Genomic DNA, 115,110 nt, shown 5'->3' on the forward strand with positions numbered 1-115,110 from the left:
TAGCCCTCGCTGAAAACATGCGAGGGAAGGTTGGAACATGGGTCAATTCTCAATGGAAATATCACGCCACGCCGGGTCAGTTCTCAGTGGCAATCAACACCTACTCTTCCTAGTGATGAGAGAACGGACTGTTTAGCGAAACTATCTGGCAAAGTCGCGAACTTGGCGCGGCACTCAGCCACCGCCGCCTTCAGCTGCGCTTCTGCCTCGATTTTCTTTGGTGCATAGTTTTCAGGCAGAAGATCGAACATATTGGCAGCGCCGACTATCCGATTGATACCATAGCTTCCAAAAAAAGCCGTCGCGAAACGATTTCGCGGATCACCCATATTCTCTGCACTATTCATCCAGCCGGCCGCCACCTTTACGAATTCGTCCGGTCGCCAATCGGGGGCTAAGAGGATATCCATTCGCGTTGTCTTCGTATCACCCTCAACGCGCTCGTTGCAAAGGCTCCAAAACAACCTTGCGCTCTGATGGACGTCGTGATCCTTCCGTTGGTGCGTGAGCTCGAGTTCGATCCAATCGTAGCGCTGCCGGCCGCCCAAGCTGAGCTCAAAAAGGCTATGGAGGGTCGTCAACGCTCGAATTGCCATTGTGAGAGTCGTGGGCTCAGCAAACTCGATGTTGGCAGTCACTTGGTTCTGTATCCCAATCCCTTTCGCACTACCCATGGTATGTGAGCTGCGGTTAGTTAGGGAAACCCTCCCGAGTTTCGTCTCGGATGAAACAATTTCCCAAACACCACTAAAATAGAGCAGATGAGGATGATCGCCGATCTCCGGTTCGAACGGTTGGACAGGCCAACCATGTTGCTTACCGATTTCCTCTGACCGCACGAAGTCATTCTTCAGCAGCTGACCAACTTCGTCGCGATCTGGATGAAGGGAATGGAACGTCTTGTGCCCACTAACAAGGCTGGACACGTTTTCGAAATGATACCTAACTGCCCGGATTACTGGTTCGTTGGACCCAATAAATTCGTCACCGACAACAGCATAGTTTGGGAAAAACGTGCTTTCGAATTGCCGGCCATCTTCAAGATGGTGTTCGGTCCGGCCCTGCCACACGCAATCTAGAAGCGAAGCCTTTTTGCCACCCGTCAGTGTGCCGTGAATGTCGAAATATTCGTACTCGGCCGAATTTGGGAAACTCTTTCCGATCAGCTGAAGCGAGCTTTTGGCGCCAGCAATGTCTAGATGCCCGGCTAACTCACCGGTGCGCGGAAGGAAAACCCCGGCGTATCCATCGTCCAAATTCATGTTTGAAGCGTCCGTCCAGAAAGTGGCTATACTGAATTCGATCTTACCCACTGGCGATCGGAATCATGCGCCAACTTGAGTTGCAACGCGATGTCGCCAACAAAAATGAAGGCTAAACTGTTTCGATACCAAGTGCCATATCAATCGCGATCGGAGCCGCATCTGGTATCTCTTCTGGCCTTGTCCATAGCATGGCCTTCGAACTCGGGGCCGAGCTCGAAACGTCAGCTACCGCTCGTGTAAGAGCCTGAACGACAATATCATCGGCTGTTATGTATCCGATGGGCAGAAGGGCCTCGGTAATTCGCTTGAGATGCCGAGACAACGATCAAACAGCGAATTGTGTTTTTCACTTCTTCCGAACGATCGGCGCCACCAATTCGCTTCGAGGCTCACTAGTAGTTTCCAACACGCCCGAGATCTGGGGGCATGGCTGGGACTTGTGCCTCGACGGTTCACGACCGGAGGCAAGGCGCGGCTGCTTGGCATAACAAAGCGTGGCAACACATATCTGCGAATCCTGCTCGTCCACGGTGCCAGAGCAAATCCTGTTCAATCTGGGTCATATCCAGCGGCCTTGAAGTAGTTTGCGCATTCTGGGGCAGTGAAGCGAGGCATCAAGGCGCCGACTGCATCCCATAGAGCATCGATCTTGCGTTCGGCTCGGCCTCGCAGCATTGCTTTCAGCTTCGAAAACGCGTTCTCGATGGGATTGAAGTCCGGACTCTAGGGCGGAAGGAACATGAGTTTGGCGCCGGCATGCGCGATGGCATCGCGGACACCAGCTGTTTTGTGTGCAGGCAGGTTATCCATGATGACCACGTCGCCGATCTCAAGGGTCGGCACCAGCACCTGCTCGACGTAAGCAAGGAAGACGTTGCCGTTCATCGCGCCATCGTAGACGAATGGTGCGGTCATTCCGCTGAGGCGCAATGCACCAGTGAAGGTCGTTGTTTTCCAATGGCCGTGCGGCACCCCAGCGCGACAGCGCTCACCTCGCAACGCTCGCCCGCGCAGGCGTGACATCTTGGTCGAGAGGCCGGTTTCATCGATGAAGATCAGTTTCTCCGGATCGAGATCCAATTGGCCATCGAACCAGGCACGCTGGCGTTTCAACACGTCCGGCCGGTCTTGCTCCAATGCATGTGCGGTCTTTTTTTAAAGGTCCATCCACGGCCTCGCAGCCAGGCGCCAAGTGCGCTGCGGCTGATCTTCACCCGCCGCTCGGCGGACAAACGCTCAACCATCTCATCAAGCGTCACGTCTTTACGATCGTCGATCAATGCGACAACGAATTCCTCGTGTGCATCCACTGCCGATGGTCGTCTCCAGCCTTGTGGTCGTGGAGTTAACTCACCCTCTTTCGCTCTCGCGATCCACCGGATCGCCGTCGAAATTCCAACGCCGAAACGAGCCGCGGCCTGTCGAGCCGACAGGCCCGACGCAGACGCTTTCAAAACCCGTATTCGCAGATCATCGCTCAGGGCCTGTCCCATCATCCACCTCATAGCTGGGGATGTTGAATCAGCTTCGAGCGGCGAAGTCATCTCGCAATCGATTCATCAATCGCAGGACATGCTCTAGAACGGCGATGCACACACTCGGTCAAAGCGATATGCCGATCGGCGAATGGCTCAGGACCATGTTGTCCCAAGGCGTGCAACGCAATGTCGTCATCGTGGCTCTGGCAAACAAGCTGGCGCATATAAACCTGGGCGGCGCTACGGAAAAGGCAACCCTACGAGTGGTCCTATGGCTTTGCGGCAAACTGAGTGATTGGCTGCCAGGTGCGCAGCCTGCGATGTTTGCGAGCGGAATGGAGATGGCCTGACAGTTGATCGGCGTTGAGATAGCCCAGCAGTGGAAATGGTTCTTGGAAACCGAGTCGATTATTGTGGCTCTGAACGTGCGGATATCCATCTTGGCCGCAGCATGACCATGAGACCGAATACGTTGAAGCAGACTGTTCAGGGATCAAAAAACACTTGCAAGCAGGGCGGGGCCATACGTTCCACTTATAGCGCCTTGGCGAAGCGTTCCAGTTTGCCCAGCGTTTGCTGCCCCAGCTCCACGGCGCCGAAACCCTTCGCTTGCTGGAACTCGGCTTCCGTGCTGAACACCATACCCAGCACAACTTTCGTCGCGCCATCCTGATCTTCGAAGGAGGCCCAGGCGTCTGCATGTTTCGGCCCGTTTTCGCCCCACAGCAGCGTATAGGCGAGCCTCTCTTCGGGGCGGACCTCGACATAACGATGATGGTTCGGGAAGACTGTGCCGTCAGGGCCGATCATGTCAAAGACCCATTCACCGCCGGTCCGCAGATCAATCCTCTTCGTGCGGCAGGAAAACCCTTCCGGGCCCCACCATTGCGGCAGCGTCTTTTCGTTCATCCAGGCTTTCCAGACGATGTTTCGCGGCACCTTTATCGTTCGCTCCAGCACCATGGTTCGCCCGGCCACGCTGGCCAGATTGTTGAGACCGGCGCTGAAACCTTGTTGATAGCCATCGCGCATATCCTCGGCCAGCGAGGAAAGCTGCACCGTTACGATCAAACGGCTACGCTCTTCCGCGGCCTGAAAATCGGCAGTTACCAGCGCTGCCGACTGGGTTACGCCGCCGGATGAGACCACCTCGTAATTCACACTGCGGCGGGTTGGCTGCAGCTCCAGCCAGCCGCATTCACAGCGAATATCCGGCTGGCCGGCGACCTTGCAGAGCGACACTTCGCGACCGCCCAGCCTGCTGTCCGCCTCCAGGAACTCCACGGTGACCGAGGGCGAGGGAGAGGCCCACACCGCCCGGGCGGCGGGTGACAGCCAGACCTGCCAGAGAGCCGATAGCGGAACGGCAATTTCCCGTTCGAAGCTGAGCGTTGCAAAACGGTCTTGCGGCTGATGCGGTTCAGCGTGCGCGCTTTCCTGATCCGGTTTCGTTGTCATTCGGATTCCTCCTTCATGGCCTGCATTGCAAATGCCTCCAGCCGGTCAAGCCGGCTTTCCCATACGGCTCGCTGCTCATCGAGCCATGTGCTTACCGGCTCCAGCGCTTCCGGCACGATTGCGCAGGTGCGCACCCGCCCATCCTTGGACGTGACGATCAGCCCTGCCTCCTCCAGCACGGAAAGATGCCGCATGACCGTGGGCAGACGCAGCCCCGTGGGAGCGGACAGTTCCATGACCGGCGCCGGACCGCCGCCGAGGCGCGCCAGAATTGCCCGCCGCGTCGGATCGGCCAGAGCCTGGAAGATCAGTGAAAGGTCCTGATGATGCTTAGTCATATTGCTAACTATCATGTTTCATCGCGATGGGGCAAGCAGAAACTTAGCATGTCGACTAAGTTTTATCAGACGAAGGATACAGGGGAAACAATCCATCAAAAGTTGCAGAAAATGATTGACTCTCGCATCCATGTGAGTGAGCTTCGCCAGGAAAATGACGGGGAACATAACAAATCATCATGTCGCCAGACCGCTTCAATGAATGCCTGCGGGTTATCCGCTGGACGCCAATCAATATTGCCTCTGCCCTGCAATGCGAGCTCTCATGGATAGAAGCGCTGGAAGCCGGCAATGAAGCCGTTCCCGATGGCCTCGCAACATGGCTGGAAACGCTGGCACAAGCCCATGAAGCGCTGCCGCCACCTTCGACCTACCGGGGAAAACGGTCGTCGTTCTGACATGGGCAACAGTTGAAAACCTTCACCAACGATCGGATCATACCAATGAAATCCCTCATCGCAGCCCTTGGCCTCATCGCCGTCTCAAGCCCTGCCTTCGCAGCTTCCTGCGAGAAGAACTTCACCGTTTCGGGCGTTCCGATGGTGACCGCCGTTTCTTACAAATCATGGCAGGAACTGCCGAAGGCCAAGGCGCCCGCGGTGCTTCAAAAGCTTGCACAGGCCGTCGCTGCTGAAGGTTTTTCAGGTATCCAGATCAACAAGGCGCTCTCGTCCATCGATGCCCATCAGGAAACCAGCGGCAGCGGCAGAATTCAGACGCTGCGGGTGGTCGCGCGGCAGAAAGGCAATGCTGTCCGGATCGATGCCGTTTTCAATATTCAGGCAGGACAGATCGCTGACAAGAACGTCATTCGCGAGGGCATCTGCAATATCATAAAGGGCGTGTAAGTCGAACGCGTCTGGGGTATCGGTCTGCGTTACGATCTCGGTGCGCATCATGCTCTTGTGGGGCGCAGCGCGCCGGACTTTGCGATTTTCGTGCGGCCGGATGGGATCGTCGCCTAGGTTGGCGAAGGTGTTTTCGGTGAGGCTGAACTCATCGGCGCAGCCTCATGTTGGCTCGAAGAGCCGTGATGCGGCGGCGACGCCTCCCAGACGGGGTCGCGACGCCATACATCCTTACCCGATCAGCAGCAGGTGAAACCGCCATCGATGGGCAGCGAAACGCCGGTAATCATCGAGGCTGCATCACTGAGCAGGAAGACGATGGGGGCGGCGATTTCCGCTTCGCTGGCCCACCGGCCGAGCGGCATCTGCTTCAGGAATGGCTCGGCCACATGCGGCTGGCTCCAGTGGCCGGACGAGATCGGTGTCATGACGACGGTTGGATTGACGCTGTTGACGCGGATATTGTAGCGGCCGAGCTCCAGCGCCGAGCAGCGCGTGATATTGTCGAGAGCGGCCTTGGAAGAGCCGTAGGAGATATGGCCCGGCAGCGCCACAAGGGCGGCCTGGCTGGACACGTTGACGATGGCGCCGCCCTTGCCGAGCCTCACCATGGACTGGCTGGCATATTTCGTCACCAGTAGCGCCCCGCGCGCATTGATGGTGATGACCTTGTCGAAAATGGCGATATCCGTATCCATCGGCGTGGCGATTTCGCCGCCGAAACCGCCGCAATTGACGACGCCCCACAGATCCAGTCCCTCCAGCGCGGCGCGGATTTCCTCGTCGCGGGCGAGATCGAACGTCAATGTGCGGCAACCGGTTTCCTTCGCGATGGCATTGAGCGCCTCCTGCGAACGCCCTGCCGCGATGACATCGGCATTGGCGCGCACGAGATGGCGAACTGTTTCCCCGCCGATACCGCCGCTGCCGCCCGTCACAAGGATCGTTCTGCCCTGAAAATCCGTCATTTTCCGTCTTCCTCCCTCATGGCGCCGAAGATTCCGCACCCTTCACAACGTTTCAATTGATCCGCCCCGGTTCAGTCTCTCGCGGGGTCTTCATATCCCGCGACACTCTCTGCCCCTTCGCATCGAACAGATGGCAGGCGGCGGCCGGGAACGACACGGCAATCCGGTCGCCCGCCCGCGCCATACGGCCAAGACTGTCTCTTATGGTGATGGTTTCCTCGCCCTCGCGGACATGGATGAAAGTATCGCTGCCGAGCAGTTCGACCATCGTCGCTTTCATCGGATAGGACTGTCCGCCCTGCCCGTCGCCGATTGCAATATGTTCGGGGCGGATGCCGAGGGTCACGGTGTCACCGGGCTCAAGCGGCCTTGAAACCGCAATATCGAGGGAGGGACCGGCGGCGAGAGACACGGTGGCGATGCCTTCTGCGACGGCGACGACGCGCGCTTTCAGAAGGTTCATGGCGGGCGAGCCGATGAAACCCGCGACGAAAAGGTTGGCGGGGCGCTGGTAAAGCGCAAGCGGCGAGCCGATCTGCTCGATGCGGCCGCCATTCATGACGACGATCTTGTCGGCAAGCGTCATCGCTTCCACCTGGTCGTGTGTGACATAGATCATCGTGCAGCCGAGTTCCGCCTTCAGCCGTGCGATTTCCACCCGCATGCCGACGCGCAGGGCCGCATCGAGGTTGGAAAGCGGTTCATCGAGCAGGAAAAGCTTCGGCTTGCGCGTCATCGCCCGACCGATGGCGACACGCTGGCGCTGACCGCCGGACAATTCGCGTGGCTTGCGTTTCAGATAGTTCGAAAGCTTGAGTTTGCCGGCCGCGCGACCCACCCGCTCGCCGATTTCGGTCGTAGGCGTCCGGGCGATTTCCAGCCCGAAGCCGATATTGCGGGCAACATTCATATGCGGATAAAGCGCATAGGACTGGAAGACCATGGCCACGCCGCGTTCGGGCGGCTCGGCATCGCTCATATCCGCGCCATCCACCAGCACGCGGCCCGAGCTGATCGGCTCCAGCCCGGCAATGATGCGCAGCAGCGTGGATTTTCCGCAACCGGAGGGGCCGACCAGCACGCAGAATTCGCCATCCTCTATGGTCAGCGACAATTCGGGAATGACCGTCAGACTGCCGAAGGCTTTTGTGATTTTGTCGATCGAAAGCGTTGCCATGGGTCTAGCCTTTCACCGCACCGGCAGTCAGGCCACGCACGAAGGCGCGCTGCACCAGCACATAAAGAAGAATGAGGGGAAGCGCGATCAGCGTCAGCACCGCAAACAGCGCACCGGGGTTGGCCATATAGAGGCCGGAATATTGCATGGGCACGATGGTGAGCGTCTTCATCTCGCTTTTCGTCAGCACGATCAGCGCCAGGAAAAATTCGTTCCAGGTGACGATGAACTGCCAGATGGTGACGAAAACCAGCGCCGAGCGCACCAGCGGCAGCGCCACATGCCAGTAGGTCTGCCAGGCGTTGCAGCCATCCACCTTGGCCGCCTCAAACAGTTCACGCGGCGCGTCTTCCATGAAGGATTTCAGAATGACCATGGCGAAGGGCACGCCGAGTGCGGCATAGGGCAATATCAGCCCGATATAGGTGTTCACCCAGCCGAAATTCTTCAGGAGAATGGCAAGCGGCAACACCATCGAGGCGAGCGGCACCATCAGCGTGGTCAGAAGCGTGGTGTAGAGAAACAGTGTGCCCTTCAGCCGAAGGATGGCGATGGAGAAGGCAAAAAGCGAGGATACGGCAACCACGATCGCCACCGTCGCGACAGTGACGATCAGGCTATTCAGGAAGATGCCGCCGAGCGGATTGTCGCGGATGACGGTGATGAAATTGTCAAAAGTCACCGGCCATGTGAAGAGCGCCGCGTCGAATGCCTGCGCCGGCGTTCTCAGACCAACGGACAACATGTAGACCTGCGGGACCATCCAGATGCCGAGCACGATGAACAGCACCGCATGAATGAGAAGGCCGCGTGCGCGGTTGCGGGCAAAAGCCGTCATGACCGATCCTTTCCGGCAGGCGTCAGCCGTGCGCCGAGTGCTGCGATCTGCAGCAGCGAGAGGCCAAGCGCCACGACAAGAACGATCACGGAAAGCGCCGCACCGCTGCCGGTATCGCCCAGCACAAAGCTCTGCTTGAAGATGAAGGTGCCGAAAACCTCGCTTGCCCGGTTTGGGCCGCCGCCGGTCATCAGATGCACGATGGGAAAGGTCTGAAGCGTGCCGATGACGCCGAGAAGCAGCAATGATTTCGTGGCGGGCGCCAGCATGGGAACCACGACATGGGCGGCGAGTTTCAAACCCTTCGCGCCATCGATGCGCGCCGCATCCAGCACTTCAGACGGCATGTTGGCGATGCCGGCGATATACATCAGCATGGAAAACCCGGTCCATTGCCAGATGTTGACGACAATGAGGGCATAGATCGCCGTTTTGGGATCGCCGATCGGCGAGGTCGACATGACGATGCCGGCATATTTCAGATATTCCTGCGCGATGCCGTAATAGGGCGCGTAAATCTGCACCCAGACAAGGCTGACCACCGAAACGGAGGTGACGACGGGCAGGAAGAACATGGTGCGGAAGAAACCGCGCAGCCGGTCCGTGTGCCGTTCGATGAACCAGGCAAGCACCCCGCCCACCAGCATCTGGACCGGAATGGTGATGACACCCCAGAGCACCATGTTGCGCACGACGATCCAGAAGGTGGGGTCACCAAGAACCGTGGCGTAGTTCGAAAACCCCGCAAAGCTGCGTGCCTCGCCGGAAGCCGCATAGAAGCTCTGTCCCGTCACCCAGAGGATTGGATAGGCAATGAAAACGACAAACAGCAGAACGGCAGGAAGCGCGAAGACATAGAGCATGGACGTCCTCGAAACTCTGCTGCGTTCAATGATGACAGGCGTAGCGCCGGCCCTTAAAACTTCTGCACGCATGGTTTCTCACCGATTGATAATCACGCCGCCATCAAACGAAACGGCATCGGAAGGTGTTGAAGCGCACCAGGGAGGTCTTGTCGTGGTCGATGCGCTTCAACCCGCCGGGCGCATTTGGCAGCGACCGGCATCTTGAGGCCGCCTGTCACTTTGACGCGAGCGCTTTTTTGGTCGCCTCGTCCACCTTGGCCAGCGCGGCCTCGGCTTCGATGCTGCCGGCGGCTACGCCCGCCAGAGCGTTGTCCAGCGCCTCGGCTACGGCTGGCGAAGAAAAGCGCTGGTTTTCAGCCTTGGGCAGATCTGCCATGAACCGCGCCGACAATTGCTTGACGTGGTCGGTAATATCGCCCTTCGGCGTATGGCCTTCGAAGGCCGGCAGATCGTTCAGGTCGTTCAGCGCCTCCTGCAGACCGACACCGTTGGTCAGCTCGGCAAGAAAGGTCCATGCGGCGTCATTCTTGCCGCCATTCTTCGTCAGGCCATAACCGATGTCGATGCCGCCGACCGGCGGGCTTGCCTTGTTGCCCTCCTTGACGGGCGGCATGTAGAAAAAGTCGAACCCGTCCATGTTCTGCACATATTCGGAGAGCGGCGGTGGGAACTTGCTTTCCTGCATCCACCAGGAGCCAAGCGCCATCATGCCCACCTTGCCCTGTGCGAAGAGCTGCGCGCCGGTCGGATAGGCATGCGCGCCAAGCGCACCCTGCTGGAAGATGCCGTCGTCGAACAGACCCTTCCACGCCTTCATGGCGGCCACCAGCTCGGGCGCGGTCCACGGCGTTTCACCCGCCTGCGCCTTGTCGACGATGCCGGGGGAAAACTGGTTGGCGAGCATCAGGAAGACGTTTTCGTTCTGCCAGCCGTCCGCAGCCCCCTGAAACATCGGGATGAGGCCGTTATCGCTCAGCGTCTTGGCAGCAGCCTTCAGTTCCGCATAGGTCTTCGGCACAGCGATATTGTGTTTTTCGAAGAGCTTGCGGTTATACCAGATGCAGAGAACCTGCGATTCCTGGGGAATGATGTAGAAATTCTTGTCGCCAGCGGGGTTGCCCATCAACATCTGTTTGCGGTTGACGAGGAAAATCTTCTCCTCCCACGTTGCACCCCATTGTTTGGCGGCACGGTCGTTTACGGGCTCCAGATTATCGCGATATTGCTGTGTGAGGGACCCCGGCTGCAGGCCGATGATGTCAGGCAAACTCCCGGATGCCGCCGCCGCCTTCAGCGCCGTGATATATTCCGGCGAATAATTGTAATAGGTGTAGTTCACCTTCACGTCTGGATGGGCCTTCTCGAAGGCCGCAATCGACTTCTTCATGGTGCTTTGCACGAACCATGACCATACGGTCACTTCTTTCTGCGCCGCACTCGCGACAGCAGCGGACAGAACGGCAGTCAGAACTGTCGTTGCAAGAAACAACGTCTTCCTCATCATATTCCTCCCTTTATTGTTTAAAGACGCATTGTTTAAAGATGCCGGCGGACCTGCCGCCCGATTTTATCGCGGCCCTCCCCAGAGCCGCGTTCACTCGAAACCCGGCAGCTATCAGGCCGCCTTGGCCGCCGCCGCTTTCAGCACGTCCTCGGTAATGACGCGGTCGTCCGCGAGCGGGCGTACCGGGGAAAGCCCCAGTGTCTGCAACTCGCCGTGATAGGCGCGAACCGCCTCTTCCGGCTTCAGGGCGCCGTCGGCAACCGCGCGCATCAGCACGATCAGATTGAGCGGAGCTTCAGCCAGATTGATCTTGCGCCCGAACAGCGCGAGCCGCGCGCCGTAACGCTCCGACTGCGCCACCAGCTCGAACGTATCGCGGGTGGTGCCCGCTCCGCCGCCAAGCACGCCGACGATCAGCTCGGAATCGAACGAGGCGAGTTCCTCCAGCGCCTTCGGCCCGTTATAGGGCATCTTGAGAAACAGCGGCCGTTCGGCACGCGGCACGCTCGCCAGTGACTTGATGATGTGGTCGTTGACAAACTCGCCGGTCTGCTCGCGCGTCAGGCCGATATCGACATTCGGATTGAAGACCTCGTAGAAATATTTGAAATTGTGCCTCGACGCTTCGGCGCGGAACTCGGCGAAAGCTTTCAGCGTACATATGTCACGGTCGAGATCGTTGGTGAAACACACCGAATAAAGGCAGAGATCGGTGCCCGAGGTCGGGTAGTTGGCGATGGCGCGGGCAAGACCCGTATCGCGGAACGGCACGGATGGGGACTGTGTATAGGTGCCATGTCGCACGCCACCCCAGCACATGCTTTCGAGATTGCCGCGAATGGCCGGTTTCACCTCGCTGCCGGAAAACGCGCCGCGCTCGTCCAGCAGATCGAGATTGGACTGTGACACCAGCATGATGTCGACCACGTCCTGGTCGATGATCTCCTCGATCTGGGTGATGAATTCCTGCCGGGTGCGACGGCGGGGCGGCTTGACGGAATAGTCGAAACCGGTGGCGGAGACACCCGCGCCGACATCGCTGTCCTTCGCATCGGCAATGATAAAATCAGACGGTTTGTAACGCCCTGCGCGAATATTCGCCAGTTTTCTGTCGAGTCTCGTGACCATCGTAGCCCTCAATGAATGTTGGAGTTCGGCTGCCAGCGCTTCGATTGCGACCGCAGACTTGCATTCATAAACGGCCACTTCTCATAATCTGTCAATAGCTATCTTTTTCTATCTAAAAGAAGACGGCTCACTCCATATTCTTGACCGAAGGATGGGACGAAAAATTCCAAAAGTTCGAGCTTTATAAAAAGAAATCAATATTTTAAATTGCTCATCCAAACGTCTTCCAGCGTCTTTTCATGCCGCATCAACAAAACATCAGCGCTATAATGGGCGTCAGCCCATACGCTTGAAATATCTTTATTTTTGGCAAACCAACGGTCAATACGCCACCAAAGACCTTCGCATGCGCAAAACATGTGCTGCGTCGCTTTAAAAATGCGCTGCATTGCGCAAATTCTGGCAAAATAGCATTTTCAGCGCAAAATCTCGTTGACGATTTGAGAGATAATGGTAGCAATTGACATCATTGCCGCGTGAGGAGGAGATACTCGGCTATGGGTGACGTTTTTACAGGCGACTGGGGGGAGCGTTATGCTGCGCTCGCCGATCCGCGCTCCGGCCCGATTGGAACATCGGCGCTTTCGCGGGCGGGGCTGTTCTTGTGCGGCATGTCCACCTGTGTCGATGCACGGGTCGACATGCACAATATGCAGCCGCTTCTTAATGCTCCAGCCGAAACGCCGGCGGGTCAATTCGCCGCCATGTTGCTGGCACGCGCCGCAAAGGGTATCGGCGGTGAAGTACGCGCCGACTGGGTGGACGGTCCGCAATGGCTGCGCGACCATCTGGATGTTCGCTACGCGCTGGGCGGCACCGGTCCGCAGGCCGCCTGGGTGCTTTCGCGGCTCGGCGTCGCCTCTCTGGTGGCGCTGGAGGATCGCCACGAGCAGCAGCTTCGCCAGATCCCGCCGGGCGTTTTATTGGCCGAGGGCAATGCGCTCAAAACGGCAGCGGAAGTGACGCCGACAGAACGGCATATTCCCGAAATATTCATCTTCGAATTCACCGCGGGCAAACCTATCGGTGCGCTCATACCCAATCGTTCGACACGCATCATCGTGCGTTTTTGCGATCGCGGTATCCAGCATGATGCGGCATTCGAGGCGGTATCACGAAAGCGCGCCTCCACCGCCGCTGCCGGCCTTCTGTCCGGCCTCAACGACGAGGCCGCGGAAAATGTCGCCGCCGCCGCCCGCCATGTCTTTGCGCTTAGCCGCGACTGGATGGATGCGGGCTTGAAGACGGTGCATTTCGAGCTTGCCGGTTATGCTTCGCAGGACGCCGTAAGAGAGTTGCTCGATCAGGCCAGGGGTGCAATCAGTTCACTCGGCATGAGTCATTCGGAACTGCTGGCGATGGATAGCGCCGCCCAGCATCCGATGGAGGCGCTGATCGCTCTCGGAGACCGGCTGGATATAGACCGCGTCTGCGTGCATGCCGACACCTGGGCGGCCGCTGTGACACGCAACGACCCCGATGAGGAGGAACTGGCGCTGATGGCCGGATGCGCCATTGCCAGCGCCCGGGCCGCTAATGGGGAGCCGGCAAACGCGATCCGTACCGATGCGCTGGCGCAGTTTCACGCGTTGCCGTTCTATAATCGCGTGCGGAAAGGCCGCTGGACCTTTGTTGCCTGCGCTTCGCCCTATGTTGAAAAGCCCGCCACCACGCTTGGCCTCGGCGACAGTTTCACGGCCGGGTGCCTTCTCGTTCTCGGCAATCCCGGCGTCGCAACCGTCCCCGCCGCCCTCAAACATGCCTGAAGGAAAACACGATGTTTCTCGAACGATTTCGTCTGGATGGAAAAACCGCCTTCATCACCGGCGGCGGGCGCGGCATCGGCCTTGCGACGGCGCAAGCGCTGGCGGAAGCGGGGGCGCATGTCATCATTTCCGACATGAATGCCGAAGTGCTGGAGGCGGGTCTCTCGGAACTGAAGGCAAAAGGTCATGCGGCGGATGCCGTGCAGCTGGATGTAACGGATGCGAAGGCCGTCGCCGAGGCTGCGCGGGCCGCCAACGACCGCTTCGGCGCCGTCGACATCCTGATCGCCAATGCCGGCATCGCCTGGCCGGACACGCCGGGCGAAGAGATGAGCGACGAGGTTTGGCTGAAGGTGGTGGATGTCGATCTCAACGGCGCTTACTGGTCATGCCGTGAATTTGCCCGGCCGATGCTGGCGCGCGGACGCGGTTCCATCGTTACCCTCGGTTCGATGTCCGGACTGATCTCCAACAAGCCGCAGCGGCAGGTACATTACAACACCGCCAAGGCCGCCGTTCACCACATGACGCGGTGCCTCGCGGGCGAATGGGCTGAGCGCGGCGTTCGGGTCAATTGCGTTGCGCCCACCTATGTCGATACCGTCATGTCGCGCGGCGGCTTTTCAGATGAAACCCTGATGCCGGTCTGGATGGAGATGACGCCGATGAAGCGCGTCGCAAGGCCCGATGAGATCGCCGCGCCCATCCTGTTTCTGGCTTCGGACGCCGCCAGCGCCATGACGGGCACAATCGTTGCGGTGGATTGCGGATACACGATTTGGTAGAGCTTGACGGACATTGGAGAGAATCGGTGCGCTTTTGCGGGCCGAAAACCGGGTGATTGCATGGAGTCTTCGAGCAAGCGTGTTGATATGGTTCCCGCCAAAAGACGGGCGCTCATTCTGGAGCACCTGCGCATCAATGGCGCGGCGGGCATTCAGGAACTCGCGGATACGATAGGCGGATCGCAATCGACCGTGCGGCGCGATCTCGAGCATCTGGTGGAAAAAGGCTATCTCGAGCGCACCCACGGCGGTGCGCATCTGCTGCAGCCGATGCGTGCGACCTTCGAACGGGAGATGACGGTGAATGCCGCGCTTCAGCACGCGGAAAAGGTTGCTATCGGCCGCGAGGCGGCGGAGCGGCTGAGTGCCGGCGACAGCGTCATCTTCGACAGTTCCTCGACGGTGATGGAGGCGGTGCGTGCCGCCGCCGAACGCGACCTTCCCTTGACGGTGGTGACCAACAGCCTACAGATCGCCGATTTCGCCGCCGACATCAAATCCTGGCGCACCATCCTGCCGGGCGGCACCGTGCGGCCGGGGCACCGCCACCTGGCGGGCGAGCCGGGGGAAAGCTTCATCAAAACGCTGCATGCCGATATCTGCATGACGGGGGCTTCAGCCGTTACCGGCACGCTGCTGACGGAAACTTCGCTGGAAGTGGCTTCGCTCAAGCGCGCCATGATCGCCGCGGCCCGCAGGACCGTGCTTCTGGTCGACAGCTCGAAATTCGCAGCGCCCGGTTTCTGCACGCTGTCGGATATTTCAGAGATAGACGAGGTCATCACCGACAACGGCATTTCGCAGGATGCGATGACCTCGCTCAAAGCTACGGAGTGCAAGGTGACGCTGGTTTCGCCTGCGGCCCCTGCGCCGCTTGCCTGAAGAACCGCCGCTTCCATCGCCAAATTCACTGTGCCGCCTCGGCGTTAGGCGACTGCGGTTGCGAATGTGCATTTTGCCGTGCGGCAAACAGATGCAGCGAGCGCATGGCCCGCCGGAGTTCCTCGTCCGCCGCAAGCCGGCGATATTCGGCATAAAGCGTCTCGTATTTTTCGAAATGGTGCAGGTTCGGCACAAATTCGCGAAGGCTGCGCGCACCGAGCCTTTCTGCGCCCTCGGCAAAAGAGCCGACAATTCCGGCCGCCACCGCCGCATGGATTGCCGCGCCGAGCGCCGTCGGGTTCTCCACGTCCGGAACCTCGATCGTCCGTCCGAACACATCCGCCATCGTCTGCACCAGAAACGGGTTGCTGCGGGCCAAACCGCTCGTCATCACGATACGGCTGATCGGCACGCCGCCCGCTATCGCCATGTCCAGAATGGATCGCGTGCCGAAACACAGCGCCTCGATCAGCGCCCGGTAGATTCCGGCCGAGGTCGATTTCAGGCTGAGGCCCACCAGCAATCCCGACAGCATGGAGTCGGCCAGCGGAATGCGGTTTCCCGCAAACCAGTCTAGCGCGAGAACACCGCCCTCGCCCGGACTGACCGCCTGCGCCGCCTCATTATGCAGGGCGAAGTTGCGGGAAAGGTCTTCATCGCGCGGGAAAGTTTTCACATACCAGGCCAGCATATCGCCGAACGCCGCCTGCCCCGCCTCGTAACACCACAAATCCGGCAGGGCAGCACCAAAGGCCGCCCCTTCGAGCCCGGGCGGCAAGCCGCGTCCCTCACCATCTAGAATGAGAAAACCGGCAGAGGTTCCGAGCGCGCCGACAAAAACACCGGGACCAACCGCGCCGACCGCAGGCAGCACGACATGGCTGTCGATAACCGAAACCGCAACGACAGCGTCGCCTGTAATCCTGGTGCGGTGACGCCATTCCGGCGTCAGGGAACCGGCCGGACTACCGACCTGAAGCGGTTTTGAAAGACGGTCCGCAAGCCCCGGCACCACTTCTTCCGGATAGCCAGTTTCCCGTGAGAATTGCGCCTTGTAGGAGGCGAAGTCGAGGCTTCGCGCCTCCTTGCCGGTCAACTGCCAGACCAGCCAGTCTCCCGCCTCGATGAAGCGCCCGGTTTCGGCCCACAAAGCGGGTGCTTCAGCGCGCATTTGCGCCGCCTTGGCAAGCATCCATTCACCAGAGAGCTTTCCGCCGAAATTTCCAAGATAATCACCGCCCAAGACATTGATCGCATCTGCATGAGCCTGCGCCGAATGTTTCCAGAGCTTCACATAGGCATGCGGCTCATCCGGATAAAGCACCGAAAGCGCCGTGCCGTCGGCGCGTGCGGGCATGGGGGAGGACGCGGTGAAATCGATACCTATCCCCGCAACATTGCGACCCTTGCCGAGCGCCGACAGAATGATCTCGGCGGCTTCCGTGTAGTCGTCTGCGACCTGGAGCACGACATTGGCGGGCAGGCTTCGACCGCGCAGCGAATGCGTCAGAATGCCGTTGCGATACGGATGGACATGGTGGCCTTCCTGCGCACCGGTGCGGGCATTGACGAGAATGCCGCGCGCCGATTCCGAGCCGAAATCCATGCCGATCATATAGGTATCGGTCATGCTCTCACGCCCCCTCGCGACTGCTGGCAAATATGGTGTGGGCATCATTAAGGGGCATGGGATCTCGCAATTGGGAGGAAGTGGAACACTGCCATTCTTCACATTGTCGGACTGGCAGCGGCTTGGGCGCGCCGGCCCGGCGGATCGAGATCAGCAGCAGCCATGGCGCCGGTCATGATCGCCACGGCATCCGACATGGTGACGTCTCCCGGACTGACGACAGCCGCCCGCCTGCCGAGCCTGTGGATGTGGATACGGTCGGCGATTTCAAACACATGCGGCATGTTGTGGCTGATAAGCACGATCGACAGGCCCTTGTCGCGAATGCCGAGGATCATGTCGAGAACCTTGCGGGATTCCTTGACCCCGAGAGCTGCGGTCGGCTCGTCGAGAATGACGACGCGCCCACCGAACGCGCAGGCACGCGCGACGGCAATACCCTGCCGCTGCCCGCCGGACAGCGTTTCGACGCTTTGGTGAATGTCCTGCACCGTCATCAGACCGAGGCTCGACAGGTGCCGCCGCGCTTCGGTCGCCATGCGGGGGCGGTCCAGCAGGCGAAAGACCGAACCGCCGATGCCGGACACACGCATTTCACGCCCGAGGAAAAGATTGTCGGCGATGGACAGCGCCGGCGAAAGGGCAAGGTTCTGAAACACCGTTTCGATACCGGCGGAGCGCGCATCCATCGGCGTCCTGAAATTGACGCGCTCGCCTTCCAGCCGGATTTCGCCACTGTCGAGGATCACCGCACCGGCAAGCGCCTTGATGAGCGTGGATTTTCCAGCGCCATTGTCACCGATCACGGCGAGAATTTCGCCGCGGCGCAATTCGAAGTCCGCACCGTTGAGGGCAACGACATTGCCGTATCGTTTGGTCAGGCCGCGACCTTCGAGCGCAAGTTCGCCTGTCATGCCGAAACCCTCCGAAGCCACTGGTCGACGCCGACGGCCGCCACGATCAGAATGCCGACTGCGAATTCCTGCCACAGCGCATCGAGGCCCGCGAGCGCGAGACCGTTTCTAAAGACCCCCACGATCAGCGCGCCGATCAGGGTGCCAATGATGGTGCCGCGCCCGCCGAACAGCGATGTTCCGCCGATCACGGTCGCGGTGATCGAATCCAGATTGGCAGTCGATCCGGAGGTCGGGCTGATTGCGCCGACCCGGCCGATCAACGCCCAGGCGCCGATGGCGGAGATGAGACCCGCACAGGCATAGACCGCCAGCAGCACGCGACGCGTATCGATGCCCGCAAGCGTCGCCGCATCCGGGTCGTCACCTGTCGCATAGACATGGCGGCCGAAGGCGGTGCGGTTGAGCACATACCAGGCAAGAGCTGCGAGAGCGAGCATCAGCACGGTTCCGAGCGTAATGCGCGCGCCACCGAACTGGATTGCAGCCCCCATCCATTGCAGGATCGGTGCGACCTCCGCGACTTCCTGGCTACGGATGGTCTGGCTGCCGGAATACCAGAGGTTCAGCGCCCCGAAGACGCTCCAGCTCCCGAGGGTGACGATGAAAGGCGGAAGACGCATATAGGTTATGAGAAACCCGTTGATGAGGCCGCAACCCAGCCCGCCGCCGAGCCCGATAAGGAAGGCGAGTTCCGGTGGCAACCCGGCTGTAATGGCAAGGCGGCCCATGAGCGTCGAGGTCAATACCATGATGGCGCCGACGGACAGATCGATGCCCGCCGTCAGGATCACCAGCGTCTGGGCGATGCCGATAATGCCGATGATGGTGACCTGCTGAAGGATGAGCGAAAGATTGAAAGGCTGCAAGAACCGTGAGCCGACGATGATGGAAAACACCCCGACGCTGGCTGCAAGAACAATGAACGGCACCACGGTTGGATTGCCGTGCAGGAAACGTTGCAGCCTGCGAAGCGGGCTCGTGTCCTGATCCTCGAACACGGCATGAGATGTTTCTTTTGCTATCGAACCGGCCTCAAAACCTGCCGGACCAGTCGAAGCATGTTTGCTGGGTTCAGTCATCGAGATATACCCTTCGCAGGTCTGCGGCTTCAACCCGGATACAGGATCGGCTGCCGGAAAATGCGATGCACGGATTAAACACGTTTGAGCGCCTTTTCACATCAGCAGGGAAGTGCGGCGTTCTGTTACGGCAGATTTTCAAAAGCGTGGCCAGACGTTTAATCGGAAAAACGAACCTGGCCAGAGTGACACCCGGCACTTAGAGAGGACGGGGCGTCAAAGGCTGCTCAGCCCCAGCAGGCCTTCAGCGCTTCATCGGAAGTGATGGAGTCAACGCCGGCAACCGGCTTGTCGGTGACGAGCGTGACGCCGGTGTTGAAGAACGGCAGGCCGGGGCTGGCCTCGGGCTTCTTGCCGGACTTCACATATTCGACGATTGCCTCGACCCCAAGCGACGCCATCTTGAGCGGATATTGCATCGACGTTGCGCCGATGACGCCCGCTTTCACGTTTTTAACGCCGGGGCAACCGCCATCCACCGAGGTGATTATGACGGATTCCTGCTTGCCGGTCGCCTTCAGCGCTTCATAAGCGCCGGCCGCGGTCGGCTCGTTGATGGTGTAGACCACATTCAGATCGCTGTCTTTCTGGAGAAGCGTTTCCATGCCGGTGCGGCCGCCCTCTTCCGATCCCTGCCCCCACTGGTGGCCCACGATGCGCTTGTCGTCTTCATCCAGATAACGCGTCACGTCCTTGGGATCGATGCCGAACCCTTTCATGAAGCCCTGATCGCGGGCGACATCCACCGTCGGCTGGTTTTCAAGCGCATCGATAAAGGCGACCTTGGCCTTGGAAGCATCGCCGACCGTTTTGGCGGCCCAGGAGCCGATCAGTTCACCCGCCTTGAAATTGTCGGTCGCAAAGGTCGCATCGGCGGCATCGGCAGGTTCCAGCGGCGTATCGAGCGCGATGACGAGGATACCCGCCTTACGGGCCTGCTCCACCACAGGCACCACCGCCTTGGTGTCGCTCGCCACCATCAGAATACCCTTTGCACCGGCGGAGATCAGGTTTTCGACAGCAGCCACCTGGCTTTCATTGTCACCGTCGAACTTGCCGGCAAAACTCTGGATCTTCACGCCACCCAGTTCCTTGGCCTTCAAGGTCGCGCCTTCGCGGATCTTGGCAAAGAACGGATTGGCTTCGGTTTTGGTGATGACGCCGATAAGGATGTCTTCAGCCTGCGCGTTCAAGGGAATGAAGGCAAGGCTTACCCCCAGAGCGAGTGCTGCGGCGCCGAGCCGTCCGGACATGGCAAAACTGCCCGCAGAAGCGGGTTTTTCAAAAAACTTCATTTGAAATCCTCCCAGATTACCAAGCGCTCCCTCCCATCCGGAGGACGTAATCCGTCTTGGCGCGATTATTACTGACCTCAATTATGCATACTGTCAACATTATCTAATTACCATTTTGTATTTTTTTATACATATATCAGGAGCAATATCGGAAATTTCGGATTATAAGGGGATTTTCTACCAAATGTTGGTAAGCAGTCTCGTCAGGCACGCGGCCGCATGCCAGACACTAAAAGACGCTGTGAGGAACGGAAACCGGCAATGGCAAGCACAACCTCCGGACAAGGATCTACCCCTCGCGAGTGGCAGGGCGATCTCAACGCGATCAAGGCAAGCGCCGCGCTCTTGTCGCTCGTCGGATCGGGTCGCGCCCGTTCGCGCAGCGCCCTGACCGAACTTTCCGGTCTCTCGCGGGCGACTGTACACCAGAAACTCGCAGGCCTGATCGATGCGGGGTTGATCCGCGAGACAGAGGAAACGCTTCCGAGCGGCGGACGTCCCACGCGCGCCCTTGATCTCAACCGCGACTTCGCCGTCGTCCTCTCCGCCGATATCGGTGAGCAGCATATCCGCGTCGCCGTCACCGACCTGCAGCCGCGTATCCTGACGGAAATCTCGGAAACATTCGATATTCTGCGCGGCCCCGCTGTGGTTCTCAACTGGATCGAAGAGCAGTTCGAGGCGCTTTTATCGAAGATTGGCAAAACAACAGCCGACGTGCTGGGCATCGGCATTGGCCTGCCTGCCCCTGTCGATTACGCCAACGGCCGGGTCGTCGGTCCTTCCGTGATGGTCGGGTGGGACAATTTCGAAATCAGGCAACACCTTGAAGAAAGATTCGGTGTTCCCGTCTACGCCGAAAACGACGTGAACCTTCTGGCCTTGAGCGACCATCGGCAGCGACGGACGAATGTGAGCGAAATGGTGTTCGTCAAGGTCGGGACGGGCATCGGCAGCGGCATCATTACGGAAGGCCGCCTTTATCGCGGTGCGCAAGGTGCGGCGGGCGATATCGGCCATATCCAGTTCGCGCGTGAACCCGCACCGCTCTGCCGCTGCGGCAAGATCGGCTGCGTCGAAGCGCGCGCCGCCGGCTGGGCAATCGCACGCGAGTTGCGCAAAGAGGGCATCGAGGCGCACACCGCCCGCGACGTGACCCGACTGGTCGAACTTGGCCAGCCGCTTGCCATTCACCTCGTCAGGGAATCCGGCCGCATTCTCGGCGAGGTCATGACAAGCCTCGTCAGCATCCTGAACCCGCAGATGATCGTGATCGGCGGGACACTGGCAATCGCCAACGATCACCTTCTGGCCGGCATACGCGAGCTGGTCTACAAGCGCTCGCTTCCCCTGGCGACGAGGGAGCTGGAACTGGTGATCTCGCCCCCGGACCCGGACGCAGGCATCATGGGCGCCGCCATTCTTGTGGTTGAGGAACAGATGAAGGCACAGAATGTCGAAATGGTGATGTTGCGCCATAGTGCGCAGCCCAGATAGAGGCCAGCCAGCACTTAGGATTACCTGACACCTCCTCTCCGTCAAGATTTCCCACGCGAAGAACCGCCTGGCAATGACCACTTGCTAAGCAACTTTTGCGTGCTTAAAAGGCGGCCAATATCAGTTCGTTAGAGAGGACTCACTTCGTGGAACAGGAAAACATCCAGACCGGCAAGGGTCGGCGCAGGGCGCTTTGGGCGGCAGTTGCGATTATTGCCGTTGCTGCCGCAGGCGTCATCGGCGGCAAGACCTTCTACGAAGCAAAGGTGAAGGAGCTGGTTGCCCGCAGCGGTGCGACGGCCACTTCCATCGAGGTTGATTTTCTCGGTAAAATTCATGTTCGCGATCTGACGCTGCCGCTTGAAGAGGGCAGGAACATCAAGATCGCGGCTATCGACGGACGTCCGAAACTTCCGTTTCTGGACGGCGCGTTGGACATGAATACCATCGACATCGATGTGCCGACTGGAAAGATTTCGATGGCGCAGGCCCGCGTCGAGAATGCCGCATTCCAAAAGCCGGCACAGGCGGAAGGAAACGGCGGCTCCCTGTCCCGGCGCATCGAGCGCTTCGCGGCGACAAGCATCTCCACGCCGGAGGTGACGTTTACCCAGTCCGTCGCGACCACCGAGCAGAAGACCGTTTACAGGAACTTGGCTCTCTCTGAGATCGCCGGCGGCCGCATTGCCCGATACTCTATCGACAATGGCAGCTACGACATCAAGATGCAGCTTCCCGACAGCGAAGGCGCGATGAAAGACAAGCATATGGTCGTGTCGACCGGCGCGATCGCCGGTCAGGACATCGACGTCGCTTATCTCGCCCGGCTCTATACGGAAAAGGCCGGCCCGGACGACAAGGAAGCGAAGCCGCTCTACGGGCCGGTCTCCATCAAGGCAGTTTCCTTCTCTGAAGGAGACGGTCATTTCAGCTACGATGAAATCCGCAGCGATGGCTTTACCGCCCGCATGCCGTCCGAGCCGCTGCTGGAGACCCTGAAAGCGCTGACGGTGACCAAAGATCCCGACCAGCTTCCACCGGAGGAACGCCAGGCGCTTTTCGCAAAGGTCGTGTCCATTCTCGACATGTTCGGCAAGAGCAACATGCAGCTCATCGGCTTCAAGGTCGATGCGCCGGATGAAAAGGAAGGGGCGGCCGGCAAAAGGGTCAAGGCCACCATCGACCGCATCGACATGCAGATGGACAGCCGCAAGCTCGACTTCGGCTTGAATGGCATGTCTATCGGAGACGGCGACGGCAGGATCGAAGTCGCGGAAGCGAGCCTCAAGGGCTTCGACTGGAGTTCGACGATCAAGGGAATCTCCGAGATCATCGCGCTCGACGAGACGCAGATGGAGACCTTCCAGTTCAATCGCCTGATACCGGAACTTGGCCGGGTGCGCCTCGGCGGCATCAACGTCGATATCGCCGCGCCGGAAAAGACGGAGGAGGAGACGGAGGAAGAAACGGCCGGAACGCCGGAACGTATCAAATTCTCGCTCAAGAATTTCGAGATGGGGCTGACCAAGCCCTTCAACGGCATTCCGACCGATATCGAGATCAGGCAGGACGAGCTCACGCTTCCGATCCCGGCGGACTCGACGGAGGAAGTTTTCGTCGAAGCCCGCAAACTGGGTCTCGAAACGCTGGCCTTCTCTTATGGCCTCGCCGCCGGCTGGGACGAACCGAACAGCAATCTGGTGATCCGTGATATTTCGCTTAGCAGCAAGGATTTCGGCAGCGTCAATTTTGCCGGTCTGGTAAGCGGCTTTACGGAAGAGTTCTTCTCTTTTGATGTCAATCGCGCGCAGGCGGCGCTCTTCGGGCTTGCCGGCCGCGAAGTGAAGCTCACGATCAAGGATGAAGGTTTGATGGCCAAGGCGATCAAGCTTTATGCCCTGCAGAACGACATGACGGAAGATCAGGTACGCGCCACTCTGACTCTGGTGGCGAGCATGATGCTGCCGCAGGTGGCGGCTGAACAGCCCAAGCTCCAGAACGCCGTGCAAGCGCTCGTCCAGTTCATCAGCAAACCCGGGACCCTGACGGTAACGGTCAAATCCACCGGCGCAAACGGCCTCGGCATTTTCGATCTGGTTGCCGCCTCCGACAATCCGATGGGGCTTCTGGACAAGGTCGACATTCAGGCGACGGCCGAATAAATCGGGCGATTTCCGCCCCTTCGGTGGCTGCACAAGCCGTAGCTAGTGCAGCCACTCGCAACTATAGGCCAGCACCGGCTCGGCAAAGCCCTTCAGCCTGTAACGATCGCCATGCACGAGGACATCGGCGCCGCCATATTCCTGAAAAGTCTTGTCCGATATCAGGATCTGGTCGCTCTCGGCGGCGGCGCAAAGCCTTGCCGCCAATTGCACGGTCGTGCCGAAGAAATCATTGCTGTCCTCGATAGGCTCCCCGCAATCCAGACCGATACGGATGTGAATGGGCTCGCCCCTGTCGCTGTTGTAACGATGGAACTCGCGCTGGATATCGATGGCGCAATCCACCGCAAATGGCGTGGAGGAGAACACGGCCATTATGCCATCCCCGGTGTGCTTGACCTCCCGCCCCGAGCGCCGCCCCAGACAACCGCGCACGAGGGCATCATGCGCCCGGATGAGTTCCGCCGCCATCCGATCGCCGAGGCGGGCCGTCATTTCGGTTGAACCGACGATGTCCGTGAAAAGGATCGCGCGGTGGCCGGGGTCCATATTTTTCGAGACGGCCCCAGGCGCCACCGGATCCTGTATTCGCCCGAGAAACGCTTCCACCGCCGACAGCGCGACTTCCACCACCTCGCTGGCGACGAACCCGTGCGCTTCGCGATGCACGCACTGCGCGGTTTCTGCGTCCGGAGCGTCCATAAGGCAAAAGGCCGTACCGCGCCTTTCATCGAACCAGTAGGTCAAAAACCTGACACCGTACCGATCCTGGATGTTGAGATCTTTAAGATGTGCCGCGGCGATATCCGCAGCGGAAACGCCGGCAAGCTCGTGCCGGTCCATGAAGATAGGCATTGGTTTCCTCCCAAGAGTATATCGTTGCCTCCTCTGCCAGCCATTTTATGACTTCGCCGAATTGCCGTCTATCGTTCTTACGGGTGACGCCGCACAAGGCGGGAACACCGGAAAGGGCGATATTCGTTCGCGTTAGAATTTCGCAGGCGACATGCCTGCAAGCACTCCCGACAACCGCAGCGACTTACCTGCGTTTGACCATGCGCCGAAGAAGCGAGCGGGAGCGGGCCTTGCGGGGAATGAGGTGGATATCGCTGACCAGCTTTGCGCCGCCATCCCGGCGTTCCAAGGTTATCTTCCGGCTATGGAAGGCCTCCAGTTCGGCACGATGCGCCACGCTGATGATGGTGGCCTCGGGCAATTCATCGATCACCGTCTGCATCATCCTGTCCTGGCTTTTTTCGTCGAGAGCCGCGGTCGCTTCGTCCATGACGATGATATCCGGGTCGTTCAGCAGCAGACGGGCAAAGGTCAGCCGCTGTTTTTCACCGCCCGACAGCGTCTGGTCCCACGGCGCCTCCTCTTCCACCTTGTCTTTGAGATGGCCGAGACCAACCTTGTCGAGAGCTTCTCCTATCTCTTCGAAAGTCCAGCTCTCGGCCGCCTGCGGATAGCAGACCGCCCGGCGAAGGGTGCCGGAGGGCACATATGGCCGCTGCGGCAACATGAAAAGCCGGCTGCCGGCCCGAAAACTGACGCTGCCCCCGCCCCATGGCCAAAGGCCCGCGATTGCCCGCACAAGCGTGCTTTTGCCGGATCCGGACTCGCCTGCGACCAGCACTCTTTCTCCCCGCCCGATCTCGACATCGGTCTCTTTGACGACGGCCGTACCGTCGCCGAGCGACACCGAAACATCCTTGAGGCTAAGCATCGTTTCGCCTTCCGTTTCACCGCGCACGATCCGGCCGAGCTTATCGCTCTGTTCGGCCCGCTCCAGCCCGTCAAGCGACATCATCAGGGAGGCAACGCGGCGTGCGCAGGCATTCCAGTCCGCCAGCCGGGGATAATTGTCGACCAGCCAGCCGAAGGCGGATTGAACGATGGTGAAAGCGGATGCCGCCTGCATGACCTGACCGAGAGACATGCTTCCATCAAGAAATTTGGGCGCGCAGAGAAGAAGCGGAACAACCGGCGCAATCAACATCGATCCATGCGACACAACGGTGGTGCGCATATATTGCTGCGCCATCTGCTTCCATTGCTGCCGGACATTGCGGAACCTCCTGTCGAGGTCGCTCCGCTCTTCCTCTTCGCCGCCAAGCAGGGCGATGCTCTCCCCGTTTTCCCGGACACGGGTGAGCGTGTAACGGAATTCCGCCTCCAGCTGGTTCTTGACCTCGGAGACCCGGACGAAGTTCCGGCCGATCAACGCGATGGAACTCGATGTGATGAACGCATAGATCACCGCCGCAATCACGAGAAAGCCGGGTATCGTGACCGATAAGCCCCCAATCGGCAGCGTCAGCGCGCCGCCAATCGTCCACAGAACGACGATAAAGGTGGACGCCGACACGAAGGCGGCAATGACGCCCGCCACGAAATCCACGGGCGCTTCGGTGGCGATCCGCATATCTTCCGACAGCCTCGCCTCCGGATTCTGATGGTCGCCGTCGATCAGGTTGAGCTGATAGTAGCGGCCATTTGCGATCCATCGTGAGACCAGCACCTTGGTCAGCCACGACCGCCAGCGCCGCTGAATGCGCATTCTGACGTAAACCTGCGAGGTCACGATGAAAACGCTTCCGAGAACCAGCGGCGGGAATATGGAAGCGAGAAAGTAGACCGTCGATGCATCCCGTTTTTCAATCGCATCGAAAATCCCGCGATTCCAGAGGTTGATGCCATACTGGAAACCGACATTGACGCCGATCATCGCCAGAAGCCCGATGGAGAACGGCCAGGCCAGCCCATCCCCACGGCGGCTCCAGAAACCCCGCGCGCTGATCAGGAAGCGCTTCAGAAGATATCGCTTGCGAGCCTCTTCGGCCTGCTGCGGCGTCAAATCCGAAGCGGGCTCTAATTCTTCCGGCGGAAGGGGATCATCGGGTGCGTCGTTGGCATGAACATTCTCTGCACCCTTTTGGCCGGTGCCATCGATCGGGTTCGGTTTTGCGTCAGCATCGGTCATGGATGCATAAACGGATGACGGTTTGAAAAGTTGCCGGCCCGAAACAGTTTCCGGTTGGCGGAACCGGCCAGGTCACTGCAAAGGCATCCTCTTCACGCGAATGGCGCGGCGAACGTTGTGCGATGCACAAATTTCGGAGGAATAGGCATGAAATTCGGATTTTTAGATACATATCATCCGGGAAAAACCGTCTAAAACTCTCTCAACTCAAGGAGAGACGTCATGACGGACACGACATCGCAGTTTGATGGGGTAGCTATCCCCCTGGAGACCACAGAAGAACCCGCATGGACGGCTACGACCTGGTTCGCCGTTCTTTCCATGGCGGCCACCAGCTTCGCGCTGGTATCGGCCGAGTTCCTGCCGGCGGGCCTGTTGACGCCCATGGCGCGCGATCTTGGCATCACCGAAGGCACGGCCGGGCAGGTCGTCACCGCCACCGCCTCCGTAGGCGCTGTGACGGCCCTGTTGAGCAATGTTCTGATCGGCAGACTGAACCGCAAGACCGTGCTTGTCGGTCTTAGCGCGCTGGCTATCGCCTCCAACGTTCTGGCATCGGTTGCCGCCGATTTCTGGCTATTGCTGTTGGGCCGGGCCGGGCTGGGTATTGCGCTCAGCGGTTTCTGGGCGCTGTCGGTTGCCGTTGTGGCGCGGCTTGTCGGCGCAAACTCGACCGGGCGCGGCATGGCTATCGTCACCCTCGGCGTTTCGCTTGCCACCATCGCTGCTCCTTCGATGGGCGCCCTGATCAGCGACTGGCTGGGATGGCGCATCGCCATGTCGATGACGGCGGGACTTGCCATAGTTGCCATGCTGTTGCAGGTACTCAGCCTGCCGTCGCTGCCGGCAAGTACAAGCAACAGTCTTTCCGATGTTCTGCGGCTGACGCGGCGGCGTAGCATTCAACTGGGAATGCTTGCAATCCTGCTGCTCATGACGGGCCATTTCGCCGGCTCGGTCTATGTCCGGCCGTTCCTCGAACAGGTAACGCAGCTTGGGACCAAGCCGATTGCACTCGCCCTGCTCGGGTTTGGCGTCGCCTCCGTGATCGGCAATGTCGCGGGCGGCCGAATGGCCGATACCAGTATCCGCCTCGCACTCGTCGTCACCGCCGCCTTGATGGCATTTGCGACAATCGCCCTCGTTGTCTGGGGCGTTCATACCGGCGCCGCATTTGCTCTCGTCGCCCTTTGGGGCCTTGCCTTCGGCATGGCGCCCGTGGTGTTGCCGACCAATCTTTCCCGCGGCGCTCCCGATGCTCTTGAGGCGGCAGGCAGCCTGATGGTCGTTTCCTTTCAGGTGGCTATCAGCATCGGTGCGGTTTTCGGCGGTTACATCGTCGACTCCTACGGTGCGACCGCTCCGTTGGCCCTGACCGCAATCCTGGCTGCGTCCACGGTCGCTCTCGCCTTGCTGCAGCGTCCTGATTGATCCCTGCCTTTTCCGGGGCCGCAGGCGACGCGATTGCCTGCGGCACTCGGATGCGCGGCGACTTGCCGAAACCGCCAACCGAACACGGGTCAAAAATCAGGGATTGTCCTGCCTTGCGTCACTCCACCTTTGCGCTACGCTTGGGAACAGGGATTTCTCAATGGAGGGACTGAGGCATGTGCAACAACTGCGTGATCGAGAACGTAAAACAGAACATGCTGTCACGACGCCTGCTGTTCAGGGGCGCCGTGGCCGGTTTAACGGCGATGACGGCGGGCAGCCTGGCGGCCCCGGTGCTGGCGCAATCGCCCCGACAGGTCATTGATCTCACCCATACCTATGATTCCACATTTCCCACATTCGATGGCAAACCGGGCATAGAATATGAGTGGGCAGCGGAGATCGCCAAGGACGGTTATCAGCTTCACAAACTCACCATATACGAACATACCGGCACCCATATCGATGCGCCTTTCCACTTCAGCGCGGATGGCGCGAGCGTCGACCAACTGGAGCCGCAGAAACTTGTCGCGCCGCTTGTCATCGTCGATATCACCGACCGCGCCAAAGACGATGCCAATTCCACCATTGAAGCCGAAGACATCGAGCGCTGGATATCTGCGAATGGCGACATCCCGGCAGGTGCAATCGTGGCTCTGCGCTCCGGCTGGGCACCCAAAGTGAAGAGCCCCTCATTCCGCAATGACGACGCTGGAAAATTCGCCTTTCCCGGTTTCGGCAAATCGGCGACCGACCTTCTGCTCAAGCTCGACACCGTCGCCATTGGTGTCGACACGCTTTCGCTGGATCCCGGCAACTCCGCAGATTTCGCGGTTCACAATTCCTGGCTGCCGGCAGGGCGCTACGGCATCGAAGGGCTGAACAACCTCGAGGCTCTGCCGGTCAAGGGAGCGACCATAATCGTCGGCGCGCCGGCACACCGCGGCGGAACGGGCGGCCCAGCCCGTATTCTGGCCCTGGTCTGATACCGGCGCACAGCGCCGCAACGGCAATGCGGCCGAATGAACTACGACTGAATAATCTCTTCAGCTTCCGTTCCAACGGGACCGTCTAAAACAAAGACGTTCAACCGCGGTCCTATCCGCCTGAGGAGACACAATCATGATCCGGAAGTCTTTTATTGCAAGTGCACTCGTTGTTCTCGTTGGCATCGCCGCCACGGCACCCGCCATGGCCAATGATGTGCGCATCGAACAATATGGCTGGTCCAACTCTGCCGGTGGCGCGCAGGAAGGTTATGGCAACCGGATCCGCACCTACCAGAACGGCGGTTACAACCGGATTGTCGGCCATCAGTACGGTCGCCAAAACCTTTCGGCCGTCGGTCAGGAGGGGCATGACAATTACGGCTCCACCTATCAGAACGGCAGCCGCAACGTGGCTGGCATCGGGCAATTCGGCTCCAACCACACCACCATCCTCACCCAGGACGGCAACGGCAACATCGCGGCCGGTGTTCAGGTGGGCCGTGGCTGCAGCGCCAATGTGAGCCAGGGCGGCAACGACAATGTCGCGGCCTTCGTGCAGGCCTGCCCTTAAGCAGCCCGCGATGAGGTGAAACGCGTCGAGATCGAAATATCAGATCGTCAGGGAGACGAGCCATGCCCCATACCCTCAGACATCCGCGCCGTCTGGCGGCGATCCTTGCAATGGCCCTGCTTCCTTTCGGCGCCGTTGCGGCCATATCGACTGCAAAGGAACCGGCCGAAGGACAGCGTTGCGAGATCACGGCAACACCGCAGGCCGGCATGGTAAGGCTGGAGGCCGTCACGAAGGGTGACGCCGGTGGCCGCGGGACCTACTCCTTTCACGTCGAAAAATCGAGCGGCGGCGGGAGTTCCGTCATCAATCAGGGCGGCGACTTCGACGCCGCTGCCGGACGTTCGCAACTGCTGAGTTCTGTGACGCTCGATGCGAAGGGAGCCCGCTACAAGGCCGTGCTCGATCTCGTGATCGATGGCAGGAGCTTCAGTTGCACGAAGCAGATTGGCGGCGATTAGGCTGCCGTCATGTCGTATATTTCACCAGAAAGGGCACCGGTTTCGACGCCCTTTTCTTTTGATCGTGCCGAACCGCTGAACGACATGTGAATGGGCAATTCCGGTCTGGTTCAGTTGCGAAATGCGACGGTGGATCATCGGTAAGAGGCTGACAGATGGAGATAAGAATGACCAGCAACCTATTGAAACTTCTTACCATTACTGCGCTTGTCGGCAGCCTCGCGCCAATCGGGTTTTCCGCACCCGCTCAGGCCGGCGGCCGGATTTCATTCGACCTCGCGCCGGGCAATACAACGGATGGAGATCTTCTTTCCACCGGGCTTCGCGCCTATTCGCTGTACCGTGGCCTGAAGGATGCCGATATCCGGCAGCTCGGCCGTGGCAACGCCGCCGGCATCGCCCAGAACGGCGGCGGCAATCTCGGTTTCATCCGGCAACGGGGCAACGGTCATGCCGCAACATTGCAGCAGAATGGCAACAACAATGCCTATGGCATTTTCCAGTATGGCCGCAACACGGAAACCAATGTGGTGCAGGATGGGGACAATGGCAGCGGCCTGACCTTCAGCTATGGCTGGTGAGGCAATGACCGAATGCCATGCCCACGGCACCTCGCCGCCGCGCGGGATCAATTCTGGAGAACGGACAGAACCTTTCCGTCCCTGCCCTGCGCGATATCATGCGACGGAACCGGTGGAGCATCGGCAGCCAGCAGGGGCGCGATTATCAACCACGCGCCGGAATAGTCGTTGCGAAGATGCCGGGGATTATAACGAATATTGGTTCCGGCGGCATGGTGAAGCGTCCCGAGCGTTGCGTCTTTTGACAGGACACCTCTTTTGATCTCGTGGAGTTTTCGCTCGCCATCAAGGGCAAGCGTTGCCTCGGAAAGATCGAAACTGTCGATGTGAACGGTATGGTCCTGAGCCGTATCGAGAACCCATCGATCGGAATCGACGAAGCCATCGGTATAGACATTGCCGGTGGAGGCGCGCAGGGACGTGCCTTTCGGCAGGGTGATGCCGTCAACAACATTGCCATCGGAAAGAGTGCAGTTGCTGAAAGCGGATATGCCGCCATCGGCCGAAAGATCGAACTCCACCGGTTGTGTCGCGTCGCAGCGCCAGCCGCTCTGGGTGGTCACGCCTTTGCCGGTGATCCGCATGGTCTGCGGGGTAAAGCCCACCGTTTCGTAATTCTCGTTGGTTTTTATCGAGATATAGCGAGTGATCTCGACGGCATCGATATCCGCCACCGGTACGGGATGCGGAAATACGGCCCGTTCGAAGGCTTCCCTGTCGTTGGCAATGGCCAGTTCGAGTCTCGTGCCCTTGGGCATATCGATCTGGCCAAGGCGCGCCGGCTCGAGCAATTCCGGCCGATGGCTTGCCGCCCTCTCTTTGTCATAGGCGCGCATCTGCAGATAAAAATCACCGAACCGAAAGAGGGTAAAAAGCGCGACGGCGGTTACCATCCCATAGGGCAGGATCGTCGGGCGCTTCCAGCGGCCTGCCACATATCGAACGAACAGCGAGAGCGTCCAGACGATCCATATGAGGGTCGTGATGAGCAAGAAAGCAAGGAGAAGCAGCGCTTCGACGGACGGTAGTGCGACAGGGATCATGCAAACCAATGGTCTTGGGCGGATCGTTTTGATCCCGAAGAGACATCAGTGCTTTAGCCCACAAGCGGTTATCTTTTCAACTCGGCGATGGCGGGCAAACATAGCAATGGCTGCCCGGGCGACAGATGGCCACCGCCCGGTCAATGCGCTTATGGGTCATCAGCCGCCAAGGACGAAACGGGAGAATGCCAGGGCATTGCGGGCATCCTCGTCCATTTTCGCAAGGTTGGCGCCGCCACTGAGATCGCGCCACACCTTGATGTCGGAGCCGATCGTGCCGCCGGTCTTGACGAAAGGCTCCATGACGACCGCGCCGGTGTAATTGATATCGCGAAGGGCGAGGCCGATTTCGTGCCAGGGCATCCTGCCCTTGCCCGGTACGCGGCGATTGCTCTCGCCGGTATGGAAATGCCCCAGCAACGGGCCCGCCGTGCGGATGGCCTCGCCAAAGCTGTCTTCTTCGATATTCATGTGGAAGGTATCCAGCATGACTTTCACGTTGTTCTTGCCGACATCCTTCACAAAGGCGACGCCCTCGGCCGCCGTGTTGAGCACGTGATTTTCGAAGCGGTTGAGGACTTCGATGCACAGGTTGATACCGAGATCATTGGCGAAATCGGCAATGCCGTGAATGCCTTCGACGCCGCGCGCATAATCGCCTGCCTTGTCGACCGGCTGCGAATAGTCGATCGGCCAATAGGAATGCAGCGCGCCGCCGATGGTGTGGATGTCTAGCTTGGCGACATTGGACAGGGTACGTTCAAAGAACGCCTTGCCGGCTGCGCGAACCGCAGCATCCTCCGACGACAGGTTCTTCGTTTTCGAAGGGCCGATACCGGCGGTGAGGATGATGCCGTTATCCTTCGCGCTCTGCCTGATGACGGCGAGTTCGGCGTCGCTGTATTCATTGATGTGGTGCGCGGCGACTTCGATGATATCGAAACCGAGCTTGGCGACCTTCTCGATATAGGGGCCGAACTTGGCGCTCCACTCATGTTCCCAGTAGGAGTAATAGATGCCGTGTTTCATGGGGGTCTCTTTCGCTTTTCTGTTTCGCTTGACTTTGGATAGGGAGGCGCAGCCCTTCAGGCAGTTTCAGGACGCGGAACTGCTTCCCGGATTTCCGATGCGAAGATCCGGCTCCGTGCTTGTCGATGTAATGAAGCGGCCATTGGGGAGATCGTTTTCCTCCACCTTCCGGTTGATCTCGCCCTCGCCGAGACCGAAGCTCCGCCAGCGGTCTCGCAGCCGCGCACGCAGATCGTCCTCGTCGACATCAACAAAAATCGTGAGATCGAAGATCGGCTTGAGGCGATCCCATGGCGACTGGCCGGCGAGGAGATAGTTACCCTCGCAGACGATGATATCGACGGATTGCGGGATCAGGCGGCCACCGGCGCGGGCGATCTCGATGGCGCGGTCGAAGACGGGGACGGCAACGACATCGTCCTCATTGGCCTTCAGGCGCTCAAGCATGTGGCGCAGGCCGTGGGCATCGAAAGTATCGATGGCGCCCTTGAAGGGACGGCGTTTCATCTCTTCCAGAACGGCGTCGTCATAATGAAAGCCATCCATCGGGAACAGTGCGGCGGACACGCCTTCGCCTGCGTTCAACGCATCGACCACGCATTCGGCGATGGTTGATTTTCCCGATCCGGGGGCACCGGCAATCGCAATCATCACACGCCGGCCCTTCGACCCTTCCAGTCGCTGGAGGGCAAGGCCCGCAATCTCGCGGGCATTATCGTCAATAGTGTTCAAGGTGCTTGCCCCGATAATGAGTGCTTTCAGAAAATGCGGTACTGGCTTGCCTTGTCACGCAGGAATGACAGTCCCCTGTCGAGAACCTCATCGGCGCTGGGCGCAACCGGCCGCCAGGTCGAAATCGCGCCCGCCATCTCCCTGGGCATCGCAGCGAAGCTTTCGAGCGTCAGCACGCCTTTAAAGCCGATGGCTGCAAGCGCCGAAAACACCTCGTCCCAAGCAACATTGCCACAGCCCGGCGTGCCACGGTCGCTTTCCGACATATGCATGTATTTCAGATGGTTGCGGGCGGCGATGACGCCATTGGCAATGCCCTTTTCCTCCATATTCATGTGGAAGGTATCGAGATGGATAAAGACGTTGTCCGCACCGATCCGCTCCACCAGCGCCACCGCCTGTTCGGCGGAATTGAGCAGATGGTTCTCGTAGCGGTTGACAGTCTCGATGCCGAATTGCAGGCCAAGTGTTTTTGCGTGGCCGGCAGCGCTGGAGAGCGCCCTTGTCAGATTGTCATATTCACCCTGTGTCGGCGGAAATCCGGTTCGCTCATTGGTGCCGCCATAGGTAACACCCGTCAGCGCTTCCGCGCCCATTTCTGCGGCCTTGTCGAGCGCGGCGTTCAGATGGTCGATTGCCGCATCGGGACGTACGGACGCCCAGGCGGGCTCCGGCAGCACCAGCGAGCAGACGGCGCGCAAGCCGTATTTCGCCAGCAGGGCGCGCGTGTGTTTTGCATCGACGGCAGGGATATCGATGAGCGGAATCTCGATGAAATCCTGACCGTAATCCGCAGCAGCGGCGATGGACCGTCTGGCGTTTTCGTGGTCCCATTTGAGAGACCACATCATTGCGTGAACACCGAAGCCTTTCACGTCATACCTTCTTTCTGAGAGATGCGAAGTAGCTTGAAAACAGGCCGCGCGCCGCCATGACGACAATCATCAGCACGCCCCAGAGCGCCGTTGCCAGATGCTGGTTGGCGCCGAGAAGATTGAGGCCGGATGACAGAAGCTGCAGAACGATGAGCGCAACGAAGACGGGCAGGACACGACCGAAACCGCCGAACGGATTGATGCCGCCGAGGAAGGCCGCCAGCACCGTGATCAACAGGTAGGATTCCCCATGGCCGACACGGACGGAGTTGAAACGGGCAAGCATGATGATGCCGGCAACCGCACACATCAGACCCGAGAGTGTGTAGACGAGCACCTGAATCTTGCGCGTATTGAGGCCGGAATAACGCGCGGACTCGATGTTCGAGCCGATCATCAACAGGCCGAAGCCGAGCTTGGTGCGCGTCAGCAGCACATGCCAGAGGCCGACGCAGACGATGAAGATCAGAAGCGGGATCGGCAGACCGAGAAGCGTACCGTGACCGAGCGGCGCCATATAGGCGGGGAAACCGGAAACGTCTCCGCCACGGGTGAGAAACTCGCCGAGGCCGCGCAGGAAGATCATCATCGACAGCGTCACCAGAATGGGGTGCGCGCGGGTGTAGGCGATTGCCGCCCCGGTCATCGCTCCGGCAGCACCGCCGGTGACAAGTGCGGCAAGGCAGGCGAACAGGAATGCGCTCGGCGGCGCATCCACCCCGCCATGGGCCTGCAATACCCAGGCTGCGGCCAAGCCGGAAAGATTGGCGGCGAAGGTGACGGATAGGTTAATGCCACCCGTCAGCAGCGGCAGCAGCATCGCTAACGTCAGCAGGCCGAGTTCCGGCAGCTGGAAGGCGACCGAACCGAATGTCGCGAGCGAGAGAAAGTTATCGGCAAAGGTTCCGAAGATGAGCATGACCGCGATGAAGGCAATCACCGGCCCGGCCATGTCGGCACCGAAAATCGCGTTGAATTTCCGAACGAGACTGTTCATCGCTGTGCGCTCCCCTTCTTTGCGGATGTCCGTAAGGCGCTCGGCAGGAGCTTGTCGAAGCGGGTGGAGGAGAGCGTGATGGCGATGAGGATGATGGCCCCGACGATCATCTTGAAGGCAAAGGGAGAAACGCCCATCAGATTGAGGCCGTTCTGGGTGATGGACACCATCAGCACCCCGAGCACACAGCCGATGACCGACCCCTTGCCGCCGCCAAGCCGTGCACCGCCAAGGACGGTTGCGGCTAGAACATCCAGTTCGCGGCCATAAAGCGCGTTCGGCACCACCTCCTGCGCGTAATGCGCCTGCATGAGCCCGGCGATACCCGCCATCAGGCCGAGCCAGCCGAAGGAAATATAGTGCATGGCGCCGATATTGATGCCGAAGCGGCGTGCGCCTTCCGGATTGTCGCCGAAAGCATAAAGCTTGCGGCCGACGGTGGTGCGCGAGATCATGAACCAGGTGGCAAAGCAGCAGAGGATCATGACCACGACCGGCAGCGTCAGCTCGACCCAGGAGCCATCGGACATCTCACGCTCGTAAAATACCACGCGCGTCGACAGCCATTCCGGCAGGTCGTAGATCGACACGCCCTTGGTGAAGAACATCAACAGCCCGAAGAAGATGTTGAAGGTGGAAATGGTCGCGACGATGGAAATGATGTTGAGCCGCCAGACGAGGAAGGCGTTGACGAAACCGAGACTAAGGCCAACCGCGCCGGCAATGATGAAACCTTCCGCCCAGTTGCCGCCGCCGAGCGCATTGAGCGCCAGCACCGTCACATATTGAACGACGGAGGCGGCGACCGCGAAGGAGATGTCGATACCGCCGGAGATCAGCACCACGAGCAGGCCGACCGCGAAGATGATGTTGACCGCCGAGACATTCAGCACATCGAAGGCGTTGGAGATGGTGAGGAACCGGTCGGTGGCGAAGGACAGCCCCGAGCAGAGCAACACCATGACGACAAGCAGCGTGAATTCGGTCGTATGTCCAAGGATGAGCCTACGCATAGATGGCGGACTCCAGTTCGGTCAGCGAGAGGCGTCGCGGATCATAGGTGGCGTGGAACCGGCCTTCGACCATATGGATGACCCTGTCTGTATTGAAATAAACTTCCGGCGGCTCGTCGGAGATCACGATGATCGAGAGACCTTCTGCGGCGAGCTTGCGGACGATTTCGAAGATGCCGGCGCGGGCGCCGACATCGACCCCCACGGTCGGCGCATCGAGGATGAGGATTTTCGGGCCGATCGCCAGCCACTTGGCAATCGCCACACGCTGCTGATTGCCACCCGAAAGCGTGCGGATCGGATCTTCCGGCAGGCCGATCTTGACGCCAAGCGCCGAAATCCAGCGGGAAACGACATCCGCCTTTTTAGAGGGTGAGATCAGGCCGCCGCTCAACAGCCGGTCGAGCGAGGCCATGACGAGATTGTCGGCAATGGATTGCGGCTGGTTGAGACCAAGCGAAAGCCGGTCCTCGGAAAGATAGGCAACGCCCGCCCGGATCGCATCGCGGTTGGAATGGAAATCCACCTTCTTTCCATCGATGAGGATTTCACCCGATTGCGGCCGATGCATGCCGAACAGCGTCAAAGCCAGTTCCGTGCGGCCGGCTCCGAGCAGGCCGGTAATACCGAGCGTTTCTCCCCGCCGCAGATCGAACGAAACGTCTTCAAATTCGCCGCCGCGGCTCAGCCCGCGCACCGAGAGAACGACGGGCTTGTCATCGTGATCGGCGGCAATGACGGCGCTGTCGAAATTACGGCCGGTCATCAGCTCGGTCACCCGTGACTGGGTCATGCCCTCAACGGGGAAAACGCCGACAAGCGACCCATCCCGCAGCACGGTTATGCGGTCTGAAATCTCAAGCACTTCCGCAAGGCGATGCGAGACGAAGACAACCGCGACACCCGAGGCCGACAGGTTGCGGACGATATCGATCAGGTAATCGGTTTCCGACTGCGTGAGCGACGCGGTCGGCTCATCCATGAAAACCAGCCGCGCTTCCCCGACCAGCGCGCGGGCAATCGCCACGATCTGACGCTGGGCGATGGGCAGTTCCTTGAGCGGCTTATCAAGATCGATCTCGACGCCGAGCCGGGCCAGCGCCTTTTCGGCCGCCTGCTCGATGGCGCGCTTGTCGACCAGCCCGTATTTTCCATTCACCGCGTACTGGAAGCCGATATTCTCAGCCACCGTCATTTCATCGAACAGCGCCAGATCCTGCCAGATCACCTGGATGCCAAGCGATTGCGCAAGCGTCGGGTTCATTGCCGTTATCGGCTTGCCGTCGAAATAAAGTTCGGCATCGCTTTGGGGCGTGTAAACGCCCGTTATGACCTTGATCAGCGTGCTCTTGCCACAGCCGTTTTCGCCGGCAAGGCAATGCACTTCACCCGGATTGACCTCGAAAGAAACACCCTTCAACGCGCGGACGCCGCCGAAGGTGACTTTGACATTTTTAAGGGACAGGAGCGGTTCTGCGCTCATGATAATGTAAATCTCCTTCGCCGCGGCAGCATTGCAGACGTGGCGCTCGGCATGTTTTCCAGATGGGACGTCGCGCGAGTATTAGACCCCCGCGACGCCCTTGGCCTTGGGGAGGATCAGAGGCCCATGGAAACGAGCTTGTCGATGCTTTCCTTGTCGATCTTCAAAAGCTGGTCGACGACGATGGTGTTGCCCTCGGGATTGATGGTGCCGAGACCTTCGATAGTGTCACCGGCCTTGGGTGTCTCACCCTTGGCTATACGGTCGGCGAGCGTGATGAAGACCTCACCAGCCTGCTTCGGGTTCCACATGAATCCACCAGTCAGCGCCCCCGACTTGATCAGCTTGGCGCCCTGCCCCGGCGAAAACGGGCCGATGACGAAGACCTTGCCATCCTTGCGTCGCTCTTCAACGGCACGACCGGCGCCGATCGGTCCCTGCGAACCGAAGGCGAGGAAACCACTCAGGTCGGCATTGGCGGACATCAGGTCAAGCGCCGTCGAACGGCTCTTGTCGAGGTCTTCGGCGACACCGTAGCGATCGCCAACGAGCTTCATGTCCGGATAATTGGCCTTGATGTAAGCGATGGCGGCATCGGCCCAGGCATTATGAAGCGGAACCGTAAGCGAACCGACGAAGACGGCATAAGAACCCTTGCCGCCCATCTTTTCAGCCAGCAGCTTGCCATGCGCCTCGCCGAAGCCCTTGGCGGAAGCCAGTTCGAAATCCCAGTCGGCGCCGAGCTGCTTGGGCGATTCATGGGTGATGACCTTGATACCGGCGGCCTGGGCCTTTTTCAGCACCGGCTCCAGCACCTTTGCATCATTGGGCACGACGCCAATGAAATCGACCTTCTGGGCGATCAGGTCCTCGATGGCGCGGACCTGCAGGGCGGGATCGGCGCTGGTCGGGCCGACCATGAAACCGTCGACGCCGAGCTTCTTGCTCTGCTCCTTGATACCGGCCTCCATGGCGTTGAACCACGGAATGCCGCCGATCTTGACGACGACGCCCACCTTCGGCCCTTCGGCGAAGGCGGCGGACGAGAGCAGCGCGAGCGACAGGCCGACCGCTGCAGCAATAATTTTCTTCATGATGTTCCTCCTCAAAAAACAGGCAAACGAAACCCGCCGCAGCCATTTTTCATCTGGCGCGTTCAAAATTTCTCATCTCGCTTATTCGAGACTCTCCCTTGCCACTCCCACAGCAACCATCTTGCACAATCGATATTGCCAAGTTGCACAATCGATGGTGCAATAACCATATCATGAAGCGCCCTTCCGTCAAGGGGATGTGTGCTCTAATAATTGGAATCAGTTGGGGAGATCACAGTGACGGGCATAACTTCCAAGAAAGCCACCATTTATGACTTGTCGATATTGTCGGGTGCATCAGCCTCGACAGTGAGCGCGGTGTTGAACGGATCGTGGCGCAAACGGCGGATTTCGGAGGAGACTGCCGACAAGATTCTCTCGCTCGCCAAGGCGCATCGCTACACCACCAACCTGCAGGCCCGCGGTTTGAGGAGTTCAAAATCCGGTCTCGTCGGGCTTCTGGTGCCCATTTATGACAACCGGTTCTTTTCATCGATGGCGCAGACATTCGAAGGGCAGGCGCGCAAACGCGGCCTGTCGCCCATGGTGGTCTCCGGGCGGCGCGATCCCGAAGAAGAACGCCGCACCGTGGAGACCCTGATCGCCTATTCCATCGATGCCCTCTTCATTGCGGGCGCGACCGATCCCGACGGCGTGCACCAGGTCTGCGCCCGCGCAGCACTGCCGCATGTCAATATCGACCTTCCCGGCAAATTCGTACCCTCCGTCATTTCCGACAACAGGCACGGTGCAGAAATACTGACATCCGCAATCCTTGCCCATGCGGAAAAAGGCGGACCTCTCGGCCCTGACGACGTCATCCTGTTCGGCGGTCATGACGACCACGCCAGCCGCGAGCGAATCGACGGCTTCCACGCCGCCAAGGCCGCTTATTTCGGGGCGGAAAGCGGAGACGATATCGAGATCACCGGCTATTCACCGCATATGACGGAGCTGGCCTTCGAACGTTTCTTCGAGCGCAGGGGCCGCCTGCCCCGCTGTTTCTTCGTCAATTCATCGATAAATTTCGAAGGCCTGCTGCGTTTCATGGGGCGTCATGATGGCGAGGCCTTCGGCGACATCGTTGTCGGCTGCTTCGACTACGACCCGTTCGCGTCATTCCTTCCCTTCCCGGTCTATATGATCAAACCCGATATCGCGCAGATGCTCGAAAAGGGTTTCGAACTGCTGGAAGAGAACCGGACCGAGCCGGAAGTCACCATCATCGAACCGAAGCTCATCCCCCCGCGAACCGCTCTCGAAGGCCCGCTCGACGACATATGGGACCCGGTTGCATTGCGTCGCATGGCGAAGTGACCGCGCGAAATCCCGCTTGACCTCAACTGCGCTTGAGGTCGTACCGATTGCATGGTGCTTCACCATTGCAACGGGACAACGATGATCGAAAAACTCATGAGGATGCTGGAAGACGGACGGGACAGTCCGCTCCTGCGCTTTTCAATCGCAAAGACGCTCAAGGCGGCTGGGCAGTTCGAAGATGCCGCGCTTCATCTCCAGGCGGCTATCCGGCAGGATCCCGACTATTCGGCGGTCTGGGCCGAACTCGGCGAATGTCGTGCACGGCTGGGAGATGACGACGGCGCCATTGCCGCATGGGTGGAAGGCATCGCGGTGGCCGTCAGGCGTGGCGACATTCAGGCAAAGAGGCAGATGGAGGTCCGGCTGCGACGTTTGCGGTCACGCGCCCTGAAAGGCGTCAGTTGACGAGAGCCTCCACCCATATCGTCAAATCGGATTCCCTATCTGTCCTGACCCGGAGGGAGGTCCGGCCCGCCTCCATGAAACGGGCCGGGCGTTTTTACGGCTGCGGCTTATCGGATAGCCAGAACCGATAAAGCTCGGCGACATTGCCGCTGGTCATGAGCGGCATTGCCGCCTTCAGCCGCGCCGCCGGCCAATCCCACCATTTCATCTCGAGCAGCAGGGCGATGCTGTCGTCATCGAACCGCTTGCGGATCGTTTTCGCGGGATTGCCGCCGACGATGGCATAGGGTTCGACATTCTTCGTCACCAGCGCCCGCGTTCCGATCACGGCGCCATCGCCGACCGTGATGCCGGGCATGATGATCGCTTCCGAGCCTATCCAGACATCGTTGCCGATGACGGTATCGCCCGCCGGCAGATAACCGTTGCCGGCATTCTCGAATTCCGGCACCTCCGGCATGAAGAAGAACGGGAAGGTGCTGATCCACTCGTTGCGATGGCCCTGATTGCCGGCCATGATGAAGGCGGCGCCCGAACCGATCGAGCAGAAGCTTCCGATCACCAGCCTGTCCGCGCCTTCATCCGGTAGCAGATAACGGGCGCAATCCTCAAAACTGTGGCCGTGATAATAGCCGGAATAATAGCTGTATTTCCCGACCACGAGGTTCGGGCTCCTGGCCTGCTTGTCAAGCGTGATGCCCCGGAACGGGCTTTCGAAGTAATTTTCCATTGGAGTAATCTCACTGCATATGTTCGCATTCGCTTGCCTTCAGACAAGCCGACGCCGAGCGCCAAGCCTGTCGGCTTTTCGCTCGATGCTCCTCGCGCTGCGGCGGGAGCTAGATGCAGGTGATACTCGAGGCTTTTATCATTCAGTCTGGTTACCGCAAAAAGGGGCGAAGGCCAAGCCGAGACATGTCGCCAGTCTCCAATGGTCTGGTCGGAGCACCGCCGGCCCATAAAAAACAGCGGGGATGTCTCCCCGCTGTCCGCGTTCATTCGGCATTTTCAGTGCATCGCCAGCGCAGAGCCCGTAGCCCACACACGACGATAATCACGGCCTCAGTAATGGACCGACTGCGAATCGATCGGCGTTACCTTCGGGGGCGCGAACTTCGTCAGGTCGATCCCTTCGACGGCAGAGCGATATTCCTCGATGCTCGGCGTGCGGCCGAGGATCGCCGAGAGCACCACGACCGGGGTGGAGGCCAGAAGCGATTCACCCTTCTTTTCAGCCGTATCTTCCACCACGCGGCCCTGGAACAGGCGGGTGGAGGTTGCAAGAACCGTGTCGCCCTTTTCGGCCTTTTCCTGGTTGCCCATGCACAGGTTGCAGCCCGGACGTTCGAGATAGAGAATGTTCTCGTATTCCGTCCGGTTGGTGGTTTTCGGCTTCAGATCATCGAACTCGAAGCCCGAATATTTCTGCAGGATTTCCCAGTCGCCTTCCGCCTTCAGTTCATCGATGATGTTGTAAGTCGGCGCGGCGACGACGAGCGGCGCCTTGAACTCGACCTTGCCTTCGGACTTTTCGATGTTCTTCAGCATCTGGGCGACGATCTTCATATCGCCCTTGTGCACCATGCACGAACCGACGAAACCGAGATCGACCTTCTTGGTGCCGCCGTAATAGGAGACGGGGCGGATCGTATCGTGGGTGTAGCGTCGGGACACGTCGTTGTTGTTGACGTCAGGGTCGGCGATCATCGGTTCGTCGATCACGTCCAGATCCACCACGACTTCGGCGAAATATTTCGCATTGTCATCGGGCTTCAGCGCCGGCTTTTCGCCCGAGCGGATTTCGGCAATGCGCTGATCCGCCTTGGCAATCAGACCCTTGAGCGTCTGGGCGGGGTTATCCATGCCCTTGTCGATCATGATCTGGATGCGCGACTTGGCGATTTCCAGCGACTCGATCAGCGTTTCGTCCTGCGAGATGCAGATCGACGCCTTGGCCTTCATTTCGGCCGTCCAGTCGGTGAAGGTGAAGGCCTGATCGGCGAGCAGCGTGCCGATATGCACTTCGATGATGCGGCCCTGGAAGACGTTGTCGCCGTGCTGCTTCAGCATCTGCGCCTGCGTGGCGTGCACCACGTCGCGGAAGTCCATATAGGGCTGCATCGTGCCCTTGAAGGTGACCTTGACCGACTGCGGGATCGGCATGGTCGCCTCGCCCGTTGCCAACGCCAGTGCGACGGTGCCCGAGTCAGCGCCGAAGGCAACGCCCTTGGACATGCGGGTGTGGCTGTCGCCGCCGATGATGATCGCCCAGTCATCCACGGTGATGTCGTTCAGCACCTTGTGGATCACGTCCGTCATGGAGTGATAGGCGCCCTTCGGATCGCGCGCGGTGATGACGCCGAAATTGTTCATGAAGGACATGAGCTTCGGAATATTCGCCTGTGCCTTCTTGTCCCAGACGGAGGCCGTGTGGCAGCCCGACTGGTAGGCGCCATCCACCAGCGGCGAAATGACCGTGGCCGCCATCGCTTCCAGTTCCTGCGCGGTCATCAGGCCGGTCGTATCCTGCGAGCCGACGATGTTGACCTTGACGCGAACGTCCGAGCCGGCATGCAGCACCTTGCCGGGTGTGACGCCGACGGCGTTGCGGTTGAAAATCTTCTCGACGGCGGTGAGACCCTGGCCTTCGATGGAAATTTCCTTGTTGGGCGCGAAGACCGGAGTGGTCTCGACACCGAGCGTTTCAGCCGCAAATGTCTGGAGCTTCTTGCCGAAGACGATAGCGTAAGAGCTGCCGGCCTTCATGAATTCCATCTTCTGGGGCGTGAAGGAAGAGGCGATATCCACCAGTTCCGTGCCGGCCTCGTCGCGAAGCTTGCGGTTCCTGGCGTCAATCTTGAGGACCGTGCCGGTCTCGACCGAATATTTCTGCTCGAGGATCGGGTTACCATCGTTGTTGAGGATCGGCTTGCCGTCTTCGCCGAGCTTCTTCACCCAGTTTTTCAGGTTGATGCCGATGCCGCCCGTCACATCGACGGTGGTGGCGAAAATCGGCGAGATGCCGTTGGTGCCGGCGACGATGGGAGCGTAATTGACGAAGGGCACATAGGGGCTGGCCTGCTTGCCGGTCCACAGCGCCACGTTGTTGACGCCCGACATGCGCGACGAGCCGACGCCCATCGTGCCCTTTTCGGCGATCATCATCACCCGCTTGTCCGGATGCTGCTTCTGCAGCGCGACGATTTCCGCCTGCGCTTCCGGCGAGATCATACACTGGCCGTGCAGCTGGCGGTCCGAGCGCGAATGCGCCTGATTGCCGGGAGACAGGAGGTCGGTGGAAATATCGCCTTCGGCGGCGATGAAGGTGACGATCTTGATCTCGTCTTCGACATCCGGAAGCTTGGTGAAGAATTCGGCCTTGGCGTAGCTTTCCAGCACGGACTTGGCGATGGCGTTGCCGGCCTTGTAGGCGTCGCGCAGGCGGAACATGTCGGCATCGTAAAGGAACACCTGCGTCTTCAGCACTTCGCCGGCCTCAGCGGCAATCGCGGCATCGTTACCGAGCGCGATATCGAGCAGCACCTTGATCGACGGGCCGCCCTTCATGTGCGACAGCAGCTCCAGCGCGAAGGAAGGCGCGATCTCCGGCACGACGACTTCGCCGAGGATGATCTGCTTCAGGAAGGCCGCCTTGACGCCGGCGGCGCTCGTGGTGCCCGGCAGGGTGTTGTAGATGAAGAATTTCAGGGCATCAGCGCGGTGCTCGCTGCCCGCATCCTTGATGAGTTCGATAATCTCGGCCGTCAGTGCACCGTCATCGATCGGCTTGGGCGCCAGACCCTGTGGTTCTCTGCTTTTGATTTCAGCCAGGTAATCCAAGTAAAGGTTCATCGCAATCCCAACGTCATGATGTCTATGGGGCCGAACACAGCGTCACCGAACGGTACTGTTGATCGGCCCGGGTTTCTATCGATTTCGAGTACGCCAACCGGGGCCGGCTGACAAGATGTCGCATTTCAGTAAAAAACTCGTAGACGGGATTTAGCGTCGATCCTGTGCTTTGCAACCACGTCGCGACACTTTTGATTGTGGCGCCCGCCGCATTTCAGCCAGTGGTTTTTCAAGCATTCCCCATTAAGGATTTATTAACCAAATCGGTACGAGTATTAGATTATTCTAATTACCCGTTATTGGCGTAATTCCATGTTGCGCATCGAAAAAACAGCAGCGCAGCAGCTTGGGGAGGCAGCATGAAGTTTGCAGCATCAGGCTATTTATTATCATTTGCGGCGCTGGTCCTTACACCGGCATCGGGCGTCGCGCAGGTCGCCACGACGAATTTCAACGTCCAGATCACCATTCAGGCGGCGTGCCAGATCAATTCCGCGGGTAACCTCAATTTCGGCACCAATGGTGTGATCGGCAGCAATATCGATGCGACCAGCGATATTGTCGTGCAGTGCACGGCCAGCACTCCCTTCAGCCTGGGTCTCAGCGCCGGCGCCGGCTCTGGAGCGACGGTCGCCAACCGTCTGATGACATCGCCTGCGGGCGCGACCATTTCCTACTCGCTTTATACGACTGCGGCACATAGCACGGTGTGGGGGAACACCGTGGGAACGGATCGGCAAACGGGAACCGGAACCGGCGCGCCGCAAACATTCACTGTCTATGGGCGCGTACCTGCCCAGACGACACCCGCGGTCGGCGTCTATACCGATACGGTGACGGCCACGCTCAACTACTGATCGCCACAGGGAGGATCGCGCATGCGTGTTTTTACCTTAGCGGCTGCGTTTTTTGCCGGTTTGAGTGTTTCACCTTCACAGTCTGCATCGCTACGGGTCGCACCCGTGCTTCTGGATCTTAAAGCGCCCACCGCGGCCTCCAGCCTCCGCATCTGGAACGATGCGAAAACCCCGATCAACGTTCAGGTCAGGATATTCCGCTGGACCCAGCAAAATGGGCAGGACGTCTATACGGCGGCGCAGGACGTCGTCGCCAGCCCTCCGATGACGCAACTGAAGGGAGGCGCGGAAAACCTCATCCGCATCGTCCGGCTTTCCAAGGCGCCGCTTCGGGCCGAAGAGAGTTACCGCGTCATTGTCGACGAATTGCCGCCGGCGGGAAGACCGCAATCCGGCACGGTCAATCTGGTGGTGCGCCACTCCATACCCGTTTTCTTCTCACCCGCCTCCACGAGCGACGCGGAACCGGCCTGGAAGATAACGCCGCAGGGCAATGGCTACCGGGTCTCGGTGTCCAACACGGGCGCAAAACGGATAAGGATCGCCAACCTGATGCTTTCCGGTAGCAACGGACAGGCGCTTGCCCGGCAGCAGGGCCTGGTGGGATATGTGCTTGGCGGATCCGCCGCAAGCTTTGTGGTTCCGGCAACGGGCGGCAAAAAAGGCGGCGGCACGCTGAAGATTTCGGCAGACAGCGAAGGCGGCCCCGTCAATGCGACGGCGCGCGTCTCGGGCGGCTGATCTCGCCGTTTTGACGATTGCCGCTCTGACGGTCATTTCATCGGGCAATTTCTCCGTGGCGCAGGATATACCCCCTGCGGCGCAACCGGCCTCTTTTGCCGCAAAAGAAGCGGGACAGTTGCAGCTCGAAGTCTACATCAACGATGTTTCGACAGAACTGATCGCCACATTTCGTCAAAACGACGCCGGATCGTTTCTCATCGAGCCGGAACAGCTCACCAATATCGGGATTTCCCCGGTTGAAAGCGCTGCCGGCGATGATGGCTGGATCGATATTTCCCGGCTGCCGGATGTGGTGGCGCGTTACGATGAAGGCACCCAGTCCATGCATTTCACCCTGCCGATGGCGGCGCGGGCAAACAGGGTCATCGACGCCTCCGGCAAGATTGCGCAGAAGCAAGACGAAGAGACCCGGGAAAAGGCCACGAGCGATTTTGGAGGTCTGGTGAATTACACGATCTACGGTTCTTCCGGCGGCAACAAATGGTCGGATATCGCCGATTTCAACGGTGTTTCGGCCCTTTTGGAAAGCAGGGCCTTCGGTCCGCTCGGCGTGCTGTCCTCATCGCAGGTTCTGAGCACATCGCGCCTGTCGGAGTTCGATACCCAGCGCCTCGATACCACCTGGAGCTATTCGGACGAGGACACACTGACGAGCTATCGGGCCGGCGATCTCATCACCGGCGGGCTGAGCTGGACACGCCCAACGCGGCTGGGCGGCCTGCAGATCCGCCGCAATTTCGACCTGCGGCCAGATATCGTCACCATGCCGATGCCGGAATTTGCCGGCTCCGCTGCCGTGCCCTCCACCGTCGACGTCTATGTCAACAATGTCCGCCGCCTGTCGCAGGATGTTCCCGAAGGGCCCTTCTCGATCACCAATCTCCCTGTCATCAGCGGCGCGGGCAATGCACGGCTGGTGGTGCGGGATGCGCTGGGGCGCGAAACCGTGTCCGAAACGCCCTTTTATGCTTCACCGGATCTGCTGGCGCAGGGCCTCATCGATTTTTCGGCCGAGCTTGGCTTTGCCCGGCGCAATTACGGAACCTCGTCTTTCGATTACGATGACAAACCGCTGGGCTCGGCGACGCTGCGTTATGGCGTGTCGGACAGCCTGACGCTGGAAGGCCATGCGGAAGGCGGCGAGAATTTCTACAATATCGGCTTTGGCGGCGTCTTCACCCTTGGAGCGCAGGGACTGGCGGCGGTTTCGGGCGCATCGAGCCGCTTTGGCGCGGAAAGCGGTTATCAGCTTTCCGCAAGCGTCGAAGCGGAATTGCTGGGGGTAAAATTTCACGCACGGTCGCAAAGGACATTCGGCGATTATCACGATATGGCCTCCGTCTCCGCCGACCTGTCCGATATCCGCACGGTATCCGGGCTGCTGAGCGCGCGGCCGCCGCGTGCCCTCGACCAGATTTCCGTTTCCACCCAGCTCGGTTTCGATGAGACCAGCCTCAATTTCTCCTATACGGAACTCGAAACCTTCGATGAAAGACGATCCCGGCTGCTCGGCCTTTCCGCCACGCGACCGTTCGGCGAGAATGGCAATATCTTCATCACCGCCTATAAAGATCTCGAGGACAATAAATCCTACGGCATCTTCGCGGGCCTCTCCTGGTCGTTCGGCGGCGGCGTCTCCGGCTCGGCCGGCATGTCGTCGGATGCGGATGGATATTCGCTGACGGCCGAGGTCGGAAAATCCGAAGAGCAGGCCGAGGGAAGTTATGGCTGGCGCCTGCGCGGCTCGACCGGCGGCAACGATATCGCCTCCGTTTCCGGCAGTTACCGCGGCAGCGCCGCGCGCGTTTCGGCCGGCGTCGATCAATTCAACCGCACGACACAGGCCTATGCGCAGATCGAAGGATCGATAGCGCTCGCCGGCGGCGATGTCTTTGTCGGCAACCGGATCGATGACGCTTTCGCCGTGGTGGATGCGGGCGCGCCCGGCGTCGATATCCTTCTGGAAAACCGCCCCATCGGCCAGACCAACCGCCGCGGCAAGATATTGCTTCCGAACCTGCGTTCCTATGACGTCAACAACATCACGCTCGACCCGAGCAATCTCCCGGTCGACGCCCGCATCGACCGGACGAAACAGACCGTCAGGCCGACGCAGCAGGCCGGCGCGGTGGTCAATTTCAAGGTGGAAACCGAGGGTCAGGTGGCGCTGGTGACGCTGAAAGACGAGAGCGGCGAATTCATCGAAACCGGATCGACCGGCAAAATCGACGGCAAGCGCGATTTCATCGTCGGTTATGACGGACAGGCCTATCTCGACAATATCAGCGAAACGCATCGCCTCCGCATCATGCAGCCGACGAAGGGCGAATGCGAAGCGCAGATCACCCTCCCCTCTGCCGGCACGACGCGCGCAACTTTCGAAACCCTATGCAGGAGCATCCAATGAAGGTCCTGACCCGTACCGCCCTTGCCATTGCCGCTTTCCTCTCGGCTTCACCGGCACTGGCGCAAAGCTGCACCTTCAGCATGTCGGACATGAATTTCGGCTTCGTCAATCTTGCAAGCGGCAGCGCCGTGGACACGACGGCGACATTGTCAGTCACCTGCTCCAACCCCTTGTCGCTGGCGCTTTCCATCCGCATCTGCCCCAATATCAATGCCGGAAGCGGCGGACAGTCGGGCGGCATACGTCGCATGCTTCAGGGCAGCAACATCCTCAATTACCAGCTCTACCAGAACTCGGCGCGGACAACCTCATGGGGATCGGTCACGCAGCCCGCACTCGGCTCGCCTCCGCCAATCGACATGGCGCTGCCGCTCCTGATCAACACCACGAGCCGCACGGTCTATGGCCGGATCAACGCCGGTCAGGCCTCGGCAGCGCGCGGCCTTTACCTCTCCAGCTTCGCCGGCGCGGAAACGAGCTTCACCTATACGAGCTTTACCCTGCTCGCACCGAGCTGCTCTTCCGTGACCCAGAACCCCACGCAGGTGCCGTTCAACGTGTCGGCCGCAGTGGCGCCCACATGCATCATCTCGGCCCAGAACATCGATTTCGGCAGTCACGGCGTGCTGAACACGGCAGTCAATGCGACCGGAGCGATCAATCTGACCTGCACCACAAATCTGAACTACAGTGTGGCGCTCAATGGCGGACTGAGCAACAGCCCGCCAGCCGCGCGCCAGATGGTGCAGGCGGGCGCATCGATAACCTATGGTCTCTACCGCGACGTGAACCGCACGAATGTATGGGGAAGTGCGGCGGGCGAGATAGCCACCGGCACCGGAACGGGCGGCCTGCAGACATTGACTGTCTATGGCCGCGTCCCGGCGCAGAACACACCGGCGCCGGGAAACTACTCCGATACGGTCGTCGTGACGGTGAACTACTGAGCGCCCGAACGCATCTCCGACTTCCCAAGTTCCAGCCGCCTTTCGATGCCAATGGCGGCGAGGAACGCCTCATCGTGGCTAACGACCAGCAAGGCGCCGTCATAGGCCTGAAGGCCAGCCTCCACGGCCGCAATGGAATCGATATCCAGATGGTTGGTCGGCTCGTCGAGGATCAGCAACTGCGGAGGCTGCGGGCCTCCCAGGACACAGGCGAGACCGGCCCTGAGCATCTGCCCGCCCGAGAGCGTTGCAACGATCTGCAAGGCGGCATCGGCACGAAACATGAAGCGCGCAAGCGCGGAGCGGCAGGCATTCTCCCCGGCCTTAGGGTTAAGCCGAAGGAAGTTGTCGCGGATGGACAGGTTCGCGTTGAGCAGGCTGACCTGCTGGTCGAGAAACACGGACTTCACCCCAACATGCACCGCCCCTTCGAATGGCGGCAATTCCCCGGTGACCACCGAAAGCAGCGTCGTTTTTCCAGACCCGTTCGGACCGGTGACGGCGACGCGTTGCGGCCCGGTGATCTCGAAGGACAGATCGCGAAGCACGGGGTGTTCGGCCTGATACCCCGCGGTCAGATTTTGCAGGCTGAGAACGGTCTTTGTCGCGTGCAGCCCGCTGGGCGGCAATGTGACAGTGACGCCCTGCAGGATTTCGATCCGCTCACGCGCCGTCTTCAGGTCTTCCGTCGCCTCGGCCGTCAGGCGGCTGGCCAGATTGGCATTGTCGCCGCTCGTCTTTTCGGCACGCCTTTTCATCGCACCGACAAGGATACGCGGCATGTCGCCCCTCGCCGCTTTTGCAGCACCCCTGCTATCGCGGCGGGCCTTGCGCTCCAGCGCCTCCTGCGACCGGCGCTTGACATCCGACAGACGTTTTTCCGCATCCGCGAAGTCCTGTTCGGCGGCGGCCAGTTCCAGCGCTTTTTGTGCGCGGTAGTGGCTCCAGTTGCCGCCGTAACGGGTGGCACCGAGCGTGGTCATTTCCACAATCGCATCGAGGGTTTCGAGAAGCTCCCGATCATGGCTGACGACGATCGCTCCGCCGCGCCAGCCCGCCAGAAAATCGGCTACGAAAATGCGTCCGTCCCGGTCGAGATTGTTGGTCGGTTCGTCGAGGATCAGGAAATCCGGCGCGGCATGGATTTGAGCCGCAAGTGCGGCCCGCGTGCGCTGTCCGCCGGACAGCGCCGAAAGCGGCGTGGAGGGCAAGGCATCCAGCCCGACCTGCGCGAGCGTCCCGGCAATTCTCTCCTCCAGCATCCAGTCGATGTCTTCAAGCTCTTCCAGAGTGGCCGTTCCCGCCTGCGCACGGGCAAGCACCTCCAGCGCACCGCGCACTTCGAACAGGTCGGCGACGGTCTCGTCCGACACGACCTGCACGCTCTGGCGCAGGAGATTGACGCTGCCCGAGACGGAAACCGTGCCCGCGGACGGCGACAACTCGCCGGCGATCAGTTTCAGAAGCGTCGTCTTGCCGACGCCGTTGCGCCCGACGAGGCCGGTGCGTTCGGATCCGAAGCGAAGATTGATGTTAGAAAAGAGCGGATGACCGTCAGGTGTCGACCACGAGAGGTCCGAGAGAGTGATGGAATGCGGCATGGATATGGGTTCCCCTGATGACAAGGCGTTGCGGCTTTGTGATCGGGTGGAAATCCATGGTTCACCGTCCTGTTGGTGTTGCGCAGAACACCCCCTTACGCGAAAAAAGCGGCGTGTTCGTGGCGCGGGGTCAATGTTCGGGAAGGGAACGCCGGGAGGATACCCCCGGCGTTTCGTTTTTTCAGGCCACCAGACCCTTGGTCAGCTCCAGCGCCTGCCGTTCGAACAGCCGGCGGTAGATGCCGTCATTGAGGCGGATCAGCGCCTGATGGTCACCCTCTTCGACAATCCTGCCCTTGTCGAAGACCAGCAGCCGGTCCAGCGCCCTGACCGTGGAGAGCCTATGGGCGATGACGAGTGTGGTGCGGCCGACCATCAGCCGCTCCATCGCCTGCTGGATCTGCACTTCGCTTTCGCTGTCGAGGCTGGAAGTGGCCTCGTCCAGTATCAGCACCGGCGCATCCGCAAGGAAAGCACGGGCGATGGCGACACGCTGACGCTCACCGCCGGACAGCTTGACACCGCGTTCACCCACCATCGTCTCATAACCTTTCGGAAGGGACATGATGAAATCGTGGGCGCTGGCCTGTTTCGCCGCCTGCTCGATCTGACGCCGCGTGGCATCCGGCCGGCCGTAAGCGATGTTTTCCGCCAGCGTGCGGTGGAACAGGATGGGCTCCTGCTGCACGATGGCGATCTGGCCGCGCAGGCTCGATTGCGTCACCCCGGCGATATTCTGGCCGTCGATGCGGATCGCACCCGACTTGATGTCGTAAAGCCGCTGGATGAGCTTGACGAAGGTTGTCTTGCCCGAACCGGAATGGCCGACCAGACCCACCCGTTCACCCGCCTTGATGGTGACCGAAAAGTCATCGTAAAGCGGCGTGGGATGCGCGCCATACTGGAAGGTAACGTGATCGAAGACGATCTCGCCCTTTCCAATTCTGATCGGCCCTGCATCCGGCCTGTCCTCGATGCCGAGCGGCATCTTGTCCAGCAGCACCAGCTCTTCCATGTCGTTGACGGCGCGTTGCAGGTTGCGGATATCCTGCCCCACATCGCGCAGATAACCCTGCAACACGAAGAACATCGCCAGCACGAAGGTAATGTCGCCAGGCGTCGCCAGCCCCTGCCGCCACATGATGAGGCCCGTGCCCAGAATGCCGGCCTGCATGGAGACCATCATGAAGCTCTGGATCGTGCCGTTCAGCGTGCCACGCTTCCATGTCCTGCGCGTGCGGTTATCCCACTTCACCAGCACATGGCCCAGCCGCGTTTCTTCGCGGGTCTCGGCACCGAAGGCCTTGACCACCGAATTGCAGCTGATGGCATCCGCCAGCGCGCCGCCAAGTCTGGTATCCCAGGCATTGGCGAGCCTTGCCGCCGGCGACACATACCCCATGGAAAGGCCGACGGTGACGCCGATATAGATCAGCGATCCGAGACCGACGATCAGGCCCATGACCGGCCAGTAGCTGCCGAGCACGATGGTCGCGCCCACCAGCATGACGATGGACGGCAAAAGCGCGACGAGCAGCAGGTCATTGAGCGAATCCAGCGCCCACATGCCGCGCGTGATCTTGCGGACCGTGGAGCCGGCGAAGCTGTTGGCATGCCAGTCGGTGGAGAAGCGCTGCACCTTGTGGAAGCCGTTATTGGCGACATCCGCCATGATTTTCAGTGTCAGCCGGATGATGCCGTTGAAGATGAACCAGCGCAACACCACGCTCACCAGCCCCAGCGCCACCACGATGACGAAGGCGCGCAGCGCCTTATCCGCCCCGTTGCCAACCCCGGCGCCACCGGCAATGGCATCGACGATCTGGCCGGAGAAGACCGGCACCATCACTTCGGCCAGCGTGCTGGCGATCACCAGAACGATGATGAAACCCACCAGCGCCGGCCGATGACGCCAATGGTTGAAAACAAAGCCGAGCACATGTCGATAGGCATCGGCGCGGAAATCGAGCTTCTTGCGAGTCATTTTTACCAGCCCAGCGCCCTATAATCGGCGACCGGTCCTCAAAACGGAAGTTGGATGGCACAGCCCGGGCGGGAGACGAAGTGATCCCGTCAGATCAATCGGGCTATGGGGGAAGTAAAACCGCATGTCGGGCGCGCTCAGGGCGGGCCGCGAATGGATATGACCTAGTGTCGGGTCATTCCCTGCGGGAGGGTTTCGAAGAATGCTGGTGTCATGCAACGCCTCCCTTTGTTCGATCTGACGCGGTAAAGAGATTTGTAACTCAGCGGTTAGAGCTTGCCAAGCGGGTTTTTGCAACCGTCTGGTGAGTGATGCGGAAAGGCCACACCGGCTGGGTGCGACACTATAAATCGTGGCCGATGCGACAACGGCATCGGCCACGATTTCGTCAGGTCGTTATTTCCGTCCGCAACCGGCAGGATGTGCGGCGGAAAATCGGGATGGTATCTGCCGTTACCGGTCAGTCCATCTGCACATTCGCGTCCTTGACCACCGGTCCCCACTTGGCGATTTCCGCCGCAACGTGGGTTTTCAGCTCATCCGGCGAAGAGGCGACGATCTTGGCGCTGAATTCCGCCATGCGTGCGGCAACCCCCGGATCGGCAAGCGCCTTCTTGGCCGCGGCATTCAGCTTGTCGACCACCTCAGCCGGCGTGCCGGCCGGGGCGAAGAGCGCATTCCAGGTATAGGTCTCATAACCCGGCACCGTCTCGGCGATTGTCGGCAGATCCGGGAAGGACGAGGCGCGCTCCTTGGTCGTGACGCCGAGCGCCCGCAACGTGCCGGATTTGATATGTCCGGACGAAGACGGCAGATTGTCGAACATGATGGAAATCTGATTGCCGAGCAGATCGTTGAGCGCCGGACCTGCGCCCTTGTAGGGAACATGCTGCATGCTGACGCCGGCCATGCTCTTGAACAGCTCGCCGGAAAGATGCAGCGGGGTGCCATTGCCGGAAGAGGCATAGGCATGTTTGTCCGGCTCGGCCTTCAAGAGAGCGATCAGTTCCGCCACGCTGTTGACGTTGAGCTTCGGATTGACGACCAGCACATTCGGCACCACCACGAGCAGCGAAACCGGCGTGAAATCCTTTTCCGGATCGTATGGCTTGGTCTTGAGAATGAGCGGGTTGAGGGCGTGGGTGGCAACCGTGCCCATCAGGATCGTATAGCCGTCGGGATCGGCGCGGGCCACGCGGTCGGCACCGAGATTGCCGCCGGCCCCGGCGACATTTTCAACGACGATCTGCTGGCCGAGCTCATCACCCATCTTCTGTGCGATAACACGCGCGACCACATCTGTGGAGCCGCCCGCCGCGAAAGGAACGACCAGAGTAATCGTTCGATCGGGGAAGCCCTGCGCGACCGCAGCCGTTCCCAGCATGCCGAAAGAAACCGCCGCAGCGGCAAGTTTCAGCACCATGCGCCGTTTTGAAGACCGGTAAATCATGAACCCTCCTGTAACATGGCCTCCTCGCCATGGGCGCATAGTAGCTAAAATGCACCTCAGGGCAACCCGCAGGCGGCCGGCCGCTCCCGGCAGGCTTCGGGAGAAAGAGGATCGTTATGATTTCAGACGTTCTTCAACGACCCGCCAGTTGACCAGCCTGTCGAGCACGGCGCGAATATGTTCGGCCTTGCGATTTTCATAATCGACGTAATAGGCATGCTCCCATATGTCGATGCCGAGATAGGCCGGGCGACCGACAGCGACGGGATTTTTGCCGTCCTCATATCCGATCAGCGCGAGCCGGTCGTCGTCGCCGCGCGTCAGCCAGACCCAGCCGGTGCCGAAGACCGTATCGGAGACATCGACCGCGCGTTTGATGAAACCATCATAGCCACCGAAGGTCTCGTCTACCGAAGCGGCGAGATCGCCCGTCGGCCGGTTCGGCCCGCCCGGTACGAACTGATCCCAATAGGCGACATGGTTCCAAGCCTGTGCGGCATTGTTGAAAATCTTGACGTCCGCTGCCTCTTTCGACCTGGCGGATTGCGTCACGATCTCCGCCAGCTCCATGTCGGCATAGGGCGTGCCGGCGGCAAGCGCATTCAGCTTGTCGTAATAGGCCTTGTGGTGTTTTCCGTAATGAAGACCCACCGTTTTCGCCGAAATCACCGGCGCGAGATCGGCCTCGGCGAAAGGAAGTTTGGGCTGCATCAAGGGCAGTGCGGCACGTGCGACGTGCGGGCGGGGAAAGATTGCAGCGGCGGCGGTGGCCGCGCCGGCGGTGAGAATCGTGCGTCTGGCGATGTCCATCGTATCCTCCTTATGAACGGTGATACGGGACTAACCCCGAACTGCCGTCCGGGTTTCCTCACATTGAAGGCAATTCTGTCGCAGCCCATGCTGATTTGCAGCAGGAACGCTGTATTCACACCCTCCCCGAGGGCGGGCACCTCACCGGCCCATATGAGAAAGGCCCTCCCGACGCGGAGAGGGCCTTGCCCGATCAGTATCGATAATAATCGCGACGGTCGCGATAGTCGCGATAATCTCTGCGGTCGCGCCACTCACGCCATTCCCGTCTGGCCTGACGCTCGCGCCATTCACGGCGAGCTTCCCAGCGGTCGCGCCGGTCCCAGCCGCGCTCATAACGCGGTCCGTTCGGACGGCAATAGCCGCGCGGGGTCAAATGGAAGCCGCGTCCGCAGGCATAATCCACCTTTTGAATGTGGGATGCCGACGGTGCAGACGGTTGACCGACAGGCATGGCGTTGGCACCGGTGCCGAACAGGGCGCCGAGAATTAGTCCGGCGGTTAGAATCATCTTGCGCATCTTATCTCCCTCCTTGTGGGATGAGGGGATTTAGCGCCCCGCCGGGTGAACTGCGGCTGAATGAATCGTGATCTTTTCGTGGCACGGACGCCCGCGCCCGATCACCGGCCGGCTCTTTCTTTACCGAAGTTTTGCGGAGGATTTTCCCGTCAACTGGCCAGGGCCAGAACAAACGCGATGACGATCAGCAAAGGCCCCATCCACCTGAAGTGACGAACAACCGGCGGCTGATTGACCGTATTTTTTGACAGCGGCAGATAACCGAAGCCGACACATGTCATCCACAGGCCGGCACAAAACATGATGAATTCGTCGATATAGGCTGCGATCATCGCTCCCCTCCCTCCAATGCTATCGCGATCACTCTACCTGCCCGGCAACGCCTTTAGTAGGGCCAGCTTTCGAACGGCCACCCGGACAGGGCGTGCCGGCGATGCCTGTCGGCAGCAACCGTCACGAAAGCGTTATGGAAAGACATTAGAACCGCCGCCGGCCCGTTCAAAAAATGCACGGCTGTGCAACGACCGGCCAGAGCCTTCCCCATCTTTCCGGGGGCAGCGCTCAGCAGTTCCACTCGCGCCGAAAACATCGGAGACATAGATGAAACGCCGCACCTTTATGATGTCCGCCGCAGGCGCCGCCGCCGGTCTCGCCCTTGCACCGCGCATGAGCTTCGCCGCTCCGGGCACGATCGACTGGTACACCAGTTCGGATACGAATATCCTCGATTTCTGGTCCAATACGATCAAGCCCGCCTTCGAAGCCGCCAATCCCGGCCTGAAGCTCAACCTCGTCGATGCTGGCGACAGCGCCGGCATCACCGCCATCGGCGAACGCGCCATCGCCGCAAAGCAGACGGGCACCGATCCGCAGGCCGATTATTTCGAAACGGCCGATCCGCTGCTGCCCACCGGCGGCATCGATGCCGGCATCTATGTAAACATGGCGAAAGCCGGCCTCTCCAACTATTCGCGCATCAATCCGCTCGCCATCCGCAGCGAATACAGCCTGCCCTATCGCGGCAGCCAGGTTCTGCTCGCCTATGACACCAGCAAGCTCAAGCCGGCGGATGCACCGAAGACCTGGGATGAGCTCGTCAAATGGATCAAGGCAAATCCTGGCCAGTTCGTCTATAACCGTCCCGACAAGGGCGGCTCCGGCGGTAACTTCGTCCGCCGCGCCATCCATCAGGCCAACGGCCTCGACCCCAAGGCCTTCACTGTCGACAATTACACCCAGGAAGCCGGCGACAAGGCTCTCGGCAAGGCATGGGCGCTGCTCAAGGACATCGCACCGTCGCTCTATGACAAGGGCGCATATTCCTCCGGCAACACGCAGTCGCTGCAACTGCTTTCGCAGGGCGTCGTCACCATGACCCCTGTCTGGTCCGATCAGGTGCTGAAGGCCATCGATCAGGGCGTTCTGCCGCAAGAAACCGGCCTCGTCCAGCTTCAGGATCTGGCGCTTTGCGGTGATTTCTCGCGCGCCGTGGTGCTTGACAACGGCGTCAATCGCGATGCTGCCCTGAAGCTCGCCAATTTCGTGCTGTCGGAAGAAATTCAGGGCGCGATCCTCACCGAACTCGGCGGTTTCCCCGGCGTTTCCTGGGACTATGTGCCGGCCGAACTGCGCAAGCGTTTTGCCGACATCATCCCGCAGACCATTCCGACCTTCCCGGCCGGCAAATGGGAAACCGCCATCAATGATGGCTGGTATCGCAACGTCGCTCCCAACGTCGACCGCAAGTCGTGACCGAGGTTGCGGAAGGAGCGGTTCGCCCGCTCATCGACAATACGGCAGGCAGGAGGCCAATCGGCCTCCTGCTCGTCGCCATCCCCGTGTTCCTGATGATCTGGCTCGTCATCTGGCCTGCCATCAACGCCATCGGCCGCACCGTCTGGCGCACCGGAGCGAACGGTGAAACGGGTTTCGATCTTTCGAGCTACGGCTTCTTCTTTTCGGACCGCTACAGCCTCGACAATCTTGCCGTGACGTTGTGGACAACAATGGTCTGCGCGATCCTTCTGCTGGCGATCTGCCTGCCGATCGCGCTCTACCTGCGCTTTTCGCAAGGCCGTCTTTCGGCTTATGTGCAGGCGCTTGCCATCTTCCCGATGTTCGTGCCCTCCATCATCCTCGCCTTCGCCTTCATCCGCGTTCTCGGGCCCAACGGTATGGTGGACATATTGCTCAACGCGGTCGACCTGCCGAAAATCCGCACGCCCTATCTCACCCCGTGGGGACCGGTCATCGGTCTTGTCTGGGACAATATTCCGCTGACCGTTCTCATCCTGCTCGCGGGCCTCGGCAGCGTCGCCAACCAGTCGGTGGAGGCGGCGCGGGATGTCGGCGCAAACGCGCTTCAGGTCTTCTGGCACATCATCCTGCCGCGCATTTCCAATTCCATCCTCGTGGCGCTTTCCTTTTCGGTGCTCGGCATTTTTTCCTCCTTCACCCTGCCCTATCTTCTCGGACCGGCCTCTCCCGAAATGCTCGGCCCCTTCATGCAGCGCACGCTGCGCGAAGTGCAGGATCCCATCGGCGCCATGACCCAGGCCGTCATCGCTTTCGGTTTCTGCATCGCATTCGGCCTGTTCTACGTGCGTTCGGTCGCACGCAACCAGGGGAAATGACATGACGACCCTCACGCCGGCGCGAACGCGCATGGACTGGCCCGGCATATTTTTCGCCACCCTTCTCACCGTCGCCATCGTCGGGCCGCTGCTTGTGGTGGGCACCTGGGCATTCACCGAGGTCTGGCGTTTTCCCAACGTCATTCCCCAGCAGTTCGGTTTCCGCTTCTGGGGCCAGACGCTCGGCCGCGCCGATGTGTGGAACGCGCTGATGCTGAGCCTGCGGCTGACAACGGTGGTAACGCTGCTTTCAGCGGTGATCTGCCTTCCCGCCGCCTATGCCTTTGCACGCATGAGCTTTCCCGGCCGCAACCTGCTGTTCTTCTCCTTCCTTGCTGGCCACGCCTTCCCGAAATTCGGGCTTCTGGTGGCGATTGCCGCCATTTTCCTGCAGCTCAACCTCATCGGCACCTTCTGGGGCGTCGTTCTCATCCAGCTCGTCGGCACGCTGATGTTCATGATCTGGATTCCCGTGGCGGCATTTCAGGCCGTCGACCGGCGCATGGAAGAGGCGGCCCGCGATGTCGGCGCGAGTCCCCTCAGGGTCTTCTGGTCGATTACCCTGCCGCAGGCGGGACCGACCATTGCCGCCGCCGTGCTGCTGAGCTTCGTCGGCACTTTTTACGAGACGGAAGGCGCATGGCTGATCGGTGCGCCCGGCATTCGAACGATGCCGGTGCTGATGATCAGCTACATCAACAACCAGATGGTCATCCAGTATGGCGCGGTTCTGTCCGTCCTGCTCTGGGTGCCGTCCTTCATTGCCCTCATGTTCGCCCGCCGCGTCATCGGTGGCGGCGCATTCGCCCGCGGTTTCGGCGGTTAGGAAATCATCATGTCCGTACTTCACATCCGCCAGGTCACGAAAACCTATTCCGGCGGGACCAAGGCAGTCGACAGCTTCTCGCTCGATGTCGCCGATGGCGAACTCGTCTGCCTTCTCGGCCCCTCCGGTTCGGGCAAGTCGACACTGCTGCGCATGGTCGGCGGCTTCGAGCAGCCGACGGGCGGGCAGATCACCATCGATGGCGAAGACGTCACCCACCTGCCGCCGGAACGACGGCCGACCGGCATGGTCTTTCAGAGCCACGCGCTCTGGAGCCATATGAACGTCTTCAAAAACCTCGCTTTCGGCCTCAAGCTGCGCCGCATGCCGGCTGCCGTGATCAGAGAAAAAGTGGAGGCCGTGCTCGAGCTCGTCGGGCTTTCCGGTTATGGCGAGCGCGCCACCAGCCAGCTTTCCGGCGGCCAGCAGCAGCGTGTGGCGCTCGCCCGCTCGCTGGTTCTCGAACCGAAAATCCTGCTTCTCGACGAACCCTTCGCCAGCCTCGACCAGCATCTGCGCGAGCGGCTGCGGGAAGAGGTGCGCGATATTCAGCAGCGTCTCGGCATCACCACACTGTTCGTCACCCACGGTCAGGATGAGGCCCTTTCCATGGCCGACCGCATCGTCGTGATGGCGAACGGCAAGACCGAACAGATCGACCGGCCGAATGTGATTTATCGCGAGCCGCAGACCCCGTTCGTCGCCGGCTTCATCGGCACCATGAACATGATAGAGGGCGCAGTTTCAGACGGAAACTTCATGCGCGCCGGTTTCAGCTTGCCGCTTGCCGTCTCCGACGGACCGGCCATTCTCGCCGTTCGCCCGGAAGCCATCGATCTGACGATTTCCGAAACGCCGGAAGCAAGTGTGCACCGGGTGACGGATTATGGCACCCATGGCCTTGTCGACCTTGATCTTGCCGATGGTACAAGGATCAAATCCATGGTCGCCCACCCGGATATGTTCCAGACGGGACAGGGCGTACAGATTTCGCCCCGTGCCGTCACGGCCTATCGCGACAACCGCCCAATCTACCGGAGCTGACATGAACCAGCCGATCCTTATCGACCGCGACGGCCACAGAACATGGCTCAAATGGCATCGCGCCCGCCGCCGCGCTGGCGATCCGGTCTTTACCGGCGAGCGTATCATCGAGGCGATGCGGCTCGGTGCAAGCATCGAGGTCGATCTCGTCATTCACGCGGATCACGGCTGCGCCGTCTTGCATGACCGGACGCTGGAACGGGAGACCACCGGCACCGGCCGGGTACGCGATACATCCGCCGCCACCCTGCGCCAGCTTCATTTGCGCGACAATGATGGCCAGCCCATCGATGCGAAGGTAATGCTGCTCGAAGACCTTTGCGCCCTGCTTGCCGAGGACACCGTTCATCCCGACGCCCTGCTCCAGCTCGATTTCAAGGAAGACCGGCAGGCGCTTACTCCGCAGGTGGTCGCAGGTTTCAGCGACAGCATCGCACCGCTGGTGGGCGCAATGATCCTGTCCGGCGGCGATTTCGACGCCATCGCGACGCTTGCGACATCGGTTCCTGATCTCAAGACCGGATATGACCCTTGTGAAGACGATACACTCGCCCAGTTGCAGAAGGACGGAAACTTTTCAGGCTTCATCGAACAGGCCCTGGCTACGGCACCCGCCGCCGGAATGATCTATGTCGATTACCAGATCATTCTTGCCGCCGAGGATGCGGGTGTCGATATCATCGCCCCCATCCATGCCGCCGGCCGCCGGGTCGATGCTTGGACGATCAACAGCGTCACGCCGCAATCCATAGAACAGGTGGAACGCCTCCTGCGGCTTAAGGTGGACCAGATCACCACCGATGATCCGGAAGGGCTCGCCGAGGTTTTCAGCCGATGACTGTCAATTACAGCACCATCCTCGACCACATGGTCGCCACCGCCCGCGAAGCCGGCGCATTGACGCTCGACCATTTCAGGCGCTTCCGCGAGATCGAGATCGGCGTCAAGGGACCGGGGGACTTCGTTTCCGATGCGGACAGGGACTCCGAAACGCTGATCCGCGACCGTCTGCTCGGGCAATATCCCTGGGGCCTGACCGGCGAGGAATTCGCACCCGTCGAAGGGACGGATCGGGATCACCGCTGGCTGGTCGACCCCATCGACGGCACCACCAATTTCCTCTTCGGCCAGCACTATACCATCACCATCGCGCTTCGCCGCGGCAATGAAACGATCTGCGGGCTGGTCTACAATCCCGTTTCCGACGAGATGTTCACCGCGATCAAGGGAGACGGCGCCTATCTCAACGGCGAGCGCCTGCGGGTCAATGCCAGCACCGATGTCGCCCTGATGTGCGTCGGCACAGGCCTGCCCACGCCCAATCTCCAGCTTTATCCCGGCGCCTATCAGCGCCTCGACGCCATTCGTGCGCCCATCGGCGCGGTCCGCGTGGTCGGCAGCGCCGCCAATTCCTGCGCTTACGTCGCCTGCGGCCGGCTGACCGGCTATTACGAGGAAACGGGATTTGTCGACACGGCAGCCGGCATTCTGCTGGTGCAGGAGGCCGGCGGCATCGTGACCGACTGGTGGGGCCGCGGACCGGAATTCTATGAGAAGACCGGTACGTTGATCGTCGCCAATGCCACGACCCATGCCTATCTCATGGAGCACCTGCGCGGCGTTCCGCCCAAGAACCCTACATAACGCCTTCCTCTTCGGAGCATCCATGCCGCAGCAATCGTCTCAGGCCACCTGCACCAGGTGGCCGGGCGACACCGTCCTGTAGTTTCGCACCGGCGTTTCATATCCCATGGCCCGTATCGGGCTTTTCAGCTCGTCATTGGATATGCCGCGCCTTATCCCGCGCCTTGCCGGGTCTGGCACCGGCACGGCGGCCATCAGCTTTTTCGTATAGGGATGTTGCGGATTGTCGAAAACCGCCGCACGCGGCCCGATTTCCACGATCTCGCCGAGATACATTACCGCCACACGATGGCTGACGCGCTCCACCACCGCCATGTCATGGCTGATGAACAGGAAAGCGAGGTTGAGGCTCTGTTGCAGGTCGAGAAGCAGGTTGCAGACCTGCGCCTTGATGGAAACATCGAGCGCCGAGACGCTTTCATCGGCGACGATGACCTTCGGATCGAGCGCAAGCGCACGGGCAATGGCGATACGCTGGCGCTGGCCGCCCGAAAATTCATGGGGGTAGCGGCTGGCCATATCGGCGGACAGGCCCACCTTTTCGAGAAGATCGGCAGTCTTTTCCTTCGCCTGTCTGGTGTTGCCCAGTTTGTGCTTGATGAAGGGCTCGGAAATCGCCGTGCCAACCGTCATGCGCGGATTGAGCGACGAGAACGGGTCCTGAAAGATCATCTGCACGGATTTGCGCATATTGCGAAGGCCGACCGTATCGAGCCGCATCACGTCGTAACCGTCGAGCGACACGTCGCCGGCCGTCGGCTCCACAAGCCGCATGATCGAGCGGCCGGTGGTGGATTTTCCGCAGCCGGATTCACCCACCAGCGACAGCGTTTCCCCCTGAAACAGATCGAAGGAGACGTTTTCCACCGCATGGACTGCGCCCGTCTGGCGTGCCAGCAGGCCGGAGCGGATGGCAAAACGCGTCACAAGGTTTCGGACCGACAGGACCGGCGTCTGCCCGCTCGCAACGGTCCCCGCCACCTCCTGCGGCTCGCTCGAAAGGCCGGTTTTCATGTCGAGCACCGGAAACCGTGTCGGCCATTGCCGGTCGCGCATCGAGCCGAGCTTCGGCACCGCCGAAAGCAGCGCCCGCGTATAGGGATGCTTGCCGCGCCGGAAGATGTCCTCGGTCGGTCCGGTCTCAACCTCATCGCCGCGATACATCACGATCGTCCGGTCGGCGATTTCGGCCACGACGCCCATGTCATGGGTGATGAAGAGAACGGACATGCCCTCCTCTTCCTGCAGCAGCTTGATCAGATCGAGTATCTGGCCCTGAATGGTGACGTCGAGCGCCGTCGTCGGCTCGTCGGCAATCAGCAGTTTCGGCCGTGAGGCGAGCGCCATGGCGATCATCACCCGCTGGCGCATGCCGCCGGAAAACTGGTGCGGATATTCGTCGAAACGACCGGAGGCGTTCGGAATGCGAACCTTTTCCAGCAGCCGCACCGTCTCCGCCCGCGCCTCCTGCTTCGAAAGCCCCTTGTGCCGGATGAGCACTTCGGAAATCTGGCGGCCAATGGTGAAGATCGGATTGAGCGAGGTCATCGGCTCCTGAAAGATCATCGAGATATCGTTGCCGCGCACGCCGCGCATTTCTCTTTCGGAAAGCGCAAGAAGATCGCGCCCGTTGAGCAGCACTTCACCCTCGATCCGGCTGGAGGCCGGGGCAAGCAGGCGCATGAGAGACAGCGACGTCACCGATTTACCGGAGCCGGATTCACCGACAATCGCGACGGTTTCGCCGGGCGCGACATCGAAGGACACGTTGCGCACGACGCTCTTCCATGCGCCATCAACGAGGAAGGAGGTGGTGAGGTTACGGACGGAAAGGACGGGTTTTGTCTCCATGGTGTCACCGCCCTACCGCATAGGCCTGCATCAGCCGCGGTGTTGCGGCGGCGCGCAGCAGGCCATCCGCATCGCGACGCGCGGCGGTGAGCCGCCCGACCGACCATGCATCGGCAACCGTGACGCGGTGCCCGCGGCGGCGAAGCTCCTGCAAGGTCGCTTCGCCCACGGTGCTCTCCACGGTGATTTCACCCGGCGAACTGGTGCGCGGATAAAACGAACCCGGAAAATGCGCGGTGTGGAACAGCGGCATGTCGATGGCGGCCTGCAGGTTCTTGCCGTGATGGGCATAACGCAGGAAGAAGGGCAGTTGCCACTGGTCCTGCTGATCGCCACCAGGCGTGCCGAACACCATGGACGGACGCCCCTGATGAAGCGCAAGCGAAGGCGTCAGCGTGGTGCGCGGGCGTTTGCCCGGTGCAAGCGAGGTCGGCAGGCCTTCCTTCAGCCAGAACATCTGGGCGCGGGAATTGAGCGCAAAACCGAGGCCGGGCACGATGGGCGAGGATTGCAGCCAGCCGCCCGAAGGCGTGGTGGAGACCATGTTGCCCCAGCGGTCGATGACATCGATATGCACCGTATCGCCGCGCTTCTCCGTCAGATGCGACATGGTCGGCTCGTAGACCGTGCCGGTGCCGCTCATCTCGGCCAGCATGGCCATGGTGGCGTCCACCTGCTTTTCGTAACCCGGCACGGTGCCGGGGCGCAGCTCCAGCGAGGCCTCGCCGCTTATCAGCGCGCGGCGTCCGGCATTGTAACCTTCCGACAGGAGATATTCCGTCGGGATCTGGCCGAATTCCGGATCGCCGTAATAGACCTCGCGGTCGGCATAAGCGAGCTTCATGGCTTCGACGATGGTGTGGATGAAATCGGGACCGGAGGGGTCCATGGCCGCAATGTCGAAGCCTTTCAGAAGCGCAAGCGATTGCAGCAGAACCGGACCCTGCCCCCAGGCGGGCGTCTTGGCAATCGTCCAGTCGTGATAGTCGAGCGTCTGCGGCGCTTCGACGGTCGCGCTCCAGTCCGCCATATCCTGCGCCGTCAACACGCCCTTGTGCCGTGCGCCGCTGGCATCCATGACTTCCGCAGTCCTCACGTAACTGTCGATAGCTTCCGCTACGAAACCCCGATAAAAGGCATCGCGTGCCGCCTCGATCTGGTTTTCGCGGCCGGAGCGCGCTTCGGCTTCGGTGACGATCCGCTGATAGGTCGCGGCCAGAACCGGATTGCGGAAATTGGCGTGAGGCTCGGGTGCCGCGCCACCCGGCAGCCACGTCTCATGGGATGTCGGCCATTCCTTCTCGAAGAAATCGGCCAGACCCTTGATGGTGGCGGAGACGCGCGGCAATGTCGGATGCCCGTGCTCGGCATAATAGATGGCGGGTTCCAGCACTTCGCGCACGCTCATGGTGCCATAGTCGCGCAGCATCAGCATCCAGCCGTCGAAAGCGCCGGGAATGACGGTGGCGAGCAGCCCGTCGCCGGGGATCAGCTTCAGCCCTTCCGACGTGTAATGTTCAATCGTCGCACCGCTCGGGGCCGGACCCTGTGCGCAGATGACTTCCACCTTGTCCTTCTGCTTCGAATAAAACACGGCGGGCATATCGCCGCCCGGACCGCACAGATGCGGCTCGACAATCTGGAGGACGAAACCGGTGGCGACGGCGGCGTCGAAAGCATTGCCGCCTTTTTCGAGGATCGCCATGCCAACGGCCGATGCGATCCAGTGCGTTGAGGTGACGACGCCGAAGGTGCCAAGGATTTCAGGGCGTGTGGTGAATTCATTCATTCCGATATTCCTTGTAAAAAATCATGCTTCGCGCGGATCGAGCGCGTCGCGCAGGCCGTCGCCCAGAAGATTGAAGCCGATGACGACGAGGAAGATGGCGATGCCGGGCCACATCGTCATCCACGGCGCCTGGCTGAGGAAATTCTTCGCGGTATTCAGCATCGAACCCCAGGAGGGCGCAGGCGCCTGCTGGCCGAGGCCGAGGAAAGAAAGGCTCGCCTCCGCGATGATGGCGGTCGCCACCGTCAGGGTCGCCTGCACGATGATGGGGGCGAAGACATTCGGCAGGATGTAACGCGTCATGATGTCGATGTGGTTGAGGCCGATGGACCTTGCGCCTTCGACATAATCTTCGGTCTTGACCGCCAGCACCTGCCCACGCGTCAGCCGCACGAAAATCGGCATGGCGGAAAGGCCGATGGCGATCATCGCATTGGTGAGGCTCGGGCCGAGGAAGGCGGCAAGCGCAATCGCCATGATGAGAAACGGCATGGCCAGCAACGCTTCTGTGATGCGGGATATGACCATATCCACCCAGCCGCCGAAATAACCTGAAATCAGGCCAAAGGGCACGCCGATGACCACGGCGATCATCACCGAGACGACGCCCGCCATCAGCGAGGCGCGCGCGCCATAGATCATGCGGGAGAGGATGTCTCGGCCGAGATCGTCGGTGCCGAGCCAATGGGCGGCCGAGGGCGCCTTGCGGATGGCCGACCAGCTGGTCGCCACCGGATCGGCAATCGGCAGGATCGGCGCGGCGATGGCAAGGACGGCGAAAAACAGCACGATAACCATGCCGACAAGCGCGGATTTGTTGCGCTTCATCTTCTTCCAGGCGCGGCTTTCCTGCCGCGTTACCGCTACGGAGAGGTTTTGATCGAGAACGGTCATGATATCGGGGCCTCAGATCGTCGCCCTGAGGCGGGGGTTGAGCAGGACATAGGCAATGTCGGCCAGAAGGTTCATGAGGATGAAACCGACGGCGGTGCAAAGAACGATGCCCTGCACGACGGCGTAATCGCGGGTGAACACCGCATCGACCGTCATCTTGCCGAAGCCGGGAATGGTGAATATCTGCTCCGTCAGCACCGCGCCGGCCAGTAACTCTCCGAAAAGCAGCGCCAGCAATGTGATGACGGGCAGAAGCGCATTGCGGAAACTATGCGACAGGATGATCTCGCGCGGCGAAAGCCCCTTGGCGCGGGCGGTGCGGATATAATCGGAACTGAGCACCGCCACCATCGCCGAACGTGTATGGCGCATCAGCGTCGCCGCAAGCGCGTTGCCCAACACGAAGGCCGGCATGATCATGGTTTCGATGGAGCGGACGGGATCGACAAATATCGATTCATAGCCGGATGCCGGCAACCAGCCGAGTTTGACCGACACCAGCAGGATCAGCATGATGCCGAGCCAGAAGTTCGGGATGGAGAGGCCGGAAAGCGCCACGATATTGGCCGTGTAGTCGATCCACGTATTCTTCTTGACGGCGGCCAGAATGCCGATGGGAATGCCGATGACCATGGCAAAGAACATCGCCATCACCGCAAGCTGAATGGTGACCGGCAGCTTCTGGCCGATAAGCTCCAGCACCGGCTGGTTGGTGCGCAGCGAAATGCCGAAATCGCCCGTCACGACGCCGCCCAGCCAGTTGAGATATTGCAGTGGAACGGGGTCGTTCAGGCGATATTTCTCCCGCAGGAATTCAATCGTCGCCGGATCGCGCTCCTCGCCAGCCATGGCAAGCACCGGATCGCCCGGCAGCAGTTTCTGCAGCGAGAAGACGAAGATGGAGATGATCAGAAGCGTCGGGATCGCGACCAGCAGTCGCTTGCCGATATAAACAGGCATGGCATGGCCCTCGTTCGTGCCAATTCGTGAGGGCCGCACGGCAAGGCCGTGCGGCGCATGCGAAGCGTTCAGTCCTTGGAAACGCCGAGAAGGCGGATCATGCCATCCGGCGACGGCGCCCAGCCCGTAACCTTGTTGGAAATGGCATAGGCATAGGGCTGGTGGCCGAGATAGATGATCGGCATGTCATCGTTGAGGATGACGCTCGCGGCATCGTATTTTTCCTTGCGCACCGCATCCTCGGTCGAGGCGCGGGCCTCGTTCAGCAGCTTGTCGACCTCGGGATTGCAATATTTCACATCGTTGATGCCGCCCTTGCAGGTGACGAACTGATGCAGATTGCCATCCGGATCGATACGTCCCGACCAGTCGGAACGGCTGAGCTGGTAGTTACCGGCGGTCTGCTCGGACAGAAGCGTCGCAAATTCCGTGGCCTTCAGGGTGACGTTGAAGCCCGCTTCCGCGACCATCGATTGGATGACCTGCATCATCTGCGTCTGCGTCGTGTTGTTGGCGTGCTGAAGCTCGATGTCGAGCTTTTCGTAACCCGCCTCCTTCATCAGCGCTTTGGCCTTGTCGATATCTCGCGCCGGCACCGGCAGGTTCTGGTTGAACCACGGGCTTGTGGGCGGGAAGGCCTGATTGCCGGCCTTGGACGTGCCCTCGAAAACGATCTGGCCGATGGCTTCCCGGTCTATCGCATAGGAAAAGGCCTGACGCAGGCGCTTGTCCTTGCCGAGCGGATTATCCGCACGCGAACCATTGTTGATATTGACATACATGGCCATGTAGCCCGGTCCGATGACATCCGCATAGGTCAGATTGGCGTCGTTCTTGACGGACTCGGCATCGGAGGCCGAGATGCGCTCGGCGATATCGAGGTCTCCCGAGCGAAGATTGGCAAGCTTCACGGTCGTATCGGGGATCGGCAGATAAACGACCCTGTCGACCAGAATTTTGTCCTTGTCCCAATAATCGGCGAATTTCTCGAGCACGATACGGTCCTGCTGGATGCGCTCGACGAATTTGAACGGTCCCGCGCAGACCGGCTTCGAACCGAAATTCGCGCCCAGTTCCTTGGCCGCCTTCGGCGCGACGATCATGCCGGCGCGGTCGGAAAGCTGCGCCAGCAGCGTGACGTCAGGCGTCTTCAGGGTGAATTTGACGTCCAGAGGCCCGGTGGCTTCGACCTTTTCGACCGAGGAAAGCTCGCTCTTGCGGCGGGATTCCGGCAGGGTCATGTTGCGCTCGATGGTGGCGACCACAGCCGCCGCATCCAGTGTCTCGCCGTCGTGGAATTTCACTCCGTCGCGGATCTTCATCGTCAGCACCTTGCCGCCCTCGGACCAGGCCCATTCGGTGGCAAGCTGGGGAACGATCTTCATGTCCTGCGAAATGTCGACGAGCTTGTCGCACATGGCGGTGTAAACGATACGGCCGACGAAGGTGCGCGATTGCGCAGGGTCGAGAACGTCTGCGTCATCGTTAAGGCCGATGCGCAATTCGGACGAAATGGCCGGCGTGGACAGGAATACGCCGGCCAATAAGGCCGCAGTCAATGTCTTGATTTTCTTCATGTTCTATCCTCTGGTCTGGTTATCTTTGTTTTCATTGGCCGGCCCTGAAAGGCCGGCAGGTCTGCCCTGCTGCCTATGAGGCCGGCGTGAGCGGATTATCGGCATCGCCCGTGCCGCGGGCGGCAATGTCTTCTCCGGTTTTCTCCTCCAGAAAGCCGAGCGAGGTGGCGCGGATCAGCCTTTCCTGATGCATGAGAAGGTGCTGACGCATCGCTTCGCCGGCTCTTGCGGGGTCGCGGTCGGCGATGGCATCGACGATCGCTATGTGCTGCTCGAAGGAAGCCTTGCCGTTCGTGCCGCTGCGGCGCGCCAGTTCCCGTATCGACTGCCATGCATCGTCCTGGCGAATGCGGTTGACGACATCGAAGATGGACAGGAACAATTTGTTGCCGGCGCTCTGGGCGATCTGGCGGTGAAGTGAACCATCCCACAACTCCTTGGCGTCGGCATCCGTGCTCTGGCCGGTCTTCTGGACGAGGGCGCGCATGCGTTCCACCTCGGCAGGCTTGGCGCGCATGGCCGCAAGCTGCGCCAGCTGCGGTTCGATGCGCAGGCGCACTTCCATGATTTCCATGATATCCGTGCCGGCGACGAGTTCTGTGACCTGAGCGGACCAATCGTCCGGCTTTTCACCCACAAAGGTTCCCGCCCCCTGCCGCCGCCAGATCAGACCTTCGGCTTCCAGAACTTCAAGAGCGCGACGGACCGCACGCCGGCCGACATTGAAGGTTTCCGCGAAGGCCCGCTCCGTCGGCAGGCGACGATCTTTCGCAAGATCCTGCGTCTGAATGTACTCCCGCAACTTCGCCAGAGCGTAGTTGGAGTTGTCGTTAGGGTTCACCGTCAAGTCGCACCATTTATTGAACCAATCCTATATTGGTTCATTTGGTGAGAAATTTTTGCCGCCGTCAAGCTTATTTTTGAGCGACAATAACTGGCGCTCAAAATATGGGCATGTGGCGTTTTTTGAAGGTGAACGGTGGGCGGTTAGGCGTCATGGACGCACCCGCCCCTCCTAAAGATTAATGGAGAGCCTGATGCGCCCCGACACGCGCTCGCCGGGAGCAACCGTCCCGAGACCCTGCCCTTCCCGCTGCGCCTGCGGCAAACCAAGCGCTCCGGCGGCCATGGAAACGGGCTCAAGACAGAGATAGCGCTCCATGCGGTGCACAGCCAGATGGCCGAAAACGGGATCGGCTTCGAGCTGTAGTGAAAACCTGTCGAAGTCGACCCGCGCGCTTGACCAATCGGTGAAATGCAATGTGTATCCCGTTGCGGCGGGAATGGCGGGGTTCGGGCGAGGTATTGCCGGCTGGCCGGTTGGCACGTTCTGCGCGTCCAGAGGATATTGCAGTTTGGCGTCCGTCCGCGCGTCGCAACCGAGCCCGGCGGCAAAATAGGGATGCCAGCCCAGCGACATCGGCGCTGGCCCATTCGCGAAATTGGTTATCGACAGCCCCACGGTAAGGCTGTCGTCCTCCAGCAGAAAAGACTGCTCGGCGCGGAAGGAAAAAGGCCACTCTCCGTCAGCCTCGTAGTCCAAGACCAGTGAGACCCGATCCGGAGACAGATCTGAAATCGCCCACGGCCGGCGGTGAGCCGGGCCATGCATGGCGTCAGGCGCAAGCGCCGGATGCGGCAGCAGGTCATGGCGGATACCCGCATGGACGAAGGACCCGTCATAGAGGCGGTTGTGATAGGGAAACAGCGGATATGCGCCGGCCCTCGGCCAGTTGAACGGCTCGAACTCCTGCTCCGTTGTCGGCACCAGAATATCGCCGTAGTCCTTGTGCCGCAGATGGGTCATTCTCCCACCCCAGGCGGGGCGCAGGCGGGCGGAGAGCCGCCCGCAGGCAATCGCAACCGTTTCAGGCGAAGGCATAGGAGCCGTCAGGCCGTTTCGGCACCCGTCTTTGCCAGTGAACATAGCCATCTTCCTGCATGGCTTTTTCATCCATCTCCACGCCCCAGCCGGGGCGGTCCGGCCTCAGTTCCAGATACCCGTCCTTCGGCAGGTAGGGGTCGACGACATAGCGGGTTTCATCCTCGCGTTTTTCGAGATCGGTGCCGCCATAAACGTAGCATTGCCCTTTCGGCAGCCGGTATTCGAGAATGCGGAAATTCTGCTGGGCGGCGGAGAAGTGCACATTGACGGCGGTGGCGAGCGGTCCCATCGGGTTATGCGGAGCGATGCTGACGAAATGGGATTCCGCAAGCGTGGCAATGCGGCGCATCTCCGAAATGCCGCCGACGACGCAGATGTCGGGCTGAATGATATCCGCACCCTTCACTTGAAGAAGACGCAGGAATTCATTGCGATTATAAAGGCTTTCACCCGTTGCCAGCGTGCAGTTCAGCCCCTGTTTTAAGTCTCCCCACATTTCGATGTTTTCGGGACGCAAAGGCTCTTCGAAGAACAGCGGATCGTAAGGGGCAAGCGCATTGCCAAGCTGGCGGGCGGCCGCTGGCTCGAAAATCTTGGCATGGGCGTCGAAGGCGATGTCGTAGTCGGGCCGCACGGTTTCGCGAAGCGAGCGGAAATATTCGGCGGAACTGCGCACCACCTCCCCCCAGCGATGGGCGTGAATATCGACGCGCCATGGGCTGAGCTTGAAGGCTGTGAAGCCCCAGTCCTCGTTCAGACGGTCGAATTCCTCCTTCGCCGCCGGCGCATCCGGAGCGGTGTAGACACCGGCATAGACCTTGATACGGTCGCGCACTTCGCCGCCCAGCAGCTTGTAGACCGGCACGCCCGCCGCCTTGGCTGCGAGGTCCCAGAGGCAATGATCGAGCGCCGAGATGGCGGACAGACCGAGCGCGCCGGGCGGAAAGCGGTTCTGCTGGAGCAGGAGGTTGTAGAGATATTCCACCCGTGTCGGGTCCTGCCCGGCAAGGAAGCTGTAGAGGTAGTCCAGCACCGGCGGCAGGGCGAGATCGGGGCCGTGATTGTAACATTCACCCCAGCCGGTCAAACCGTCATCGGTATCGAGAGCGACGATGACACGGGGGCGGTCCTTGTCGCGGGTGACGAATACCCGCATACGATCGATTTTCATGCTTCAGTCTTCCTCATGAATTGCAGCGTGCAACAGGCCCGGCACTATCGCGCGACGGCCCCGTTCTTGACTTCGGATGGTTCGACGTAGCGGAATCTGCGGGTGCAATCCCGGTCGCGCGGGTCCGGGCGCGGAATGGCGGAAAGAAGCGCCTGCGTGTAGGGATGATCCGGCGCATTGCAGACCTTTTCGGCGTCTCCCACTTCCACCAGCTTGCCGCGATACATCACCCCGACGCGGTCGCACATATAGCGGATGACGCCGATGTCGTGGCTGATGAAGATATAGGCGAGCCCCAGCTCATCCTGCAGCCGCATCAGAAGATCCAGCACCTGGAACCGCACCGAAACATCGAGCGCCGACGTCGCCTCATCCGCCACGATGATGCGCGGCTTCAGGGTTATGGCGCGGGCGATGCCGATACGCTGGCGCTGGCCGCCGGAAAAGGCGTGCGGATAGCGCTCGCGCCCGCTTGGGTCCAGTCCCACCTGCTCCATCAGCGCACAGACGCGTTCATCCAGCTCCCTCCCCTTGGCAATGCCGTTGACCAGCAACGGCTCGCCGATGACCTGCGCCACCGTCATGCGCGGATTGAGCGAGCCGAAAGGGTCCTGGAAGACCATGCGTAATTCACGCCGTGCGGCTTTCAGCTCGGCGCCCTCGATCCTGGCCAGATCGACCACACTGCCATCCGCCCGGCGATAGAGCATCGCGCCACCGGTCGGATCGTAAAGACGCATGATGGAACGGCCCATCGTGGTCTTGCCAGAACCGCTTTCGCCGACGATGCCGAGTGTTTCGCCCGGCAATAGCTTGATCGACACGCCATCCAGCGCCTTCATCTCGCCGAAATGCATGGAAAGGTCATTCACTTCGAGCACCGGCGCAGCCGTTAAATCGAGCGGAGGCCGCGCAAGCCGGATTTCCGCCTTCTGCTCCAGTTTCAGCACGGAGCCGATCAACATGCGGGTATAGGCGTCCTGCGGGCTGTGGAATATCTCATCGACGGTGCCATATTCCTTGGCGACGCCGTGATGCATGACCAGCACGTCATCGGCAATCTGCGCCACCACGCCCATGTCATGGGTGATGAACAGCACCGCCATGCCATGCGCCTTTTGCAGCCGCGATATCAGGTCGAGGATTTCGGCCTGCGTCGTCACATCGAGCGCCGTCGTCGGTTCGTCGGCAATCAGGAGTTGCGGTTTGCAGGCCAGCGCCATGGCGATCATCGCACGCTGGCGCATGCCGCCGGAATATTGGAAGGCGTAACGATCCAGCGCCTTTTCGGGATTGGGGATTTCCACCTGCCGCAACAGTTCGATGGCCTCGGCCCGCGCCTGCGCCTTGCTCATCTTCAGATGCAGACGCAGGACTTCGGTGATCTGGTCACCCACGGTATGCACGGGTGAAAGCGACGACATCGGCTCCTGAAAGATCATCGCGATGTCAGCGCCGCGCACCGAGCGGATGGCCCGGCTGCGCGGATCGAGCTTTGCCAGATCCAGAGAGGTGCCGTCGGCGCGGTTGAGGATGATCGACCCGGACGCAATGCGGCCGGGGCTGTCGATGATCTGCAGGATCGAGCGGGCGGTGACGGATTTGCCGGAGCCGCTTTCGCCGACAACGCAGAGCGTCTTGCCGGGATCGATGGAAAAAGACAGGTCGTTGACGGCCCGGAAAACGCCGTTTCTGACCGGAAATTCGGTCACGAGATTACGGACTTCAAGCAGCGGCTTGGCTGGCTTCATGGAGAGAATGTCGCTCATCCGGGGCCTCACTTATTATAGGGGTCGGCTGCATCGCGCAGACCGTCGCCGAGCAGATTGAGCGCCATGACGGCAATGACGACCGCCACACCGGGCAGGAACAGCCAGGGTGCAGTCGCAATCGAGCGGATATTCTGCGCCTCGCGAAGCAGCACGCCCCAGGAAATGGTCGGCGGCTGGAGACCGAGGCCCAGGAAGGACAGCGAGGTTTCCGCAAGGATCATCGCCGGAACCGCAAGCGTGACAGAAGCGATGATGTGGCTCGAAAAGCTCGGCAGCATATGGCGGAAGATGATGCGCCCTTCCGGCACGCCATCCAGCCGCGCCGCAGCCACGAATTCTTCGGTTCTGAGCGACAGGAACCGGCCGCGCACGACGCGGGCAAGCTGCGCCCAGCCGGTCAGGGACAGGATGATGGTGATCATCATATATTGCAGCGTGGCAGGCCAACCCTGCGGCAGGGCGGCGGCCAGCGCCAGCCAGATGGGAATGGTGGGCAGCGATAGCACGAAGTCGATCACACGCTGCATGACGAAATCGATGCGGCCGCCGTAATATCCTGAAATGCCTCCCAGAACGACGCCGAGCAGCAACGAGAAGAAAACGCCGACAAGACCGATGGACAAAGAAACCTGGGCACCCTGCACTACGCGGCTGAAGACATCTCGGCCGAGACGATCCGCACCGAAGAGGAAGAGCGGGCGCGTTTTATCGGTGGAGGCCAACAGATGGATATCCGTGGTGAACAGGCCGAAGACGGAATATTCGTAACCGCGACCGAAAAGCTGGACCGGGATTTTCTTCGCCGTATCTTCGACGAAGACGGCCGCCAGCGTTTCAGGATTGCGGGTCAGCTTCAGCGGATAATAATGCAGCCCGAGCGAGAAACCCTCGGTCGTGTCGATGAAATGGACGCGCTGCGGCGGATGGAAGGTGGCGCGGGCATTCTGCAGCACCGGATCGTTGATGGCGAAGAAGCCGGGCACCAGCGCGACGATATACATGGCGATGGTGATGAACAGGGCGGCCATGGCCAGCTTGTGGCGCTTGAAGGCCCACCAGATGAGCTGCCACTGCGAGGCGACGGCGGCGCGGTCCTGCCGGGCATTGGTGGTCATGGTGATATCGCTCATGGCGCCCTCCTATTCGAGACGGATGCGCGGATCGACCAGCGCAAGCAGGATGTCGCTGATCAGCGATCCGATCAGCGTCAGCGCGCAGATCAGCAGCACGAAAGCGCCGGCGAGATACATGTCCTGCGCCATCAGCGACTGCAGGAGCAGAGGCGCGGCCGTCGGCAGATTGAGCACGATGGCGACGACCACGGAGCCCGAAATGAGATTGGGCAACAGCCATGCAATGGTGGAGATGAACGGATTGAGCGCAATTCTGAGCGGATATTTCGTCAGCAGCTTGAACTCCGACAGTCCCTTCGCCCGCGCGGTGGTGACATAGGGCTTGGGCAACTCGTCCAGCATATTGGCGCGCATGACACGGATGAGGCTTGCGGTGGAGGACACAGCGAGGATGGCAACAGGCAGCCAGATATGGGCCATCAGGTCCATCATCTTGGCGATGCTCCACGAGGCGGTCTCATATTCCGCGGAAAACAGCCCGCCGACATCGGCCCCGAACTCCACCGCCGCGACATACATCAGCACCAGCGCCAGCAGGAACGAGGGTATGGAAAGGCCGAAGAAAGAAAAGGCGGTGAAGAGATAATCGCCGATCGAATATTTGCGCACGGCGGAGAAGACGCCGATGGGAAGCGCGATGGCCCAGGTTGCGAGAAGGCTTGCGATGGCCAGAACCAGCGTCAGCGCCATGCGCTCCCAGATGAGGCCTGAAACCGGCTGCTGCCATTCGAACGAAATGCCGAAATCGCCGCGGCTGACGATGCCCCATATCCATTTCAGATATTGCACGATCATCGGGTCATCGAGGCCGAAACGTTCGCGCAGCTGCGCCGCCGTATTGTGGTCGATGACCTCGTTGGAAGCGGCCAATGTGGCGATATAGGTCGTCACATAGTCGCCGGGCGGCAGCTGGATCAGGACAAAGGCAAGGAAACTGACGGCAAACAGGGACGGTATCATCCACAGCAGGCGTTTTACGATGAAAAGCAACATGTCGTTCTCGCAATCACATTGTGCCGCACGCGCCGCCCTCCACCAAGGAGACGGCTGTGGGTGGTCGAAGCAACCTGAGAGGCGTCGCCGCGTGACGGCAGCGACGCCCATGTGACGATGTCAGCTTGTGAAGGTGAACTGTTGCGGCAGCGCCGGGCCGGGATTGGGCCAGGTCCAGCTGTCGGGTTCCGTTTCCGGCACATTGCGCAGATTGTTGCGGATGATGCCGAAACCGCCCACCGCAAGGCAGAGGCCGATTGTCTCGAACTCTTCCGCCGCAATGTCGAAAATCTGCTTCATCTTCTCGCCACGCTTGGCAAGGTCGGCCGTCGAGCGCGCCTCATCGAACAGCTTGAAGCGCTGCTTCTGGCTTTCCGGCGGCTCTTCGCCCTTCTGGCCATTCGAGGTGTACCAGAGCGCCCACGGAATGGCGTAACGCGAACCCTGCGGATGGAAGGCGAAGAAATCGCGCGGATCGAGCATCGGATCGAGACCGCCGGGACCGGGCCAGACGGCGGCATCATGGGCGTTGTCATCGCCGCGTGTGTAATAGAGCGCGCGTTCGATGGTGTTGACCTTGATGTCGACGCCGATCTGCGCCCATTGTGCCTTCACCAGTTCCAGCGCATCGACCAGATCGGGATAGAGCGTCGGGATGACGTCAATCGAGAAGAAGACAGGCTGGCCGTCAGGCCGCAACCGCATGCCGTTGCCGTTCTTCTTGTCGTAACCGGCCTTGTCCAGAAGCTCGTTCGCTTTGTCCGCATCGTATTCGGTGAATTGCCGCGCCAGCTTTTCATTGTACCAGGGATGTGTCGGGCGCGGCCCGGCCTGATAGCCCTCGCTCTGGCCGAAATAGACGATGTCGATAATTTCCTGCCGGTTGAGCGCGATGGACAACGCCTGACGGAAAGACTTGTCGGCGAACATCTTGCGCATCGCCGGGTCTTTGTGGGTGATGTTCAGGTAGATCTGGCACTGCTGCGCGGCAGACGGCACCAAAGTCAGCAGGCGGTAGTCACCCTTTTTCATGTTCTGAGACAGGGTCGGCTTGTTGGCGAGAACGCTGATATGGCGCTCCTGAATATCGATCTTGCCGGAAATGACGTTCAGCATCAGCGATTCGACATCCTGCGAAATGCCGAAATTGATTTCATCGATATAAGGCAACTGGTTGCCTTCGGTATCGACCTGCCAGAAGTAAGGATTGCGGGTCATGACCACGCGTGTCGCACCGCCGGAATAGGGTTCTTTCACCACCCACGGGTCCAGCGTCGGCTTGTCGACATTCGACCAGCGGGACGGAATTTCGATATCGCCGCATTTGGCGCGGAACAGCTCGGTCCAGCTGGAGACACCCGCCGCCTTCACATCGGCATCGAGCGCCGTGTTGTATTTCGGCAGGAACTTGCTGCAATAGTGCTTGGGAAACAGCGTCGGATGCTGGCCGAGCGGCGTGGCGAGGTTTTCGAGATAAAGCGCATTCGGCGCTGCGAATTTGAACTTTACCGTGAAATCGTCGACTTTTTCGACATCGACCGCCTTGCCGGCCACGGAAAGCTGCGCCGGGGTGGCGCTGTAAAGCTCCTTGTTCTTGATGCAGTCCTCGATGGCGAACACCACGTCATCGGCTGTGAAGGGGTGGCCGTCCGACCATTTTGCGCCCTCCAGCAAATGGAAGGTGAATTGCGAGGCATCGTCGTTGACTTCCCATTTCACCGCAAGGTTCGGCAGAACCTCGGTGAAATCCATGTTCCAGCGGACAAGACCCTGATTGCCGACCATGCGCAGGATGCCGTTATGGTCCGACGAACCGCGCAGGCCACGGCGCAATGTGCCGCCATAGGTGCCGATTTTCTCGTGCGGCGTCACCACCATCGGATTTTTCGGCAGACGTTCGGCCAAAGGCGGCAATTTGCCGTCCTTTACCAGCGCCTCCAGTTCCGGCGCCTGTTTGCCGGCAGCAGCCCGCGCCGAGGTCCCGATGACGGAAAGGGCGGCCACGCCGCCAACACCCGCCATAAAGGTTCGGCGCGTTACGCCCAGTGAAAATGCTTCGCCATCGCGCATCGACAATCCTCCCAAAAAATCACCGGCAGCGAGACGGCTTTCACCGAACCGCAACGGCCCTCCCGGCCAGCCAGCACGCCGATCCTCCATCGGCAGGGGCAGACCATATGGGCGTTTTCAGATGATTACAAGTATTGACAGATTTTTACATCTTTTTTATTTGTAGGCCGGTTTTCAGGATCAGGCTTGAAGAAAAAATCGGTAGGACAGCCCCCTCGCGCACAAAAACCCCGGTATTTCTGTTGCGATTGAAATGCAGGAAACCCATTAACTTCAGCGATTTGCAACGGAAGGGCTGCTGATGGACAATCACACTGCATCTGCCGCCGCTCGAGGCGAAACTCGGCTGAGCGACATCATCTACGAAAAAATCGTCGGCATGATTTCGGACGGGCGGTTTCCCGTGAACGAGCGGCTGCCATCGGAACAGAATCTGGCGTCGCTGTTCGGCGCGTCGCGGCCGGTTGTGCGGGAAGCGCTGGAGCGGCTTCGGAACGACGAGCTTATCGTTTCGCAAAAGGGATCCGGCTCCTATGTGCGCCAGCAGCCGGATTCTTCCGTGTTGCAACAGGTGCCGGTCGGCTCGCTGGCCGACGTGCAGCGTTTTTTTGAGTTCAGGGCCGGATTGGAGGCTTCCGCGGCTGAGCTTGCGGCGCGCAACTGGCAGGCCGCGGACAGGGTGCGTATCGAGCAGGCGATTGCCGCGCTGGAACAGTGTCTCGAGCGCAACGATCTCGGTGCTGAGGAAGACTTTGCCCTGCACGAAGCCATCGCGAAGGCGAGCCATAACCAGTTCCACATCACGGTGCGGATCTGGTTCAAGCCCCATTTCGCCATCGGCCAGTCAGTGACACGCAGCCTCAGCCTCAAGCGGACGCCGCAGCATGTGCGTGAGGTGCAGAACGAGCACACGGCCATCGTGGAAGCGATTTTTGCGCGGCGCGAGCAGGCCGCGCATGACGCGATGAAAGACCACATATTGAAGGCGCGCGCCCGCATGTTTCAGGGCGTCGGCAGTTAGGCCGCACCCTGCAATGTCGAAAACAGAATCATAAAGGGCGGATGAGGGAGAGGAACCAGTGAGCCAGCCGCACATCATAGAACCGAAGCTCCGTTCCCTGATCGATATCCCGCTGAAGGTCGGCGAATCGCCTGCCTGGGACGAGCGAACCGGCGATCTGTGGTTCGTCGATATTCTCGCGCCCGCCATTTTCCGCCTGCATCCCGGCGGAAAACTCGACAGATACGACATGCCCGCCCAGGTGGGCTGTCTCGGGCTTTGCGACAATGGCTTGATCGTGGCCGGCCTCAAGACCGGCGTGCATCTTCTCGATCCCGCGAGCGGCAAGCTCGATCTTCTCTGCGACCCGGACGACGGGCGGCCCAACAGCCGCCTCAACGATGGAAAGGTTGGTCCGGACGGCCATTTCTGGGTGGGGACCCGCGACGAGGCCGCGATACAGACAGGCAATGCACGCCTCTATCGCGTTGCTCCGGATGGCGGCATCGAATGCATCATCGATGGCGACATGTTCACATCGAACGGGCTTGCCTGGAGTCCGGACGGCAGGCGCATGTACCATTCCGACAGCAGCGGGCTGATGTATCAGGTATTCGATTTTGACCCCGCGACCGGCAGAATCGGCCCGGCCGAACGCCTGCACGATTTCGCGCCCGATGAAGGCAGGCCGGACGGTGCGGCGACCGATTGCGAGGGCTGTTACTGGAGCGCCGGCGTTCAGGCGGGACGTCTCAACCGCTTTTCACCGGACGGCAAATTGTTCGAGGTCTACAGGCTGCCGTTCAAGGGGCCGACCATGCCGTGTTTCGGCGGTCCCGACCTCAAGACGATCTACCTCACAAGTCTCGTCACCGAGACAGACGGAATAACCACCGCAGGCACGGTTGTCGCATTCGATGCCCCGGTCGCCGGCACGCCCGTTCACAAATTCTCCATCTGAAGATGACTTTTGATCCTAAGGAACCCAGTTGATGACGACATTCGATTTTCGCCAGGCCCTGCAGGGCATCTCCGGCGTTCCGGTAACGGCTTACGATGCAAGCGGCGAAGTGGAGACCGGTGTTACCGCCGAGGTTTACACCCGCGTCGCAAAAGCAGGCATCCACAATATCGTCGCGGCGGGCAATACCGGCGAATTCTACGCCTTGACGCCCGCGGAAATTCTGAAGGTTTATGAGGCTGCGATAAAAGGCGTCAGCGGCAAAGCCCCGGTTACGGCGGCGATTGGACGCTCGCAGCGTGAAGCGCTCTCCATGGCGCGTCAGGCAAAAGAAATGGGCGCATCCGCCGTCATGTCGCATCAGCCGGTCGACCCTTTTGCAGCCCCGCAATCGCAGATCGACTATTTTATCGGTCTTGCGGAGGGCAGCGAATTGCCGCTGGTCGCCTATGTCCGCGCGGACGGCTTTTCGGTCGATGACATGGTACGGCTTGCCAGCCACCCGAATGTCGCCGGCATCAAGTTCGCGACGACCGACATTATGCTTCTGTCGCGCGCGATTGCCGCTTCCGATCCAAACGGCGCTCTATATGTCTGTGGGCTGGCTGAAAGCTGGGCGCCTGCCTTCGCGGCGGTCGGTGCGCGCGGCTTCACATCCGGTCTCGTCAATGTCGCGCCGCAATTTTCCCTGCAGGTTCATGACGCCCTGACGGCCGGCGATTTCCCGGCCGCACGGAAGATTATCGAAAAGATCGAATTGTTCGAACGGCTGCGGACACGATATCGCAACGGCGCAAATGTGACCGTGGTGAAGGAAGCCATGGAAATTCTGGGGATGACGGTTGGCCCCGTGCGTGCGCCGGGACTTGCCCGTCTGGACAAAGAAGATCGCGCAACACTCGAAGGACTGCTTGCCAGCTGGCGCTGATGGACGCCGTACCGGCAAGCTGCACGTTTTCGCTTTGATCAGATCATATGCCGGCCATGAGCCGGCATATGCTTTCCGGGCCGATGGATGCTCAGCCGAACAGCGCAAGGCTGCTTTTCACGGTAACCCACACGCCCCACAGAAGCGGAATACCGACAGCAACCCAGGCAAGTGCCGCCTTGGTGTCGAGCCCGCCACGTCCGATGCCGAAGGAGCCTGTCGGACCGGCATTGGCGGCCGCCGTCTTTGCCTGCAGCGTCGCGACCTCCGCATCCGACATGAACCACCTGTCCGAAAGCGGCCGCACGAAGGCATTGGCCACGAGGCCGATCGCCAGCATGCCCGCCAGAATATACATGGTGCTGGTGTAGAGCGCGGGTCCTGGCGCCACGCCCGCCGCGATCTGCGCTTCGCGGATGTAGTTGACGACGACCGGGCCGGCGATGCCCGCAGTCGCCCACGCCGTCAGCAGGCGGCCGTGGATTGCGCCGACGAACTGCGTGCCGAAAATATCGGCGAGATAAGCGGGAATGGTCGCAAAACCACCGCCATACATCGACAGGATGATACCGAAGGCCAGAACGAAGAGCGCCTTGTTGCCCATCGTCGCAAGCGTCGGCGCCAGCGCATAAAGAATGATGCCGAGAATGAAGAAGCAGAAATAAGTGTTCTTGCGGCCGATCTTGTCGGACATCGACGCCCAGAAGAAGCGGCCGCCGATATTGAACAGGGAAAGCAGCCCGGTGAAACCGGCAGCGATCGCCGCGATCTGCGCCTTCTGCCCGGCATCGAGATCCGCAAAACCCACGCCCGGCAGGCCGATCAGCGATCCTGCGAAGATTTCCTGCAGCATGGGCGAGGCCATGCCGATGACGCCGATACCTGCCGAAACGTTGAGGCACAACACCGCCCAGATGAGCCAGAACTGCGGCGTCTTGTGCGCATCGCGCAGATGCACATGGCGATGGGTTATCATGGCGCTTTTGGCGGAAGGCGCGGTCCAGCCTTCCGGCCGCCAGCCCGATGGCGGAATGCGGTAACCGAAAGCGCCCGCCATCATGAAGACGAAATAGATCAGGGCCATGACGACGAAAGTCTGCCAGACGCCGACCGAAACATCCGTCTTGAAGTTGTTCATCAGCAGATTGGCAAGCGGCGCGCCGATCATCGCACCACCGCCAAATCCCATGATCGCCATGCCCGTCGCCATGCCGCGACGGTCCGGGAACCATTTGATCAGGGTCGATACGGGCGAAATATAGCCAAGGCCGAGACCGATACCACCGATGACACCGGCGCCCAGCCACATCAGCCACAGCTGATGCGTGATGACCCCGATTGCCGCCACCAGAATACCGCCGCACCAGCAGCAGGCGGAAACGAAGCCGGCCTTGCGCGGCCCCACTCTTTCCAGCCAGCCGCCCCAAATGGCCGCCGAGCAGCCGAGAAGAACGAAGAAAAGCGTATAGATCCAGCCGAGATCGGCCACGCGCCAGTTGCACTCAGTGGTGAACAGCGCACCCAGAAGGGTAAGGCTGGAGCAACTGGGGTCCGTGGCCGGCAGCGCCTTCGACAGCGGCAGCCAGAACACGCTGAAGCCATAGGCCATGCCGATGCATAGATGAATGGCAAGGGCTGCCGGCGGCACCAGCCAGCGATTGAAACCCGGTCTTGCGATTATTCGTTCGCGGTCCAAGAACCCGGCTTGCGCCGCCTCTCCCGCTGTCGCACCTGCTACTGCCATTGACATTACCTCCCTCGTGGATGTCTGGACATGTCATGTTCACCCCGCCGGGCGAACACCGATATCGCCGAACGTCCCCCGTCCGGCCGAAAATGTGATTTTGCGGTCGCGCCGCTCAAGCCTCTGTGCTTTCCGGGACGCTCGGTTCCGAAAGGGACTCGCCCGCAATTGGTCCTTTGCCGCCCGGCGCGCCCTTGGCATCGTCGCCGAGCCCCACGGCATCGGCCGCCGGATCGTCGGGCCGCTTGATCTTCTTCGACGCGGCAAGCACAAGCGGCAGAAAATCACCGGCCCCGGCATCCACCATCTCGAAGAACCGGCGTCGCATGCGCGGTTCCCAGAACTTGTTGATGTGGGTGGCGACACCTTCGATGCGAATATCTTCCGGCTGCGACAGAAAGAATGTCGCGATCTGGTTCGCCATTCTCACCAGCTTTTCATCGGTGTGGTTGAGCAACATGACCTCTTCCCCCGCGCCGGCTGCCGCCCGACGCCTCTGTGTGTGACAGGGCCGGGCGCACCCGGCCCTCCTTATTCCGCCGCTTCGAGCTTGCCGCTGATCCGCCGCGAACGGCGGCCAAGCGCATCATATTCCTCCTGCCATTCCGTCGGCCCGTTGGAAGGCGATACCTGCACGGCGGTCACCTTATATTCGGGACAGTTGGTCGCCCAGTCGGAGAAGTCGGTAGTGATGACATTCGCCTGCGTGCCGGGATGATGGAAGGTGGTATAGACCACGCCCGGCGCCACACGGTCGGTAATCAGCGCCCGCAGCGTCGTATCGCCCGACCGGCTGGCGAGCTTGATCCAGTCGCCATCCTTCACGCCGCGCTGTTCGGCATCGTGCGGATGGATTTCGAGACGATCCTCCTCATGCCAGACGACGTTTTCCGTGCGCCGTGTCTGCGCGCCGACATTGTATTGCGACAGGATGCGGCCGGTGGTGAGCAGCAGCGGGAACCGCGGCCCCGTGCGTTCGTCCGTCGCCACATATTCGGTGCGGATGAACTTGCCCTTGCCGCGCACGAAACCGTCCACATGCATGATCGGCGAACCATCCGGGAATTTCTCGTTGCAGGGCCACTGCACCGAGCCCTTTTCTTCCAAATAGTCGTAGGAAACGCCGGCAAAGCTCGGTGTCGTCGCGGCGATCTCGTCCATGATCTCGGACGGATGCGCGTAATTCCACGCAAGACCCATCGCCTGCGCCAGCTTCTGCGTCACTTCCCAGTCGGCATAACCGTTCTTCGGGGACATGACCTTGCGCACGCGGTTGATGCGGCGCTCGGCATTGGTGAAGGTGCCGTCCTTTTCGAGGAAGGTGGAGCCCGGCAGGAAGACATGGGCGTAATTCGCCGTCTCGTTCAGGAACAGATCGTGCACCACGACACATTCCATCGCGGCGAGACCGGCCGAAACGTGCTTCGTATCCGGATCGGACTGGAGAATATCCTCGCCCTGAATATAGATACCCTTGAAGCTGCCATCCACGGCCGCATCGAGCATGTTGGGAATACGCAGCCCCGGCTCGTTGTTGAGCTTCACACCCCAGAGTTTCTCGAAGATGTCGCGCGTGGCATCGTCGGAAATATGCCGATAGCCCGGAAGCTCGTGCGGGAAAGACCCCATGTCGCAGGAACCCTGAACATTGTTCTGACCGCGCAGCGGATTAACGCCTACACCGGGGCGGCCGATATTGCCGGTCGCCATGGCCAGATTGGCGATTGCCATCACCGTGGTAGACCCCTGGCTGTGTTCTGTGACACCGAGCCCGTAATAGATGGCGCCATTGCCACCCCTGGCATAAAGACGTGCGGCACCGCGCACCTCTTCCGCCGGCACACCGGTAAAGCTTTCGGTTTCTTCCGGGCTATGCTGGGGTTCGGCAACGAAAGCGGCCCAATCCTCGAATTCCGACCAGTCGCAGCGCTCGCGAATGAAGGCTTCGTTGAACAGGCCTTCCGTGACGATGACATGCGCAAGCGCCGTCAGCACCGCGACATTCGTTCCGGGCTTCAGCGGCAGGTGGAAGGACGCCTCCACATGCGGCGTGCGGACGAGATCGATACGGCGCGGATCGATGACGATGAGCTTCGCGCCCTGTCGTAGCCGCTTTTTCAGCCGCGAGCCGAAAACAGGATGCCCATCGGTCGGATTGGCGCCGATGACAAGCACCACATCGGACTGCTCGACGCTATCGAAATTCTGCGTGCCGGCGGAGGTGCCGAACGCCTGGCCGAGACCGTAGCCGGTCGGCGAATGGCAGACGCGCGCGCAGGTATCGACGTTGTTATTGCCGAAGCCGGCGCGGATGAGTTTCTGGACGAGGAAGGTTTCTTCGTTCGTGCAGCGGGACGAGGTAATGCCGCCGATGGATTCCCGGCCATATTGACCCTGGATACGCCGGAACTCCGAGGCAACGTGAGAGAAGGCCTCCTCCCATGTGACTTCCCGCCATGGATCGCTGATCTTTTCGCGGATCATCGGGTTGAGAATGCGGTCCCTGTGGGTGGCATAACCATAAGCGAAGCGGCCCTTGACGCAGGAATGGCCGCGATTGGCCTGCCCGTCCTTCCACGGCACCATGCGCACCAGCTCTTCACCGCGCATTTCCGCCTTGAAGGAGCAGCCGACACCGCAATAGGCGCAGGTCGTGACCAGCGAATGTTCCGGCTGGCCGATCTCGATCACCGATTTTTCGGTGAGTGTCGCCGTCGGACAGGCCTGCACGCAGGCGCCGCAGGAAACGCAGTCGGAATCGAGGAACGCCTCATGTGCACCGGGCGATACTCGGCTTTCGAAACCGCGCCCTTCGATCGTCAGCGCGAAGGTGCCCTGCACTTCCTCGCAGGCGCGCACGCAACGGGAGCAGACGATGCATTTGGAAGGATCGTAGGTGAAATAGGGATTGCTTTCATCCTTCGGCATCCAGCGGGCATTGAGATCGCCATCGCCGGTGCGGGCTTTGACGTGGTTGTCGCCTTCGTAACCGTAACGCACATCGCGCAGGCCAACGGCACCCGCCATATCCTGCAGCTCGCAATCGCCATTGGCGGCGCAGGTCAGACAGTCGAGCGGGTGATCGGAGATATAAAGCTCCATCACGCCCTTGCGGATCTGCTTCAGCCGTTCCGTCTGCGTGTGCACGACGAGGCCGGGGGCGACGGGCGTGGTGCAGGAGGCAGGGGTGCCATTGCGGCCCTCCACCTCGATCAGACAGAGGCGGCAGGAACCGAAGGCATCCACCATGTCGGTGGCGCAGAGTTTTGGAACATCGATACCCGCTTCGCGCGAGGCGCGCATGATCGAGGTTCCCGCAGGCACAGTCACCTGCCTGCCGTCGATGGTGAGCGTCACCATGTCCGTTGCGTGGGATTTGGGGGTTCCATAGTCGAATTCTGTCACAAGGGCCATGGTCTTACTCCGCCGCTTCAACACGTGGGGTGGGGGCAAAATCATCAGGGAAATGCCGGAGCGCGCTCATGACGGGATAGGGCGTGAAGCCGCCGAGCGCACAGAGCGAACCGAATTTCATGGTTTCGCAGAGGTCTGCGAGGAGCGCCGTATTTTTCTCCCGCTCGATACCGAGCGCAATCCTGTCCACCGTCTCGACACCGCGCGTGGAGCCGATGCGACAGGGCGTGCACTTGCCGCAGCTTTCGACGGCGCAGAATTCCAGCGCGAACCGCGCCTGATGGAGCATATCGGCGGTATCGTCGAAAACCACGATACCCGCATGGCCGATCAGGCCACCGGCGGCGGTAAAGGCTTCATAGTCGAAGATCGTGTCGAACAGCGAAACCGGGAAATAGGCCCCGAGCGGACCGCCCACCTGCACCGCCTTGACCGGGCGGCCGGTGATCGTGCCGCCACCGATATCATTGACCAGCTGCCCGAGCGGCAGGCCGAAGGCGGTCTCATAAAGCCCGCCATGCCTGATGTTTCCGGCAAGCTGGATGGGGATGGTGCCATGCGAGCGGCCGACGCCGAAATCGCGATAAAACGCCGCGCCGCGATCCATGATGACCGGAATGGAGGCGAGCGAAATCACATTGTTGACGACGGTGGGCCTGCCGAACAGGCCCTGCAAAGCAGGAAGCGGCGGCTTGGCGCGCACGGTTCCGCGCTTGCCTTCCAGACTGTTCAGAAGCGAGGTTTCCTCGCCGCAGACATAGGCGCCGGCACCCATGCGCACTTCGAGATCGAAGGCCCGCCCGGAACCAAGCACGGATGGGCCGATGATACCTTCGCGGCGGGCAATCTCGATCGCCTGCTCCATGACCTTGATGGCGTAAGGATATTCCGAACGCGTATAGATGAAACCTTTCGTCGCGCCGACGGCGAGACCGGCAATCGCCATGCCTTCGATCAGCACGAAGGGATCGCCTTCCATGATCATGCGGTCGGCGAAGGTGCCGCTGTCACCCTCATCGGCATTGCAGACGATGTATTTCTGGTCGGCCACCGCATCGGCGACGGTCTTCCATTTGATACCGGTCGGGAAACCCGCGCCCCCGCGTCCGCGCAGTCCGCTTTCGGTTACTTGCGCAACGATATCGAGCGGCGCCATGGCGACGGCTTTTTCGAGGCCTTTCAAGCCCTGATAGGCGCGGTAATCCGCAAGCGACAATGGATCGGTAACGCCGCAGCGGGCAAATGTAAGACGCGTCTGGCTTTTCAGGAACGGAATGTCCTTCGTCGGCCCGAGACAGAGACGATGCTCGCCGCCGGCGAGAAAACCCGCGTCGAAAAGCGAAGCAACGTCGCTGGCCTTGACCGGCCCGTAAGCGATGCGGCCATGTTCGGTGCGCACTTCCACCAGCACTTCAAGCCAGAGCATGCCGCGCGAGCCATTACGTACAATATGCACATCGAGGTTACGGCTGGCTGCCTCGCGGCCGATCGCTTCGGCGACACGGTCTGCGCCAACGGCAAGCGCGGCGGAATCGCCCGGTACAAAAACTGTGACACTCATCGGCGCGCCTCCGCCAGAATGTCGCCAAGACAGTCCTCATCCAGTCTTGCATGAAGTTCGCCATCCAGCATCAGCGCGGGCGCCTGTGCGCAAAGCCCGAGACAGAAGACCGGCTCCAGCGTGACGGAACCGTCGGCTGCCGTTTCGTGCCAGTCGAGGCCGAGCCGGTTCTTGATGGTTTCCGCAAGAGGCTCGCCACCCATCGACTGGCAAGCTTCGGCGCGACAGAGCTTCAGCACATGCCGGCCGGACGGATGATCGCGAAAATCAGGATAGAAGGTCACGACGCCATGAACCTCGGCGCGCGATATATTCAGCGCGGATGCAACGATCTGCTTGGCGCTTTCCGGTATGTAGCCGAATTCTTCCTGCACCGCGTGTAGAATGGGCAGCAATGGCCCCTCCAGGTGGAGAAGTTCGTCAATGATAGCGGAAACACGGGCCGCCTCATCTGCGGCAACCGCACGGATATTCATAAGCCAGTCCTCCCAAACCGACAGGGACAGGTATGGCGAGCGGCACATGTTTCAGTGTCAGCGCAGCCCCTGCATGGTTCGGGAGAATGGCGAGGTCGGCCGGATCAGGTCAATAATGTGTTTTCGTCAACCGATAGGAAATTCCTATCAAAAGCCATCGCCGCTGCACGCTGGCGCGCCTCATGAAGAAGCGCGGAAACGAGCGGTGTGTGTGGTTCGCGATAGGTTGCGATCAGCCCCACCAGATGTTCCGCATCCGGCTCGGTAATCGGTATCATTCTGATCTGCTTTGGAAAACCGAATGATTCCGCTATGTTACGCGGCATTATTGAAGCCCATTGTCCGGTTCGGATATGCGAAAACAGCACAATCATGGAGTTAGACTCCAATGTCGGCTTCACCTCTACGCCCGCTTCAGCCATATGCTTGTTGATGATGCGGCGGTTCTGCATATCCGAAGTCAATAGGCATAACCTAAGACCTGAAACCTGCTTCCAGGTAACGCTTTCCTGATCGGCGAGCGGCGTTCCGGCTGCTGCAATCAGGTGATATCGCTCCGAATAAAGCGGCACCGTGGTCACTCGACCAAGAGGTTCATTGTCGAGATAGCTGATTCCCGCATCGATCTCGAGGTTTTCGATCTGGCTCAGGACCTGAAGCGAGGTGCGTGACGTCACGGAAAAGGTCACGTCGGGATGCCGCGCCTGAAAGGATTCCGTCAATCGCGGCACCATCGCAAGCGCCGTCGGAATGACCGCAAGGCGGATGTGGCCCGCCAGACCCTTGCGCGCCGCCCGCATTTCCTCACGCATGGTGCGCGTATCGGCGACGATGCGACGCGCCCATTCGAGAACACGCTGGCCCTCCGGTGTCAGCCCCTGATAACGCGCCGCACGCACCACAAGAACGACACCAAGCTGGTCCTCCAGCTGCCGGATCGCGGCCGAGAGACTGGGTTGGGAAACGCCGCACTCCTCCGCCGCGCGGCCAAAATGCCCTGCGCGCGCCAATGCGATGAAAAATTCCAGCTTGTCGATCATGCGTCCTCCCGCGTCGCTCGCGACCCTGCGGATGGTGCGAGCGGAATAACACTAGAACGAGGCGGGGAAGCCCGCAAATGGATGCCGTTGTTTTCCTGAAACCGCGCGGGGTGGCAGGACTGGATTCCGTCAGGCACGGGCAGTCATGGGCGTCGACGTTCAGTCAACCACTCCAACCGCACTGGACTCAGCTTTATCGCGGCATTGACCCATCCGTCGTTTCGCCTGACCTGCCGCATAGCGCCGGGAAACGAAACCAATCGTCATCGCCGCCCCGATGCCCTGCCCTCTCATTTTCTCGAGTTTGCGGTGGCAGGCAAAAGGTATTCGGCGCTTCAGCCGCGAGAACCTTCACTCGCCATCCGGCTTGATGAAGTCGGTCATCGCGGGCGCCTTGAGGACGAATTGGCGATCCGAGGTGATGTAATTATCGGCATGCAGGCGCGCGATCGGCTGATATCGGTCCGGATCGACATAACGCCCCTCCGCATCGAGGCAATCCTTGTGGACATGCATGTGCACGACTTCGCCCAATACCAGGGTACGGCGCGGATAATCGATCAGGCGCTCCACACGGCATTCGAAGGCGCAGGGCGATTCCGCCGCAAAGCTCGCATCGATCTTGCTGCAGGGCGTGGCCGTCAATCCGGCAATCGAAAGTTCATCCACCTCGCTGTCGAAACCGAGGCCGCAGACAAGCATTTGTTCGGACAGAGCCATATCGACCATGTTGATGACGAATTCGCCGGTGCGACGAATATTGGCCATCGTGTCCTTCTCCTCGCCCGTCACACGCGGCTGGATGCCGAGAACAACGATTGGCGGATCATGGGAGAAAACGTTGAAAAAGCTCATCGGCGCGGCATTATTGTGGCCAGCGGCCGAGCGCGTCGTGACAAGCGCTATCGGCCGTGGACCGATAAAATTGGTCAGCAAACGATAACGGCTCTGCGGCTCAAGCGCGGTAAAATCGAATTCCATGGGAGCACCTGATTTATTGTATACAATAATATTTCATATTGCAGACAATTACTCAATCGCCCTCATCACGGGATAGCCGATTTTGCTGCAACACATTTGGGGGAGCAAAGGAGAAGTAGCAAGCCCGCACGCATTCTCCAACCAAATGGACGGAGCCGCCATCCATGCATCGACTATAAGCGCAAAAACTCCCCGGCCTGGAGGGGTCCGGGGAGTAAACCTGACATCATGTCAGAAACTTTGACTGGAGCTAGTTACTCACCCGTTCGGAAACGGGGTGGATCTGAGTTGTCTAACCCTACTATGCTTTTTGTAGACTATTAGAACGCGCGCTGCAGGCGAACGAAGCCGGTCCACTTGTCGCCGCCACCGTTTACGCCTTCACGACCGTCTACGTCCTGATAGGTAACCGAAGCGAGCGTGGAGAAGCCCGAGGTGATCTTGTAGCCAACAGCTACGCCAGCGCGCCATGCGTCGCGGTCGCCAACGAAATCGTTGTTAGCACCGATATCGATCGTGCCGAAGTACTGGAAACCGGGGGTGATGGTGAGCTTATCAGTTGCCTTGATGGCGTACTCAGCAGCAACCGTCCACTCGGACTCTTCGTAATAGTAGTTGGCGCCGGAAGCCCATGCACCGGAGATACCGAGCGTGCCCGGGCCGATGTCAGCCGTGACGATTGCACGGATTGCACCGTTTTCCTGGTTGGTGTCGTAACCGCCGAGCAGGTTGGCCTTAACGCCGCCGAACTTGGCGCCGATGATAGCGCTGATGCCGACATCGTTCGTCCCGGCTTTGTTCGTCCCGGTTTTGAACGCACCGCCCTTCGTGACGCCGAGTTCCGAAACGCCCTTACGCGAGCCTTCCAGTTCCTCAACAGCAGCGCCGACATAGAAGGAACCAGCGTCGTAGGTGTAACGGATGGCGTTCAGACGGGTGCGGTTGGAGCTGAGCTGGTCATACTCACCGGAGAGACCGTCATCCCACCAGTTGTAGTAAAAACCGACCTTCAGGCCGCTGAGTTCGATGAAAGCCTGGTCGAGAACGACGTTACGATCAGTGTCGTTATCAGCCTGGCCACGGAAACCGAAGTAGCCGCGCAGAGCGCCGAGCTCGGTGTCCGAACGCGTGTCGACGTTGAACTGGGCGCGGGTGAAGGAATCCCAGTCGGACGTGCCGGACTGGTCACGACCGAAGTCGGTCTGGAAACGAACGTAACCGTCGAACTTCAGGCAGGTTTCAGTGCCGGGGATGTAGAAGAAGCCGGTGCCGAAAGCGTCGCAGACGCGAACATATTCCATGGGCTCGGGCTCGGCAGCGACGATGGCGTCAGCGGCCTGTGCGCCGGATACTGCTGCGAGAGCCGCAGCGGAGCCGATGAGAAGGCTCTTGATGTTCATTTGTAATCTCCAGTCAAAAATTTTTCAACGAATGCGCAAATTTGAGGGCTGGTCTTTTCCCTGCCGCCCGCTTCCCTGCGCTGATTCAGCAAATGACAGAAGTTGCCGCAGACTCGCAATTTAAATCGACGGAATACAAATACAGATAAAGTAAGCATTTTAATTTCGTAGTAAAATTACAACAAGTTAATAGTTTAAAATATAATATTTTGAATTCTTATTTCGAAATAATATAATTTATTACTTATATAAATATTCATAGAATAATAAATTGTAAATCGATAGAATGAAACATCTCCCGTTCCGCACGGGATCGGGAGACATCTTACAGGCTAGGGGAAACGAAGTGGTTTCGTTACAGAACCGCACAGGGCAAAGGCGGCAAAGCCACCCGGCCTCTCCCGGAAAGCCATATCTGGCCGATCTGAAACAACCGGCCGCCCGAGCGGCCTATAGGCGGCCTTCGGGTAAACCAGTCGCGAATATCGTCGTCTTCGCCAGCATGTCTTCGATCGCCTCTGCCGGCACCGGGCGGCTGAAGTAATAACCCTGACCGTAGGGGCAGCCGGCATCACGCAGAAATGTCGCCTGCTCGCCGGCTTCCACGCCTTCGGCAATAACATCGATGCCGAGAGATCCGGCAAGCTGGATCATGATCGAGACGATGGCGCTGTCCTTGGTCTTTTCCGGCAGATGGGTGAGGAACGAGCGGTCTATCTTCATGCATGACAGCGGGAATGTCTTGAGCATGCCGAGGCAGGAATAACCGATACCGAAATCATCCAGCGCCAGGCTGACACCCATCTGTTTGATGGCCCGCATGATCCGCACCGATGTTTCGACATCCTGAATGATGAGCGTCTCGGTGATTTCGATTTCCAGCAGGCATGGCGCAAGCCCGGTTTCCTTCAGCACCGACCTGATCTGCTGCACCAGCCCGCCCTGAAACTGCCGCGGAGAGATATTGACCGCCATTTTGACGGGCGACAGGCCGGCGGCGGCCCATGCCTGCGCCTGACGACAGGCCTTTTCGAGAATGCTTTCTCCGAGCTCGACGATCAGACCGGTTTCTTCCGCAAGCCCGATGAATTCCGCAGGACCGAGCAAACCTTCCGTGGGATGCTGCCAGCGCACCAGCGCCTCCACGCCGCTGATCCGGCTGCTGAAAAGATCGACCTGCGGCTGGAAGTGCAGCACAAACTCGTCCCTCTTTACGGCTTTGCGCAGTTCCTCGATGCGGGTGAACTTCTTTCTCAGATCATCCGCCATATTCGGGGTGAAGGTGGCAATGCTGTCGCGCCCGGTATGTTTGGCTTCATACATGGCGAGATCGGCCGCCGCAACGATTTCCGCCGTGGTTTCCCCATGTTCCGGGAAAAAGGCCATGCCGATGCTGCATGTGACCTTGATATCGTAATTGCCGATACGCAATGGCTGCGAGACAGCGGCGCGGATGCGCTGCAGGCGGTTTTCGACATCGTCCCTGCGCTCTTCGAGAATGATGACGAACTCGTCGCCGCCCACCCTGAGAACCAGATCGTTCTTCCGGAGGCTTTTCGCAATGCGCTCGGCGGTTTTCGACAGCAACGCGTCGCCGATGCTGTGGCCGAGCGTATCGTTGATCTGCTTGAAATTGTCGAGATCGAGAAAACCGATACCGACCCTTCGGTTCGCCTTTGCCGCCGCCGCCAGTATTTCCGGCAGTCTCGTATCGAGGAAACGGCGGTTCGGCAGCCGGGTCAGCATATCGTGATCCGCCAGGAAGGCGATATGTTCCGCCGCCCTTTTGCGGTCGATCGCCAGCCCCGCCATGCGCGCCGCAGCGCCGATAAACTCCACCAGCGCCGCATCCGGCTGGCGGCCGGCCAGCATGCACCAGACGAAACCATGCGCCTTGCCTTCGCTGGCGGGAATATCGAAACTGAAGGCCATGTGTTCTGCCGGATGGACAAGGCTCTCAGGATCGCTGACGCTGGAAACAAGCGCGGCCAGCCCCTCCTGCTGCGCCAGTGCCGGCGAGGCATAAACGGAAGGTTCCCCTTCCGCCGCATCGAACACCCGCACCGCGCAGGCCAGTCCGGTCGCGAGATTTTCGATGGCCTTGACGAACTCCTCGAGAAAATCCTCGATACGCGCCGCCGCGACGATCATTTCCAGAATATGCGCCTGCGCCTGAAGCAGTCTTTCCGAGGCCTTTTTCTGGGTTATATCCCGCGAGGCGCCGACCACGCCGATGATGTTGCCGGCCTTGTCCTTCAGCGGCACGCGCGACATCATGAGCCAGCGGTCGATATCGCCGCGCATGGCGCGTTCCTCGTAACCGAGATCCGGTTCGCCGGTGCGCATCACCCGCGCCTCGGTATCGGGAATGCCGGCGCGCTGCGCCGCTTCACCATTGATATCGTAGTCGGTGAGCCCGATCAGTTGCTCGACGGTGTCAAAGCCGTTTTCGGTGACGATGGCGCGATTGGCGAAAAGAAAGCGCCCTTCCAGATCCTTCGCATAGATAAAATCCGGCACGTGGTCGATCATCGCTTCCAGAAGCGCGTGCCGGTCGGAAGGATTGCTGTTTTCGCTCATGTCAGGAGTGGCGGATGGCGTGACATCGCGCTTTTTTCGCGACATCCGGTTCTCTTCGGGTGTCTTCGGGCCTTTGGAACGCACCTCTCCGCCTCATCATTTTATAAGGAAGCAGAATAGTAGGATTATACGTCTTATATAAATATGAACAACGACAGTAGATTGCCGGGAAACCAGCCTTTTGCAGCAACCTCCCTGAATCAAAACGGCGCAACAGAAGCTGCGCCGTCAAAACCACAGGCGGCAATTCGTTGACCGTCAAACCACCGGCGTCGGCAGTTCTTTGCCGGCAAAATGGGCATCGAGATTGGCGAGAACGAGATCAGCCATGGCGCGGCGCGTCTGGTGCGTGCCGCTGCCGACATGCGGAGCGAGCGTGACGTTGTCGAAAGCGAAAAGCGCTTCCGGCACACGCGGCTCATCCTCGAAGACATCCAGCGCCGCGCCACCGATCGTGCCGCTGGCAAGAGCTTCGACAAGCGCCTTCTCATCCACCAGCGAACCACGCGCCACATTGACGAGCACACCCTGGGGGCCGAGGGCCTTCAGCACATCCGCATTGACGATATGGCGCGTTTCGGCCGTAGCGGCGGCGGCGATGATCAGTACATCACAATTGGCGGCAAGCGCCTCGATGCTGTCATAATAATCATAGGCGACATCGCGGCGGTTTCTGGCGGTGTAGGAAATGCGCGCATCGAAACCTTCAAGCCGCTTTGCGATTGCCTGACCGATGCGGCCGAGGCCGAAAATGCCGTAACGGCGACCGGCCACGCGGGTGGAAAGCCCCATATCGCCCTTCAGCCATTGGCCGGTGCGCACATGCTGGTCCGCCTGCGGCAGCTTGCGCGCCTGCGCCAGAACGAGGCCAAGCGCGAGGTCGGCGACATCAGCGGTCAGCACGTCAGGCGTATTGGAGACGCGAAAACCGCGCCGCTTGGCTTCAGCCAGATCGACCTTGTCGAAACCGACACCGTTGATGGCGACAATTTCAAGATTGGGAAGTGCAGCGCCAATATCCGCCGGCAGGCCGATATGGCCGCCGGTGACGACGCCTCGGATCGCCGCACCCTTTTCAGCGAGCAACGCCGCCTTGTCAGCAGCCTCGAACAGGCGATGCACGGTGAAGCGCTGCGCGAGTTCTTCTTCCAGTGCCGGGATGAGCGGGCACAATTGCACGATTTCAGTGGTCATGAAGTTTCCTTTGCGCCGGTGAACTACTTCACATCGGCCTTGACGAATTGCCGGAGTTCCGGCGTTTGCGGATTGGCGAAGAGTTCCGAAGAACGGCCCTGCTCCCAGATCTTGCCCTTGTGCATGAAGATGGTTTCGGTCGCCACGCGGCGTGCAAAGGCCATTTCATGGGTGACGAGAATCATGGTCATGCCGTCTTTGGCGAGATTTTCCATGACGGTCAGCACTTCCTCGGTCAATTCAGGGTCGAGCGCCGAGGTCACCTCGTCGAACAGCATCACCTTCGGCCGCATGGCGAGCGAGCGGGCAATCGCCACACGTTGCTGCTGGCCGCCGGAAAGCTGATCCGGATAGGAATCGAATTTCTCCGAAAGGCCGACGAGTTGCAGAACTTCGCGGGCAATATCCTTGGTTTCCGATTTCGCCACATCCTTGACGATACGCGGCGCGAGCATGATGTTTTCGCCGACCGTCAGATGCGGGAAGAGATTGTAGCTCTGGAACACGATGCCGACATCGGTGCGCAGCTTGCGCAGCGCCTTGGCATCTTCCCCGATCGCATGACCTGCAATTTCGATACGGCCGGAATTGATCTTCTCCAGCCCGTTCATGCAGCGCAGCAGCGTGCTCTTGCCCGAACCCGAGCGGCCGATGAGGGCGAAGACTTCACCGCGGCCGACCGTCAGCGACACGCCTTTGAGGACTTCCAGAGCGCCAAAGCTCTTGTGAACGTTTTCAACGATTACTTCCGGCATGAAGCCTCCTTTCCAGCCAACGCGAGAGCTGGGACAACGGGTAGCAGACGATGAAATAAAGCACGGCCACGGCGACGAAGACGCGGAACGGCTGGAACGTGGCATTGTTGATGAGCTGCCCCGCTCTCGCCAGTTCGACGAAACCGATGATCGATGCGATGGACGTATTCTTGACGACCTGAACGGCGAAACCGACGGTCGGCGGTAGCGAAATGCGGATCGCCTGCGGCAGGATGACGTAGCGATATTGCTGGGCGCGGGTCAGCGCCAGCGATTCCGACGCTTCCCATTGCTGCTTCGGCACCGCCTGGATGCAGCCGCGCCAGATTTCCGCGAGATAACCCGATGTGTAAATCGTCATCGAGGCGCCGGCGGCAAAGAGCGGTGGCAGTTCCAGCCCGGCAAGGCTGAGGCCGTAATAAGACAGGAACAGGATCATCAGCACCGGAATGCCCTGGATCACCTGGATATAGGTGCCGGCGGCAATGCGCAGCGCCTTGAAGTTCGAGGTGCGGGCGAGCGCCACGAAGAAGCCGACGATGCCGCCGCCGATAAGCGCAATGATCGTCAGAAGCACGGTCCATTGCAGCGCGGTCAGCAGGAAGCCGAATTCGTTCCAGCCGAAAGTTCGAAGAGTCATGACTGCACCTCCGGCATGGCGGTCATCGTCTTGCGGGCAACGCGGCGGCCGAACAGCCACATGCCGACAAGGGCAAGGATGAGCCGCAGGCTGAGCGCCAGCGCAAGATAGATGAGCGTGACGACGATATAGACCTCGAAGGAGCGATAGGTCTGCGATTCCACGAAGGCTGCGGCGGCCGCAAGCTCATGGGTGGAAATGGCCGAACATATGCTCGATGCCAGCATCATCAGCACGAACTGGCTGCACAGCGAGGGATAGACCTTGGCGATGGCCGGCACGATGATGACGTGGCGATAGATCTGATACTTGGTAAAGCCGAGCGCCTCGCCCGCCTCGATCTGCGACTTGTGCACCGCCTCGATGCCGGCGCGGATGATCTCCGTCGAATAGGCCGCGAGGTTGATCGTCATACCGATCAGCGCCGCCGTATCCGCCCCTACCCTGAAGCCGAGGCCCGGCAGGCCGAAATAGACGATGAAAAGCTGCACGAGAAACGGCGTATTGCGGATGACTTCCACATAACCGTCCACGATGATGCGGACGATGCCGCCATTGATGGACCGCAGCGAGGCCAAAAGAATGCCGAAAGCGCAGCCGAGCACGATGGACAGGACCGACAGCTTGATCGTCAGCCATATGCCGTTCAGAATCTCGTTCTGATACTGGGCGAGCGCGCCGAATTGGAATGTATAGGACATGCGTCACTCCGTTGACATTTCCCGGGCCCGCCGAAAATCTTCCCGGCGGGCGCGTTGAAAGGCTCAATCAGAAGCTTGGCAATTGCGGCAGCGGACGGCCGGTCCACTTGACCGAGATGCGGTCGAGATCGCCGGACATCTTCATGAGGTAGATGGAAGTGTTGAGCCATTGGCGCAGCTCGAAATCCTCAAGCTTGGTCGCCATGGAATTGCCCTGCTGGAAGAAGGTGAAACCGACCTGCAGACCGGCTTCCGGACGCTGCTTGATGATCGCTTCGCCAACCGTGGACGGCAATGCCACGGCATCCACCTGACCGGCGAGCAGTGCCTGGGCGCTGGTGGAATCGTCTTCGTAAACGACGATTTCGAGACCTTCGACATTGGCCTTGCGCAGCGCGGTTTCCTGCGAGGAACCGCGATTGACCGAAACGCGCTTGCCCTTGAGGCTGTCGAGATTTTCGAACTTCTGGTCCTTGCCGGAAATGATGTCCATGTTGAAGGCGCTGTAGGGCTGCGTGAACATCACGGTCTTGGCGCGTTCACCGGTCGGCGCGAGCGTCGCAACAAGGAAATCGACCTTGCCGGTCTGAAGTGCGGGAATACGCGCAGGCGGTGTCAGCGGCACCAGTTCCACCGGCAGCGACAGGTAAGAACCAATGAGATTGGCGACATCCACGTCGTAACCGGAAGGATTGCCCTTCTCATCCACCATGCCCATCGGCGGCGCACCGGTCAGAACACCGATCTTGACCTTGCCGCGTGCCGTGATCTCGCTGATCGAGACGGCATGGGCGGACGTGGTTGCGGCAAGCGTTGCTGCTGCAACACCGACGGCAACGGTCATGTTCTTCAGAAATCTGGATATGCTCATGGTTTCTCCTCCAACCTTATAGTGGCTGCCCAAAATGGAACAGCGGCCTTGCGCAAACCGAAAAATGTTCTCGATAACATTTTAACGCGATTGACTAAAAACTCCTCCCAAGAAACCGCGAAAGCACAAAACCAGATGAATATCCTATGAAATTCAATGTTTTCGGCTGGTTATCGATTTTCCTCTGTTCGACACCGTTTCACGTTCTTGGCAGGATCAATAATGCATGTTATCGGTATCATTGCAAGTCCGATCTACAGAACTGTTTCGGTCGGCAATCATTCGGGAGGAAACATGTACACACGCTCGGCAATTTTCGAAGGCAGGATTCACCCCGGCCGGGAGGAGGAGTTTTTCCGTATCGTCGAGGAGAAATTGCTGCCGGTCTGGAAACGCATGCCGAATGCGCAGGCCGTTCGGGTGATGCGCACCGAGCGCACCGATCCGGACGCGGCCTCGATCATCATGGTGCAGGAAATCGACTATCCGTCGATGGAAGCAGTGGAGGAAGCGCTGGTTTCCCCCGTCCGGCTGGAAGGTCGGGTGCTGACGGATGAGATGATGAGCATGTGCGACGGACGTTTTTACCATCTGGTCTATAGCCGCGTCGCATAAATCCGGTGCACGCCGCATCGATCTGCAATCATACGGCGTGCTTTCCCTTATTGTCTTCGTGTATGTCTTGTCCTGAACCGGTTCGAATTTAGGGAGACATGCTTTGGTGGAGCGCACGCCCTTGGCCGCAGCGTTAGTCACGTCAAAAAAAGCAACCATGAGCGATGTCTCGAAACTCGCGGGCGTCTCCAAGATGACCGTTTCGCGGGTGCTGGCCGATCCCGCCCTGGTGTCCGAAGAGACCCGCCAGAAGGTGATGAAAGCCATCGAGAAGCTGGGCTATGTGCCTGACCGGATCGCCGGTTCGCTGTCCTCCCGCCGCACCAATTTCATCACCGCCATCCTGCCGACGCTCACCAACTCCAACTTCGCCGATAGTGCACAGGGGCTTGCCAATGCGCTGCGCGCCGCCGACTACCAGTTGCTGATCGGCTATACGATGTACGATCTGCAGGAGGAGGAACGCGTCATCCGCACCATGATGGAGCGCCGCCCCGATGCCATCGTCGTCGCCGGCACGGTGCATACCAAGATGGCGAGCGAAGTTTTGATGCGCGCCGGTATCCCGATCGTGGAAATCTGGGATGTTCCCGAACACCCGATCGACCATGCGGTCGGTTTTTCCAATTACCAAGTGGGAAGAACTGCCGCCAAACATCTGATATCGCTTGGCTTCAAGCGAATCGGCGCGCTCGGCTCAAGGGCCGATGGCGATGTGAAGGACTGGCGCGGCGAAAGCCGCCTGCTCGGTTTCGGCGCGGCCCTGCGGGAAGCCGGTATTGCCGATGACCTCATCATCCGCGAAGGCAGCGCCCCGGTCTCCTATGACCACGGGGCAAAGACCCTCGGCTCGCTGCTGGCCAAGGCGCCAGATGTCGAGGCCATCTTCGCCGTATCGGATATTTCCGCCGTCGGCGCGCTGATGGAATGTCATCGAAGGGGAATCAGTGTCCCTGACCGCATTTCCATCCTCGGCTTCGGCGACTTCGATATTGGCCGGCAATGTTACCCGGCGATTTCAACGATCCGCGTCGATGCCCAGATGATCGGCCGCAAAGCGGGCGAGTTGCTGCTTTCGATACTGGAGGCGGAAAAGGATGCCATTGTTCCCGAAGGCGCAAGGGTGGATGTCGGGTTCGAGCTGATCGTGCGGGAAACGACGAAGCGGCTGGGTGGGTGAGACTCTAGCTAGAGCGGGCGCCACTTGTTTCTTCTCCCCAAGGGGGAGAAGTCCGCGGCAGCGGGATGAGGGGGCAGGCTCTCCGAAATCCGGCAACGTTGCCCCCTCATCTGACCCTTCGGGCCATCTTCTCCCCGGCGGGGAGAAGAAAGACGCCGAACCAATGCAGCCCGATCTGGGCTATAGACCTTTAAAGGCCCAACTTACCGCGCACCCCACGTATCCGTCAGACGATACCCTTCCGGCCACGGATCGGACGGATCGAGCATGTGCTGGTGAATACCGGTGATCCAGCCGCGGCCGGAAATTTCGGGCAGGATGGCCGGACGATCACCGACCTTGGTGGTTCCGAGAATACGGCCGGTAAAGGTAGAGCCGATCAGCGACACCGCCGTCAGGGTTTCGCCCTCCTTCATCTCGCCGCGCGCATGTAGCACCGCCATGCGGGCTGAAAGTGCCGTGCCGGTCGGCGAACGGTCCACCTTGCCCGGCTGGATGGCGACGGCCGCCCCTGCCCGCAGGCCTTCAGCCGTGCGCTCCACCTTGCCAGCGAACAGGCAGAAGGAAAAATGTTTCCAGTCCGGGTTTTCCGGATGGTCGAAGCCCAAAGCCTTGTTGGCGGCATTGGTGATGCGCACGCCGAGGCGGGCAATCTCATGCGCCTCTTCCGGCTTCAGGCTGAACCCCATCGCTTCGGCGTCGACGATAACGAAGCTGTCGCCGCCATAGGCCGTGTCCACCTTCAGCGTGCCGAGGCCTTCAACCTCGAGTTCGACATCGAGTTTTGCGGCAAAGCTCGGCAGGTTCTGCACGAAAATGCGCTCGGCCTTGCCGTTGCGGCATTCGGCACGCACCTTCACCAGCCCGCCCGGCGCTTCCAGCAGCATATGGGTTTCCGGCTCCTGCATCGGCACGATGCCGCCATCCAGAAGCACGGTGGAAACGCAGATGGAGTTGGAACCGGACATGGGCGGCGTGTCTTCCGGCTCCATGATGATGAAGGCGGCATCCGCGTCGGGATGTTTCGGCGGCACCAGCAGGTTGACGTGCCGGAACACGCCGCCGCGCGGCTCGTTGAGCACGAAATTGCGCAGGGTCTCATCGCGGGCAATGAAGCGGCTCTGCTCCCAGATCGTTTCGCCCGGCGGCGGCCTGACACCGCCGACGATCACATCCCCCACCTCGCCTTCCGCATGGGCGGAAATGACATGAACGGTCTTGATACTGCGCATTCAAAACTCCTTAGGAAAGCCATGAAGGAAGAAGGGATGGGGCACGGCCGGTCAGCGCGCTTTCAACGCAATCGGCAAGGCTGCCGAAGCGCACTGCGCGGCCGCTGAGGCCGGGTCCGTAATGGGCGTATTTGCCGGAATTGGTCATCAGGGCACGGGTCTTCGTCGGGAAAACCGGCTCGGAAATGGAGCACCAGCAAAGATCAGGCAGCACCTGCACGCCACTGTCGCGCAGGCTTTGCAAAGTGCCGTCCTGCCCGGCCGCATCAATGACCTGCTGGCCGGCCGTGACGATGACGGCGACATCCGCGTGACGCCGGCGGCCGGCAAATTCAGCCGCAAGCGCGTGGCACTCCTCCAGCGAGGCATGCGGGCTACCGATGGCAACGAGCTGCACGTCCTCCGGCCCCTCATTCAGCAGCGACCAGCCGGCGGCCATATCTGCGAGCGAAATGGTGACGGTCTCGGCTGTTTCCAAAGGCGCAAGCCCGGCTTCCGGGGTCACATCCTCAATATGCAACATGGGCGCGGCGGAGGTGGTGCCGAAGGCGGCGCAAAGCGCCTTGAGATCATCCCGCGACGGTTTCGCAGGGCCAAGGCCGCGCAGCAGCGGAATGCAATCCGGCGCGGCCTTGCCCGCCAGATAACCGATGAGTGGCCAGAAGGCATCATCCACCCCCTGCGGCAACGCCACATTGACGATGCGCTGAGGACGGCGATTTTCCTCCAGATAGACGCCGGCAAGCGGCGCCCTGCCCGTCAGCGCGATGCAGAGATCGAGAAAATCCGGATGTTTCGCCGTGCGCGCGCCAAGCACCGTATTGGCGAAGATCACCGCGTTCGATTCGGCCCAGGCGATCATGTCGCCCGCCTGCGGCGCACTGTCGAGCAGGTAAGGCGAACAGGTGAAAGTCGGGCGACAGCCCATGCGCACATAGGCATCCGCCAGCCTTGCGGCCGGGTCGCCGAAATCCTCCGGCATGCCCTGCGAACGCCAATGCGCCTTGTCCACCGAAATGGCGTTCATGGTCGTCGGCACCCGTACCTTCGCGCCCATCTCCGCCATTTTTTCCGCGAAGGTGAGATTGGCGGGGCTGGCATAGATGCAACCGTCAATATGGCCCTGAGTGACATCGACAAGCGCCGATGCCCCCTGCTGGGCGGCCATGGCGACGGTGATGCGCATGGCCTGCTGCACGGCGACGCCATCGCGTCCTTCGAGCATGGCCCGGTCGTCATCCCTGAGATCGAGATGCGCCGTCGCCGGCGGCGTGATAGCAAGGGAAACGCCATCGGCTTCGATGGCCGTCTCATCGATACGGACATGAACGGCTTTAGAGAACCGGGCGAAATTTTCCGCGTCGAGGCGCAGCACCGGCAAAGGCTTGCCGAACATTTCGGCGGCGATCAGCGCGCCCAGCGTCAGCACGTCCTCGGCCTCGCCGAAGACCAGCGCCGAGGGCGCACGGCCCGTCAGGATAAGATCGAGCAGCACACCCGAACCGGTGCACGAACCGCGGCTGGTGGGCATGAACAGCACGCCGCCGGTGAGACAGGTGCCATGCAGCGGGTGGTGCACGTCTATCACCCGGCCGGTGGCGGGATCGACCCCGCCCCAGAAACTCAGCGCTTCGGTCGTCGCAATCACGGGACCTTCGGCCGAACCGGCCAAAATGCTGCGGGCTTCAGGAACGGCTGTTGTCGAGAGGGAAGAAGACATCGGAAATCCCCGTCAGAAACGTTGCGGCGAAAATGCCCTTGTATCGATGGCGGGTTTTTGCCCCGTCAGAAGATCGGCGACGATGCGGGCCGTGCCCGCCGATTGCGTCAGCCCCAGATGCCCGTGGCCGAAAGCATAGACCACCCGCGCCGTGTGCCGTGCTTCGCCGATGGCCGGCAGGCTGTCCGGCAGCGACGGGCGAAAGCCCATCCACTGCTTGCCGCCTTCGGTTTTCAGGCCCGGCAGGAAGGCTTTCGCCTTGGTCAGCAACGCTTCGGAACGGGCGAAATTGGCCGGAAGCTCCAGCCCGCCCAGTTCCACCGCGCCACCGACGCGGATGCCCGAGGAAAGCCGCGTGACGACGAAACCATGGCCGCCGAAAGTCACCTGCGTGCGCAGATCGAAGGCGCAAGACGGCAGGGTTGTATTATACCCCCGTTCGGTTTCCAGCGGAATTTTTTCCCCGAGCGAACGGGCGATGCGATGCGAAAAGGCGCCGGCCGCCAGCACCACCCTGGCGGCCTTGCGGGTGCGTCCGTCATGGCTCACCACCTCGACACCGTCTTCCAGCGGCCTGAGCGAAGCGATATCGAGGCATTCGATACGGCCGCCAATGGTGCGGAAATGCTCGGCCAGCGCCAGCGTATAAAGCTTGGGATCGGCGATGGAATACCAGCCGGGCGTAAAGGTTCCGCAGGTGAAACGCGGCGCGATGCCGGGCTGTATCTCAGCCATCTGTTCGGCATTGAGATGCCGGAACTCGATGCCGTGCCGCTCGCGCGCCTTCCAGCCGGGAAGCGAGGCTTCGAATTCCGCCTCGCTTTCATAGACCTGGAGGTTGCCCTCCTTGCGCAGCATGGCGATGGTGTCGGTCTTTTTCAGGAACGGCTCCAGCTCGGCCTTGGCGAGATCCATCAGCGCCGTCTGGGCGGCGGTGGAATGCTCCACCTTCGAAGCCGCACAGGCTCGCCAGAACCGGAACATCCACGGCGCAATTTTCAACGCATAGGCCGGCGGCACGCTGAGCGGACCGAGCGGATCGAGAAGCCACTTCGGCGCTTTCCAGAGAATGCCGGGCGATGCCAGCGGCAGGATATCCGTGAAGGCGAAGGCGCCGGCATTGCCGGCGGACGCGCCCGCCGCCGGTCCCTCGCGGTCGATGACCGTGACCGAGAGGCCACGGCCCTGCGCCGCGATTGCCGCCGAGAGGCCGACGACGCCGGCCCCGATGACGATGACATCATTGGCTGGCATTACCGCACGCTCGCCAGGAATTTCTGGGTTTCAGCGTGCTGCGGCGCGCCGAACAGCTGATCCGGCGTGCCGATTTCCGCCATCACACCCTGATGGAAGAAGGCGACGCGGTTCGAGACATCGCGGGCGAAGGCCATTTCATGGGTGACGCAGATCATCGTCATGCCCTCATCCGCCAGCATCTTCAGCGTATCGAGCACTTCGCCAACCAGCATCGGGTCGAGCGCAGACGTGACTTCGTCGAACAGCATATATTCCGGCGACATGGCAAGCGCGCGGGCAATCGCCATACGCTGCTGCTGACCACCCGACATGCGGTTCGGATAGACCTTCAGCTTTTCGGCAAGACCCACATGGGTCAGTTGCTTCACCGCGATTTCCTCGGCCTGCTCCTTCGAGATGCCGAGCACCTTGCGCGGCGCGAGCATGACGTTTTCGAGCACCGTCAGATGCGGGAAAGCGTTCCATTGCTGGAAGACGATGCCGACCTTGCGGCGCAGCTTGTTGAGGTCGGTGGACTTCGCATGCACTTCCGTGCCGTCGATAACGATCTTGCCACTGTCGATCGGCTCGAGGCCGTTGATGCAGGTCAGCAGGGTCGACTTGCCGGAACCGGAGCCGCCGATGATGGTGACGACCTCGCCCTTGTTGACGGTGAGGTTGATCCCTTTCAGAACCTCCAGCGGGCCGAAGGATTTGCGGACGTTTTCGATCTCAATCATTGGGGGACCACCGTCTTTCGAGATACCCGCCGAAACGGGCGATGGGGAAGCTGATAAGGAAATAGATGGCGCCGCAGATCATCAGGATGGTCAGCGGTTCCTGCAGGCGGGTGACGAGGATCTGCGAGGCGCGCAGAAGCTCGATAAGGCCGAGCCACAGCACCAGCGCCGAATCCTTCATGACGCCGAGCGTGAGCCCGATCCACGAGGGCAGCGACACGCGGGTAGCAAGCGGCAGCACGATGTAGCGCATGTCCTGGGACCAGGTCATGCCCAGCGACCGGCAGGCGCGGCGCGTATTGGACGGCACCGCATCGATGCCGCCGCGCACGATTTCCGTGCAATAGGCTGCCGTATAGAGCGACAGCACCACGCAGGAAGTGGTGAAGGGCGGCCAGCCGAGCTTGGCGATCGACTGGAAGGCGTTGCCGAGCACGAGCTGGATGAGCAGCGGCACGGAACGGAAAATATCCAGCACGAAGGTCAGCGGCAGCGACCAATAGGGGCCGAACTGGAAACGGATGATACCGAAGATGATCCCCATGACGGTGCCCGCCGTGACGGCGACGGCGGTGACGGCGAGCGTCATGCCGGCACCCTTGGCGAGGAAGGCGAGATCACTCCAGGTGAGAGCGGTTTCAAACATGGCTCACCTCTCTCAATAACGGAACAGACGCGCGGCCAGCAATCTGGCGGCGAGCGTGACGATCTTGGCGATCACGTAATAGATGACCGCGGCGAGCGCGAAGAATTCGAAGGTGCGGAACGAGCGCGCATTGAGCGCCTGGGTCACACCGGCGAGATCCGTATTCATGCCGACCGTGACACCGAGCGAGGTCATGAGGATTGCCCAGACCATCTGGTTGGTGGCGGGCAGAAAGGCGACGCGCAGCATCTGCGGCAGGATGATGAGCCGGAAGGTCTGCATCGAGGTCATGCCGAGCGAACGGCCGGAGCGCGTCTGCGTATCGGGAATGGCCTTTAGCGCGCCGCGGAAATTCTCCGCGAGATAACCGGCATTGTTGAAGGCGATACCGACCAGAAGCGCGGTATAGGGGCTGAGATGAATGCCGAAATTGCCAAGGCCGAAATGGGCCATGTAAATCTGGAACAGCGCCGGCGTGTTGCGGGCGATTTCCACCCAGACGGCGGCGAAAGCGCCGAGAATGCGGTTGCCGGAGAGCCGGAACAGCGTCAGCACGATGGCGCAGGAAAGACCGATCACCATCGACAGAATGGCGATCTGCAGCGTCACCACCGCACCGTCCAGAAGCTGCGGCAAAGCCTTCAGCGCCTGATTCCAGTGAAATGTATAATTGAACATGGGCGTCCCGCCTCTTCAGAAACGATCAACGGCGCGATCATCTTGACCGCGCCGTTTACGAAAAGTCCTGATCAGCGATAAACGCCGTTGACGGTGAGCGAGGGAACTTCGCCGCCAACCCATTTTTCATAGAGTTCGGCGTAACGGCCGGTGCGAACCTGCTGGTTGATGAAGAGGTTCAGGTAGTTGATGAAGCCGTATTCGTCACGGTTAGTGAAGAGCGCGACATAATCGATGTCATAGGGCGCCTTGCCGACCACGGAGATGCTCGCGAACTTGCCGCCCTTGACGTTGGACTGCGCAACCGTCGAAGTGGACACGGTGGCGTCGATCTGGCCCTGGCTGAGCGCGAGGAACACATCGGCCTGCGTCTGGTACGGACGGAATTCGCCGACGCCCCATTCCTTGACCGTCTTTTCGAGCGCGATGGCTTCGAACGTGCCGGCGGTTGCACCGACGGTCTTGCCCTTCATGTCCTCGAAGGACTTGATGCCGGACTTGTCGTTGGCCGTAACGGCCATTTCGAAAGCGAAGTAAGGCACGGTCATGCCGACCGTCTTGGCGCGCTCCAGCGTATCGGAGGTCGAGGCAACACCGACATCGACGCGGCCGGACATCAGTGCCGGAATACGCTCGGGGAACGGCGTTTCGACGATTTCAGCCGTGACGCCGAGCGCCTTGGCGAGATCGTTGCAATAATCGACATCGAAGCCGATCGGGTTGTTGGCGTCATCACGCGCGCCCATGGGCGGGAAATCGAGCACGACGGCGCAACGCAGCGTGCCGGACGAAATGATGTCGTCAAGTTTGTCGGCCTTGGCCGGAGTAATAGCGAAAGTGGCGGCCAAGAGGCCAGCGACGATGACCGATTTTTTCATTCTTTATTTGCTCCCACAATTGGTCTGCCTTTGAAGGCGCGGTCACTATTTCCCCATGGCGGCGATAAATCAACATAAAAATACAACGAGTATACAAAAAGAATTTTTGCATGTGCGAACTGATGAGGTGTCGCGGATGATTACGCAAGCCGGCGCGGGGGCAGCGGACAAGGTGGGCGAAACATCCAGCATCCCTCATTCCTGTGCTTGTCACAGGAATCTAGCCAGCCCAAGTCTTTGGGTTGAAAGAGGCTTTCCGACGCGCAGACGCGCGCCGACTGGATTCCTGTGACAAGCACAGGAATGGGGGCTTAAGGTATCTTCGTGTTTGACAGGGTGGCCTTCTGCTCTGACTGAGCTTCATCGAAAAGACACGTTGCAATACTCACGTCTTTGTATACTTTATGTATTCAAAATGTGCGAGCCCTATCGGAGGACTATGATGAGCGACACGACCACCTTGACCATTGAGGCACTTTTCCAGCGGGTCGAGTCGATTTTTTTGAGGGCCGGGCTGAATGCCGTACAGTCGGGAGCGCTGGCGCGCGTCATTACTGCCGGTGAGCGGGACGCCTGCAAGTCCCACGGCATCTACCGTATCGAAGGCGCGCTCCGCACCGTCAAAGCCGGCAAGGTGAAGCCCGATGCGATACCTGAAGTGGCAGAAAACGACGGCACGGCCATCGTGAAGGTCAATGCCAAAGGCGGCTTCGCCAACCCCGCCTTCGAACTTGGTCTGCCGGTTCTGGTGGAGCGGGCGAAACGCGCGGGCATCGCAGCGCTCGTCATCAATGACTGCACACATTTCTCGGCGCTCTGGCCGGAAGTCGAAGGGCTGACCGAAAACGGTCTTGCCGGGCTGGTCATGTGCCCGAGCTATTCCACCGTCGCGCCCACTGGCGGCAGCAAGCCGCTGCTCGGCACCAACCCCTTCGCTTTCGGCTGGCCACGCAAGGACACCTCCCCTTATGTCTTCGATTTCGCCACATCGGTTGCGGCACGCGGTGAAATAGAACTGCATCGGCGGGCCGGAAAGCCCCTGCCGGAAGGCTGGGCTCTGGATGCCGACGGCAAGCCGACGACCGACCCGGAAGCGGCCCTTGCCGGCTCCATGCTGCCCTTTGGCGGCCACAAGGGATCGGCCATCGGCACCATGATCGAGCTTCTCGCCGGCATCATGATCGGCGATCTCACCAGCCCCGAAGCGCTCGAATTTCTCGGCACCACCACGCTTGCCCCCACCCATGGCGAGTTGATCGTCGCCTTTTCTCCGGAAGCCTTTGCCAAGGGCCGCCCCGGCGATCCCTTCCAGCGCGCGGAAGTGCTGTTCGACGCCATCATCGGCCAGGGCGCCCGCCTGCCCTCGGGCCGCCGCTTCACTGCCCGCACCAAATCCGAAAGCGAAGGCATCACGCTTACCGCCGCCGAAATGGCCGGACTCGACCGGCTGCTTGATAAGGGGCTGGATGCGGTTTCCTGACCGCGTTTGGATGTGGAAATAAAAAAAGGCCCGCGATTGCGGGCCTTCTCATAGCGACAGCGTCACTCAGCGTTTTTTTTTGCGACTGCATAGCATCCCCGCTCCGTCACCCCGGACTAGATCCGGGGTCCAGCGCGATCAAGTCCTTGATCGCGGAAGACTCTTTCACGGCGCAGACACGCCGTGGCTGGATGCCGGATCAAGTCCGGCATGACGGAGGAGAGACATCAAACCTCATAACATGCAAAAAGGCCCGCAGTTGCGGGCCTTTGTTTTCACGGCAGCGATATCTCAGGCCGCCTTGCAGGCCTGCACGGCGCCCGGAAGCTTGCTCCAGTCGGCGTACCAGCTGTTGAACAGCTTGAACTGCGCCTCGACATAACCGCGCTGGCTGTCGGTCAGGGCGTCGGTTTCGTTGAAGTGCAGCGTGTATTCCTTGTCGCCCTTCAGCACCATCATGTGCTTGAAATAGAGAACCAGATCCGGGCCTTCATCGAAGGAAGAGAGGACGGCGAGCGCCTGTTCCAGCTCCAGCGCGCGGGCGCGGGCGTCCGCATCACCCTTTGCGGCGGCCTGCGACAGCTTGCAGAGGTGAATGACTTCCTTCGGCAGAACATTGCCGATTCCAGTGATGGCGCCGGTGGCGCCGCAATTGACGAAGCCGTGGAAAACGGCCGTATCGACGCCGATCATCAGGGTGACTTCATCATCGCGGCTGGTGATGTTTTCGGCCGCATAACGCATATCGGCCGGGCCGCCGAATTCCTTGAAACCGACGAGGTTCTTGTGCTCGGCGCGCAGCGCGAAGAAGAGATCGGCGCGAGTGGCGAAGCCGTAATACGGGCTGTTGTAGATGACGGCCGGGATTTCCGGAGCAGCCGAGAGGATGGCCTTGAAGTGGGCCTTCTGGGCGGCGATGACCGAACCGCGCGACAGGACGCGCGGAATGACCATCAGGCCCTTGGCGCCAACCTTCTGGGCGTGGGCGGCATGGGCAACGGCAGATGCCGTGTTGACCGCGCCGGTGCCGACGATGACCGGAATGCCGGCTTTCACCAGGCGTTCCACGCCTTCCATGCGCTGCTCGTCCGTCAGGAGCGGCCAGTCGCCCATGGAACCGCAATAAACCACGGCCGACATGCCATCGGCGATCAGTTCCTTGCCCTTGCGAACAAGCGCATCGAAATCAGGGGTGCGATCATCCTTGCAGGGGGTCATCAAGGCGGGAATCACGCCGGAAAAAATGCTGGCCGTCATTTCAAGCTCCTAAGGGACATGTTTTTCGGGAATGGACGCACCTCCGCGCCACCCTTTCGACAAGGACATTACAATCTTGTATTTTATTTGTCGACAAGAAATCGACAAGCTACAGATTTATTTCCAGCCGTTCGTTTCGCACCAGCAGTTTCTGCACCTGCCGCACGATCTGTTCGGCATGCTCGCGGGCCAGTCTTTCGGAAAGAGCGATATCGCGCGCGGCAATCGCCGCGATGATCTCATCATGATCGTCGACGAAGCGCTTCGGCAGACGATCGTCATAGGACTGGTAATAAAGCCTGAGAATGCGTCGTCCCTCATCCAGCAGGCGCTTGAACAGGCTGGTGAAATAGGGGTTACGCCCGGCTTCGGCGATGGAAAGGTGAAGGGCGGCATTGGTGGAGATCATCGCCAGCGCATCCTGCTCCTCCACCGCAATGGCGAATTCCGCATTGTGGGCGCGGATTCCGGCCAGATCCTCCGGACGGTGATATTGCGCGGCAAGCTGCGTCGTTACCCGATACATCAACACCAGCGCATCGAAATAGGTGTGCATGTTGAGGAAATCGATATTCGACACCATGGTCGAACGGTTCGGCAGCGTATCGATCAGCCCCTCGCCCGAAAGCCGCACCAGCGCCTCGCGGATCGGCGTGCGCGACATCTTGAACCTTTCGGCAAGCTGCACCTCGTCGATGGGGCTGCCCGGCGGCAGAACCAGATCGAGAATCTCGTCGCGCAGCAGATCATAGACCATCTTCACGCCGGAGCCGCGCTTGCGCTCGGCAGAAGCAATTATATCCGTCATCATCAAATCCCTCTTGTCGACATAAAGAGTACTATTATATTTTTTCCCGATCAACGCCGCGCAGCGCCGCAGCCTCTTCGAATGGCGGAATAATTGTTCAAAAACAACAAAAAGCCGTCGCGAAAATTGCCCGCGACGGCTTTTGATCGTTCAGTTTGTGGCGTGGACGCTGTTTATAGGGCATCGCCGACTAAAGAAGGACGACTTCCCCAGGAAGCGAAGAGTAAGCCGTTCGTCTCTTCTCCCCGAGGGGGAGAAGTCCGCGGCAGCGGGATGAGGGGGCAAGGGTAGAGATATTCCGAGAGCTTGCCCCCTCATCCGACCCTTCGGGCCACCTTCTCCCCGCCGGGGAGAAGAAACGCCCAGCAATGTCTCGCCTCAAGCCAGCATCAATTGCGCAGGCCGGTGGCCACGACGGAAATCTTGAAAGCGCCGTCCAGCGTCGGATCGAAGGAAGCGCCCATCACCACATCGGTTTCCTCACTGACCGCCTCGCGCACCAGCGTCATTGCCTCGTCGATCTCGTAAAGCGTCAGATCGTTGCCGCCGGAAATGGAAACCAGCGCGCCCCGCGCTTCCTTCAGCGACGGTTCGCCGAGCAGCGGGTTGGCGATGGCTGCGGCCGCCGCTTCCGAGGCGCGCTTTTCACCCTTGGCCTGCGCCGTGCCCATCAGCGCCCGGCCGCCATTCTTCATGACATAGCGCACATCGGCAAAATCGAGATTGACCAGGCCTTCGCGCAGGATGAGATCGGTGATGCAGCGCACGCCAAGCGACAAAACCTTGTCGGCCGTCTTCAGCGCATTTTCGAAGGTCGTGCCGGCATCGGCAATGCGCAGCAGGTTCTGGTTGGGAATGACGATGACGGTATCTGCCGTGTTGAGCAGGTTGGCGAAGCCATATTCGGCAGCCCGCATGCGGCGCGCGCCCTCGAAGCTGAAGGGGAGCGTGACGACACCGACGGTAAGGATGTTCTTCGCCCGGCAGGCTTCAGCGATGACGGGAGCAGCGCCCGTGCCGGTGCCGCCGCCCATGCCGGCGGTGATGAAACACATGTCATAACCGCTCAGGTGATCCATGATCTCGTCGAGGGAATCGATCGCCGCCTGCCGGCCCACCTCGGGATCGGCGCCCGCACCAAGCCCGCCGGTCAGTTCGGAGCTGAGCTGCACGAGCCGCGGCGCGTTGGTCTTCTTCAGCGCCTGCGCATCCGTATTGGCGGCAATGAAATCGACGCCGCCGATGCCCTCGGCAATCATGTTGTTGATCGCGTTGCCGCCACCGCCACCGACGCCGACGACGGCGATATTGGGCGTGTTGCGGGCAATGGTGGCGCGCGGAGACTGGGTCATCGTCTTATTCTCTTTCTAAACTCATAGGGTCCCGCGCCGTTTTTTGACCGCGGCACGCGAATGATCGGCAAGGTTCCAGCGCTTCCTCCCCGATGGGGGAAAGAGGCTGTAACGCTTTGAATTTTCATGCCGGCCTTTCACCCCATAATGGCGAAAGAACGGTGTTCCAGGGGGCGAAAGATGCTCCACGGCGACGTTCTCCGACCCCTTCCCCGGATGAAAACCGAACCGAATCAACTGCTTCGCTCTTGAAAGGTGATAGCCGAAAAGGCACGCCGTTTACACTCCATTCACTATGTTTATCTCACTTTGGAACGAGTTGCGCCGAGAAGTGTTTGCATGCCGACCGCGCTGGAGCGGCGGGAAATAAAACGGAACCGGTCCCGCCGCTGCGGGTTTAGTTGAAGCCTCGGATGATCCGCAACCGCGCTACAGTTTTCAATCCGATGCTCTGAAACACAGAATGGAGGCAGGCATATGTTGGCAGACGTCTTGCAAAACGAACCGGGTTTCCGCACGGAACAGCCGCGTGTGCTGATCGTGGAAGACGAATTCCTCATCGCCATGGATATAGAGGATTCCATTTTGCAGGCGGAAGAAGAGGCGGATGTCATCGGCATCGCCAACCGGCTGGAAGACGCCGTGACGCTTGGCAGCCGTGCCGATATCGCCTTTGTCGACGTCAACCTTGCCGATGGACAGACCGGCCCGGAGATCGGTCGGCGGCTTTCCGAAGATCATGGCGTGGTGGTGATCTTCATGACGGCAAACCCCGAAGTCGTCGTCAATCTCGGCATCGGCGCCGGCGTGATCGCCAAGCCCGTGCCGCAGGATGCCGTGGAGCAGTGCCTCGCCTATGCCCTTGCCAAACGTGCAGGCACCCATGCCGTGACGCCCATCGGCATGATGGCTTTCGACTGAGATATTCCCTGAAAACAAAGGCAAGACGCTGAAAACAAAAAAGCCTGCCGCGGGAGGAGGTGCGGCAGGCTTTTTGAAAAGATGAACAGCGATATGGGAGGAGGAAAACCGCTGTCCCCGGGGCAATCCTTTGGGAGGAGGAGTAGGATCACCCGCTTTACCAAAAGGATGTGGGAGGAGGTACATCCCTTTCGATGATTGGAAGATAGCATTTTTCTGCGCATTTGACAGGCATAAGCTTGCAGCACAGATATGCATTCAATGCATGGCGATATTTATCGCCTGACGCCGAGAAAACCCCACCCTTCGGCTCGGACTTCCACATCGCCGGATTATCTGGCGGATATTCGCGGTAGAAGCGTCCCATATCCCCCAAAACAAAAACGCCCGCTGAGCGGGCGTTTGGGCATTCAAAAGAGGCGATATCGCCTTGATTACCTGCCAACGGCGGCGCGGGCGACGCTAGTGATCTGGCTACGATCGATACCGAGATCGTGCAGTTCACGGGTGCTCATACGGCCGAGTTCGTTGATGGTCTGACGATATTTGCGCCAGTTATTGAAGCTGCGTGCTACGTTCATGACATTACCCTTTCTGAGGTTTAGGTGACGTCAGTAACGTTTTCGTTCCGGCGTCCTTTGATGCCCCCTATATGCGCTTTTCGATGACGAATTAACAGGCAGAATAAGGCAATCCACCCATGCGCTGCGTGCACGGGTTCCAATCTGCGGCGTGCGAAAATGGGAAAGGCGGTTGAATTTTTGGCAGTCTGCGGAACCAGACCCTGTCCAGCCGCCTAGAATTTGTAGCGGACGCCGAAGACGTTGGCGTTTGTCGCGCCCTTCATGTTGCCGAGCGTCTTGCCGCCGCCGGAGCGGTGGTGAAGCCGCCAGAAGAATTCCGTCGAGGAATCCTCACTGAAGGACACGTTGATCTCAGGCCCGAGATAAAACAGGACATTCGCGTTACCGTTGTCCTTGATTTCCTGTTCCCGCTCGCGGCCGGGCTGCGCATCCGTCACGAGGCTCAGGCCTGCCGTGAAGCTCGGCGTGATGAACAACCGCTCTCCGAGCCTGATCTGCTCGTAACGTGCAACCGGACCCGCCCATACTTCACCCGTAAAGCCCTTGCCGAACCTGCCGGCGACGCCGATTTCGCCACCGAGTTTCAGATTGCCGATATGGTAGGGATAGAACTGATAGCCACCGCCCAGAATGGCATTGCGCTCATATTCCACCGGAAAGAGGGCAGCACTTTTCAGCATGTCCTCTTTCGTCAGGGCGCCGCCGAAACCGAATATCGCTTCGCTCGTCTCCGATGTCATATCTTCTGACGCGAGAGATGGCGTTGCCGCCAGTGCGATCATGGCCGCCAGTGACAGACGTGCTGCAATATTCATTTTGCTACTCCTGAACAAAGCCCGCTTACCCAGCCGTCCTCATAGGCATATTCACGGAAGGCGAACATACCGTTACCGAACACAATTAATTCAACTTGCGCGGAAACAGGAGAAATAAGCGCACGATCCCGCTGCCGTCAGCGCAGGAACCGCCTGAAACGGCGAAGCGCGAAAACGAAAAGCGCGGAGCCGATGGCCAGCAGCGCCAGCAATTGCGGCCAGACCACATCCAGCCCCGCCCCCCTGAAAAGCACCGATTGCGCCAGTATGACGAAATGGGTGTTGGGTGCGAGAAGCATGATGTACTGGATGATATCAGGCATGCTTTCACGCGGCGTCATGGCGCCGGAGAGCACCTGCAACGGCAGCAGGAACAGGATCAGCAGCATGCCGAATTGCGGCATGGAACCGGCCACCGTC

General features: G+C 60.2%; 103 protein-coding genes and 2 pseudogenes (1 of these 105 only partly in view). 33 read left to right on the top strand and 72 right to left on the bottom strand.

Translation table 11 applies throughout. The features are described 5' to 3' along the window. Positions 1–83: 83 nt before the first annotated feature. Complete coding sequence (locus ACQZ5N_RS10835; RefSeq protein ID WP_448732874.1) at positions 84–1,262, bottom strand: ApeA N-terminal domain 1-containing protein; 1,179 nt, start codon at positions 1,260–1,262, stop codon at positions 84–86. 403 nt (positions 1,263–1,665) lie between these two features. Between ACQZ5N_RS10835 and ACQZ5N_RS10840 the strand changes: the two are divergent. Then, positions 1,666–1,806: pseudogene (locus ACQZ5N_RS10840) on the top strand (transposase); the annotation flags it as partial. Positions 1,807–1,814: 8 nt separating this feature from the next. On the opposite strand, the pseudogene ACQZ5N_RS10845 reads toward ACQZ5N_RS10840, so the two are convergent. Beyond that, positions 1,815–2,758 (bottom strand): annotated as a pseudogene (locus ACQZ5N_RS10845) (IS630 family transposase). 95 nt (positions 2,759–2,853) lie between these two features. Here ACQZ5N_RS10845 and ACQZ5N_RS10850 point away from each other — a divergent pair. Next, positions 2,854–3,093 (top strand): hypothetical protein, encoded by a 240-nt coding sequence (locus ACQZ5N_RS10850; protein ID WP_448732875.1) that lies wholly within the window; start codon positions 2,854–2,856, stop codon positions 3,091–3,093. Between the two features lie 184 nt (positions 3,094–3,277). Here ACQZ5N_RS10850 and ACQZ5N_RS10855 read toward each other — a convergent pair whose 3' ends face one another. Together ACQZ5N_RS10855 and ACQZ5N_RS10860 are read right to left on the bottom strand one after the other, a co-directional pair. Further along, entirely contained in the window at positions 3,278–4,201 is a 924-nt protein-coding gene (locus ACQZ5N_RS10855) for an SRPBCC family protein (RefSeq protein ID WP_448732876.1), read from the bottom strand. Continuing rightward, a complete protein-coding gene (locus tag ACQZ5N_RS10860; RefSeq protein ID WP_035261430.1) occupies positions 4,198–4,539 on the bottom strand; it encodes an ArsR/SmtB family transcription factor in 342 nt (113 codons plus the stop codon). Before ACQZ5N_RS10860 ends, ACQZ5N_RS10855 begins: the two co-directional genes overlap by 4 nt. 179 nt (positions 4,540–4,718) lie before the next feature. On the opposite strand from ACQZ5N_RS10860, the gene ACQZ5N_RS10865 reads away from it, so the two are divergent. After that, a complete protein-coding gene (locus tag ACQZ5N_RS10865) occupies positions 4,719–4,937 on the top strand; it encodes a hypothetical protein (RefSeq protein WP_003521599.1) in 219 nt (72 codons plus the stop codon). A 45-nt stretch (positions 4,938–4,982) separates the two neighbouring features. Then, complete coding sequence (locus tag ACQZ5N_RS10870) at positions 4,983–5,387, top strand: hypothetical protein (RefSeq protein ID WP_174013269.1); 405 nt, start codon at positions 4,983–4,985, stop codon at positions 5,385–5,387. A gap of 239 nt (positions 5,388–5,626) precedes the next feature. Here the strand turns inward: ACQZ5N_RS10870 and ACQZ5N_RS10875 are convergent, their stop codons facing one another. The 7 genes from ACQZ5N_RS10875 to ACQZ5N_RS10905 all read right to left on the bottom strand — a co-directional run bounded on the left by ACQZ5N_RS10875 (position 5,627) and on the right by ACQZ5N_RS10905 (position 12,257). Further along, the gene (locus tag ACQZ5N_RS10875; protein ID WP_448732877.1) at positions 5,627–6,355 is read right to left on the bottom strand and encodes an SDR family oxidoreductase; all 729 of its coding nucleotides are present in this window, start codon (positions 6,353–6,355) and stop codon (positions 5,627–5,629) included. A gap of 52 nt (positions 6,356–6,407) precedes the next feature. Further along, positions 6,408–7,532 (bottom strand): ABC transporter ATP-binding protein, encoded by a 1,125-nt coding sequence (locus ACQZ5N_RS10880; RefSeq protein WP_425644571.1) that lies wholly within the window; start codon positions 7,530–7,532, stop codon positions 6,408–6,410. Between the two features lie 4 nt (positions 7,533–7,536). Beyond that, positions 7,537–8,370, bottom strand: coding sequence for a carbohydrate ABC transporter permease (locus tag ACQZ5N_RS10885; RefSeq protein WP_425644570.1), 834 nt, complete (start codon positions 8,368–8,370; stop codon positions 7,537–7,539). Then, entirely contained in the window at positions 8,367–9,233 is an 867-nt protein-coding gene (locus tag ACQZ5N_RS10890; RefSeq protein WP_080839283.1) for a carbohydrate ABC transporter permease, read from the bottom strand. Before ACQZ5N_RS10890 ends, ACQZ5N_RS10885 begins: the two co-directional genes overlap by 4 nt. A gap of 217 nt (positions 9,234–9,450) precedes the next feature. Further along, entirely contained in the window at positions 9,451–10,737 is a 1,287-nt protein-coding gene (locus ACQZ5N_RS10895) for an ABC transporter substrate-binding protein (RefSeq protein ID WP_448732878.1), read from the bottom strand. Between the two features lie 114 nt (positions 10,738–10,851). Next, positions 10,852–11,868 carry a hypothetical protein gene (locus ACQZ5N_RS10900; RefSeq protein ID WP_080854777.1) on the bottom strand — a complete coding sequence of 339 codons (1,017 nt, stop codon included), beginning with the start codon at positions 11,866–11,868 and terminating at the stop codon, positions 10,852–10,854. Between the two features lie 194 nt (positions 11,869–12,062). Next, a complete protein-coding gene (locus ACQZ5N_RS10905; protein WP_080853359.1) occupies positions 12,063–12,257 on the bottom strand; it encodes a hypothetical protein in 195 nt (64 codons plus the stop codon). A 108-nt stretch (positions 12,258–12,365) separates the two neighbouring features. On the opposite strand from ACQZ5N_RS10905, the gene ACQZ5N_RS10910 reads away from it, so the two are divergent. The 3 genes from ACQZ5N_RS10910 to ACQZ5N_RS10920 are packed head-to-tail and all read left to right on the top strand — an operon-like array spanning position 12,366 to position 15,301. Then, positions 12,366–13,634 carry an ADP-dependent glucokinase/phosphofructokinase gene (locus ACQZ5N_RS10910; protein ID WP_425644567.1) on the top strand — a complete coding sequence of 423 codons (1,269 nt, stop codon included), beginning with the start codon at positions 12,366–12,368 and terminating at the stop codon, positions 13,632–13,634. Between the two features lie 11 nt (positions 13,635–13,645). Further along, positions 13,646–14,419, top strand: coding sequence for an SDR family NAD(P)-dependent oxidoreductase (locus ACQZ5N_RS10915; protein WP_448732879.1), 774 nt, complete (start codon positions 13,646–13,648; stop codon positions 14,417–14,419). 60 nt (positions 14,420–14,479) lie between these two features. Beyond that, positions 14,480–15,301, top strand: a complete 822-nt coding sequence (locus tag ACQZ5N_RS10920; protein WP_080853362.1) for a DeoR/GlpR family DNA-binding transcription regulator — start codon at positions 14,480–14,482, stop codon at positions 15,299–15,301. A gap of 25 nt (positions 15,302–15,326) precedes the next feature. On the opposite strand, the gene ACQZ5N_RS10925 is transcribed toward ACQZ5N_RS10920, so the two are convergent. The 4 genes from ACQZ5N_RS10925 to ACQZ5N_RS10940 all read right to left on the bottom strand — a co-directional run bounded on the left by ACQZ5N_RS10925 (position 15,327) and on the right by ACQZ5N_RS10940 (position 20,180). Continuing rightward, the gene (locus tag ACQZ5N_RS10925; protein WP_448732880.1) at positions 15,327–16,931 is read right to left on the bottom strand and encodes an FGGY-family carbohydrate kinase; all 1,605 of its coding nucleotides are present in this window, start codon (positions 16,929–16,931) and stop codon (positions 15,327–15,329) included. 98 nt (positions 16,932–17,029) lie between these two features. Then, positions 17,030–17,845, bottom strand: coding sequence for an ATP-binding cassette domain-containing protein (locus ACQZ5N_RS10930; protein ID WP_448732881.1), 816 nt, complete (start codon positions 17,843–17,845; stop codon positions 17,030–17,032). Continuing rightward, entirely contained in the window at positions 17,842–18,927 is a 1,086-nt protein-coding gene (locus tag ACQZ5N_RS10935; RefSeq protein WP_448732882.1) for an ABC transporter permease, read from the bottom strand. Before ACQZ5N_RS10935 ends, ACQZ5N_RS10930 begins: the two co-directional genes overlap by 4 nt. A gap of 227 nt (positions 18,928–19,154) precedes the next feature. Further along, entirely contained in the window at positions 19,155–20,180 is a 1,026-nt protein-coding gene (locus ACQZ5N_RS10940) for a substrate-binding domain-containing protein (protein WP_448733035.1), read from the bottom strand. A 303-nt stretch (positions 20,181–20,483) separates the two neighbouring features. Here ACQZ5N_RS10940 and ACQZ5N_RS10945 point away from each other — a divergent pair, with 303 nt between their 5' ends. After that, positions 20,484–21,719, top strand: a complete 1,236-nt coding sequence (locus ACQZ5N_RS10945) for an ROK family transcriptional regulator (protein WP_059756472.1) — start codon at positions 20,484–20,486, stop codon at positions 21,717–21,719. 146 nt (positions 21,720–21,865) lie between these two features. Then, positions 21,866–23,881, top strand: a complete 2,016-nt coding sequence (locus ACQZ5N_RS10950; protein WP_448732883.1) for a hypothetical protein — start codon at positions 21,866–21,868, stop codon at positions 23,879–23,881. Positions 23,882–23,923: 42 nt separating this feature from the next. Here the strand turns inward: ACQZ5N_RS10950 and ACQZ5N_RS10955 are convergent, their stop codons facing one another. Together ACQZ5N_RS10955 and ACQZ5N_RS10960 are read right to left on the bottom strand one after the other, a co-directional pair. Continuing rightward, positions 23,924–24,736: a nickel-binding protein gene (locus ACQZ5N_RS10955; protein WP_448732884.1), complete on the bottom strand. Its 813-nt coding sequence runs from the start codon at positions 24,734–24,736 to the stop codon at positions 23,924–23,926. A 184-nt stretch (positions 24,737–24,920) separates the two neighbouring features. Beyond that, on the bottom strand, positions 24,921–26,864 hold the full coding sequence (locus ACQZ5N_RS10960; protein ID WP_448732885.1) for an ABC transporter ATP-binding protein/permease: 1,944 nt from the start codon (positions 26,862–26,864) through the stop codon (positions 24,921–24,923). A gap of 222 nt (positions 26,865–27,086) precedes the next feature. On the opposite strand from ACQZ5N_RS10960, the gene ACQZ5N_RS10965 reads away from it, so the two are divergent. The 5 genes from ACQZ5N_RS10965 to ACQZ5N_RS10985 all read left to right on the top strand — a co-directional run bounded on the left by ACQZ5N_RS10965 (position 27,087) and on the right by ACQZ5N_RS10985 (position 30,897). Next, positions 27,087–28,295 (top strand): MFS transporter, encoded by a 1,209-nt coding sequence (locus tag ACQZ5N_RS10965; protein WP_448732886.1) that lies wholly within the window; start codon positions 27,087–27,089, stop codon positions 28,293–28,295. A 176-nt stretch (positions 28,296–28,471) separates the two neighbouring features. Beyond that, positions 28,472–29,281, top strand: coding sequence for a cyclase family protein (locus ACQZ5N_RS10970; RefSeq protein WP_448732887.1), 810 nt, complete (start codon positions 28,472–28,474; stop codon positions 29,279–29,281). A gap of 136 nt (positions 29,282–29,417) precedes the next feature. Further along, on the top strand, positions 29,418–29,855 hold the full coding sequence (locus ACQZ5N_RS10975; protein ID WP_035261441.1) for a curlin: 438 nt from the start codon (positions 29,418–29,420) through the stop codon (positions 29,853–29,855). A gap of 62 nt (positions 29,856–29,917) precedes the next feature. Next, positions 29,918–30,316, top strand: coding sequence for a curli-like amyloid fiber formation chaperone CsgH (gene csgH, locus ACQZ5N_RS10980; RefSeq protein ID WP_448732888.1), 399 nt, complete (start codon positions 29,918–29,920; stop codon positions 30,314–30,316). 167 nt (positions 30,317–30,483) lie between these two features. Further along, complete coding sequence (locus ACQZ5N_RS10985; protein ID WP_059756451.1) at positions 30,484–30,897, top strand: curlin; 414 nt, start codon at positions 30,484–30,486, stop codon at positions 30,895–30,897. A gap of 47 nt (positions 30,898–30,944) precedes the next feature. Here the strand turns inward: ACQZ5N_RS10985 and ACQZ5N_RS10990 are convergent, their stop codons facing one another. From ACQZ5N_RS10990 to ACQZ5N_RS11025, 8 genes are all read right to left on the bottom strand, one after another. Then, the gene (locus tag ACQZ5N_RS10990; RefSeq protein ID WP_448732889.1) at positions 30,945–31,940 is read right to left on the bottom strand and encodes a hypothetical protein; all 996 of its coding nucleotides are present in this window, start codon (positions 31,938–31,940) and stop codon (positions 30,945–30,947) included. A gap of 159 nt (positions 31,941–32,099) precedes the next feature. Beyond that, positions 32,100–32,969: a D-psicose 3-epimerase gene (locus ACQZ5N_RS10995; RefSeq protein ID WP_448732890.1), complete on the bottom strand. Its 870-nt coding sequence runs from the start codon at positions 32,967–32,969 to the stop codon at positions 32,100–32,102. 66 nt (positions 32,970–33,035) lie between these two features. Continuing rightward, a complete protein-coding gene (locus tag ACQZ5N_RS11000) occupies positions 33,036–33,701 on the bottom strand; it encodes a nucleoside triphosphate hydrolase (protein WP_448732891.1) in 666 nt (221 codons plus the stop codon). A 26-nt stretch (positions 33,702–33,727) separates the two neighbouring features. Further along, positions 33,728–34,576, bottom strand: a complete 849-nt coding sequence (locus tag ACQZ5N_RS11005) for a sugar phosphate isomerase/epimerase family protein (RefSeq protein ID WP_448732892.1) — start codon at positions 34,574–34,576, stop codon at positions 33,728–33,730. A 1-nt stretch (position 34,577) separates the two neighbouring features. Continuing rightward, positions 34,578–35,573 carry an ABC transporter permease gene (locus ACQZ5N_RS11010; protein ID WP_196380456.1) on the bottom strand — a complete coding sequence of 332 codons (996 nt, stop codon included), beginning with the start codon at positions 35,571–35,573 and terminating at the stop codon, positions 34,578–34,580. Beyond that, entirely contained in the window at positions 35,570–36,586 is a 1,017-nt protein-coding gene (locus ACQZ5N_RS11015) for an ABC transporter permease (protein ID WP_448732893.1), read from the bottom strand. The genes ACQZ5N_RS11010 and ACQZ5N_RS11015 overlap by 4 nt, the downstream gene beginning before the upstream one ends. After that, positions 36,579–38,069: a sugar ABC transporter ATP-binding protein gene (locus ACQZ5N_RS11020; RefSeq protein ID WP_448732894.1), complete on the bottom strand. Its 1,491-nt coding sequence runs from the start codon at positions 38,067–38,069 to the stop codon at positions 36,579–36,581. The genes ACQZ5N_RS11015 and ACQZ5N_RS11020 overlap by 8 nt, the downstream gene beginning before the upstream one ends. Before the next feature lie 116 nt (positions 38,070–38,185). Continuing rightward, positions 38,186–39,163 (bottom strand): substrate-binding domain-containing protein, encoded by a 978-nt coding sequence (locus ACQZ5N_RS11025; RefSeq protein ID WP_125146247.1) that lies wholly within the window; start codon positions 39,161–39,163, stop codon positions 38,186–38,188. Positions 39,164–39,400: 237 nt separating this feature from the next. On the opposite strand from ACQZ5N_RS11025, the gene ACQZ5N_RS11030 reads away from it, so the two are divergent. Both ACQZ5N_RS11030 and ACQZ5N_RS11035 read left to right on the top strand, forming a co-directional pair. Next, the gene (locus ACQZ5N_RS11030; protein WP_448732895.1) at positions 39,401–40,480 is read left to right on the top strand and encodes a LacI family DNA-binding transcriptional regulator; all 1,080 of its coding nucleotides are present in this window, start codon (positions 39,401–39,403) and stop codon (positions 40,478–40,480) included. Positions 40,481–40,561: 81 nt separating this feature from the next. Beyond that, positions 40,562–40,888: a tetratricopeptide repeat protein gene (locus ACQZ5N_RS11035; RefSeq protein WP_080853390.1), complete on the top strand. Its 327-nt coding sequence runs from the start codon at positions 40,562–40,564 to the stop codon at positions 40,886–40,888. A 94-nt stretch (positions 40,889–40,982) separates the two neighbouring features. Here the strand turns inward: ACQZ5N_RS11035 and catB are convergent, their stop codons facing one another. After that, positions 40,983–41,618 carry a type B chloramphenicol O-acetyltransferase gene (gene catB / locus ACQZ5N_RS11040; protein WP_448732896.1) on the bottom strand — a complete coding sequence of 212 codons (636 nt, stop codon included), beginning with the start codon at positions 41,616–41,618 and terminating at the stop codon, positions 40,983–40,985. A gap of 332 nt (positions 41,619–41,950) precedes the next feature. Beyond that, a complete protein-coding gene (locus tag ACQZ5N_RS11045) occupies positions 41,951–44,740 on the bottom strand; it encodes a bifunctional aconitate hydratase 2/2-methylisocitrate dehydratase (RefSeq protein ID WP_448732897.1) in 2,790 nt (929 codons plus the stop codon). Positions 44,741–45,099: 359 nt separating this feature from the next. Between ACQZ5N_RS11045 and ACQZ5N_RS11050 the strand changes: the two genes are divergently transcribed. The 4 genes from ACQZ5N_RS11050 to ACQZ5N_RS11065 are packed head-to-tail and all read left to right on the top strand — an operon-like array spanning position 45,100 to position 49,695. Beyond that, positions 45,100–45,597 carry a Csu type fimbrial protein gene (locus ACQZ5N_RS11050; protein WP_003521650.1) on the top strand — a complete coding sequence of 166 codons (498 nt, stop codon included), beginning with the start codon at positions 45,100–45,102 and terminating at the stop codon, positions 45,595–45,597. Between the two features lie 21 nt (positions 45,598–45,618). Further along, positions 45,619–46,338, top strand: coding sequence for a fimbrial biogenesis chaperone (locus ACQZ5N_RS11055; RefSeq protein ID WP_448732898.1), 720 nt, complete (start codon positions 45,619–45,621; stop codon positions 46,336–46,338). Continuing rightward, positions 46,310–48,748, top strand: coding sequence for a fimbria/pilus outer membrane usher protein (locus tag ACQZ5N_RS11060; RefSeq protein ID WP_448732899.1), 2,439 nt, complete (start codon positions 46,310–46,312; stop codon positions 48,746–48,748). The genes ACQZ5N_RS11055 and ACQZ5N_RS11060 overlap by 29 nt, the downstream gene beginning before the upstream one ends. Beyond that, on the top strand, positions 48,745–49,695 hold the full coding sequence (locus tag ACQZ5N_RS11065) for a Csu type fimbrial protein (protein WP_448732900.1): 951 nt from the start codon (positions 48,745–48,747) through the stop codon (positions 49,693–49,695). Before ACQZ5N_RS11060 ends, ACQZ5N_RS11065 begins: the two co-directional genes overlap by 4 nt. On the opposite strand, the gene ACQZ5N_RS11070 is transcribed toward ACQZ5N_RS11065, so the two are convergent. The 6 genes from ACQZ5N_RS11070 to ACQZ5N_RS11095 all read right to left on the bottom strand — a co-directional run bounded on the left by ACQZ5N_RS11070 (position 49,689) and on the right by ACQZ5N_RS11095 (position 56,392). Continuing rightward, positions 49,689–51,296: an ABC-F family ATP-binding cassette domain-containing protein gene (locus ACQZ5N_RS11070; RefSeq protein WP_448732901.1), complete on the bottom strand. Its 1,608-nt coding sequence runs from the start codon at positions 51,294–51,296 to the stop codon at positions 49,689–49,691. The two genes, ACQZ5N_RS11065 and ACQZ5N_RS11070, sit on opposite strands and share 7 nt — an antisense overlap. 181 nt (positions 51,297–51,477) lie before the next feature. Further along, positions 51,478–53,280: an ABC transporter ATP-binding protein gene (locus tag ACQZ5N_RS11075; protein WP_448732902.1), complete on the bottom strand. Its 1,803-nt coding sequence runs from the start codon at positions 53,278–53,280 to the stop codon at positions 51,478–51,480. A 460-nt stretch (positions 53,281–53,740) separates the two neighbouring features. Next, a complete protein-coding gene (locus tag ACQZ5N_RS11080; RefSeq protein ID WP_059756400.1) occupies positions 53,741–54,730 on the bottom strand; it encodes a Bug family tripartite tricarboxylate transporter substrate binding protein in 990 nt (329 codons plus the stop codon). A gap of 114 nt (positions 54,731–54,844) precedes the next feature. Next, positions 54,845–55,540 carry a superoxide dismutase gene (locus tag ACQZ5N_RS11085; RefSeq protein ID WP_448732903.1) on the bottom strand — a complete coding sequence of 232 codons (696 nt, stop codon included), beginning with the start codon at positions 55,538–55,540 and terminating at the stop codon, positions 54,845–54,847. A 193-nt stretch (positions 55,541–55,733) separates the two neighbouring features. Further along, a complete protein-coding gene (locus ACQZ5N_RS11090; protein ID WP_020810616.1) occupies positions 55,734–56,060 on the bottom strand; it encodes a GCG_CRPN prefix-to-repeats domain-containing protein in 327 nt (108 codons plus the stop codon). Between the two features lie 149 nt (positions 56,061–56,209). After that, a complete protein-coding gene (locus ACQZ5N_RS11095) occupies positions 56,210–56,392 on the bottom strand; it encodes a hypothetical protein (protein WP_020810615.1) in 183 nt (60 codons plus the stop codon). 268 nt (positions 56,393–56,660) lie between these two features. Here ACQZ5N_RS11095 and ACQZ5N_RS11100 point away from each other — a divergent pair, with 268 nt between their 5' ends. Genes ACQZ5N_RS11100 through ACQZ5N_RS11125 form a run of 6 tightly spaced genes read left to right on the top strand, consistent with a single transcriptional unit; the run spans position 56,661 to position 62,207 of the window. Then, positions 56,661–57,812: an extracellular solute-binding protein gene (locus tag ACQZ5N_RS11100; RefSeq protein ID WP_425644609.1), complete on the top strand. Its 1,152-nt coding sequence runs from the start codon at positions 56,661–56,663 to the stop codon at positions 57,810–57,812. Further along, entirely contained in the window at positions 57,809–58,693 is an 885-nt protein-coding gene (locus ACQZ5N_RS11105; RefSeq protein ID WP_269832454.1) for an ABC transporter permease, read from the top strand. Before ACQZ5N_RS11100 ends, ACQZ5N_RS11105 begins: the two co-directional genes overlap by 4 nt. Position 58,694: 1 nt before the next feature. Further along, on the top strand, positions 58,695–59,519 hold the full coding sequence (locus ACQZ5N_RS11110; protein WP_003521664.1) for an ABC transporter permease: 825 nt from the start codon (positions 58,695–58,697) through the stop codon (positions 59,517–59,519). Positions 59,520–59,528: 9 nt separating this feature from the next. Beyond that, a complete protein-coding gene (locus ACQZ5N_RS11115) occupies positions 59,529–60,563 on the top strand; it encodes an ABC transporter ATP-binding protein (protein ID WP_425644610.1) in 1,035 nt (344 codons plus the stop codon). Position 60,564: 1 nt separating this feature from the next. Next, positions 60,565–61,401, top strand: a complete 837-nt coding sequence (locus ACQZ5N_RS11120) for a glycerophosphodiester phosphodiesterase (RefSeq protein ID WP_425644611.1) — start codon at positions 60,565–60,567, stop codon at positions 61,399–61,401. Beyond that, positions 61,398–62,207, top strand: coding sequence for an inositol monophosphatase family protein (locus ACQZ5N_RS11125; protein WP_448732904.1), 810 nt, complete (start codon positions 61,398–61,400; stop codon positions 62,205–62,207). The genes ACQZ5N_RS11120 and ACQZ5N_RS11125 overlap by 4 nt, the downstream gene beginning before the upstream one ends. Before the next feature lie 39 nt (positions 62,208–62,246). On the opposite strand, the gene ACQZ5N_RS11130 is transcribed toward ACQZ5N_RS11125, so the two are convergent. The 12 genes from ACQZ5N_RS11130 to ACQZ5N_RS11185 form a co-directional block, all read right to left on the bottom strand. Next, entirely contained in the window at positions 62,247–64,058 is a 1,812-nt protein-coding gene (locus ACQZ5N_RS11130) for an ABC transporter ATP-binding protein (protein WP_448732905.1), read from the bottom strand. A gap of 4 nt (positions 64,059–64,062) precedes the next feature. After that, complete coding sequence (locus ACQZ5N_RS11135) at positions 64,063–65,847, bottom strand: gamma-glutamyltransferase family protein (protein ID WP_262530645.1); 1,785 nt, start codon at positions 65,845–65,847, stop codon at positions 64,063–64,065. Positions 65,848–65,868: 21 nt separating this feature from the next. Beyond that, a complete protein-coding gene (locus tag ACQZ5N_RS11140; RefSeq protein WP_003521670.1) occupies positions 65,869–66,741 on the bottom strand; it encodes an ABC transporter permease in 873 nt (290 codons plus the stop codon). Positions 66,742–66,753: 12 nt separating this feature from the next. Then, positions 66,754–67,701, bottom strand: a complete 948-nt coding sequence (locus ACQZ5N_RS11145; RefSeq protein ID WP_006311351.1) for an ABC transporter permease — start codon at positions 67,699–67,701, stop codon at positions 66,754–66,756. A 68-nt stretch (positions 67,702–67,769) separates the two neighbouring features. Then, complete coding sequence (locus tag ACQZ5N_RS11150; RefSeq protein ID WP_448732906.1) at positions 67,770–69,278, bottom strand: ABC transporter substrate-binding protein; 1,509 nt, start codon at positions 69,276–69,278, stop codon at positions 67,770–67,772. A gap of 73 nt (positions 69,279–69,351) precedes the next feature. Then, positions 69,352–70,125 carry a FadR/GntR family transcriptional regulator gene (locus ACQZ5N_RS11155; RefSeq protein ID WP_448732907.1) on the bottom strand — a complete coding sequence of 258 codons (774 nt, stop codon included), beginning with the start codon at positions 70,123–70,125 and terminating at the stop codon, positions 69,352–69,354. A gap of 168 nt (positions 70,126–70,293) precedes the next feature. Further along, entirely contained in the window at positions 70,294–71,160 is an 867-nt protein-coding gene (locus ACQZ5N_RS11160) for an aldose 1-epimerase (RefSeq protein WP_448732908.1), read from the bottom strand. Then, positions 71,147–72,334 carry a galactarate dehydratase gene (locus ACQZ5N_RS11165; protein ID WP_448732909.1) on the bottom strand — a complete coding sequence of 396 codons (1,188 nt, stop codon included), beginning with the start codon at positions 72,332–72,334 and terminating at the stop codon, positions 71,147–71,149. Before ACQZ5N_RS11165 ends, ACQZ5N_RS11160 begins: the two co-directional genes overlap by 14 nt. Positions 72,335–72,378: 44 nt before the next feature. Beyond that, positions 72,379–74,103, bottom strand: a complete 1,725-nt coding sequence (locus ACQZ5N_RS11170; protein ID WP_448732910.1) for an ABC transporter ATP-binding protein — start codon at positions 74,101–74,103, stop codon at positions 72,379–72,381. Between the two features lie 8 nt (positions 74,104–74,111). Beyond that, positions 74,112–75,236 (bottom strand): ABC transporter permease, encoded by a 1,125-nt coding sequence (locus tag ACQZ5N_RS11175; protein ID WP_020810601.1) that lies wholly within the window; start codon positions 75,234–75,236, stop codon positions 74,112–74,114. 9 nt (positions 75,237–75,245) lie between these two features. Next, positions 75,246–76,232: an ABC transporter permease gene (locus ACQZ5N_RS11180; RefSeq protein ID WP_003521681.1), complete on the bottom strand. Its 987-nt coding sequence runs from the start codon at positions 76,230–76,232 to the stop codon at positions 75,246–75,248. 120 nt (positions 76,233–76,352) lie between these two features. Next, positions 76,353–78,302, bottom strand: a complete 1,950-nt coding sequence (locus tag ACQZ5N_RS11185) for an ABC transporter substrate-binding protein (protein ID WP_035260480.1) — start codon at positions 78,300–78,302, stop codon at positions 76,353–76,355. A 301-nt stretch (positions 78,303–78,603) separates the two neighbouring features. On the opposite strand from ACQZ5N_RS11185, the gene ACQZ5N_RS11190 reads away from it, so the two are divergent. The 3 genes from ACQZ5N_RS11190 to ACQZ5N_RS11200 are packed head-to-tail and all read left to right on the top strand — an operon-like array spanning position 78,604 to position 81,191. Next, on the top strand, positions 78,604–79,323 hold the full coding sequence (locus ACQZ5N_RS11190; RefSeq protein ID WP_003521683.1) for a FadR/GntR family transcriptional regulator: 720 nt from the start codon (positions 78,604–78,606) through the stop codon (positions 79,321–79,323). Positions 79,324–79,381: 58 nt separating this feature from the next. Then, positions 79,382–80,263: an SMP-30/gluconolactonase/LRE family protein gene (locus ACQZ5N_RS11195; RefSeq protein ID WP_448732911.1), complete on the top strand. Its 882-nt coding sequence runs from the start codon at positions 79,382–79,384 to the stop codon at positions 80,261–80,263. Positions 80,264–80,294: 31 nt separating this feature from the next. Next, on the top strand, positions 80,295–81,191 hold the full coding sequence (locus tag ACQZ5N_RS11200) for a dihydrodipicolinate synthase family protein (RefSeq protein WP_448732912.1): 897 nt from the start codon (positions 80,295–80,297) through the stop codon (positions 81,189–81,191). Between the two features lie 91 nt (positions 81,192–81,282). On the opposite strand, the gene ACQZ5N_RS11205 is transcribed toward ACQZ5N_RS11200, so the two are convergent. From ACQZ5N_RS11205 to ACQZ5N_RS11270, 14 genes are all read right to left on the bottom strand, one after another. Continuing rightward, positions 81,283–82,935: an OFA family MFS transporter gene (locus ACQZ5N_RS11205; RefSeq protein ID WP_425644631.1), complete on the bottom strand. Its 1,653-nt coding sequence runs from the start codon at positions 82,933–82,935 to the stop codon at positions 81,283–81,285. A gap of 115 nt (positions 82,936–83,050) precedes the next feature. Next, positions 83,051–83,395, bottom strand: coding sequence for a formate dehydrogenase subunit delta (locus tag ACQZ5N_RS11210; RefSeq protein WP_065657700.1), 345 nt, complete (start codon positions 83,393–83,395; stop codon positions 83,051–83,053). A gap of 71 nt (positions 83,396–83,466) precedes the next feature. Next, positions 83,467–86,349, bottom strand: coding sequence for a formate dehydrogenase subunit alpha (fdhF, locus tag ACQZ5N_RS11215; protein WP_059756356.1), 2,883 nt, complete (start codon positions 86,347–86,349; stop codon positions 83,467–83,469). A gap of 4 nt (positions 86,350–86,353) precedes the next feature. Beyond that, positions 86,354–87,910 (bottom strand): formate dehydrogenase beta subunit, encoded by a 1,557-nt coding sequence (locus tag ACQZ5N_RS11220; RefSeq protein WP_448732913.1) that lies wholly within the window; start codon positions 87,908–87,910, stop codon positions 86,354–86,356. Further along, positions 87,907–88,386: a formate dehydrogenase subunit gamma gene (locus ACQZ5N_RS11225; RefSeq protein ID WP_448732914.1), complete on the bottom strand. Its 480-nt coding sequence runs from the start codon at positions 88,384–88,386 to the stop codon at positions 87,907–87,909. Before ACQZ5N_RS11225 ends, ACQZ5N_RS11220 begins: the two co-directional genes overlap by 4 nt. Positions 88,387–88,490: 104 nt before the next feature. Next, positions 88,491–89,426 (bottom strand): LysR family transcriptional regulator, encoded by a 936-nt coding sequence (locus ACQZ5N_RS11230; RefSeq protein ID WP_003521693.1) that lies wholly within the window; start codon positions 89,424–89,426, stop codon positions 88,491–88,493. Between the two features lie 351 nt (positions 89,427–89,777). Beyond that, complete coding sequence (locus ACQZ5N_RS11235) at positions 89,778–90,407, bottom strand: flavin reductase family protein (protein WP_448732915.1); 630 nt, start codon at positions 90,405–90,407, stop codon at positions 89,778–89,780. Positions 90,408–90,727: 320 nt separating this feature from the next. Further along, positions 90,728–91,807 (bottom strand): porin, encoded by a 1,080-nt coding sequence (locus tag ACQZ5N_RS11240; RefSeq protein WP_448732916.1) that lies wholly within the window; start codon positions 91,805–91,807, stop codon positions 90,728–90,730. 450 nt (positions 91,808–92,257) lie between these two features. Then, positions 92,258–94,432, bottom strand: a complete 2,175-nt coding sequence (locus tag ACQZ5N_RS11245; RefSeq protein WP_448732917.1) for a putative bifunctional diguanylate cyclase/phosphodiesterase — start codon at positions 94,430–94,432, stop codon at positions 92,258–92,260. 213 nt (positions 94,433–94,645) lie between these two features. Next, positions 94,646–95,581 carry a 2-hydroxyacid dehydrogenase gene (locus ACQZ5N_RS11250; RefSeq protein ID WP_448732918.1) on the bottom strand — a complete coding sequence of 312 codons (936 nt, stop codon included), beginning with the start codon at positions 95,579–95,581 and terminating at the stop codon, positions 94,646–94,648. A gap of 23 nt (positions 95,582–95,604) precedes the next feature. Beyond that, entirely contained in the window at positions 95,605–96,336 is a 732-nt protein-coding gene (locus tag ACQZ5N_RS11255) for an amino acid ABC transporter ATP-binding protein (protein WP_003521699.1), read from the bottom strand. Continuing rightward, positions 96,317–96,976: an amino acid ABC transporter permease gene (locus ACQZ5N_RS11260; RefSeq protein WP_003521700.1), complete on the bottom strand. Its 660-nt coding sequence runs from the start codon at positions 96,974–96,976 to the stop codon at positions 96,317–96,319. Before ACQZ5N_RS11260 ends, ACQZ5N_RS11255 begins: the two co-directional genes overlap by 20 nt. Next, on the bottom strand, positions 96,973–97,677 hold the full coding sequence (locus tag ACQZ5N_RS11265) for an amino acid ABC transporter permease (protein ID WP_003505665.1): 705 nt from the start codon (positions 97,675–97,677) through the stop codon (positions 96,973–96,975). Before ACQZ5N_RS11265 ends, ACQZ5N_RS11260 begins: the two co-directional genes overlap by 4 nt. Positions 97,678–97,744: 67 nt before the next feature. Continuing rightward, positions 97,745–98,548 (bottom strand): transporter substrate-binding domain-containing protein, encoded by an 804-nt coding sequence (locus ACQZ5N_RS11270; RefSeq protein ID WP_020811663.1) that lies wholly within the window; start codon positions 98,546–98,548, stop codon positions 97,745–97,747. 294 nt (positions 98,549–98,842) lie between these two features. Between ACQZ5N_RS11270 and ACQZ5N_RS11275 the strand changes: the two genes are divergently transcribed. Then, positions 98,843–99,163 carry a hypothetical protein gene (locus ACQZ5N_RS11275; protein ID WP_003505663.1) on the top strand — a complete coding sequence of 107 codons (321 nt, stop codon included), beginning with the start codon at positions 98,843–98,845 and terminating at the stop codon, positions 99,161–99,163. Between the two features lie 157 nt (positions 99,164–99,320). Beyond that, positions 99,321–100,343, top strand: a complete 1,023-nt coding sequence (locus ACQZ5N_RS11280) for a LacI family DNA-binding transcriptional regulator (RefSeq protein WP_448732919.1) — start codon at positions 99,321–99,323, stop codon at positions 100,341–100,343. 203 nt (positions 100,344–100,546) lie between these two features. Here ACQZ5N_RS11280 and ACQZ5N_RS11285 read toward each other — a convergent pair whose 3' ends face one another. The 7 genes from ACQZ5N_RS11285 to ACQZ5N_RS11315 form a co-directional block, all read right to left on the bottom strand. Further along, positions 100,547–101,575: a trans-3-hydroxy-L-proline dehydratase gene (locus tag ACQZ5N_RS11285; RefSeq protein WP_448732920.1), complete on the bottom strand. Its 1,029-nt coding sequence runs from the start codon at positions 101,573–101,575 to the stop codon at positions 100,547–100,549. A 10-nt stretch (positions 101,576–101,585) separates the two neighbouring features. After that, the gene (gene lhpI / locus ACQZ5N_RS11290; RefSeq protein WP_448732921.1) at positions 101,586–103,295 is read right to left on the bottom strand and encodes a cis-3-hydroxy-L-proline dehydratase; all 1,710 of its coding nucleotides are present in this window, start codon (positions 103,293–103,295) and stop codon (positions 101,586–101,588) included. Between the two features lie 12 nt (positions 103,296–103,307). Further along, the gene (locus tag ACQZ5N_RS11295) at positions 103,308–104,549 is read right to left on the bottom strand and encodes an NAD(P)/FAD-dependent oxidoreductase (protein ID WP_448732922.1); all 1,242 of its coding nucleotides are present in this window, start codon (positions 104,547–104,549) and stop codon (positions 103,308–103,310) included. Further along, complete coding sequence (locus tag ACQZ5N_RS11300) at positions 104,549–105,271, bottom strand: amino acid ABC transporter ATP-binding protein (protein ID WP_020811659.1); 723 nt, start codon at positions 105,269–105,271, stop codon at positions 104,549–104,551. Before ACQZ5N_RS11300 ends, ACQZ5N_RS11295 begins: the two co-directional genes overlap by 1 nt. Then, on the bottom strand, positions 105,264–105,917 hold the full coding sequence (locus ACQZ5N_RS11305; protein WP_080818941.1) for an amino acid ABC transporter permease: 654 nt from the start codon (positions 105,915–105,917) through the stop codon (positions 105,264–105,266). The genes ACQZ5N_RS11300 and ACQZ5N_RS11305 overlap by 8 nt, the downstream gene beginning before the upstream one ends. 12 nt (positions 105,918–105,929) lie before the next feature. Continuing rightward, entirely contained in the window at positions 105,930–106,595 is a 666-nt protein-coding gene (locus tag ACQZ5N_RS11310) for an amino acid ABC transporter permease (protein WP_003521708.1), read from the bottom strand. Between the two features lie 71 nt (positions 106,596–106,666). After that, positions 106,667–107,473: an ABC transporter substrate-binding protein gene (locus tag ACQZ5N_RS11315; protein ID WP_448732923.1), complete on the bottom strand. Its 807-nt coding sequence runs from the start codon at positions 107,471–107,473 to the stop codon at positions 106,667–106,669. 442 nt (positions 107,474–107,915) lie between these two features. Between ACQZ5N_RS11315 and ACQZ5N_RS11320 the strand changes: the two genes are divergently transcribed. Next, positions 107,916–108,953 carry an Ldh family oxidoreductase gene (locus ACQZ5N_RS11320; protein WP_448732924.1) on the top strand — a complete coding sequence of 346 codons (1,038 nt, stop codon included), beginning with the start codon at positions 107,916–107,918 and terminating at the stop codon, positions 108,951–108,953. A 291-nt stretch (positions 108,954–109,244) separates the two neighbouring features. On the opposite strand, the gene ACQZ5N_RS11325 is transcribed toward ACQZ5N_RS11320, so the two are convergent. From ACQZ5N_RS11325 to ftsZ, 3 genes are all read right to left on the bottom strand, one after another. Further along, entirely contained in the window at positions 109,245–110,210 is a 966-nt protein-coding gene (locus ACQZ5N_RS11325) for a dihydrodipicolinate synthase family protein (protein WP_142846053.1), read from the bottom strand. 109 nt (positions 110,211–110,319) lie between these two features. Continuing rightward, positions 110,320–111,018: a GntR family transcriptional regulator gene (locus ACQZ5N_RS11330; RefSeq protein ID WP_080820927.1), complete on the bottom strand. Its 699-nt coding sequence runs from the start codon at positions 111,016–111,018 to the stop codon at positions 110,320–110,322. A gap of 389 nt (positions 111,019–111,407) precedes the next feature. Then, entirely contained in the window at positions 111,408–112,370 is a 963-nt protein-coding gene (ftsZ, locus tag ACQZ5N_RS11335) for a cell division protein FtsZ (protein WP_003521714.1), read from the bottom strand. A gap of 477 nt (positions 112,371–112,847) precedes the next feature. Between ftsZ and ACQZ5N_RS11340 the strand changes: the two genes are divergently transcribed. Then, positions 112,848–113,291, top strand: coding sequence for a response regulator (locus tag ACQZ5N_RS11340; RefSeq protein ID WP_448732925.1), 444 nt, complete (start codon positions 112,848–112,850; stop codon positions 113,289–113,291). A 434-nt stretch (positions 113,292–113,725) separates the two neighbouring features. Here the strand turns inward: ACQZ5N_RS11340 and ACQZ5N_RS11345 are convergent, their stop codons facing one another. From ACQZ5N_RS11345 to ACQZ5N_RS11355, 3 genes are all read right to left on the bottom strand, one after another. Continuing rightward, positions 113,726–113,872 (bottom strand): DUF1127 domain-containing protein, encoded by a 147-nt coding sequence (locus ACQZ5N_RS11345; RefSeq protein ID WP_003521716.1) that lies wholly within the window; start codon positions 113,870–113,872, stop codon positions 113,726–113,728. A 215-nt stretch (positions 113,873–114,087) separates the two neighbouring features. After that, on the bottom strand, positions 114,088–114,690 hold the full coding sequence (locus tag ACQZ5N_RS11350; RefSeq protein WP_448732926.1) for a hypothetical protein: 603 nt from the start codon (positions 114,688–114,690) through the stop codon (positions 114,088–114,090). Positions 114,691–114,827: 137 nt separating this feature from the next. After that, positions 114,828–115,110 carry the 3' portion of an ABC transporter permease gene (locus ACQZ5N_RS11355; RefSeq protein ID WP_059756311.1) on the bottom strand. It continues 836 nt past the right edge of the window, so only the last 283 of its 1,119 coding nucleotides appear in the window; its start codon lies beyond the right edge, outside the window; its stop codon occupies positions 114,828–114,830.

The sequence above is a fragment of the Agrobacterium sp. 22-221-1 genome (genome assembly GCF_053522445.1).

Coding starts and splice junctions, on each gene's coding strand:
- lhpI (WP_448732921.1), bottom strand. CDS start 103,295: ATGTCTTCTTCCCTCTCGACAACAGCCGTTCCTGAAGCCCGCAGCATT.
- ACQZ5N_RS11130 (WP_448732905.1), bottom strand. CDS start 64,058: ATGGAGACAAAACCCGTCCTTTCCGTCCGTAACCTCACCACCTCCTTC.
- ACQZ5N_RS10865 (WP_003521599.1), top strand. CDS start 4,719: ATGTCGCCAGACCGCTTCAATGAATGCCTGCGGGTTATCCGCTGGACG.
- catB (WP_448732896.1), bottom strand. CDS start 41,618: ATGGAAAATTACTTCGAAAGCCCGTTCCGGGGCATCACGCTTGACAAG.
- ACQZ5N_RS11125 (WP_448732904.1), top strand. CDS start 61,398: ATGACTGTCAATTACAGCACCATCCTCGACCACATGGTCGCCACCGCC.
- ACQZ5N_RS11205 (WP_425644631.1), bottom strand. CDS start 82,935: ATGGCAGTAGCAGGTGCGACAGCGGGAGAGGCGGCGCAAGCCGGGTTC.
- ACQZ5N_RS10885 (WP_425644570.1), bottom strand. CDS start 8,370: ATGACGGCTTTTGCCCGCAACCGCGCACGCGGCCTTCTCATTCATGCG.
- ACQZ5N_RS11135 (WP_262530645.1), bottom strand. CDS start 65,847: ATGAATGAATTCACCACACGCCCTGAAATCCTTGGCACCTTCGGCGTC.
- ACQZ5N_RS11020 (WP_448732894.1), bottom strand. CDS start 38,069: ATGAGCGCAGAACCGCTCCTGTCCCTTAAAAATGTCAAAGTCACCTTC.
- ACQZ5N_RS11275 (WP_003505663.1), top strand. CDS start 98,843: ATGTACACACGCTCGGCAATTTTCGAAGGCAGGATTCACCCCGGCCGG.
- ACQZ5N_RS11320 (WP_448732924.1), top strand. CDS start 107,916: ATGAGCGACACGACCACCTTGACCATTGAGGCACTTTTCCAGCGGGTC.
- ACQZ5N_RS11295 (WP_448732922.1), bottom strand. CDS start 104,549: ATGCCAGCCAATGATGTCATCGTCATCGGGGCCGGCGTCGTCGGCCTC.
- ACQZ5N_RS11345 (WP_003521716.1), bottom strand. CDS start 113,872: ATGAACGTAGCACGCAGCTTCAATAACTGGCGCAAATATCGTCAGACC.
- ACQZ5N_RS11300 (WP_020811659.1), bottom strand. CDS start 105,271: ATGATTGAGATCGAAAACGTCCGCAAATCCTTCGGCCCGCTGGAGGTT.
- ACQZ5N_RS10905 (WP_080853359.1), bottom strand. CDS start 12,257: ATGCAGCGCATTTTTAAAGCGACGCAGCACATGTTTTGCGCATGCGAA.
- ACQZ5N_RS10890 (WP_080839283.1), bottom strand. CDS start 9,233: ATGCTCTATGTCTTCGCGCTTCCTGCCGTTCTGCTGTTTGTCGTTTTC.
- fdhF (WP_059756356.1), bottom strand. CDS start 86,349: ATGGCCCTTGTGACAGAATTCGACTATGGAACCCCCAAATCCCACGCA.
- ACQZ5N_RS10945 (WP_059756472.1), top strand. CDS start 20,484: ATGGCAAGCACAACCTCCGGACAAGGATCTACCCCTCGCGAGTGGCAG.
- ACQZ5N_RS11060 (WP_448732899.1), top strand. CDS start 46,310: ATGCGACGGCGCGCGTCTCGGGCGGCTGATCTCGCCGTTTTGACGATT.
- ACQZ5N_RS11165 (WP_448732909.1), bottom strand. CDS start 72,334: ATGAAAATCGATCGTATGCGGGTATTCGTCACCCGCGACAAGGACCGC.
- ACQZ5N_RS11050 (WP_003521650.1), top strand. CDS start 45,100: ATGAAGTTTGCAGCATCAGGCTATTTATTATCATTTGCGGCGCTGGTC.
- ACQZ5N_RS11240 (WP_448732916.1), bottom strand. CDS start 91,807: ATGAACATCAAGAGCCTTCTCATCGGCTCCGCTGCGGCTCTCGCAGCA.
- ACQZ5N_RS11270 (WP_020811663.1), bottom strand. CDS start 98,548: ATGAGCATATCCAGATTTCTGAAGAACATGACCGTTGCCGTCGGTGTT.
- ACQZ5N_RS11120 (WP_425644611.1), top strand. CDS start 60,565: ATGAACCAGCCGATCCTTATCGACCGCGACGGCCACAGAACATGGCTC.
- ACQZ5N_RS11150 (WP_448732906.1), bottom strand. CDS start 69,278: ATGAAGAAAATCAAGACATTGACTGCGGCCTTATTGGCCGGCGTATTC.
- ACQZ5N_RS10915 (WP_448732879.1), top strand. CDS start 13,646: ATGTTTCTCGAACGATTTCGTCTGGATGGAAAAACCGCCTTCATCACC.
- ACQZ5N_RS11350 (WP_448732926.1), bottom strand. CDS start 114,690: ATGAATATTGCAGCACGTCTGTCACTGGCGGCCATGATCGCACTGGCG.
- ACQZ5N_RS11110 (WP_003521664.1), top strand. CDS start 58,695: ATGACGACCCTCACGCCGGCGCGAACGCGCATGGACTGGCCCGGCATA.
- ACQZ5N_RS11250 (WP_448732918.1), bottom strand. CDS start 95,581: ATGACCACTGAAATCGTGCAATTGTGCCCGCTCATCCCGGCACTGGAA.
- ACQZ5N_RS10935 (WP_448732882.1), bottom strand. CDS start 18,927: ATGACTGAACCCAGCAAACATGCTTCGACTGGTCCGGCAGGTTTTGAG.
- ACQZ5N_RS10875 (WP_448732877.1), bottom strand. CDS start 6,355: ATGACGGATTTTCAGGGCAGAACGATCCTTGTGACGGGCGGCAGCGGC.
- ACQZ5N_RS11235 (WP_448732915.1), bottom strand. CDS start 90,407: ATGGAATTCGATTTTACCGCGCTTGAGCCGCAGAGCCGTTATCGTTTG.
- ACQZ5N_RS11015 (WP_448732893.1), bottom strand. CDS start 36,586: ATGCGTAGGCTCATCCTTGGACATACGACCGAATTCACGCTGCTTGTC.
- ACQZ5N_RS11225 (WP_448732914.1), bottom strand. CDS start 88,386: ATGAATATCCGTGCGGTTGCCGCAGATGAGGCGGCCCGTGTTTCCGCT.
- ACQZ5N_RS11025 (WP_125146247.1), bottom strand. CDS start 39,163: ATGAAGAAAATTATTGCTGCAGCGGTCGGCCTGTCGCTCGCGCTGCTC.
- ACQZ5N_RS10930 (WP_448732881.1), bottom strand. CDS start 17,845: ATGACAGGCGAACTTGCGCTCGAAGGTCGCGGCCTGACCAAACGATAC.
- ACQZ5N_RS10940 (WP_448733035.1), bottom strand. CDS start 20,180: ATGTCCGGACGGCTCGGCGCCGCAGCACTCGCTCTGGGGGTAAGCCTT.
- ACQZ5N_RS10910 (WP_425644567.1), top strand. CDS start 12,366: ATGGGTGACGTTTTTACAGGCGACTGGGGGGAGCGTTATGCTGCGCTC.
- ACQZ5N_RS10850 (WP_448732875.1), top strand. CDS start 2,854: ATGCACACACTCGGTCAAAGCGATATGCCGATCGGCGAATGGCTCAGG.
- ACQZ5N_RS11230 (WP_003521693.1), bottom strand. CDS start 89,426: ATGATCGACAAGCTGGAATTTTTCATCGCATTGGCGCGCGCAGGGCAT.
- ACQZ5N_RS11260 (WP_003521700.1), bottom strand. CDS start 96,976: ATGACTCTTCGAACTTTCGGCTGGAACGAATTCGGCTTCCTGCTGACC.
- ACQZ5N_RS11180 (WP_003521681.1), bottom strand. CDS start 76,232: ATGTTGCTTTTCATCGTAAAACGCCTGCTGTGGATGATACCGTCCCTG.
- ACQZ5N_RS10970 (WP_448732887.1), top strand. CDS start 28,472: ATGTGCAACAACTGCGTGATCGAGAACGTAAAACAGAACATGCTGTCA.
- ACQZ5N_RS11115 (WP_425644610.1), top strand. CDS start 59,529: ATGTCCGTACTTCACATCCGCCAGGTCACGAAAACCTATTCCGGCGGG.
- ACQZ5N_RS11305 (WP_080818941.1), bottom strand. CDS start 105,917: ATGTTTGAAACCGCTCTCACCTGGAGTGATCTCGCCTTCCTCGCCAAG.
- ACQZ5N_RS11315 (WP_448732923.1), bottom strand. CDS start 107,473: ATGAAAAAATCGGTCATCGTCGCTGGCCTCTTGGCCGCCACTTTCGCT.
- ACQZ5N_RS10895 (WP_448732878.1), bottom strand. CDS start 10,737: ATGAGGAAGACGTTGTTTCTTGCAACGACAGTTCTGACTGCCGTTCTG.
- ACQZ5N_RS11160 (WP_448732908.1), bottom strand. CDS start 71,160: ATGCCTTCGCCTGAAACGGTTGCGATTGCCTGCGGGCGGCTCTCCGCC.
- ACQZ5N_RS10900 (WP_080854777.1), bottom strand. CDS start 11,868: ATGGTCACGAGACTCGACAGAAAACTGGCGAATATTCGCGCAGGGCGT.
- ACQZ5N_RS11010 (WP_196380456.1), bottom strand. CDS start 35,573: ATGAACAGTCTCGTTCGGAAATTCAACGCGATTTTCGGTGCCGACATG.
- ACQZ5N_RS11075 (WP_448732902.1), bottom strand. CDS start 53,280: ATGACTCGCAAGAAGCTCGATTTCCGCGCCGATGCCTATCGACATGTG.
- ACQZ5N_RS11200 (WP_448732912.1), top strand. CDS start 80,295: ATGACGACATTCGATTTTCGCCAGGCCCTGCAGGGCATCTCCGGCGTT.
- ACQZ5N_RS11090 (WP_020810616.1), bottom strand. CDS start 56,060: ATGCGCAAGATGATTCTAACCGCCGGACTAATTCTCGGCGCCCTGTTC.
- ACQZ5N_RS11310 (WP_003521708.1), bottom strand. CDS start 106,595: ATGTTCAATTATACATTTCACTGGAATCAGGCGCTGAAGGCTTTGCCG.
- ACQZ5N_RS11220 (WP_448732913.1), bottom strand. CDS start 87,910: ATGAGTGTCACAGTTTTTGTACCGGGCGATTCCGCCGCGCTTGCCGTT.
- ACQZ5N_RS10955 (WP_448732884.1), bottom strand. CDS start 24,736: ATGCCTATCTTCATGGACCGGCACGAGCTTGCCGGCGTTTCCGCTGCG.
- ACQZ5N_RS11170 (WP_448732910.1), bottom strand. CDS start 74,103: ATGAGCGACATTCTCTCCATGAAGCCAGCCAAGCCGCTGCTTGAAGTC.
- ACQZ5N_RS10960 (WP_448732885.1), bottom strand. CDS start 26,864: ATGACCGATGCTGACGCAAAACCGAACCCGATCGATGGCACCGGCCAA.
- ACQZ5N_RS11185 (WP_035260480.1), bottom strand. CDS start 78,302: ATGCGCGATGGCGAAGCATTTTCACTGGGCGTAACGCGCCGAACCTTT.
- ACQZ5N_RS11070 (WP_448732901.1), bottom strand. CDS start 51,296: ATGCCGCATTCCATCACTCTCTCGGACCTCTCGTGGTCGACACCTGAC.
- ACQZ5N_RS11285 (WP_448732920.1), bottom strand. CDS start 101,575: ATGCGCAGTATCAAGACCGTTCATGTCATTTCCGCCCATGCGGAAGGC.
- ACQZ5N_RS11190 (WP_003521683.1), top strand. CDS start 78,604: ATGGACAATCACACTGCATCTGCCGCCGCTCGAGGCGAAACTCGGCTG.
- ACQZ5N_RS10985 (WP_059756451.1), top strand. CDS start 30,484: ATGACCAGCAACCTATTGAAACTTCTTACCATTACTGCGCTTGTCGGC.
- csgH (WP_448732888.1), top strand. CDS start 29,918: ATGCCCCATACCCTCAGACATCCGCGCCGTCTGGCGGCGATCCTTGCA.
- ACQZ5N_RS11325 (WP_142846053.1), bottom strand. CDS start 110,210: ATGACGGCCAGCATTTTTTCCGGCGTGATTCCCGCCTTGATGACCCCC.
- ACQZ5N_RS11255 (WP_003521699.1), bottom strand. CDS start 96,336: ATGCCGGAAGTAATCGTTGAAAACGTTCACAAGAGCTTTGGCGCTCTG.
- ACQZ5N_RS11265 (WP_003505665.1), bottom strand. CDS start 97,677: ATGTCCTATACATTCCAATTCGGCGCGCTCGCCCAGTATCAGAACGAG.
- ACQZ5N_RS10995 (WP_448732890.1), bottom strand. CDS start 32,969: ATGAAACACGGCATCTATTACTCCTACTGGGAACATGAGTGGAGCGCC.
- ACQZ5N_RS11055 (WP_448732898.1), top strand. CDS start 45,619: ATGCGTGTTTTTACCTTAGCGGCTGCGTTTTTTGCCGGTTTGAGTGTT.
- ACQZ5N_RS11330 (WP_080820927.1), bottom strand. CDS start 111,018: ATGACGGATATAATTGCTTCTGCCGAGCGCAAGCGCGGCTCCGGCGTG.
- ACQZ5N_RS11080 (WP_059756400.1), bottom strand. CDS start 54,730: ATGATTTACCGGTCTTCAAAACGGCGCATGGTGCTGAAACTTGCCGCT.
- ACQZ5N_RS10990 (WP_448732889.1), bottom strand. CDS start 31,940: ATGATCCCTGTCGCACTACCGTCCGTCGAAGCGCTGCTTCTCCTTGCT.
- ACQZ5N_RS10835 (WP_448732874.1), bottom strand. CDS start 1,262: ATGAATTTGGACGATGGATACGCCGGGGTTTTCCTTCCGCGCACCGGT.
- ACQZ5N_RS11100 (WP_425644609.1), top strand. CDS start 56,661: ATGAAACGCCGCACCTTTATGATGTCCGCCGCAGGCGCCGCCGCCGGT.
- ACQZ5N_RS10925 (WP_448732880.1), bottom strand. CDS start 16,931: ATGACCGATACCTATATGATCGGCATGGATTTCGGCTCGGAATCGGCG.
- ACQZ5N_RS11210 (WP_065657700.1), bottom strand. CDS start 83,395: ATGTTGCTCAACCACACCGATGAAAAGCTGGTGAGAATGGCGAACCAG.
- ACQZ5N_RS11045 (WP_448732897.1), bottom strand. CDS start 44,740: ATGAACCTTTACTTGGATTACCTGGCTGAAATCAAAAGCAGAGAACCA.
- ACQZ5N_RS10860 (WP_035261430.1), bottom strand. CDS start 4,539: ATGACTAAGCATCATCAGGACCTTTCACTGATCTTCCAGGCTCTGGCC.
- ftsZ (WP_003521714.1), bottom strand. CDS start 112,370: ATGACCCAGTCTCCGCGCGCCACCATTGCCCGCAACACGCCCAATATC.
- ACQZ5N_RS11095 (WP_020810615.1), bottom strand. CDS start 56,392: ATGATCGCAGCCTATATCGACGAATTCATCATGTTTTGTGCCGGCCTG.
- ACQZ5N_RS10880 (WP_425644571.1), bottom strand. CDS start 7,532: ATGGCAACGCTTTCGATCGACAAAATCACAAAAGCCTTCGGCAGTCTG.
- ACQZ5N_RS11280 (WP_448732919.1), top strand. CDS start 99,321: ATGAGCGATGTCTCGAAACTCGCGGGCGTCTCCAAGATGACCGTTTCG.
- ACQZ5N_RS10975 (WP_035261441.1), top strand. CDS start 29,418: ATGATCCGGAAGTCTTTTATTGCAAGTGCACTCGTTGTTCTCGTTGGC.
- ACQZ5N_RS10855 (WP_448732876.1), bottom strand. CDS start 4,201: ATGACAACGAAACCGGATCAGGAAAGCGCGCACGCTGAACCGCATCAG.
- ACQZ5N_RS10920 (WP_080853362.1), top strand. CDS start 14,480: ATGGAGTCTTCGAGCAAGCGTGTTGATATGGTTCCCGCCAAAAGACGG.
- ACQZ5N_RS10870 (WP_174013269.1), top strand. CDS start 4,983: ATGAAATCCCTCATCGCAGCCCTTGGCCTCATCGCCGTCTCAAGCCCT.
- ACQZ5N_RS11085 (WP_448732903.1), bottom strand. CDS start 55,540: ATGGACATCGCCAGACGCACGATTCTCACCGCCGGCGCGGCCACCGCC.
- ACQZ5N_RS11340 (WP_448732925.1), top strand. CDS start 112,848: ATGTTGGCAGACGTCTTGCAAAACGAACCGGGTTTCCGCACGGAACAG.
- ACQZ5N_RS10965 (WP_448732886.1), top strand. CDS start 27,087: ATGACGGACACGACATCGCAGTTTGATGGGGTAGCTATCCCCCTGGAG.
- ACQZ5N_RS11175 (WP_020810601.1), bottom strand. CDS start 75,236: ATGAGCGATATCACCATGACCACCAATGCCCGGCAGGACCGCGCCGCC.
- ACQZ5N_RS11035 (WP_080853390.1), top strand. CDS start 40,562: ATGATCGAAAAACTCATGAGGATGCTGGAAGACGGACGGGACAGTCCG.
- ACQZ5N_RS11245 (WP_448732917.1), bottom strand. CDS start 94,432: ATGTCGCGAAAAAAGCGCGATGTCACGCCATCCGCCACTCCTGACATG.
- ACQZ5N_RS11065 (WP_448732900.1), top strand. CDS start 48,745: ATGAAGGTCCTGACCCGTACCGCCCTTGCCATTGCCGCTTTCCTCTCG.
- ACQZ5N_RS11140 (WP_003521670.1), bottom strand. CDS start 66,741: ATGACCGTTCTCGATCAAAACCTCTCCGTAGCGGTAACGCGGCAGGAA.
- ACQZ5N_RS11145 (WP_006311351.1), bottom strand. CDS start 67,701: ATGCCTGTTTATATCGGCAAGCGACTGCTGGTCGCGATCCCGACGCTT.